The 115,343-nt window shown below is 30.8% G+C and carries 116 protein-coding genes, 5 tRNA genes, 2 pseudogenes and 1 riboswitch (1 of these 124 running past the window's edge); of the genes and pseudogenes, 72 read left to right on the top strand and 51 right to left on the bottom strand.

Translation table 11 applies throughout. The features are described from left to right. Nucleotides 1–90: 90 nt before the first annotated feature. Nucleotides 91–177 (bottom strand) — tRNA-Leu (locus Q0J35_RS03350). Nucleotides 178–346: 169 nt separating this feature from the next. Here Q0J35_RS03350 and Q0J35_RS03355 point away from each other — a divergent pair. The 5 genes from Q0J35_RS03355 (at nucleotide 347) to Q0J35_RS03375 (ending at nucleotide 7,995) form a co-directional block, all read left to right on the top strand. Beyond that, nucleotides 347–1,768: a hypothetical protein gene (locus tag Q0J35_RS03355; RefSeq protein WP_297193129.1), complete on the top strand. Its 1,422-nt coding sequence runs from the start codon at nucleotides 347–349 to the stop codon at nucleotides 1,766–1,768. Nucleotides 1,769–2,000: 232 nt separating this feature from the next. Beyond that, the gene (gene purD, locus Q0J35_RS03360; protein WP_297193130.1) at nucleotides 2,001–3,248 is read left to right on the top strand and encodes a phosphoribosylamine--glycine ligase; all 1,248 of its coding nucleotides are present in this window, start codon (nucleotides 2,001–2,003) and stop codon (nucleotides 3,246–3,248) included. Further along, complete coding sequence (locus tag Q0J35_RS03365) at nucleotides 3,245–3,691, top strand: RDD family protein (protein WP_297193131.1); 447 nt, start codon at nucleotides 3,245–3,247, stop codon at nucleotides 3,689–3,691. The genes purD and Q0J35_RS03365 overlap by 4 nt, the downstream gene beginning before the upstream one ends. Then, a complete protein-coding gene (locus tag Q0J35_RS03370) occupies nucleotides 3,684–5,774 on the top strand; it encodes an LPS-assembly protein LptD (protein ID WP_297193132.1) in 2,091 nt (696 codons plus the stop codon). Before Q0J35_RS03365 ends, Q0J35_RS03370 begins: the two co-directional genes overlap by 8 nt. Before the next feature lie 55 nt (nucleotides 5,775–5,829). Then, on the top strand, nucleotides 5,830–7,995 hold the full coding sequence (locus tag Q0J35_RS03375; RefSeq protein WP_297193133.1) for a polyribonucleotide nucleotidyltransferase: 2,166 nt from the start codon (nucleotides 5,830–5,832) through the stop codon (nucleotides 7,993–7,995). On the opposite strand, the gene Q0J35_RS03380 is transcribed toward Q0J35_RS03375, so the two are convergent. After that, the gene (locus tag Q0J35_RS03380; protein ID WP_297193134.1) at nucleotides 7,992–9,167 is read right to left on the bottom strand and encodes an MFS transporter; all 1,176 of its coding nucleotides are present in this window, start codon (nucleotides 9,165–9,167) and stop codon (nucleotides 7,992–7,994) included. The genes Q0J35_RS03375 and Q0J35_RS03380 overlap by 4 nt on opposite strands. Nucleotides 9,168–9,215: 48 nt before the next feature. Between Q0J35_RS03380 and Q0J35_RS03385 the strand changes: the two genes are divergently transcribed. Further along, nucleotides 9,216–9,668 (top strand): low molecular weight protein-tyrosine-phosphatase, encoded by a 453-nt coding sequence (locus Q0J35_RS03385; RefSeq protein WP_297193135.1) that lies wholly within the window; start codon nucleotides 9,216–9,218, stop codon nucleotides 9,666–9,668. Here Q0J35_RS03385 and Q0J35_RS03390 read toward each other — a convergent pair. The 4 genes from Q0J35_RS03390 to Q0J35_RS03405 form a co-directional block, all read right to left on the bottom strand. Beyond that, nucleotides 9,654–10,844 carry a GDSL-type esterase/lipase family protein gene (locus Q0J35_RS03390; RefSeq protein WP_297193136.1) on the bottom strand — a complete coding sequence of 397 codons (1,191 nt, stop codon included), beginning with the start codon at nucleotides 10,842–10,844 and terminating at the stop codon, nucleotides 9,654–9,656. The two genes, Q0J35_RS03385 and Q0J35_RS03390, sit on opposite strands and share 15 nt — an antisense overlap. Then, nucleotides 10,841–11,842: a DUF459 domain-containing protein gene (locus Q0J35_RS03395; protein ID WP_297193137.1), complete on the bottom strand. Its 1,002-nt coding sequence runs from the start codon at nucleotides 11,840–11,842 to the stop codon at nucleotides 10,841–10,843. Before Q0J35_RS03395 ends, Q0J35_RS03390 begins: the two co-directional genes overlap by 4 nt. Beyond that, the gene (locus Q0J35_RS03400) at nucleotides 11,842–13,215 is read right to left on the bottom strand and encodes an MBOAT family O-acyltransferase (RefSeq protein WP_297193138.1); all 1,374 of its coding nucleotides are present in this window, start codon (nucleotides 13,213–13,215) and stop codon (nucleotides 11,842–11,844) included. Before Q0J35_RS03400 ends, Q0J35_RS03395 begins: the two co-directional genes overlap by 1 nt. Nucleotides 13,216–13,285: 70 nt before the next feature. Further along, nucleotides 13,286–13,783: a ferritin gene (locus Q0J35_RS03405; RefSeq protein WP_297193139.1), complete on the bottom strand. Its 498-nt coding sequence runs from the start codon at nucleotides 13,781–13,783 to the stop codon at nucleotides 13,286–13,288. Between the two features lie 218 nt (nucleotides 13,784–14,001). Between Q0J35_RS03405 and Q0J35_RS03410 the strand changes: the two genes are divergently transcribed. From Q0J35_RS03410 to pstB, 8 genes are all read left to right on the top strand, one after another. Beyond that, nucleotides 14,002–14,649, top strand: a complete 648-nt coding sequence (locus Q0J35_RS03410) for an outer membrane beta-barrel protein (protein ID WP_273337574.1) — start codon at nucleotides 14,002–14,004, stop codon at nucleotides 14,647–14,649. A 46-nt stretch (nucleotides 14,650–14,695) separates the two neighbouring features. Further along, on the top strand, nucleotides 14,696–15,238 hold the full coding sequence (locus Q0J35_RS03415; RefSeq protein WP_297193140.1) for an outer membrane beta-barrel protein: 543 nt from the start codon (nucleotides 14,696–14,698) through the stop codon (nucleotides 15,236–15,238). A gap of 195 nt (nucleotides 15,239–15,433) precedes the next feature. Beyond that, the gene (locus Q0J35_RS03420) at nucleotides 15,434–18,781 is read left to right on the top strand and encodes a type ISP restriction/modification enzyme (protein WP_297193141.1); all 3,348 of its coding nucleotides are present in this window, start codon (nucleotides 15,434–15,436) and stop codon (nucleotides 18,779–18,781) included. A 139-nt stretch (nucleotides 18,782–18,920) separates the two neighbouring features. Next, on the top strand, nucleotides 18,921–19,226 hold the full coding sequence (locus tag Q0J35_RS03425; protein WP_297193142.1) for a type ISP restriction/modification enzyme: 306 nt from the start codon (nucleotides 18,921–18,923) through the stop codon (nucleotides 19,224–19,226). A 202-nt stretch (nucleotides 19,227–19,428) separates the two neighbouring features. Next, nucleotides 19,429–20,418: a substrate-binding domain-containing protein gene (locus tag Q0J35_RS03430; RefSeq protein ID WP_297193143.1), complete on the top strand. Its 990-nt coding sequence runs from the start codon at nucleotides 19,429–19,431 to the stop codon at nucleotides 20,416–20,418. Beyond that, the gene (gene pstC / locus Q0J35_RS03435) at nucleotides 20,415–21,329 is read left to right on the top strand and encodes a phosphate ABC transporter permease subunit PstC (protein WP_297193144.1); all 915 of its coding nucleotides are present in this window, start codon (nucleotides 20,415–20,417) and stop codon (nucleotides 21,327–21,329) included. Before Q0J35_RS03430 ends, pstC begins: the two co-directional genes overlap by 4 nt. After that, on the top strand, nucleotides 21,326–22,423 hold the full coding sequence (gene pstA / locus Q0J35_RS03440) for a phosphate ABC transporter permease PstA (protein WP_094325361.1): 1,098 nt from the start codon (nucleotides 21,326–21,328) through the stop codon (nucleotides 22,421–22,423). The genes pstC and pstA overlap by 4 nt, the downstream gene beginning before the upstream one ends. Continuing rightward, a complete protein-coding gene (gene pstB / locus Q0J35_RS03445) occupies nucleotides 22,417–23,157 on the top strand; it encodes a phosphate ABC transporter ATP-binding protein PstB (RefSeq protein ID WP_297193145.1) in 741 nt (246 codons plus the stop codon). The genes pstA and pstB overlap by 7 nt, the downstream gene beginning before the upstream one ends. A 151-nt stretch (nucleotides 23,158–23,308) precedes the next feature. Here pstB and metK read toward each other — a convergent pair whose 3' ends face one another. After that, a complete protein-coding gene (metK, locus tag Q0J35_RS03450) occupies nucleotides 23,309–24,505 on the bottom strand; it encodes a methionine adenosyltransferase (RefSeq protein WP_297193146.1) in 1,197 nt (398 codons plus the stop codon). 108 nt (nucleotides 24,506–24,613) lie between these two features. Between metK and Q0J35_RS03455 the strand changes: the two genes are divergently transcribed. Genes Q0J35_RS03455 through aat form a run of 12 tightly spaced genes read left to right on the top strand, consistent with a single transcriptional unit; the run spans nucleotide 24,614 to nucleotide 35,573 of the window. Further along, the gene (locus tag Q0J35_RS03455) at nucleotides 24,614–25,492 is read left to right on the top strand and encodes an aspartate carbamoyltransferase catalytic subunit (RefSeq protein ID WP_297193147.1); all 879 of its coding nucleotides are present in this window, start codon (nucleotides 24,614–24,616) and stop codon (nucleotides 25,490–25,492) included. An 11-nt stretch (nucleotides 25,493–25,503) separates the two neighbouring features. Continuing rightward, nucleotides 25,504–27,213, top strand: coding sequence for a M3 family oligoendopeptidase (locus Q0J35_RS03460; RefSeq protein WP_297193148.1), 1,710 nt, complete (start codon nucleotides 25,504–25,506; stop codon nucleotides 27,211–27,213). Next, on the top strand, nucleotides 27,213–27,650 hold the full coding sequence (locus Q0J35_RS03465; protein ID WP_297193149.1) for a hypothetical protein: 438 nt from the start codon (nucleotides 27,213–27,215) through the stop codon (nucleotides 27,648–27,650). Before Q0J35_RS03460 ends, Q0J35_RS03465 begins: the two co-directional genes overlap by 1 nt. Continuing rightward, on the top strand, nucleotides 27,647–29,674 hold the full coding sequence (locus Q0J35_RS03470) for a UvrD-helicase domain-containing protein (protein ID WP_297193150.1): 2,028 nt from the start codon (nucleotides 27,647–27,649) through the stop codon (nucleotides 29,672–29,674). Before Q0J35_RS03465 ends, Q0J35_RS03470 begins: the two co-directional genes overlap by 4 nt. Further along, nucleotides 29,671–30,489: a tRNA pseudouridine(55) synthase TruB gene (gene truB, locus Q0J35_RS03475; RefSeq protein ID WP_297193151.1), complete on the top strand. Its 819-nt coding sequence runs from the start codon at nucleotides 29,671–29,673 to the stop codon at nucleotides 30,487–30,489. Before Q0J35_RS03470 ends, truB begins: the two co-directional genes overlap by 4 nt. Further along, entirely contained in the window at nucleotides 30,483–30,710 is a 228-nt protein-coding gene (locus Q0J35_RS03480) for a carbon storage regulator (protein ID WP_297193152.1), read from the top strand. The genes truB and Q0J35_RS03480 overlap by 7 nt, the downstream gene beginning before the upstream one ends. Continuing rightward, nucleotides 30,707–31,477, top strand: a complete 771-nt coding sequence (locus tag Q0J35_RS03485) for a 4-(cytidine 5'-diphospho)-2-C-methyl-D-erythritol kinase (RefSeq protein WP_297193153.1) — start codon at nucleotides 30,707–30,709, stop codon at nucleotides 31,475–31,477. Before Q0J35_RS03480 ends, Q0J35_RS03485 begins: the two co-directional genes overlap by 4 nt. Next, a complete protein-coding gene (smpB, locus tag Q0J35_RS03490; RefSeq protein ID WP_297193154.1) occupies nucleotides 31,461–31,913 on the top strand; it encodes an SsrA-binding protein SmpB in 453 nt (150 codons plus the stop codon). The genes Q0J35_RS03485 and smpB overlap by 17 nt, the downstream gene beginning before the upstream one ends. A 10-nt stretch (nucleotides 31,914–31,923) precedes the next feature. Continuing rightward, the gene (locus tag Q0J35_RS03495) at nucleotides 31,924–32,532 is read left to right on the top strand and encodes a thioredoxin domain-containing protein (RefSeq protein ID WP_297193155.1); all 609 of its coding nucleotides are present in this window, start codon (nucleotides 31,924–31,926) and stop codon (nucleotides 32,530–32,532) included. Then, complete coding sequence (locus Q0J35_RS03500; RefSeq protein ID WP_297193156.1) at nucleotides 32,529–32,819, top strand: ATP-dependent Clp protease adaptor ClpS; 291 nt, start codon at nucleotides 32,529–32,531, stop codon at nucleotides 32,817–32,819. Before Q0J35_RS03495 ends, Q0J35_RS03500 begins: the two co-directional genes overlap by 4 nt. Further along, nucleotides 32,816–34,954, top strand: a complete 2,139-nt coding sequence (locus tag Q0J35_RS03505) for an AAA family ATPase (protein ID WP_297193157.1) — start codon at nucleotides 32,816–32,818, stop codon at nucleotides 34,952–34,954. The genes Q0J35_RS03500 and Q0J35_RS03505 overlap by 4 nt, the downstream gene beginning before the upstream one ends. Next, entirely contained in the window at nucleotides 34,944–35,573 is a 630-nt protein-coding gene (gene aat / locus Q0J35_RS03510; RefSeq protein ID WP_297193158.1) for a leucyl/phenylalanyl-tRNA--protein transferase, read from the top strand. Before Q0J35_RS03505 ends, aat begins: the two co-directional genes overlap by 11 nt. A 34-nt stretch (nucleotides 35,574–35,607) precedes the next feature. Here aat and Q0J35_RS03515 read toward each other — a convergent pair whose 3' ends face one another. Beyond that, nucleotides 35,608–36,270 carry a PAS domain-containing protein gene (locus Q0J35_RS03515; protein ID WP_297193159.1) on the bottom strand — a complete coding sequence of 221 codons (663 nt, stop codon included), beginning with the start codon at nucleotides 36,268–36,270 and terminating at the stop codon, nucleotides 35,608–35,610. Between the two features lie 141 nt (nucleotides 36,271–36,411). Between Q0J35_RS03515 and Q0J35_RS03520 the strand changes: the two genes are divergently transcribed. The 12 genes and pseudogenes from Q0J35_RS03520 to rpsR all read left to right on the top strand — a co-directional run bounded on the left by Q0J35_RS03520 (nucleotide 36,412) and on the right by rpsR (nucleotide 47,651). Continuing rightward, entirely contained in the window at nucleotides 36,412–36,780 is a 369-nt protein-coding gene (locus tag Q0J35_RS03520; protein ID WP_297193160.1) for a RidA family protein, read from the top strand. Nucleotides 36,781–36,803: 23 nt separating this feature from the next. Then, nucleotides 36,804–38,243, top strand: a pseudogene (gene dcuC, locus Q0J35_RS03525) (C4-dicarboxylate transporter DcuC). 10 nt (nucleotides 38,244–38,253) lie between these two features. Further along, nucleotides 38,254–39,414: a PLP-dependent aspartate aminotransferase family protein gene (locus Q0J35_RS03530; RefSeq protein WP_297193161.1), complete on the top strand. Its 1,161-nt coding sequence runs from the start codon at nucleotides 38,254–38,256 to the stop codon at nucleotides 39,412–39,414. 10 nt (nucleotides 39,415–39,424) lie between these two features. Beyond that, nucleotides 39,425–40,791, top strand: a pseudogene (gene purB / locus Q0J35_RS03535) (adenylosuccinate lyase). Nucleotides 40,792–40,799: 8 nt separating this feature from the next. Beyond that, nucleotides 40,800–42,140, top strand: coding sequence for an MmgE/PrpD family protein (locus Q0J35_RS03540; protein WP_297193162.1), 1,341 nt, complete (start codon nucleotides 40,800–40,802; stop codon nucleotides 42,138–42,140). 55 nt (nucleotides 42,141–42,195) lie between these two features. Further along, on the top strand, nucleotides 42,196–43,140 hold the full coding sequence (locus Q0J35_RS03545; RefSeq protein WP_297193163.1) for a catalase: 945 nt from the start codon (nucleotides 42,196–42,198) through the stop codon (nucleotides 43,138–43,140). After that, nucleotides 43,137–43,478: a cupin domain-containing protein gene (locus Q0J35_RS03550; protein ID WP_297193164.1), complete on the top strand. Its 342-nt coding sequence runs from the start codon at nucleotides 43,137–43,139 to the stop codon at nucleotides 43,476–43,478. Before Q0J35_RS03545 ends, Q0J35_RS03550 begins: the two co-directional genes overlap by 4 nt. Nucleotides 43,479–43,527: 49 nt before the next feature. Continuing rightward, nucleotides 43,528–45,453: a ribonuclease R family protein gene (locus Q0J35_RS03555; protein WP_297193165.1), complete on the top strand. Its 1,926-nt coding sequence runs from the start codon at nucleotides 43,528–43,530 to the stop codon at nucleotides 45,451–45,453. Beyond that, the gene (locus Q0J35_RS03560) at nucleotides 45,446–46,411 is read left to right on the top strand and encodes a DNA polymerase III subunit delta (protein ID WP_297193166.1); all 966 of its coding nucleotides are present in this window, start codon (nucleotides 45,446–45,448) and stop codon (nucleotides 46,409–46,411) included. Before Q0J35_RS03555 ends, Q0J35_RS03560 begins: the two co-directional genes overlap by 8 nt. 81 nt (nucleotides 46,412–46,492) lie before the next feature. Beyond that, nucleotides 46,493–46,864: a 30S ribosomal protein S6 gene (gene rpsF, locus Q0J35_RS03565; protein ID WP_297193167.1), complete on the top strand. Its 372-nt coding sequence runs from the start codon at nucleotides 46,493–46,495 to the stop codon at nucleotides 46,862–46,864. 14 nt (nucleotides 46,865–46,878) lie between these two features. Continuing rightward, nucleotides 46,879–47,379, top strand: a complete 501-nt coding sequence (locus tag Q0J35_RS03570; protein WP_297193168.1) for a single-stranded DNA-binding protein — start codon at nucleotides 46,879–46,881, stop codon at nucleotides 47,377–47,379. Between the two features lie 11 nt (nucleotides 47,380–47,390). Continuing rightward, a complete protein-coding gene (gene rpsR, locus Q0J35_RS03575) occupies nucleotides 47,391–47,651 on the top strand; it encodes a 30S ribosomal protein S18 (protein WP_297193169.1) in 261 nt (86 codons plus the stop codon). Nucleotides 47,652–47,687: 36 nt separating this feature from the next. On the opposite strand, the gene Q0J35_RS03580 is transcribed toward rpsR, so the two are convergent. The 11 genes from Q0J35_RS03580 to Q0J35_RS03630 all read right to left on the bottom strand — a co-directional run bounded on the left by Q0J35_RS03580 (nucleotide 47,688) and on the right by Q0J35_RS03630 (nucleotide 56,382). Next, nucleotides 47,688–48,125 (bottom strand): hypothetical protein, encoded by a 438-nt coding sequence (locus Q0J35_RS03580; protein WP_297193170.1) that lies wholly within the window; start codon nucleotides 48,123–48,125, stop codon nucleotides 47,688–47,690. Next, nucleotides 48,122–48,829, bottom strand: a complete 708-nt coding sequence (locus Q0J35_RS03585; protein WP_297193171.1) for a hypothetical protein — start codon at nucleotides 48,827–48,829, stop codon at nucleotides 48,122–48,124. Before Q0J35_RS03585 ends, Q0J35_RS03580 begins: the two co-directional genes overlap by 4 nt. Further along, a complete protein-coding gene (locus Q0J35_RS03590; RefSeq protein ID WP_297193172.1) occupies nucleotides 48,813–49,127 on the bottom strand; it encodes a hypothetical protein in 315 nt (104 codons plus the stop codon). Before Q0J35_RS03590 ends, Q0J35_RS03585 begins: the two co-directional genes overlap by 17 nt. Beyond that, entirely contained in the window at nucleotides 49,124–49,864 is a 741-nt protein-coding gene (locus Q0J35_RS03595) for a pyrroline-5-carboxylate reductase (RefSeq protein WP_297193173.1), read from the bottom strand. Before Q0J35_RS03595 ends, Q0J35_RS03590 begins: the two co-directional genes overlap by 4 nt. Further along, a complete protein-coding gene (fliW, locus tag Q0J35_RS03600; RefSeq protein ID WP_297193174.1) occupies nucleotides 49,854–50,255 on the bottom strand; it encodes a flagellar assembly protein FliW in 402 nt (133 codons plus the stop codon). The genes Q0J35_RS03595 and fliW overlap by 11 nt, the downstream gene beginning before the upstream one ends. Before the next feature lie 106 nt (nucleotides 50,256–50,361). After that, a complete protein-coding gene (locus tag Q0J35_RS03605; protein ID WP_297193176.1) occupies nucleotides 50,362–50,796 on the bottom strand; it encodes a copper resistance protein CopD in 435 nt (144 codons plus the stop codon). Between the two features lies 1 nt (nucleotide 50,797). Next, nucleotides 50,798–51,394, bottom strand: coding sequence for an NAD(P)/FAD-dependent oxidoreductase (locus tag Q0J35_RS03610; protein ID WP_297193178.1), 597 nt, complete (start codon nucleotides 51,392–51,394; stop codon nucleotides 50,798–50,800). A 90-nt stretch (nucleotides 51,395–51,484) separates the two neighbouring features. Then, complete coding sequence (locus tag Q0J35_RS03615; RefSeq protein ID WP_297193180.1) at nucleotides 51,485–54,061, bottom strand: AAA family ATPase; 2,577 nt, start codon at nucleotides 54,059–54,061, stop codon at nucleotides 51,485–51,487. Nucleotides 54,062–54,138: 77 nt separating this feature from the next. Then, the gene (locus Q0J35_RS03620) at nucleotides 54,139–54,432 is read right to left on the bottom strand and encodes a metal-sensing transcriptional repressor (protein ID WP_297193182.1); all 294 of its coding nucleotides are present in this window, start codon (nucleotides 54,430–54,432) and stop codon (nucleotides 54,139–54,141) included. After that, a complete protein-coding gene (locus tag Q0J35_RS03625; RefSeq protein ID WP_363315699.1) occupies nucleotides 54,419–55,066 on the bottom strand; it encodes a flagellar basal body-associated FliL family protein in 648 nt (215 codons plus the stop codon). The genes Q0J35_RS03620 and Q0J35_RS03625 overlap by 14 nt, the downstream gene beginning before the upstream one ends. 17 nt (nucleotides 55,067–55,083) lie before the next feature. Then, complete coding sequence (locus Q0J35_RS03630) at nucleotides 55,084–56,382, bottom strand: AAA family ATPase (RefSeq protein ID WP_297193187.1); 1,299 nt, start codon at nucleotides 56,380–56,382, stop codon at nucleotides 55,084–55,086. Between the two features lie 130 nt (nucleotides 56,383–56,512). Between Q0J35_RS03630 and Q0J35_RS03635 the strand changes: the two genes are divergently transcribed. Next, a complete protein-coding gene (locus Q0J35_RS03635; protein WP_297193189.1) occupies nucleotides 56,513–57,838 on the top strand; it encodes an SH3 domain-containing protein in 1,326 nt (441 codons plus the stop codon). Between the two features lie 20 nt (nucleotides 57,839–57,858). On the opposite strand, the gene Q0J35_RS03640 is transcribed toward Q0J35_RS03635, so the two are convergent. Both Q0J35_RS03640 and cmoB read right to left on the bottom strand, forming a co-directional pair. Beyond that, nucleotides 57,859–58,224 (bottom strand): hypothetical protein, encoded by a 366-nt coding sequence (locus tag Q0J35_RS03640; protein WP_297193191.1) that lies wholly within the window; start codon nucleotides 58,222–58,224, stop codon nucleotides 57,859–57,861. A gap of 8 nt (nucleotides 58,225–58,232) precedes the next feature. Further along, entirely contained in the window at nucleotides 58,233–59,087 is an 855-nt protein-coding gene (gene cmoB, locus Q0J35_RS03645) for a tRNA 5-methoxyuridine(34)/uridine 5-oxyacetic acid(34) synthase CmoB (RefSeq protein ID WP_297193193.1), read from the bottom strand. A gap of 87 nt (nucleotides 59,088–59,174) precedes the next feature. On the opposite strand from cmoB, the gene Q0J35_RS03650 reads away from it, so the two are divergent. Further along, entirely contained in the window at nucleotides 59,175–60,398 is a 1,224-nt protein-coding gene (locus Q0J35_RS03650; RefSeq protein ID WP_297193196.1) for a pitrilysin family protein, read from the top strand. After that, complete coding sequence (gene recG / locus Q0J35_RS03655) at nucleotides 60,385–62,220, top strand: ATP-dependent DNA helicase RecG (RefSeq protein ID WP_297193197.1); 1,836 nt, start codon at nucleotides 60,385–60,387, stop codon at nucleotides 62,218–62,220. Before Q0J35_RS03650 ends, recG begins: the two co-directional genes overlap by 14 nt. Here recG and Q0J35_RS03660 read toward each other — a convergent pair. The 3 genes from Q0J35_RS03660 to grpE form a co-directional block, all read right to left on the bottom strand. Next, entirely contained in the window at nucleotides 62,192–62,569 is a 378-nt protein-coding gene (locus Q0J35_RS03660; protein WP_297193199.1) for a group III truncated hemoglobin, read from the bottom strand. The genes recG and Q0J35_RS03660 overlap by 29 nt on opposite strands. Nucleotides 62,570–62,686: 117 nt before the next feature. Further along, on the bottom strand, nucleotides 62,687–64,558 hold the full coding sequence (gene dnaK, locus Q0J35_RS03665; RefSeq protein ID WP_297193202.1) for a molecular chaperone DnaK: 1,872 nt from the start codon (nucleotides 64,556–64,558) through the stop codon (nucleotides 62,687–62,689). Between the two features lie 17 nt (nucleotides 64,559–64,575). Beyond that, nucleotides 64,576–65,076 carry a nucleotide exchange factor GrpE gene (gene grpE / locus Q0J35_RS03670; protein WP_297193204.1) on the bottom strand — a complete coding sequence of 167 codons (501 nt, stop codon included), beginning with the start codon at nucleotides 65,074–65,076 and terminating at the stop codon, nucleotides 64,576–64,578. Nucleotides 65,077–65,379: 303 nt separating this feature from the next. Here grpE and Q0J35_RS03675 point away from each other — a divergent pair, with 303 nt between their 5' ends. Next, nucleotides 65,380–65,520, top strand: coding sequence for a hypothetical protein (locus Q0J35_RS03675; protein ID WP_297193206.1), 141 nt, complete (start codon nucleotides 65,380–65,382; stop codon nucleotides 65,518–65,520). On the opposite strand, the gene Q0J35_RS03680 is transcribed toward Q0J35_RS03675, so the two are convergent. The 4 genes from Q0J35_RS03680 to Q0J35_RS03695 are packed head-to-tail and all read right to left on the bottom strand — an operon-like array spanning nucleotide 65,509 to nucleotide 69,345. Continuing rightward, nucleotides 65,509–65,754, bottom strand: a complete 246-nt coding sequence (locus Q0J35_RS03680) for a hypothetical protein (RefSeq protein ID WP_297193353.1) — start codon at nucleotides 65,752–65,754, stop codon at nucleotides 65,509–65,511. The genes Q0J35_RS03675 and Q0J35_RS03680 overlap by 12 nt on opposite strands. Then, the gene (locus tag Q0J35_RS03685; RefSeq protein ID WP_297193208.1) at nucleotides 65,733–66,791 is read right to left on the bottom strand and encodes a 3'-to-5' oligoribonuclease B; all 1,059 of its coding nucleotides are present in this window, start codon (nucleotides 66,789–66,791) and stop codon (nucleotides 65,733–65,735) included. Before Q0J35_RS03685 ends, Q0J35_RS03680 begins: the two co-directional genes overlap by 22 nt. Then, complete coding sequence (gene flhA / locus Q0J35_RS03690) at nucleotides 66,781–68,940, bottom strand: flagellar biosynthesis protein FlhA (protein ID WP_297193211.1); 2,160 nt, start codon at nucleotides 68,938–68,940, stop codon at nucleotides 66,781–66,783. Before flhA ends, Q0J35_RS03685 begins: the two co-directional genes overlap by 11 nt. Then, nucleotides 68,941–69,345, bottom strand: a complete 405-nt coding sequence (locus Q0J35_RS03695) for an Rrf2 family transcriptional regulator (protein ID WP_297193212.1) — start codon at nucleotides 69,343–69,345, stop codon at nucleotides 68,941–68,943. A 155-nt stretch (nucleotides 69,346–69,500) separates the two neighbouring features. On the opposite strand from Q0J35_RS03695, the gene rpe reads away from it, so the two are divergent. The 7 genes from rpe to Q0J35_RS03730 all read left to right on the top strand — a co-directional run bounded on the left by rpe (nucleotide 69,501) and on the right by Q0J35_RS03730 (nucleotide 77,742). After that, nucleotides 69,501–70,148, top strand: coding sequence for a ribulose-phosphate 3-epimerase (rpe, locus tag Q0J35_RS03700; RefSeq protein ID WP_297193214.1), 648 nt, complete (start codon nucleotides 69,501–69,503; stop codon nucleotides 70,146–70,148). Continuing rightward, entirely contained in the window at nucleotides 70,145–70,915 is a 771-nt protein-coding gene (locus Q0J35_RS03705) for a 3'-5' exonuclease (protein ID WP_297193216.1), read from the top strand. The genes rpe and Q0J35_RS03705 overlap by 4 nt, the downstream gene beginning before the upstream one ends. A gap of 118 nt (nucleotides 70,916–71,033) precedes the next feature. Then, a complete protein-coding gene (locus Q0J35_RS03710) occupies nucleotides 71,034–71,975 on the top strand; it encodes an NAD(P)-binding domain-containing protein (RefSeq protein ID WP_297193218.1) in 942 nt (313 codons plus the stop codon). Then, entirely contained in the window at nucleotides 71,972–72,712 is a 741-nt protein-coding gene (locus tag Q0J35_RS03715; RefSeq protein WP_297193220.1) for a YaaA family protein, read from the top strand. The genes Q0J35_RS03710 and Q0J35_RS03715 overlap by 4 nt, the downstream gene beginning before the upstream one ends. A 131-nt stretch (nucleotides 72,713–72,843) precedes the next feature. After that, the gene (locus Q0J35_RS03720) at nucleotides 72,844–74,820 is read left to right on the top strand and encodes a methyl-accepting chemotaxis protein (protein WP_297193222.1); all 1,977 of its coding nucleotides are present in this window, start codon (nucleotides 72,844–72,846) and stop codon (nucleotides 74,818–74,820) included. An 85-nt stretch (nucleotides 74,821–74,905) separates the two neighbouring features. Beyond that, nucleotides 74,906–76,900: a glycine--tRNA ligase subunit beta gene (glyS, locus tag Q0J35_RS03725; protein WP_297193224.1), complete on the top strand. Its 1,995-nt coding sequence runs from the start codon at nucleotides 74,906–74,908 to the stop codon at nucleotides 76,898–76,900. Beyond that, on the top strand, nucleotides 76,897–77,742 hold the full coding sequence (locus Q0J35_RS03730; protein ID WP_297193226.1) for a M23 family metallopeptidase: 846 nt from the start codon (nucleotides 76,897–76,899) through the stop codon (nucleotides 77,740–77,742). The genes glyS and Q0J35_RS03730 overlap by 4 nt, the downstream gene beginning before the upstream one ends. Here the strand turns inward: Q0J35_RS03730 and uvrA are convergent, their stop codons facing one another. The 7 genes from uvrA to Q0J35_RS03765 all read right to left on the bottom strand — a co-directional run bounded on the left by uvrA (nucleotide 77,743) and on the right by Q0J35_RS03765 (nucleotide 84,907). Beyond that, a complete protein-coding gene (uvrA, locus tag Q0J35_RS03735) occupies nucleotides 77,743–80,562 on the bottom strand; it encodes an excinuclease ABC subunit UvrA (protein WP_297193228.1) in 2,820 nt (939 codons plus the stop codon). It lies immediately after the preceding gene. A gap of 19 nt (nucleotides 80,563–80,581) precedes the next feature. Next, the gene (locus tag Q0J35_RS03740; protein WP_297193230.1) at nucleotides 80,582–81,367 is read right to left on the bottom strand and encodes a sulfite exporter TauE/SafE family protein; all 786 of its coding nucleotides are present in this window, start codon (nucleotides 81,365–81,367) and stop codon (nucleotides 80,582–80,584) included. Between the two features lie 128 nt (nucleotides 81,368–81,495). Next, on the bottom strand, nucleotides 81,496–81,768 hold the full coding sequence (gene rpsO / locus Q0J35_RS03745) for a 30S ribosomal protein S15 (RefSeq protein WP_297193232.1): 273 nt from the start codon (nucleotides 81,766–81,768) through the stop codon (nucleotides 81,496–81,498). 69 nt (nucleotides 81,769–81,837) lie between these two features. Further along, nucleotides 81,838–82,716: an RsmB/NOP family class I SAM-dependent RNA methyltransferase gene (locus Q0J35_RS03750; RefSeq protein WP_297193234.1), complete on the bottom strand. Its 879-nt coding sequence runs from the start codon at nucleotides 82,714–82,716 to the stop codon at nucleotides 81,838–81,840. Then, entirely contained in the window at nucleotides 82,706–83,089 is a 384-nt protein-coding gene (ruvX, locus tag Q0J35_RS03755) for a Holliday junction resolvase RuvX (RefSeq protein ID WP_297193236.1), read from the bottom strand. The genes Q0J35_RS03750 and ruvX overlap by 11 nt, the downstream gene beginning before the upstream one ends. Continuing rightward, nucleotides 83,089–83,853, bottom strand: coding sequence for a DNA-processing protein DprA (locus tag Q0J35_RS03760; protein WP_297193238.1), 765 nt, complete (start codon nucleotides 83,851–83,853; stop codon nucleotides 83,089–83,091). The genes ruvX and Q0J35_RS03760 overlap by 1 nt, the downstream gene beginning before the upstream one ends. Beyond that, nucleotides 83,840–84,907, bottom strand: a complete 1,068-nt coding sequence (locus Q0J35_RS03765) for a divergent polysaccharide deacetylase family protein (protein ID WP_297193241.1) — start codon at nucleotides 84,905–84,907, stop codon at nucleotides 83,840–83,842. The genes Q0J35_RS03760 and Q0J35_RS03765 overlap by 14 nt, the downstream gene beginning before the upstream one ends. A 106-nt stretch (nucleotides 84,908–85,013) precedes the next feature. Here Q0J35_RS03765 and Q0J35_RS03770 point away from each other — a divergent pair, with 106 nt between their 5' ends. Together Q0J35_RS03770 and Q0J35_RS03775 are read left to right on the top strand one after the other, a co-directional pair. Further along, nucleotides 85,014–85,574 (top strand): outer membrane beta-barrel protein, encoded by a 561-nt coding sequence (locus Q0J35_RS03770; RefSeq protein ID WP_297193243.1) that lies wholly within the window; start codon nucleotides 85,014–85,016, stop codon nucleotides 85,572–85,574. Nucleotides 85,575–85,598: 24 nt separating this feature from the next. Beyond that, a complete protein-coding gene (locus tag Q0J35_RS03775; protein WP_297193245.1) occupies nucleotides 85,599–86,654 on the top strand; it encodes a CapA family protein in 1,056 nt (351 codons plus the stop codon). 4 nt (nucleotides 86,655–86,658) lie between these two features. Here Q0J35_RS03775 and Q0J35_RS03780 read toward each other — a convergent pair whose 3' ends face one another. The 8 genes from Q0J35_RS03780 to aspS all read right to left on the bottom strand — a co-directional run bounded on the left by Q0J35_RS03780 (nucleotide 86,659) and on the right by aspS (nucleotide 93,957). Further along, nucleotides 86,659–87,657, bottom strand: a complete 999-nt coding sequence (locus Q0J35_RS03780; RefSeq protein WP_297193247.1) for a TIM barrel protein — start codon at nucleotides 87,655–87,657, stop codon at nucleotides 86,659–86,661. Nucleotides 87,658–87,666: 9 nt separating this feature from the next. Beyond that, a complete protein-coding gene (locus Q0J35_RS03785) occupies nucleotides 87,667–88,932 on the bottom strand; it encodes an MFS transporter (protein ID WP_297193249.1) in 1,266 nt (421 codons plus the stop codon). 195 nt (nucleotides 88,933–89,127) lie between these two features. Continuing rightward, a complete protein-coding gene (locus Q0J35_RS03790) occupies nucleotides 89,128–89,760 on the bottom strand; it encodes a hypothetical protein (RefSeq protein WP_297193251.1) in 633 nt (210 codons plus the stop codon). Between the two features lie 74 nt (nucleotides 89,761–89,834). Continuing rightward, nucleotides 89,835–90,119: a hypothetical protein gene (locus Q0J35_RS03795; RefSeq protein WP_297193252.1), complete on the bottom strand. Its 285-nt coding sequence runs from the start codon at nucleotides 90,117–90,119 to the stop codon at nucleotides 89,835–89,837. A gap of 45 nt (nucleotides 90,120–90,164) precedes the next feature. After that, complete coding sequence (ppa, locus tag Q0J35_RS03800) at nucleotides 90,165–90,686, bottom strand: inorganic diphosphatase (protein WP_297193255.1); 522 nt, start codon at nucleotides 90,684–90,686, stop codon at nucleotides 90,165–90,167. A gap of 9 nt (nucleotides 90,687–90,695) precedes the next feature. After that, nucleotides 90,696–91,628 (bottom strand): MBL fold metallo-hydrolase, encoded by a 933-nt coding sequence (locus Q0J35_RS03805; RefSeq protein WP_297193257.1) that lies wholly within the window; start codon nucleotides 91,626–91,628, stop codon nucleotides 90,696–90,698. Continuing rightward, nucleotides 91,628–92,209: an adenylate kinase gene (locus Q0J35_RS03810; protein WP_297193260.1), complete on the bottom strand. Its 582-nt coding sequence runs from the start codon at nucleotides 92,207–92,209 to the stop codon at nucleotides 91,628–91,630. The genes Q0J35_RS03805 and Q0J35_RS03810 overlap by 1 nt, the downstream gene beginning before the upstream one ends. Then, a complete protein-coding gene (aspS, locus tag Q0J35_RS03815) occupies nucleotides 92,206–93,957 on the bottom strand; it encodes an aspartate--tRNA ligase (protein ID WP_297193262.1) in 1,752 nt (583 codons plus the stop codon). The genes Q0J35_RS03810 and aspS overlap by 4 nt, the downstream gene beginning before the upstream one ends. A gap of 84 nt (nucleotides 93,958–94,041) precedes the next feature. Between aspS and Q0J35_RS03820 the strand changes: the two genes are divergently transcribed. The 12 genes from Q0J35_RS03820 to mrdA all read left to right on the top strand — a co-directional run bounded on the left by Q0J35_RS03820 (nucleotide 94,042) and on the right by mrdA (nucleotide 104,730). Then, complete coding sequence (locus tag Q0J35_RS03820; RefSeq protein ID WP_297193264.1) at nucleotides 94,042–94,896, top strand: NAD(+) kinase; 855 nt, start codon at nucleotides 94,042–94,044, stop codon at nucleotides 94,894–94,896. Beyond that, nucleotides 94,896–96,416: an AAA family ATPase gene (locus Q0J35_RS03825; protein ID WP_297193266.1), complete on the top strand. Its 1,521-nt coding sequence runs from the start codon at nucleotides 94,896–94,898 to the stop codon at nucleotides 96,414–96,416. The genes Q0J35_RS03820 and Q0J35_RS03825 overlap by 1 nt, the downstream gene beginning before the upstream one ends. A gap of 62 nt (nucleotides 96,417–96,478) precedes the next feature. Beyond that, entirely contained in the window at nucleotides 96,479–97,726 is a 1,248-nt protein-coding gene (locus Q0J35_RS03830; protein WP_297193268.1) for a response regulator, read from the top strand. Beyond that, complete coding sequence (locus Q0J35_RS03835; protein ID WP_297193270.1) at nucleotides 97,717–98,505, top strand: TatD family hydrolase; 789 nt, start codon at nucleotides 97,717–97,719, stop codon at nucleotides 98,503–98,505. Before Q0J35_RS03830 ends, Q0J35_RS03835 begins: the two co-directional genes overlap by 10 nt. 20 nt (nucleotides 98,506–98,525) lie before the next feature. Continuing rightward, nucleotides 98,526–99,653 (top strand): lytic transglycosylase domain-containing protein, encoded by a 1,128-nt coding sequence (locus Q0J35_RS03840; protein ID WP_297193272.1) that lies wholly within the window; start codon nucleotides 98,526–98,528, stop codon nucleotides 99,651–99,653. After that, the gene (locus Q0J35_RS03845; protein ID WP_297193274.1) at nucleotides 99,607–100,422 is read left to right on the top strand and encodes a septal ring lytic transglycosylase RlpA family protein; all 816 of its coding nucleotides are present in this window, start codon (nucleotides 99,607–99,609) and stop codon (nucleotides 100,420–100,422) included. Before Q0J35_RS03840 ends, Q0J35_RS03845 begins: the two co-directional genes overlap by 47 nt. A 2-nt stretch (nucleotides 100,423–100,424) precedes the next feature. Next, a complete protein-coding gene (locus Q0J35_RS03850; RefSeq protein ID WP_297193276.1) occupies nucleotides 100,425–100,913 on the top strand; it encodes an HAD hydrolase family protein in 489 nt (162 codons plus the stop codon). Next, entirely contained in the window at nucleotides 100,904–101,410 is a 507-nt protein-coding gene (locus tag Q0J35_RS03855; RefSeq protein ID WP_297193279.1) for an LPS export ABC transporter periplasmic protein LptC, read from the top strand. The genes Q0J35_RS03850 and Q0J35_RS03855 overlap by 10 nt, the downstream gene beginning before the upstream one ends. Continuing rightward, entirely contained in the window at nucleotides 101,392–101,862 is a 471-nt protein-coding gene (lptA, locus tag Q0J35_RS03860) for a lipopolysaccharide transport periplasmic protein LptA (protein ID WP_297193281.1), read from the top strand. Before Q0J35_RS03855 ends, lptA begins: the two co-directional genes overlap by 19 nt. Further along, nucleotides 101,859–102,437 carry a ribosome biogenesis GTP-binding protein YihA/YsxC gene (gene yihA / locus Q0J35_RS03865; RefSeq protein ID WP_297193283.1) on the top strand — a complete coding sequence of 193 codons (579 nt, stop codon included), beginning with the start codon at nucleotides 101,859–101,861 and terminating at the stop codon, nucleotides 102,435–102,437. The genes lptA and yihA overlap by 4 nt, the downstream gene beginning before the upstream one ends. A gap of 2 nt (nucleotides 102,438–102,439) precedes the next feature. Then, nucleotides 102,440–102,946, top strand: a complete 507-nt coding sequence (locus Q0J35_RS03870) for a hypothetical protein (RefSeq protein ID WP_297193286.1) — start codon at nucleotides 102,440–102,442, stop codon at nucleotides 102,944–102,946. After that, entirely contained in the window at nucleotides 102,943–104,730 is a 1,788-nt protein-coding gene (mrdA, locus tag Q0J35_RS03875; RefSeq protein WP_297193287.1) for a penicillin-binding protein 2, read from the top strand. The genes Q0J35_RS03870 and mrdA overlap by 4 nt, the downstream gene beginning before the upstream one ends. Here the strand turns inward: mrdA and Q0J35_RS03880 are convergent. The 5 genes from Q0J35_RS03880 to Q0J35_RS03900 form a co-directional block, all read right to left on the bottom strand. Continuing rightward, the gene (locus Q0J35_RS03880; protein ID WP_297193289.1) at nucleotides 104,723–105,034 is read right to left on the bottom strand and encodes a hypothetical protein; all 312 of its coding nucleotides are present in this window, start codon (nucleotides 105,032–105,034) and stop codon (nucleotides 104,723–104,725) included. The genes mrdA and Q0J35_RS03880 overlap by 8 nt on opposite strands. Nucleotides 105,035–105,093: 59 nt before the next feature. Further along, nucleotides 105,094–105,933, bottom strand: a complete 840-nt coding sequence (locus tag Q0J35_RS03885; RefSeq protein WP_297193291.1) for a hypothetical protein — start codon at nucleotides 105,931–105,933, stop codon at nucleotides 105,094–105,096. 110 nt (nucleotides 105,934–106,043) lie between these two features. Further along, nucleotides 106,044–107,435, bottom strand: coding sequence for a D-glycero-beta-D-manno-heptose-7-phosphate kinase (gene rfaE1, locus Q0J35_RS03890; RefSeq protein ID WP_297193293.1), 1,392 nt, complete (start codon nucleotides 107,433–107,435; stop codon nucleotides 106,044–106,046). Continuing rightward, entirely contained in the window at nucleotides 107,428–108,381 is a 954-nt protein-coding gene (gene rfaD / locus Q0J35_RS03895; protein WP_297193296.1) for an ADP-glyceromanno-heptose 6-epimerase, read from the bottom strand. The genes rfaE1 and rfaD overlap by 8 nt, the downstream gene beginning before the upstream one ends. Further along, the gene (locus tag Q0J35_RS03900; protein WP_297193298.1) at nucleotides 108,378–108,890 is read right to left on the bottom strand and encodes an HAD family hydrolase; all 513 of its coding nucleotides are present in this window, start codon (nucleotides 108,888–108,890) and stop codon (nucleotides 108,378–108,380) included. The genes rfaD and Q0J35_RS03900 overlap by 4 nt, the downstream gene beginning before the upstream one ends. 111 nt (nucleotides 108,891–109,001) lie before the next feature. Here Q0J35_RS03900 and Q0J35_RS03905 point away from each other — a divergent pair, with 111 nt between their 5' ends. The 3 genes from Q0J35_RS03905 (at nucleotide 109,002) to thiC (ending at nucleotide 111,549) form a co-directional block, all read left to right on the top strand. Further along, the gene (locus Q0J35_RS03905; protein ID WP_297193300.1) at nucleotides 109,002–109,304 is read left to right on the top strand and encodes a c-type cytochrome; all 303 of its coding nucleotides are present in this window, start codon (nucleotides 109,002–109,004) and stop codon (nucleotides 109,302–109,304) included. Between the two features lie 88 nt (nucleotides 109,305–109,392). After that, nucleotides 109,393–110,073 (top strand): 7-cyano-7-deazaguanine synthase QueC, encoded by a 681-nt coding sequence (gene queC / locus Q0J35_RS03910; protein WP_297193302.1) that lies wholly within the window; start codon nucleotides 109,393–109,395, stop codon nucleotides 110,071–110,073. Between the two features lie 28 nt (nucleotides 110,074–110,101). Further along, nucleotides 110,102–110,206: riboswitch (TPP riboswitch) on the top strand. A gap of 47 nt (nucleotides 110,207–110,253) precedes the next feature. Then, the gene (thiC, locus tag Q0J35_RS03915) at nucleotides 110,254–111,549 is read left to right on the top strand and encodes a phosphomethylpyrimidine synthase ThiC (RefSeq protein WP_297193304.1); all 1,296 of its coding nucleotides are present in this window, start codon (nucleotides 110,254–110,256) and stop codon (nucleotides 111,547–111,549) included. A gap of 69 nt (nucleotides 111,550–111,618) precedes the next feature. Here thiC and Q0J35_RS03920 read toward each other — a convergent pair whose 3' ends face one another. Together Q0J35_RS03920 and Q0J35_RS03925 are read right to left on the bottom strand one after the other, a co-directional pair. Further along, a complete protein-coding gene (locus Q0J35_RS03920; RefSeq protein ID WP_297193305.1) occupies nucleotides 111,619–111,987 on the bottom strand; it encodes a methyltransferase in 369 nt (122 codons plus the stop codon). 110 nt (nucleotides 111,988–112,097) lie between these two features. Then, nucleotides 112,098–113,219, bottom strand: a complete 1,122-nt coding sequence (locus tag Q0J35_RS03925; RefSeq protein WP_297193355.1) for an N-acetyl sugar amidotransferase — start codon at nucleotides 113,217–113,219, stop codon at nucleotides 112,098–112,100. Between the two features lie 222 nt (nucleotides 113,220–113,441). Here Q0J35_RS03925 and Q0J35_RS03930 point away from each other — a divergent pair, with 222 nt between their 5' ends. The 6 genes from Q0J35_RS03930 (at nucleotide 113,442) to Q0J35_RS03955 (ending at nucleotide 114,580) form a co-directional block, all read left to right on the top strand. Further along, nucleotides 113,442–113,771: a F0F1 ATP synthase subunit C gene (locus Q0J35_RS03930; RefSeq protein WP_297193307.1), complete on the top strand. Its 330-nt coding sequence runs from the start codon at nucleotides 113,442–113,444 to the stop codon at nucleotides 113,769–113,771. Nucleotides 113,772–113,798: 27 nt separating this feature from the next. Beyond that, a tRNA-Leu gene (locus tag Q0J35_RS03935) sits at nucleotides 113,799–113,884 on the top strand. A 28-nt stretch (nucleotides 113,885–113,912) separates the two neighbouring features. Then, on the top strand, nucleotides 113,913–114,230 hold the full coding sequence (locus tag Q0J35_RS03940) for a histidine triad nucleotide-binding protein (RefSeq protein ID WP_297193309.1): 318 nt from the start codon (nucleotides 113,913–113,915) through the stop codon (nucleotides 114,228–114,230). A 105-nt stretch (nucleotides 114,231–114,335) separates the two neighbouring features. Further along, nucleotides 114,336–114,411, top strand: a tRNA-Val gene (locus Q0J35_RS03945). Nucleotides 114,412–114,423: 12 nt separating this feature from the next. Then, nucleotides 114,424–114,500: transfer RNA gene (locus Q0J35_RS03950), tRNA-Asp, on the top strand. Between the two features lie 4 nt (nucleotides 114,501–114,504). Then, nucleotides 114,505–114,580 (top strand) — tRNA-Lys (locus Q0J35_RS03955). A 2-nt stretch (nucleotides 114,581–114,582) separates the two neighbouring features. Here the strand turns inward: Q0J35_RS03955 and Q0J35_RS03960 are convergent. Then, on the bottom strand, nucleotides 114,583–115,343 hold the 3' portion of the coding sequence (locus Q0J35_RS03960) for a pyridoxal phosphate-dependent aminotransferase (protein WP_297193311.1). It continues 412 nt past the right edge of the window; the window shows 761 of its 1,173 coding nt (coding positions 413–1,173); its start codon lies beyond the right edge, outside the window; it ends in the stop codon at nucleotides 114,583–114,585.

The raw sequence follows: 115,343 nt of genomic DNA on the forward strand, positions 1-115,343 counted from the left end.
AGTTTATGAGTGTTTTTTTAAGAAGTGAAAGTTGAAATTATATACAAATAAGCTTAAAAAGAGATTAAGGGGTGGGGTTGTTTTTGGATATGGTGCCCAAGGTCGGACTCGAACCGACACAAGGTTGCCCTTACTAGATTTTGAGTCTAGCGCGTCTACCAGTTTCACCACTTGGGCTTTTTGATTTTAAGGACTGGTAATTATATCTTTATTTGTTTAAAAATACTTTAATAAAAACAAATAAATATTTTTTAAGCAAAAAGCTTTTTATATTTTATGTTAGTTTTATTATATTTTTATTATAATCACTGGTCTATGTTTTTCAAACATTAGTAAGGTTTTTTATATGCATGGTAAAGTAATGGTATATATGGATGCTACGGGTAGAGGAACTGTTATGAATTTATCTAAGGCGTTTTTTGATTTTAATAGGCAGAATTGGCATGATAAGAAAAGTATGCCAAGTTCTGGGGTTTTTGTAGAATTTCACGCTGACGGTAAAAGAATAACTAGTATAAGACCATCTAGGTATCAAGAATTCAAAGAAGGCGATTTTATAACAGAGCAGGATTTTTGGAGAACCAATGATGATGATGAGCTTGAAGATATTCAAAATCAAAGACGTTCAGCATATATAACACAGCTTTTTAGAAGCACAGATTTTGATACTATAGATCATATACCTCTTTCAATTACCATACCACAAGCTATACAAAAACATTTTGAAGGAGAAATTTCTTCTGTTGAATCTCTTAAAGTTAATATGGAAAACAGCGAACAAGCTCCTGTTATGCTTAATTATTTTATTTTAAAAAGGTTTTTGTTAAAGGCATTTGATACGCTTATTTTTATGGATAATTCTATAAATCAAACCCAATTTGCATCTTTAAAAAGTATAACTATGCACCTTGAAAATTCATATAATGATATGAGGGATAAGCAAAAAATATTAAATATAACAAAAATTTTTCATGAAAAATTTCTTTCATTACAGTGTCACTATCAAGCTTTAATTGCTGCAATAGATCAGAGAAAAAATCGTCTATCTTCTTGTGAGCATCAGTTAAGAAGTGCTAAAATGGATTATAAAATGCAAAGTGCAAAGCCAAATCCAGACCAAGAGAGATTAAAACAAAAACAATCAAGAATTGAAGAATTGGCTAAAGAAATAGAATATTTTAAAACTTCTACAGCTAGGTTAGAGGCTTTAAGGTCTGAATTTTACAAAAAAAACTATTCTGTTTTTGAAAACGCTTTTAAACTATCAAGAGAAAAACTTTTTCAAAAGATAATTTCTGGGCTAAATATTTGTGCCACTATAATGGACACTAGAATTTGGAATGTTTCTTTAAAATCATCAGGTGTTAAAAATTCATACTTTACTAGAAATAATGTAGAAAGTGCTTTTTGCTCCGTTTCATTTGCAGAGCTTTATTTAAGTCGTTTAGATAAAACTTCGCTTAATCAAAGCGATCAAACATTGTTAGCCTATGTTCAAAAAATAGAAAAAGAGCATAGAAAAAAATTCTTGGTTGTTACAAATGATTTAGAGCTATTAACAAAGATAAAGATACAAATTTTTACACTAAGCCCTTATTATTTGGTAAAACACGCTCCTAAAAAAGTTAATTATCAATCTTTAATGCGTGATAATACATTTGATATAGTCTATCTTGATGAAAAAACTGCTTGGGAAAATGTAGCAGATATAATTTTAGAAGGTAAGAAATTTGATGTATATGGCAAAACTAAATTTAAGCTTATTTAGTTTTGAATTAAACAAATTTTAGTATAATTTTTTTGCCTGAATGGTTCGATAAACAAAAGAGGATCCAACACTAACTTATTTACTGTGATGTGCAAATTCTCTGTGTTCTGTGACTTCGTTTGAGTGTGTAAAAACGCGAGAAGCTGTAGCCTTAAGTCTTTGCCTAACGGTTTCTTTGAGACAATGGGGTCTCATCTTTTAAACGACCATTTGGGTATTTTTGGAGAATAATATGAAAATTTTGATTTTAGGTAGTGGAGCTAGAGAATACTCTATAGCCCTTGCTCTTATAAAAAATAGTGAGGTAGAATTATTTTTTATGCCAGGCAATGGTGCTACATCAAAGCTTGGAACGAATTTATCAAATTTTGAGCTTGAAGATTTAGCTACTTATTCCAAAGAAAATGGTATAGATCTTTGCATAGTCGGTAGTGAGGATTTTTTAGCAAAAGGTGTTGTTGATATTTTTGAAAAAAGAGGTTTGAAAATTTTTGGTCCTAGCAAAAAAGCTGCTCAACTAGAAAGCTCCAAAGTTTTTATGAAAGATTTTTTAAGCAGAAATTCTATAAGAACAGCTAGATTTTTATCAAGCTCAAATTTAGACGAAATAAATTCTTTTATAGATACATTAAATACTCCAATAGTAGTAAAAGCTGATGGGCTTTGTGCTGGAAAAGGCGTTATTATAGCTCAAAGTAAAGAAGAAGCCTTAAAAGTTAGTGCTGATATGCTTAGTGGAAAAAGCTTTGGAGATAGTGGAAAAAGAGTTGTCATAGAGGAATTTTTAGAAGGTTTTGAACTTAGTGCTTTTGCCCTTTGCGATGGAGAAAATTTTGTTCTTTTACCTTTAGCACAAGATCATAAAAAATTAAAAGATAATGATGAAGGACCAAATACCGGTGGTATGGGAGCTTATGCTCCAAGCCCCTTAGCTAGTGAAAAATTAATAACCGAAATAAAAGAAGATATAATAAAACCTACATTAAATGCTATGGCAAAAGAAGGAAACGAGTTTAAAGGGGTTCTTTTTGTTGGTCTTATGATAGTAAATTCAAAACCTTATGTTTTAGAATTTAATGTTCGTTTTGGAGATCCTGAATGCGAAGTTTTAATGCCTTTAATTGAAGATCCTTTATCTTTGATACTAGCTTGTGTAAATAAAAATTTGAAAAATTATGAATTAAAATTAAAAAACAAAGCTGCAGTTGCTGTTGTGTGTGCCAGTGAAAATTATCCTTATTCACAGTCTGTTGCTTCAGAAATTCAAATTTTATCTATACCAGAAAATTCTCATATCGCATATGCTGGTGTTTCATTAAAAGATGGAAAGTTATTAGCCAGCGGCGGTAGAGTTCTGGCTTGTGTTGCTTTAGGTAATGATATTAAAGAAGCTAGAGATACTGCTTATAAACTTTGTGAAAATGTCAAATTTAATGGTATGCAGTATAGAAAAGATATAGCGTATCAGGCACTTAGATGAGTGAAATTGAGCAAAGATTAGAAAGAGAAGGCTTAAAACTAGCTTCTTTTGGCAAAAGGATAGCAGCTTATGTTATAGATACTGTTATAATAAATCTTTTGCTTGTTTTTACTTTCTCTGACGAGCTTATGAATGTTAGTTATGAAGGTGCAGTGGATTTAGCTCAAGACGTTTTACTAAGTATAGTTATAATAACTTTTTTATATCATTTTATATTTACTTTTTTATACGGTGCTTCTCTTGGTAAGTTTTTTTGTAAGATAGCCATAATAGACGAAGCCGTGCTTGATAAACCAAATATAATGCAAAGTGCCTTAAGATCAGCTGTTAAACTTGTAAGTGAAAATGCTTTTATGTTGGGGTATTTTTGGGCTTTTGGTAATGACAGTAGAAAAACTTGGCAAGATTACGTGGCAAAGACTGTGGTGATTGAACTTGCGTAAAATTTCGCTTCTTTGTGCTTTGTGTATAGCCTTGTTAGAGGCAGAAGAGGTTGATATATACGCAAATGATATAAACAAAGAAAGCAATTTTATCAAAGCAAATTCTGATGTTTTAGTCTTTTCAAACTCTTATTTTATAAGTGCGAATCAGGCTATCTATAATGAAAATAGCAAAGATTTAGAACTTTTTGGTGATGTGAATATATTAAGAAATGAAAAAGATAGATCAAATTCTTGTTATGCTAAATTAAATTTACACACAAATGAGGCTTATTTTAAAAACTTTTTTTTTGCAAACAGCGATATGGAAGTATGGTTTAAAAGTGAGCAAAGCACTTTAAATGATGATTTATTTTATGGAAAAAACTCCATAGTTTCAAGCTGTAATGTGGAAAATCCAGATTGGGAGATAAGATTTAGTGAGGGTGAATTTGATAGAGATGATAATTTCGTCCATCTTTATCACGCTAAATTTTATGTAAAAGATGTTCCGGTTTTTTACACTCCATACATCGGTTTTTCAGCTGATACCTCAAGAAGAAGCGGTCTTTTAATACCTATATTTGAGATAAATCAAGATGACGGTTTACATTATGAACAGCCTATATATTTGGTTTTTGACGATAATTGGGATCTTCAGTTTAATCCACAAATAAGGACATCTAGAGGTTTTGGTGTATATTCTAGTTTGAGATTTATGGATTCTGAGTATTCTAGTGGAGAGCTTAATTTTGGAACTTTTTTAGAAAATAAAAATTATTACATTAAAGAAAATTTGAAAAATAGAAGCCATAGAGGTTTAGAATTAAAATATTATAGAGACAATTTATTTATAGATTGGTTAGGCTTGGATACTCATTTGCAAGAAGGTTTGTGGCTTGATCTTATATATTTAAACGATGTTGATTATTTAAATTTAGGTAGAAGAGATTATAGAGACTTAACATCATTAGCCACTTCTAAATTTAGCTATTTTTTAGCAGATGAAAATAACTATTATGCAGCATATGCAAACTACTATATAGATACATCTTTGATAAGCAATAGCACAACCTTGCAAGAATATCCATCTTTTCAGTATCACCGTTTTTTAAATGGAATTTTTGGAAATACTTTTCAATATTCTTTTGATGTAAATTTTAATAGATATTACAGAGATGTCGGCGTGGGTACGTCTTTGGTTAATTTTAATCTACCTATTACCTACCATCAAAAACTTTTTGATGATTTTTTACAATTTCAATTCACAGAGGAGATTTATTCTGTTTTTTCAGATTACACAAATGCTACTGCTAATTTGAAAAATAATGAATATTTGCTAAGAAACACACACAACTTTTCTCTTTACACAGAGCTTTCAAAGCCTTATAATGATTTTTACCATACTATATATATAGGCGTTGATTATTTATTAGTTGGTGCAAAATCAGGTCAAATTACTCCAGATTTCATACAGGTTCCAGATGATGTATCTTCTTTTAACACTAAAATGGTTCAGTATTTTTATGATGAAAAAGGAGAAAAAAAAATAAAACACAGGCTTAATGTATCATATAATTCAGAAACATTAAGCCCTTTAGCTTTTGATAATTTAGTTCAATATTTTTTTAATGATGATATATCTATAAGCAATGAGTTAGAATACTCTTACGAGCAGGATAGGTTTATAAAATCTTTGAGTTATTTGGACTTAAAATTAAAGGATTTTAGATTTAATTTTTCACATGCATATAAATACGATGCACAGTATATAAATTCAGTAAATAACATAGTCCCAAAATATAGTTTTATAGCAGCTAGAGCAGATTATAATTTAAATTCAAATTACAAACTTATTTCTGGCATTTTGTTTGATACTCAAAGAGCACACATAAATTCTTGGGAGATTGGTTATATGTTTCAAAGAAAGTGTTGGAATTATTCTTTAACTTATAGAGAAAGAATAGATCCTCAACTTACAAGCGGAGGTATAAAAGCAAATTCTAAGAGTGGAGTTTATTTTACTTTTAATTTATATCCTATAGGCGGCATTGCTTATGACTTTGCTGTTCAAGAAAATGAAAGTATGGTAGGAGCTTTATAAATTTTAGCTATTTGTAATGAAAATTTAGCTATATTGACATTATAAGGAGAATTTTATGCAATACAAGATAGAACTAAATAAAAATACGGAAATTTTTGATATAGATAAGGTTGCCAAACAGTCAAGTGGTGCTGTTTTGATGCGTATTAAAAACTGTGTGCTTTTAGCTACTGTTGCTAGAGACAGTAAGGCTGTTGACGAGGATTTTTTACCGCTTACAGTGCAATATATAGAAAAAGCTTATGCAGCAGGTAAAATTCCTGGAGGATATATAAAAAGAGAAACTAAACCGAGTGATTTAGAAACACTTACGGCAAGAATTATCGATAGAAGCTTAAGACCGCTTTTTCCAAAAGGCTATAATTATCCAACCCAAATAGTAGTAATGGTTCTTTCTGCTGATAAGGATGTTGATTTACAAGTGGCTAGTTTAAATGCCGCAAGTGTAGCACTTTATCTTAGTGATATACCTATAAAAGCACCTGTTTGCGGTGTAAGAATAGCTAGAATTAACGATGAGTTTGTTTTAAACCCTAGTAGCGAGGAGTTAAAACAAAGCACTTTAGATCTTTTTGTATCTGGTGTAAAAAATGAGCTTTTAATGATAGAAATGAGAGCATTGCCTAGCATTAATTCTGATGCTTTATCTATGAATACGCCTTTTGCTGATGTTTTGGTTAATTCATTAAGTTTTGACCAGCTTATGAATGAGCTTAGCGAAGATGAAACTTTAGAAGCTTTAGAATTAGCTAATAAAGCCATAGAAAACGGTTCAAATGCCTATGAAGAAGCTTTTGGCAAACATAAAAAAACTTCTAGCTTAGAGCTTAGAGTAGAAAATGAAAATGATGAGCTTTTGCTTTTCGTAGAGCAAAATTGTGAGCTTAAGCTTAAAGAAGCTATTAATCAAATGGCTAAAAGCGAAAGAGCAGATGAGATAAATAAAATAGCTAAAGAGCTTTTAGAGCTTGATATTATCTCATCTAAATATCAAGAAGATGATGTTATAAAAGCCTTAAATTCTTTTAAGAGAAAAATTGTAAGAGCTCAAATTTTAGATGAAGGAAAAAGAGCTGACGGTAGAGGCTTAAAAGATGTAAGAGATATAAGTATAGAAACAAATATCTTGCCAAATGCCCACGGTTCTTGTCTTTTTACTAGAGGTCAAACTCAAGCACTTGTCGTAGCTACATTAGGAAGCGATAGTGATGCACAGCTTTATGATACCTTGATCGATGATACAGTAAGCGAGAGATTTATGGTAAATTATAATTTTCCGGGTTTTTCAGTCGGCGAGGCAAGCCCTATAAAAGCACCTGGAAGAAGAGAGCTTGGACACGGAAATTTAGCTAAAAGAGCTTTGTATCCAAGTGTAGATGAAAATTATCCTTATGTTATAAGACTTGTATCTGAGATACTTGAAAGCAATGGTTCTTCATCTATGGCTACTGTATGCGGAGGCTCTTTAGCATTAAGAGCAGCTGGGGTTAATACACAAAAACTTGTGGCTGGAGTTGCTATGGGCTTAATATTTGACAATGATAGATATGCCATTTTAACTGACATAATGGGGCTTGAAGATCACGATGGGGATATGGATTTTAAAGTGGCTGGAAGTAAAGACGGCATAACAGCTTTGCAAATGGATATAAAATTAGGCGGTATAGATTCAAAGACTCTTAAGGAGGCATTATACCAAGCAAGAGAAGCTAGGGTTTATATTTTAGATATTATGCAAAAAGCAAACGATGAAATAGTCGTAAATGAAGACGTTTTACCTAAACTAGAGCTTTTTAGCGTAGATCCTTCAAAAATAGTAGATATAATAGGGCAAGCTGGCAAAACTATAAAAGAGATTATAGAGAAATTCGGTGTTTCTGTTGATTTAGATAGAGAAAAAGGCGAAGTTAAAATAGCTGGAAATCAAAACGAACAGGTAAAAGCCGCAAAAGATTATATCATAAGCATAACTTCTAAGGATAATAAATTTGATAGAAAAAAATCTCCTAGAAAAAATATAGAAGATGAGTTTTCTATAGGAGAGGAATTTTTAGGAGTGGTGAAATCCATCACAGGTTTTGGAGCATTTATAGAATTAAGAGATGGTGTTGATGGGCTTTTGCATATTTCCAAATTTAAGGATAAGCTAAAAGAAAACGATAAGTTAAAGGTAAAAATTTCAGAAATAAAAAATGGCAAGATAGCATTAGACTTGTGCTAGTATTTGTCTTTTAATATCCTGCTTGATATAAAAAATAGCACTGCACTTGAAAAAAATAGCAGTGCTATTATAAGAAATGTGGTTTTTACATTAAATAAAGCGACTAAGTACCCATTCCCAAAGCCACTTGCAAAGCCTCCAAGAGCAAAAAAAGACTGATTTATCGATAAAACTAAACTTAATTTGCTTTTATCGCTTATTTTCTTAAGCATAGCATTAACGCAAGGAGCTAATCCACCAAGTGCCACACCAAAGAGTAGTCTTAACACTACCAGCATTAAAACAGTTTCTGCAAAAATTTGTAAATAAAAAACAAGTGCAGAAAAAAGCAAAGATATTGTTATGATTTTTTCATAACCTATTTTATCTGCTATTTTCCCTATTTTAGCAGCAAAAAATATATTGCTTATGCCACTTGCTGCAACCACCAAACCAGCGTAAAAAACTATCAATTCTCCGTTTTTATGTATTTCTTCCACATAAATACTCAAAACAGGAGCTATTCCAAAGACAGCAAAATTTATAACAAATGTTAGTATGCAAAGCACCATTACCATAGAAAAATTTGTTTTTTTACTTTCTTTTTCTATTTTATTGACCTTGTTGTTTTTTATATCGCTTACAAAGCACATAGTTATAAAAGAACAAAATAGAAAAAAAGCTACTATAGCAAATAAAAATCTAAGTCCTATGAATTCAGCTACCAAGCCACCAAACAAAGGACCTATCAAACTACCGCTTACAGAGGCTGTTGAAAGCGTGCCAAGTGCGTATGCTGCAAATTTTTTTGGTGCTTTCATAGCTATAAATATAACTGCAGTTGAATTAAACCCTGCGACAATGCCGGTTAAAGCTCTTATCGTAACAACATCAAAAACATCTCTTGCAAAAGCTAACATAAGCGTTAATATAGCCATTCCAAGAGATGCTCTTAATAGCATACTTTTATAGCCAAATTTTGCACCTAAAAACCCCCAAACAGGTGTAAAAATACTTACAAGAAGAGGCGTTATGCCCCAAGCAAGACCGGAATAAAATGCTATATCATCGTATTTTGTAAGTCCAAGCTCTCTTAGATAAAATGGCAAAACAGGTGCTATTTGGCTAAGTCCAATACTCGTTACAAAAACACCAAACCAACAAACCAGTAATGTTTTTTTAAAATTTCTCATAAAATTATTGTATGATAAAATTTATAAAAAAAGTTTAAAGGATACATTTTGAAGCAGATAGTTTTTGTTTGTTTGGGAAATATTTGCCGTTCTGTTATGGCTGAATGCATAATGAAAGATTTGCTTGAGAAAGAAAAGATTGTGATTAATGTTTTGAGTGCTGGCACATCTGGAGCACATAATGGAGAGGATATGCATTATAAAACAAAGGCTAAGCTCAAAGAAAAGGGCGTAAGGGTAATTAGCTTTGTAAGTAAAAAATTAAGCCAAAATATGTGTGATGAGAGTGATTTTATAATTACTATGGATAATTCTAACTATAAAACAGTTTTACAAAATTATAAAAACGTATCTCATAAACTTAAAAAAATTTGTGAATTTGCTAAAGAATTAAACTACAAAGAGGTCCCTGATCCTTGGTATAGTGGAGATTTTGAAGAAACTTATAACATACTTAGTCTTGCTTGTAGGAATTTATTAAAAGAGCTAAAAGGTTGCTAGGAAAGCTTTTAAATCTTTTTGAAATTTATCAGCCATTAGCTTATATCCGTCTATGCTAAGATGGACATCTTTAAGACTTAAGCCTTGTTCTATCCACAAATCTTTACCTCCACTTTCTTGCATAAAATTATGCATATCAAATAGCATAAGCCTTTCTTCTTTTGCTATTTCATATATAGCTTCTCTTACGGCATAAAAATTTGGGCTAAGTTCGTAATTCTCATCATCTACTTTTTGAGTTACTGTTGGTGGAGATATTAGCATTATATTTACATGTTTATTATTTTGTCTTAAAAAGTTTATAAAATCTTTATAATTTTTTTTGAAATATTTTTTATCAAATGAACTTAGAAAAGCGTCGTTTGACCCATAAGCTAATATTATGAAATCGCTTTTAACTGTCTTAAAAGCTTCTTTCATGCTATCTTTATCCCATCTTAGCCATATATCAGACCTTGCTCCATTTATACCTAAAGTATCTAAAAATTTTATGTCGTAACCGTCTTTATATATCAACAAACCACCAATTTGAGCATTTTTTTCAAGAGCTTTTATTTGTATTGGAAAGTTAATGTTTTTTAGTTCAATACTGGAAAATTTTTTGTCCCCTTTTTTCTTTAATGCATAATTTCTTTTATTTTCATCGCTTAATACAAAACCCTTATTTTTAGCTTTGTAAAATATCTTGACATTGAAATTTTGCTCTTTTAAATTCGAGGCTATTTTTATAAAAGCACCTTCTTTTTTTGATTCGGCTAAAATTCCACCCATTGCATATGAAAAATTTGTATTTGATTTTGAGTTGAAAAGTTCAAAGTCTTTGCTTTCGTATGATACTGTTAAGATTTGTTGGTATTTTGGTTGTAGTGGATATATATATCCTATAGAATTCACTTCTATAAAATTTGCTCTTAATTCTCTTGAAAAGAAATCAGCAGCCATATGAGAATCTCCAAAAATCCTCATAACAAAATTTTCTGAATCAATCTTTGACTTAAGCAGCATTATATCTTGATGTCTTGCATAGCTTCTTATAGCACTTCCATCTTGTATGCTTGTTTGCACAAGATCTTTGATAGAGCCTTTTACTTTTTTTTGCCTATGGCTTTCATCTACCCCTATATAAACACAGGCACTAACAAATAAGGTAAGTAAAAATAATAAAATTTTTCTCATTTATTTATATGTTTTAACAGTAAATTTGACATTATTCTAGCACCTCTTACATTAAAATGTGTGCCATCATCTGCTCTCACTTTTACGCTTTTGTTGTTTTCATCTTTTACATAGCTTGAGTATTCTCCATTTTCACTAAAGCTATCTTTTGTAGGTATAAAAATTTCTTTATTTGCCGTGCTTATTTCTTCATAAATTTTGTTTAATACTTGTATTTTTGAATTTAAATTTTTATCTTTCACAGGAGGTATTTCATACCATATCACTTTTGTCTTATTTTGTTTTGCTATTTGTATTATCTCATTTACTCTATTTTTATATATCTTAAGCCATTCATCGCTGTTAAAGGCGTGGTATTTATTGTTTTGTTTTATAGCCCAAGGATCGTTTGCTCCGAGCAATACTACAAGATATTTTATTTTATTATTGCTTAAAAAGGCAGCTTCCGTTGCTTTAGCCCAATCAAAATAAGACTTATAAGAAAGTCCCGTATTTTGCTTACTTAAATTTATACTATCTATACCTAAGGCTTTTAGATCCCTTACTAGAGAAAGTGCTACGCCTTGCATTAAAGAATCTCCTATGATTAGAAACTCTTCATCATCTTTTACAGTTAAGTTTGTGTCTATTTTTATCTCTGCTACGCTGTTATTTTGTTCGCTTAAATTTTCATCTGCATTGTTGTTTTGTATATTTTCTTGAAAATTTTGACCAGAAATGCTTAAAAATTGCTCAGTTTCTAAACTAGCATTACTTTCTTTTTTTCTTGCTAATTCTACTAAAATTTCATAATTTTTGTTAAAAGGGTCATCGCTTATAACGGTTTTTATCTGTTCTAGTTTATTTTTGAAAGCATTAGCTTCATTTAGTATATCATTGTCAAGTGAAATGTATATATGGTATCTTTGTTCAAGATAAGAAATTATACTTTTATTCATAACAAAAGATACTATTAAAAAAGTGCTTACTAATATGAAGAAAAATTTAAGAACTCTCATCAAAAACTCTCATATATAAACTGTGGTATCCCACTTGGCATAAAAGCAAATATTAAAAGCAGAATAAGTGCTAATAATATAGGCTTTAAAAGCAAAGGTGTTATAGCAAGTATCTTTACACAGTAGTCTTTAAAATTTATAAACAAAGGATAGCTTATAAAAATAGCTACAAATCCGACAAAAACATATATATCATTATATTCTACTTTCATAAAGAAATTATTATAGCAAGATACTAGATATTCTAATGCAGATGAAAAATTAGGATAGTAAAAAAATATCCAGGCAAAAGCTACAAAATGAAATGTAAGAAATACTGACAAATAAGGAATTTTACTAAGTTTTATTTTTTTTACTAAAGGCAGGTGTAAAAACACAACCCCAAGCCCATGCAAAAGTCCCCATATTAAGAAATTTATTGTATTACCGTGCCAAATCCCTGATATTATGAAGGCAAACATTAGGTTTAAATATGTTCTTATTTTACCCTTTTTATTTCCTCCAAGAGGTATATATACATAATCCCTTATGAAAGTGGAAAGTGATATATGCCATCTTTTCCAAAAATCTTGTAAATTTTTGGCTAGATATGGCATATTAAAATTTGCTGGTAAAGTAAAGCCAAGCATTAAGGCAAAGGCACAAACCAAATCAACATAGCCACTAAAATCACAGTATATTTGCACAGAAAAAGCATAAATCGCACAAAGCAATTCTAAGAAATTGTAATTTGAAGGATCGTTTAAAATTTCTTTAGAATACAAACCAAGATAATTTGCTATTAAAACTTTTTTTACTATTCCAAAAAGCAATAATACTATAATCAAATTTATATGTTTAAATTCTCTTTTTTTATGAATTTGTTCAAAAAAGAAAGTGCTTCTCATTATAGGACCACTTAAAAGGGTAGGGAAGAACGATAAATACATAGCTAAATTTAAAAAACTTTCTATTTTATTCTCTTTATATACATTTACAAGGTATGTTATTGAAGAGAAAACATAAAAGCTTATACCTATAGGAAATATCAAATCGCTATCTAAATACTCAAAACCAAAAAAAGCCAAAAACATATCAAAACTATCTTTTATGCTAGGAAAGTATTTGAAAAAAGATAGATTTAGTATCACACAAGCTATACAAGCTAAAAATATGTATTTTTTTCTTCTTACAAAAATTAAAAGTGCAAAATAATGTATAAAAAATGTATATACAAATAAAACAAGTGCAAAATAAGGATTTATAAGTATATATACGGTGTAACTAAAAAACAATACAAGTAAATTTTGAGTTTTGTATTTTTCCTTAAATAGCCAGTAAATAGCAAAAAAGGCTATCATCATAATAGAAAATTCTAAAGAAAAATAAGTCATTTTAATAGCACACCCGTAAGAAAAATAAATACCAAGGCTAGATTATAACCACTCTAGCCTTAGAAAAAAGTTAAATTTTATTAACCAAGCTTTTTATGTATTGATCTGCTAGATAAAGTCCATTTGCATTATCTTTTATGAGTTTTATTTTATCAACTATTCCTCTAAACAAGGCTTCTTCTTCGTGTTGCTCTGCTACATACCATTGCAGAAAATTAAAAGTAGAATAGTCTTTATGCTTTAACATAAAATCAACTAGCTCATTTATTGATTTTGTTATAAAACATTCGTGTTCGTATGTTTTTTCAAAAACGTCAAGCAAAGATTTAAAACTATCATCAGGGCTAGGTATAGAAGCGAGTTTTACATGAGAATCTGTCTCATTCAAGTAAGTTACTAGCTTCTTGGCATGTTCGCTTTCCTCTCCAGCGTGTTGAAACAAAAATTGCCCAGCACCGTCATAGCTATTTTCAAAACACCAAGAACTCATAGAAAGATAAAGATTTGAAGCAAACATTTCTTTTTCTATTTGTTCATTAAGTAAGGCTATTACTTCCTTTGATAACATTTTTTCTCCTTTAAGTCTTTTTAAAAATTTTAATATTTAAATTTTAGCAGTATTTTTCTTAAAAATTTATATAATATTTATTATCAATTTTATTAAAGCTTTATGTGTAGATTTGCTACAATTTTCATATTTAGTTTTGTTAAAAAATACAAAAAAAAAAAAAACGATTTTTTAAGTTATAATTATTTTTGTGATTTTCATACAGAAAGGTAATTTTTATGAAAAGAATTTTTCTTTTTTTAGTATCTCTTTTAGTTGTCTCTAGCTTTTTAAAGGCTGAAAATAGCGGAGGCTTTATGGGTATTGATATAGCTAGAAACTACGGCTCTCAAGAAGTTACCCAGATAGGTGGTCCAAATGATGGCAAAACTTGGAAAAATTTAGGCTTAAAAGGCTTAAAAATAGGTTTTTTAGCTGGTTATAAACACTTTTTTACCCAAAATTTTGGTATAAGAGCTTACGGGCAATTTGATTATGGCGCCTTGCTAGGATATGATAGAATGGGCTTAGAAAATGGCGATAAAAGAATGGCAGCTGGTGCTTTGAGCATAATGGGAAATGTTGACGCGATGTATAATTTTTGCGACTGCGATAACAGAATTTTTGGTGCTTATGCAGGTCTTAGCTTGGGCTACATAGATTATCACATCTCAAATATAGGCGTTGTTGAGGGCGTGGATATGGCTTTTAACATAGGCTTTAGAGCTGTATTTTCTGAAAGACATAGCTTAGAGCTTTACAGACGCTTTGGTAAAAGCCTTACAGCTGGTGGTATAAAATATGCTGATGGAGACCAGGTAAGAACTAGAACTATGAAGATGTCAAGACCTGATATAACAGGCATTAGATATGTAGTAAATTTCTAAGATAATGCTTAAAAAATTTCTACTTATTTTTATTTGCTCTCTTTGCTTGGCTGAGGAGAGCTCTTATTTTTTCGGCGTGGATGCTCTAGATTTTAGGATAAATGAAGAGCTTAGTGCTTCTACCCTGTCCTATAAAAACCGAGATGTAAAAGGACATAGAATGGGCATCTTGCTTGGATATAAGCACTTTTTTAATGAAAGCTTTGGTTTTAGAATTTATGGAAATTTTAACTACGGCTCTTTAATCGGCGAGGATATGCTTAGCAAAAAAGGCTTTTTCGTAAAAAGTGCTAATTTTTTAACCCATCTTGATGCCTTGTATAATTTTTGCAAATGCTATGAACACGAAGTGGGGCTTTACACAGGCATAAGTCTTGGCTATATAAATTATGATATAAGGGAGCAAGGCTACATAAATGCCTTTGATTCTGCCTTAAGTTTTGGTTTTAGAATTTCTTTTATAGGAGGACATAGTTTTGAGCTTTACAGACGATTTGGCTTACCTATAAATGCTTCTACATACAAATTTAATCACATAAAAATTCATCAAGCCGACAACACAGGCATTAGGTATTTTTTACATTTTTAGTTTAAATAAGATATGTTAAGCTTTTTTTTAATAAATAAACTCTACATTTATTAAAAGTTTATTTTTCCTAAATACTTAGAAATTTACAAATTTAAACTGTATATATTTTATAATTTTCCATAAGATTTTAGTAAAAAGATTTTTGTATTAAATTTTTTGTATAATTTTGTATTTTCATTAATAAGGAAATTTTTAGTGTTAGAAATTTTAAAAAACTACATAAAAAACATACAAAACTTAAGCTTTGATGATAACGAATACTCTTACAACAATTCCTTTCACTCTTTTATCAAGGAAAGTTCTTTAAAATTTAGTAAAAAACTTTCTTTAAGTGAGCAAAAAAGGCACAAAAGTATATTAATTCCTGATTACACCATATATAAAGATACTCTTATATCAGGGCTTATAGAGTTAAAAGCCGTTTCAAAAGACATAAAGGATATAGAAAAATTTTTTAAAGATGCAAAGGCAAAAGAGCAAATTTTTAAATACTTCGAACTTTGTAAAAACATCTTGCTAAGCGATTATTTAAATTTTCATCTTTTAAGCCTTGACGAGAAAAATAATTTACGAGTTTTACTATCTATAAATCTTTGTGAGCTTACAAATTTAAAAAATATAGCAAAATCTTTAAAGCAAAAAGAAGATTCAAGCTCCTTTTTTAAAGAATATGACTTAAAACAAAAGGCTAGGGAATTTGAAGATCTTTTTGAAATCTTTTTTAATAAAGAGCCAAGTTCTATAAATTCTGCCTCTGATTTTGCAAATGCTTTAGCTATTAGGACAAAAATGCTTAAAGAAAAGCTTTCGCAAAATACCAATAATAATGAGATAATCCAAATCTATAAAACATTTAACGATATCTTGTATAAAGGAATTTTAGATGATGATAAATTTGCTGATTCTTTTGCGCAGGTGATAACTTACGGCTTGTTTTTAGCTAGGCTAAATATAGATGAAAAAATAGAACTTGATAATGCAAAAAGATTTATACCTAAAAATTTTCCCCTCATAAAGTCTATGTTATCTTTCTTAGATAGTGAAAAATTAGACGAACTTGATATGGACATAAAATACATTATAAAAGATATTATTAATATTATAAATCATATAGATATAGGCTCTTTGGTAAGGGAGCTAAACAAAATTTCTCAAAAAGATTTATATGGTGAATATATACATAAAGACCCTTATATACATTTTTATGAAAGTTTTTTAAGCAAATATGATAAGGACTTAAGAAAGCTTAGAGGGGTTTATTACACCCCGACTCCCGTTGTCAAATTTATAGTAGATAGTATAGATTTGTCTTTAAAAAAACATTTAAATCAAGAAAAAGGTTTAGTAACAGCTCTTGATAGTGAAAAAATTACACTTTTAGACTTTGCCACAGGCACGGGAACTTTTTTGCTTGAAGCTTTTCGTAAGGTTTATGACGGTGTAAAAGATGAGATACCTAGCTCAAAAAGTCCTAAATTTGATGATTTTAAGAGATATTTTAAAAAGATTGTAAAAAATTTTAAAGGTTTTGAACTTTTGATAGCTCCCTATGTTATAGCACATTTAAAAATATCTCAGGTGTTTAAAGATGAATTTAACTTTGCTCTAGAAAATACAGATAAAAAAGAATATGAAATTTTAAATATAAAACTTACAAATACCCTACATTTTGATGACGATAAAAATAAACATCAAAATATTTTTTCTCAAATGTCAATATTAAAAGAGCTTTCAAATGAATTTTTAGAGGCTCAAAATGTGAAAGAAAAAGAAATTTTAATTATCACAGGCAACCCTCCTTATAGTGGTGCAAGCAGTAATAAGGGCTTGTATGAAAAGGAAGTGCAAGTTGCCTATAAAAACCCAATGGAGACACCAAACAATCCAACAGCTATTCTAAAAAATAATAAAATAGAAAAAGAGAAAAACACCAAGTGGCTACTTGATGATTATGTGAAATTTATCCGCTTTGCTGAAAGCAAGATAGAAAATCAAGATTCTGGAATCTTTGCCTTTATCTCTAATAATAGCTTTTTAGACAACCCAACTTTTCGCGGTATGCGATATCATCTAATGCAAAGCTTTGATACACTCTATATCCTTGATTTGCACGGCAGTACGCGTAAAAAAGAATCTGCCCTTGATGATAGCAAAGATGAGAATGTGTTTGATATACAGCAAGGTGTGAGCATTAATATCTTTATGAAAAATAGAAATTCGCCTTTGGGCAATCACACAGAATCTAAAGAGCCACACTGCCAAATCTATCACTATGACCTCTATGGCAAACGCAAAGACAAATACAACTTTTTGTATGACAACACCCTAGATTCTATCCCTTGGAATCGCCTAAACCCAAAACCTCCCTTTTTTCTCTTTATCCCACAAAATGAGAGCTTAAGAGAGGAATACGACAAGGGCATAAGTGTTAAGGATATGTTTAGAATCTCAAGTGTGGGGGTTGTAGGTGGTAGAGATAAATTTGTGATGTCAGAATCTGATTCCAAAAAATCGTTGCAAGACTTTAAAAGTAGAATTAAGAGGTTTTTAGAATTAGACATTGAAAGTGCTAGAAAGGAATTTAATTTAGGGCAAGATTCTAGGGATTGGAAAGTGGAATACGCACAAAAAGAATTAAAAAATACAGGCAATAGTCCAAATAATTATGTAAAAATCCACTATCGTCCCTTTGATTATCGTTGGACTTATTACACGGGGAAGTCAAAGGGTTTTCATTGTATGCCAAGAGGCGAAGTTATGGAGCATTTCTTGCAAGATTCTAAAAACAAAGCCTTGCTTGTAAGCAGGCAAGCAAGTGCGATAGGTGAAAAGAACTTTGATGCAACATTTATAAGCGATAAAATGGTAGATATTAACCTATATCGCAGGGGTGGAGAACAAGTAATGCCCCTTTATCTCCAAAATACAGAATCTACACAAAAAAACCTCAAAAAGAATGCCAAAAACACACAAGAAAATGGACTCTTTAGCGATGAGGATTTGGCTAATGATATTTTCAAAGGAAAAGAGCGCATAGAGAATTTCACGCCAGAGTTTAGGTCCTTTGTGGATTCTAAATACACTTGGAATCTCAAGGACATAAAGGCAAATCCACATTTGTTTTTAGATTCTCACACCCTCACACCCGAGGCGATTTTGGGCTATATCTATGCGGTGTTATTTCATAAAGACTACCGCGAAAAATACATCGATTTTCTTAAAAACGATTTTCCTAAAATCCCTTTTGTAGAATCTAAAGAGAAGTTTATCGCTTTAAGCAAACTAGGCTTAGAGCTTATGAGTGTGCATTTAATGGCAGACAATCGAGAGAGAGAGAGAGAACAGAAATTAATGAGAATGAATCGCAATATTGGGCTAATCTTGCCAAGACAGTTAGCAAGTCAGGAATACAAACACACATTCATAGCTCACACGATAATGGAGATGTGCTATATCTCAAACAAAACCAAAGAAGGGAACTACATATTCCCTCTCTATCTTTACAACACCAAGAGAGCAAGGAAGATTCTATGCAAAGAGTAAATATCGCCCTTGTGTGTGATAGGGGCTGCAAACTACATAAAATCGATAATATTTTCATCACGCAAAACATCATTGATTTACACCTAGTGGGAAGCGGGAGCTATGCTTTCCCGCTTTATATTTATAATAAGGAAAGCTTATGAATGCTTTAGAATCCATCGGTGAGCCGCTGTTTTTAGATATGAAAAATAAGGTTTTAATCATTGAAAAGCCAAGTTACAAAGAGAGTGAGCAAAGGCTTTTTGTCAATGAATCTTTATATTTTGATAAGGTAAGCAAAGAGGTATGGGCGTATAAGATAGGGGGCTATCAAGTCTTAGATAAATACCTAAAGAGCCATAATGGAGAGGAGATTGACTATGAACACTTTCAAAAGATAATCCAAAGTCTTACAAAAAGCCTAGAGCTAGAAAATGAAATTTCAAATATAAGTTTTATTAGCTAAAAGCTGTATAAAGTTTTTAGCTTAGTTTATTTAAAATGGGATTTTAAAATTTAAATTTACTGATGTATTTTTTAACAAAAAGATTAAAATTTACTTAAAAATACATTTTATCCGAACAGATATTTAAAAATATGCTATACTTTGTTTCCAAAAAGTTTCCATTTTCTTTTAAACTTTCAAGAAAATTTTTCAAGGAGTTTATATGAGAAAAGCAATTTTCTTATCTTTAAGTGCTTTTTCTTTAATGTTTGCAAATGAGCTTAAAATAGCTGGTTCATCTACGGTTTATCCATTTACTAGTTTTGTAGCAGAAGAATATGCAGCTGTGAAAAATACTAGAACGCCAGTGGTTGAAAGTATAGGAACCGGCGGCGGATTTAAAGTTTTTTGTGAAAATAAAATAGATGTTGCAAATGCTTCAAGGGCTATTAAGCCAAGCGAATTTGATGTTTGTAAAAAAAATGGGGTTAAAGATGTCTTAGGTGTTATGATAGGTTACGATGGCATAGTTTTAGCTCAAAATAAAAGCAACATACCTCTAAATGTTACTATGAAACAACTTTTTTTAGCTCTTGCTAAGGATATTCCTCAAAATGGAAAATTAATCCCAAATCCTTATAAAAACTGGAATGAAATCGACCCTTCTTTACCAAAAAGAAAAATTTCAATTTATGGACCACCTTCAAGCTCAGGGACAAGAGATACTATAGAGGAGCTTTTGCTTGTAAAGCAGTCTAAGAATTTCAAAGAATACGGAAAAGAATCTGGAAAATATAAAACCATAAGACAAGATGGCGTTTATATACCAAGCGGAGAAAATGATAATTTAATAGTAACTAAGCTTGTGGCTGATAAAGATGCTGTAGGGCTTTTTGGCTACGGATTTTTAGCCTCTAATAAGGACAAAATTTCAGCCGCAAAGATAGATAATATAGAAGCAAATGAAAAAAATATTTCAGAAGGCAAATACTCCCTAGCAAGATCCTTATACATATATGTAAATGCTAAAAACAAGGCTGCTATAGACTTTGCAAAGCTTTATATGAGTGATGATTTATCTGCTGCTAATGGTGAGTTATCAAAGATAGGTTTGGTTCCTTTGAATGCTGATGAGCTTAAGAAAACTCAAGAACATATAAATAATGCCGGTATTTTAAATGATGATTTAGTGAAAGCGGGTAAGGTATTTTGATAAGAGAAAAGCTTATAAAATTTAGTCTTTTTCTATGTGCTTTGGTAAGCGTTGTGGTGAGTTTTGCCATTATGCTTACTGTGCTTATAGAAGCTCTTAAATTTTTCCAAAAAGAAAGTATTTTTACTTTCTTGTTTTCTACTCAATGGGCTGCTGATGCGGCTTTTGTATCTATAGATGGGACAACCGGACACGGTGTATTCGGGGCTGCTTCTTTGTTTTGGGGCACCTTTTATATCTCTGTTATAGCTATGATAACAGCTCTTCCTTTAGGTGTTATGTGTGCTATTTATCTTGGTTGCTTTGCTGGTAAAAAGTCCAAAAATTACTTAAAACCTGTTTTAGAAGTCATAGCAGGAATTCCTACCGTTGTTTTTGGATTTTTTGCTGTTATAGTTATAGCCCCTTTTATAGTTATGTTTTTTGGGGCTTTAGGTATAGAAGCTAGCTATGAAAGTGCTTTAGGAGCAGGTTTTATAATGGGTATAATGATAGTTCCTATAGTTGCGTCTTTGTCTCAAGACTGTATCGAGGCTGTTAATGCAAAAAGGATAAATGCGGCGTATGCACTTGGTATGACTAGAAAAGAAGTTGTTTTTGCTGTGGTTTTACCAGAGGCTATGCCAGGCATTATAGCTGCTTGTCTTTTAGCACTTTCAAGGGCATTGGGCGAAACTATGATAGTTGTTATGGCTGCTTCTTTAAGACCTAATATGAGCTTTAATTTTCTTGAAGATATGACAACGGTTACAGTGCATATAGTTCAAGCCTTGCAAGGAGATCAAGCTTTTGATAGTTCTTTAGCCTTGAGTGCTTTTTCTCTCGGGCTTTCTTTATTTATCATAACTCTTATTATAAATATGATAAGCGTTTATTTAATTAATAAATTTCATAAAGGAAAAAGTTTATGAAAATATTTTTAAAGCAACGCAAGAAATCATCTAAGAGATTTAAACTGTTTTGCAAAACAGGGCTTTATATAAATATGGTATTTTTGATAATATTTTTAGGAAGTATCACTTATCTTGCATTTCCAGCATTTAGTCAGACTTATGTTTTAATTAAAGAAGATAGCAATGATTCTGTTAAAAATTTATTATCAAGAACAGAAAGAAGAGTTTTAAGAACTGAGCAAAATTTAACTTTTCCAAGATGGATGCTTGCAAATTCTGAAGTTGATCAATTTGTTAAAAATAAATTTAACCGTCTTGAAGAATGGGATAGGTATCTAGTTTTTAGACTTATGCAAGAAAATGAGGTAAAAAGGAAATTTAATATATCTTTTTTTGCTAATGGAGATTCTAAGGTAGCACCCGAAAATTCTGGTATTTTAGCTTCCGTTGTAGGAACCTTGCTTTGTATGATTGTGTGTATGGTAGTAGCTGTGCCAATAGGTGTTGCTACGGCTATTTATTTAGAGGAATTTGCTAAACAAAATTTACTAACTCATACCATAGAGGTTTGCATAAATAATTTAGCAGGAATTCCTAGTATAATTTTCGGACTTTTAGGACTTGGTCTTTTTATAAATTTTTTTGGTATGCCACGTTCCTCTGCTCTTGTCGGCGGTCTTACCTTAGCGATAATGTCTCTTCCTATTATAATAGTATCTACAAAAGCAGCTTTAAAAAGTGTAGATGTGAGTATGAAAAATGCAGCCGAGGCACTAGGTTTTACAAAATGGCAAATGGTAAAAGGTATCATTTTGCCACTTGCTATGCCTATGATACTTACTGGTTCTATCTTAGCACTAGCCCAAGCTATAGGAGAAACTGCTCCTTTGATGATCATAGGTATGATAGCTTTTATACCTGATGTAGCTGCTTCTTTGAGTGAGCCAACAACGGTTTTACCTGCCTTGATTTATAATTGGGCTTCTATGCCAGAGAGGGCTTTTTTAGAAAGGGCTGCAGCCGGAATTTTAGTTCTTTTGGCTCTTTTAGTTGTGCTTAATCTAAGTGCGATACTCTTAAGAAAATACTTTCAAGGAAAACATTCGTGGTAGCAAAAGTAGTAAATTTAAATCTTTTTTATGGCAAAAAACAAGCTTTATTTGATATAAATATGCAGATAGCTAGAAATAAAATAACAGCTTTAATAGGTGCTTCTGGTTGTGGTAAATCCACTTTTCTTCGTTGTTTTAATAGAATGAATGATAAGATAGCAAAGATTAGCGGACTTGTAGAAGTCGGCGGCAAAGATGTTCGTTCTCAAGATGTTGTTGTGCTGAGAAAGAGGGTTGGTATGGTTTTTCAGCAACCAAATGTCTTTGTAAAAAGCATTTATGAAAATATAGCCTATGCACCTAGACTTCATCATATGATAAAGAGCAAAGATGAGGAAAGAGCTTTAGTTGAATCTTGTCTTAGAAAGGTTGGTTTATTTGAGGAAGTAAAAGATAAGCTTAAAACAAATGCTATGGCATTATCTGGAGGTCAGCAACAAAGACTTTGTATAGCTAGAGCTTTGGCTATAAATCCAAGCCTATTGTTACTTGATGAACCAACTTCAGCACTTGATCCTATCTCATCTGGCGTTATTGAGGAGCTTTTAAAAGAGCTTAGCCACAATCTTTCTATGATAATGGTTACTCATAATATGCAGCAAGGAAAACGTGTCGCTGATTACACTGCTTTTTTTCACTTAGGAGAGCTTGTAGAATTTGGGGAAAGTAAAGAATTTTTCGAAAATCCAAAGGAAGAAAAAACAAAGGCTTACTTAAGCGGTGCTTTTGGTTAATCTTGCTTTTATAAAGCTTTGTTTGATGTAAAAATACAATGCAAAACAAAGCCTCTTTGATTGAAAACGCTACGTTTAATTAGCTTTTAGTTTTGTTAATCTAATTGCAAAAGGCTCAAAAAATTCGAGCCTTTTATCAATCTTGTGTGATTTATTTTAAATTTTCAAAATCTTTCACAGCGTCAAGCTTTTCCCAAGGGTAATCTTTTTGTCCAACTTGTCCTCTTGATGCAACATCTGCATAAAGGAAGTTGTCTTTTCCTGGTTTGTCTAGATTAAATTTATTTTTTATCCAATTAGGTGTTAGAGGGTAGTTTTTCATTACGAAATCACTTAAAACATTATCATCGACTCCGTTGTTTGTCCCCATACAATCAACACTGACAGAGGTAGGCTCTGCAACCCCTATAGCATAGCTTAGTTGAACTACACATTTTTTTGCTAGTTTTGCTGCTACTATATTTTTAGCAATCCATCTAGCTGCATAAAGTCCGCTTCTATCAACTTTTGTATAGTCTTTGCTAGATTGTGCACCTCCTCCGATAGGAGAATAACCACCAAAACTATCAACTATAAGCTTTCTACCCGTTAAGCCACTATCGTGTAAAGAGCTATGATTTACATATTTTCCTGTCGGGTTTATTAGAATTCTAGTTTGTTCGGGGTGAAATAATTCTTTTGGCAAATCGCTTTCTAAAATAAGCTTCATAATGAGTTCTCTAAGCTCTTTTATATCCATACTTTCAACACAAGGGGCAGACACTACTATAGTGTGTATGCTTTGAGGCTTACAGTTTTCAAAATTATTCTTATTGGCATAGTCTATAGTAACTTGAGTTTTTATATCAACGCCTAATTTATCAGGGTGTTTTTTTGCAAACTCATACACCTTATCACAAAGTTTTCTAGCGTAAGAAATGGCTGCTGGCATATATTCATCAGCTTCGTTACTAGCAAAACCAAACATAATCCCTTGGTCTCCAGCTCCTATTTCGCCACTTTCTTGATCTACTCCTTGATTTATATCAGGGCTTTGCTCGTTTAAAAATACTAATACTTCTATATCATCAGGGTGCAAACACTGTAATTTTGTGAAGGCAGACTTTCCGTCATAGCCTATTTTTGCAAGTGCATTTTTAACAAGCTCATCATAATCTTTTTTACTAAGCTTATGTTTAGATTTTACCTCGCCACCGATGACAACTTTATTTCCCGCGACAAAGACTTCACTCGCCACCCTTGAGTCTTTGTCATTGCTCAAGAGTATATCCACTATTGTATCAGCGATAATGTCAGCACACTTATCAGGGTGTCCCGGACTAACTACTTCAGAAGTGAATAGATACATTTTTTTCCTTTCGGCATTTTTTGGTCTAAAAGACCGTTAGATTTTACTTAAAATTTATATATGTTAAGTTAAAAATTGCTAGAATCTAAAAAAATATCAAAGGTAAAAATGAGACATCTTATAAGCACAAGAGATTTTAGCAAAGATGAGGTTTTGGCTCTTTTTGATAGAGCTAGAGAATTTTTAGATGAAAAACCACGTACTTTACTCAAAGGAAAAAGTGTAACTACTATATTTTTTGAAAATTCTACAAGGACGCTATCTTCTTTTGAAACCGCAGCAAAAAGGCTTGATGCGAAGGTTTTAAGACTTGATGTATCAAGGTCAAGCTCTAGTAAAGGGGAAACTCTTTTTGATACAGCCGCAAATTTAGACGCTATGAATCCAAATGCTATAGTTGTTAGACATCAGCATTCAGGAGTTCCAAGTTTTTTAGCTAGATACGTAAAATGCCCAGTTTTAAACGGTGGAGATGGTAAGCACGCACATCCTACACAGGCTTTACTTGATTTATTTACTATAAACGAGCATTTTAGTGGAAATATAGAAGGTAAAAGAGTTTTGATAGTAGGAGATATAAAAAATTCAAGAGTAGCAGCTTCAAATATAGAGCTTTTATCTAGATTTAATTTTGATATAACGCTAGTAGCACCACCTCAATTTATGCCGAATGTAGATTTAAAAAAAACAAGCAATCTAAAAGAAGCTTTGGAAAATGCCGATATAATTATAAGCTTAAGAACTCAAACGGAAAGACATCAAAAACAAATTTATGGTTCTTTAAAAGATTATGCTAAGGATTATTGCATAAAAAAAGAGCTTATAAAGGATAAGGATATAATAATCTTACACCCAGGACCGGTGCATAGAAATATAGATATAAGCGACGAGGTTTTAGCTGATAAAAGATGTCTTGTTTTAAGACAGGTTAGCAACGGTGTGGCTATTAGAATGGCGGCTTTATTAAAGCTTATATTAGAGAGTTAAAGGGAATAATTATGAGTGCAAAATGGAATTTAAAGGATTTATTTAAAAGTGATGAGGATTTAAAATTAAAGCTTGAAATTCTTAAAAAAGACGCTTTAAGCTTTAGAGAAAATTATGAAAATAATCTTAAAAAAAGCGATATTTTTGGTGAAATAATACAAAAATACGAACAAATTCTAGAGGATTTAACTTTAGTAATGACTTATGCTTTTTTATGTTTTGCTGGTGATACTAGCAAGGGTTCTTTTTACGCAAGTTGTGAAAAAGAATGCAAAGAAATAGAGGAAAATCTACTTTTTTTTGAGCTAGAATTTTGTGAGCTTGATGAGGATTTAGCTAAAAAAATTATCGATGAAAACAAGTCTTATAGTTTTTATCTTTCAAATTTGCTTAAAAATAAAAAACATAATTTAAGCAAAAAAGAAGAAAGGATAATGCTTTTTTTATCTAGCACCGGAGCAGAAGCTTTTTCTAGATTATTTGATGAAAGTTTGACAAAAATAAAAGTTAAATTTGAAGGGAAAAAGCTAGGCATAGAGGAAATTTTAAGCAAACTTTATAGCAAAGATAGAAATGAGAGAAAAAAAGCTGCTAAAAATTTTAGTAAAAAATTAAAGAAAAATTCTGATTTATTAGCATATATATTAAATATGATAAGAGCCGAATTAAAAACAATTTCTAAGCTTCGTTCTTATGAAAATGCCGAACAAAGAAGACATATAAGCAATCAAATTTCACAAAAAAGTGTTGATTCTTTAATAAAGGTAAGTGAGGAAAATTTTGCCATAGTCGCAAAATACTACAAAAAGAAAAAGCAAATTTTAGGATTTAATGAGCTGAAAGATTATGATAGATACGCACCTATAGGCAAGGATTTTTCTTTATCTTATGAAAAAGCTAAGGATATAGTTTTAAAAGCATTTTATGATTTTTCAGATGTTTTTGGCGATATAGCTAAGGAGGCTTTTGAAAAAAATTGGATAGATGTTTATCCTGATTCTAAAAAAAGAGGAGGTGCTTTTTCTCATTCTGCTGTAAAAAAAGCCCATCCTTACATTCTTTTAAACTATACAAACAAAAGAAGAGATCTTTTTACCTTAGCCCACGAGCTTGGTCATAGTATCCACCAAAAACTTTCTTACAATGTTTCTTTTTTGAATCAAGATACGCCTTTAACTACAGCAGAAACAGCTTCAGTTTTCGCTGAAATGCTAATTTTTGACTATATAAAAAAAGACCTTAAAGCAGATGAGCTTATAGGGCTTTATGCTGCCAAGATAGAAGATATTTTTGCAACTCTTTTTAGACAGATAAATTTCACTACTTTTGAGAGACGAATTCATTCTATTGAAAATGAGTTATCAGTAGATGAGATAAGCAAAATTTGGTATGAAGAAGGCTCTAAGATGTTTAAAGATAGTGTAAAGCTGTCTAAGGATTATAGGTATTGGTGGGCTTATATACCACATTTTATCCATAGTCCTTTTTATTGTTATGCTTATTCTTATGCCCAACTTTTAGTTTTGGCTTTGTATGGGCTTTATAAAAACAAGGATAAGGATTTTAAAGATAAGTATATAAAAATGCTTTCAAGTGGCGGTAGTAAAGCACCAAATGAATTAATATCAGATTTTGGTTTTAATGTAGATAGTGAGGATTTTTGGAAAATTGGTATGAAAGAGATAGAAAAATTAGTTAATGAATTTATGGAGTTGAGATAGTGGTTTATGATTTTTTAAAAAGCAAAGAGTTTTCTGGACTAATGCTTAGAAACTGTTATGAAATTTTGGTTTTACTTACTTCAAAATCACAAGCTTTTCACATTATATGTGATGCACGTTTTGTGAATTATAGTCCGATTTTACCAGAAGGATATGTTGATACGCATCTTTCATACATAGTATTTTACATATCAGATGAAAGTGTTGGCTCTTTTTATTTTGACGAGAACAAGCTTAGCTTTGAAGCTTGTTTTGGTGCGGATAATTTTGTTAGCTTAGTAACTGTAAATTTAAAAGGTGTAAGCAAAATTCAAATTCAAAGAGATATTGTTTTTGTAAATTCTGCCTTTTATGAACAAGATGAACAAGATCTTTTGCAAGAGTCTTCAAGTGCTTTTATAAATAATCCAAAAAATAAAGATATTTTTAAAAGATGAATCTTTTCGACGGGCTTAATGAAAGACAACGCGAAGCTGCAAGCCATATAGATGGGGCACTTTTGATTCTAGCTGGAGCTGGTTCTGGCAAGACTAAAACTATAACCACAAGGCTTGCTTATTTAATAGATGAGGTAGGCATAAGTCCTAATAATACACTCACTTTGACATTTACAAACAAAGCAGCACATACTATGAAAAAACGTGCTTTGTCTATGATGAGATCATCTTATTCTCCTTTGCTTTGCACTTTTCATAAATTTGCACTCTTATTTTTAAAACTTCATATAGATAAATTAGGACTTCAAAATGCTTTTAAGGTAATAGATGCTGATGATAGCAAAAAGATCATCAAAGAACTTTTAAGCCCTGAAGTAAAGCTTAGCCCTTACCAGGCTGCTGATATGATTTCAAATTTTAAAAATAGCCTTATTAGTGTTGAAAAGGCTTATGAGCATTTAGAAAAAAACACAAATCCTAATCTATTTAAAAACGAATACATAAAGCTTTATAAACTGTATCAAGAAAGCCTTAAAAAGTATTCTTATTTAGACTTTGATGATCTTCTTTTGATGAGCTATGAATTGCTTAAAAGCGACGGTCGTTTTGCAAGCGAACAAAGTAAATTGTATCAATATATAACTGTTGATGAGTATCAAGATACAAATTCATTGCAGTATGAAATTTTAAAACTACTTTGCAAAGAGCATTCAAATTTGTGTGTTGTTGGCGATGATGATCAAAGTATTTATTCTTGGCGTGGTGCTAGAATAGAAAATATTTTAAATTTCACTGATGATTTCAAAGATGCTAAAATAGTAAAGCTAGAGCATAATTATCGCTCAAGTGCCAAAATTTTAGACGCTGCAAACAAACTTATATCCAACAACACCAAAAGACTAGGCAAAATTTTAATCCCAACCAAAGACAAGGGAGATGATATAATCTTTTTGAAAAACGAAAACGACAAAGATGAAGCTGCTGAAATTGTGAGACTTATAAGAAGGGAAGTTAAAAATGGAACAAAGCTCAATGAAATAGCAGTTTTATACAGAAGAAATTCGCTCTCTAGTATATTAGATAATGAGCTTAGAAAAGAAAAAATACCTTATAAAATTTTAAGTGGATTAAAATTTCACGAGAGATTAGAGATAAAAGACGCAGTAGCTTATCTTAGATTGATCTCAAATACAAATGACGATTTTTCTTTTAAACGTATAATAAACGTGCCAAAAAGAGGGCTTGGTAAAGCTTTTGTCTCAAAATTAGAGCATTATGCTAAAATCAATAAAATTTCTTTATTTGATAGCATTTTTTATTGTCTTGAAAATGGAATTTTTTCAAAAGAAATTTCAGCCAGGATAAGCGAATTTGCTTTATCCATTTTAGACCTTCAAAAGTCAAATTTAAGCGATATTATAAAATCTTTAGAGGATGTTTTTGCTTTAAGCTCTGTTTATGATGAGGACTATAAACAGGAAAATTTACAGCTTTTATATAAAGAATTTCAAGATAGCATAAAGAGAAATTCTTACAAAGATTTAAATGATTTATTAAGTGATTTTTCATTGCAAGGAGAACAAGATAATATAAATGAAAATGAGGACTGTGTTTATTTGATGAGCGTTCATGCTAGTAAGGGGCTTGAATTTGATGTTGTATTTGTTATAGGGCTTGAAAATGGAAATTTTCCAATTAGCTTAGATAATGAAGAAGAAAGACGTTTGGCTTATGTTGCCATAACAAGAGCCAAAAAAAAACTTTTTTTAAGCACTGCTTCTACTAGAAATGTTAGAACTAGCGTGATAGAAGGAAGTAGTGTGTTTTTAGAAGAATTAAATTTATTAGATGAAAAAATACACAATAATACAAATTTTAAAAAAGGAGACTTGGTGCAACATAAAATTTTTGGCATAGGTAGAATTTTAGACCTTAGAAAAGAAGGAAAAGATATAAGGCTTGATATAATTTTTGGTGGTATTACTAGAAACAATATTTTAAGTGATGCGTTAAAGAAGATATGAACAAACTTTTTGTAGCATACAAGCCAAGAGATATAAGCTCAAATGATTACCTTCAAACTCTTAAAAAAAAATATGGTGCTAAAAAAGCTGGATATGCAGGGACACTTGATCCTTTTGCAAGAGGCACTTTGATAGTAGCTTTTGGAGCTTTTACTAAGCTTTTTCGCTTTTTGGATAAGGAGCCAAAAGTATATGAATGCACTATTTGGCTTGGGGCATACTCTCTTAGTTTAGATGATAAAAATATTCAAAAAATAGACACTTTGAAAGAATTTACTTTAACAGAATTTGAAAAAATAAGAAAAGAATTACTTGGAGAAGTGGTTTTTATACCACCTTCTTTTTCAGCAAAGAGAATAAATGGCAAAAGAGCTTATGAATTTGCCAAAAGGAATGAAAAGGTAGATTTAAAAGAATGCAAAATGCAAATATATGAAAGTGAAATTTTAGACTATCAACATCCATTTTTAAGACTTAGACTAACGGTCAGTGAAGGAGCTTATATAAGATCATACTGTGAGCTTTTTGCAAATAAATTAGGAATAAATGCTACATTAAAAGAGCTTGAAAGATTAAGAGAGGGAAAATTTGTTTATGAAAATGAAAAAGAATTAGACATTTTAGAACACCTGTGCATAAAAGAAAATTACATTTCAGATTTAGATAAACTTCAAAATGGAACAAAACTTTATAAACAAGACTTAAAATTTAAAGAAAATGGACGATATTTTATAAGAGCCAATGGATATTTCAGTATAATTGAGCTTATAGATGAAAATGTAAAATACATAATTAATAAGGTGGAAAAATGTTAATTTTAAGCAGAAAAGAAAATGAAAGCATAAGTATTGGTAAAGATATAGAAATAACAGTAATTCAGACTAACAAAACCTATACAAAAATAGGCATAAAAGCACCTAAAAGTTCTATTATCTTAAGAAAAGAGCTTGTAGATGAGATAAAAGATGATAATTTGCATTCTATAGTCTCTGATGATGTTAAGCTTGATGATTTAAGTAAAAAATTAAAACAATGAAAGCAAAAGCAAAAATAAATGCATTTTTAAAAATACTTGGCTTAGATGACAGAAAATATCATTTTATAAGCTCTCGTTTTATACTTGTTGATGAACTTTATGATGAACTTATTTTCACAAAAGACAAACAAAATGATGGTTTTGAGATAATAAGCAATTTTCACTGCGATGATAACATCATAGAAAAAGCTTTTAATCTCCTTTGCAACAGTGGCTTTAAAAATGAACTTGATGAATTTTTTAAAATTCACAGTTTAAAACTCATTAAAAATATACCAACTTGTGCCGGTCTTGGTGGTGGAAGTAGTGATGCTGCGTGTTTTTTAAAAATGATGAATGAAGCTTTAAATTTAAAACTAAGCAAGAATGATTTGATAAAACTTTCTATCAAACTTGGTTCTGATGTAGCTTTTTTTTTAAGCGACTTTAAAAGTGCAAATGTAAGTGGCTTTGGCGAAATAATTAGCGAATTTGATGATGATGAGTTTAAATTTAAACTAGTATTTCCTGATGTAAAATGTGAAACCCCACTAGTTTATAAAGAATTTGATAGTTTAAAAGATTTTGTATTAGATGAAAAAAAGATAAAGCTATTTGAAGCTTTAAAAACAAGAGAACTTTTTTCTTTTAAAAATACGGTTTTAAATGATTTATTTACTCCTTGTGTAAGTTTATATCCTAAAATGTCTTACTTTATGAATAATGGGTATTTTTTAAGCGGCAGTGGTAGTAGTGTTTTTGAGGTGTTAAGTGAAGATAATAGCTAGAAATAAAAAAGCTTTGTTTGATTTTACTATACTTGAAAAATTTGAAGCCGGTATTGTCTTAAAAGGTAGCGAAGTTGTGGCTCTTAGACAGGGCAGGGCAAATTTAAAAGATAGTTTTGTAAGAATCATAAAAGGAGAGCTTTTTCTTTTAAATTCGCATATATCTCATCTTAGCACCACAAATGTCCATTACAGACACGATGAAAGAGCTCCTAGAAAACTTCTAATGCATAAAAAGGAGATAAATAGATTGTTTGGCAAGGTTTCGCAACAGGGATTTACTATGCTTGCTCTTGATTTGTATTTTAATAAAAAAAACAAAGTAAAATCCACAATAGCTTTAGCCAAAGGTAAAACTTTATACGATAAACGAGAGGTCTTAAAGAAAAAACAAGCTGATTTAGAAGCTAAGATCGCTATGAAAAATTATAAATGAAAGGATTATTGTGAACAAAATAATTATATTTTTACTTTTTGCTTTTATTTTTACTTCCTGTTCTAATGAAGAGCCGATAAAAGATGATTTTGCTTTTGAAAGGTTTAAGCTTGGTGAAAAGATAAGCTTAGAAAACGTTCATGGAGGAAACAAAACTATTGTTCGCACTGAAAAAGGCTTTGTTATAGAGGGCGAGGAGGATAAATTTATACTTTTTGATTTTTTTGGAACTTTTTGTCAGCCTTGCAAGGAAGAAGCTGCTTTTTTGACTGATTTGTGGAAGGAAAATTCTAAACATTTGGTTTTGATTGGACTTGATCATTTTGAAGAAGTTAGCGATGATGAGGTTAAAAAATTCGCACACGATTACGGAGCTTATTATTTTTTAAGCAATTCGCCTAAAAATCAAAGAATTATATCTCAAATTTTAGAAGATATTAATTACGCAAATATGGAACAGCTACCGTTTAAGGTTTTGCTTTACAAAGGAGAATACCAAACTGTAAGCGATTATTACCGTCCTGAAAATAAAAATGGACTTAAATTTTATCTTGGCTCTGTGCCAATTTCTGTTATAAACAATGATATAAATACTATACTTAATGCAGGTGTAAAATGAACGAGCTACAAGAAGATATTAGTTTAAAACTAGATGAACCAAAAATGTTTAAAGTTCTTCTTTTAAATGACGATGTTACTACTATGGATTTTGTGGTGCAGGTTTTAATGGATATATTTCACTACGATATAGAAAAAGCGAGTAGGATAATGCTTGAAATACACCATTTAGGCAAAGGTTTGTGCGGGGTTTATACGCAAGAAATCGCACTTAGCAAACAAAGACAAGTTATAAATGCCGCTATGAAGGCAAATTTTCCACTTAGGGTAGAATTGGAAGAAGAATGAAATTTCAAGAAAATTTACAAAAATATTTAATAAATGCAAAACATTTTTCAGCTATAAATAAACACGAATTTATTACTTGTGAGCATGTGCTTTTTGCTATGTTAAAGCTTAGTCCTGATTTTGAGCAAATTTTTAAAAGTTGTGCTGATGGCGAGTTGGAGATTTTGGAAAATGAATTAAAAAATCATATAGCTCATAAGAATCAAATTTTAAGCAAAGAAATAGAGCCAGTTCATTCTGTTGTATTGGAAGACATCTTGTCATCTTTGTGTTCTGCGGATAGAAATTTTGATGATTTAAAAGTTATCGATTTTATAGAAGGTCTTAGCAAAGATGATAGGACTTATTCTAAATTTCTTTTAGATAAGCATAATTTGGATATAAAAAAATTAGAACACATAAAAAAAGAGGACGAATCACAGGCTTTAAGATCCTTTACTATAGACCTTGTTGAATTAGCTAAAAATTCAAAGCTAGATCCTTTAATAGGTAGAAGTTTTGAGCTTGAAAGAATGATTCAAATTTTAAGCAGAAGAAAGAAAAATAATCCTATTTTAGTCGGTGAAGCAGGTGTTGGAAAAACGGCTATAGTAGAGGGATTGGCTTTGGCTATACACGAGCAAAAAGTGCCACAACACTTAAAAAATGCTAGAATTTTTAGTCTTGATATAAGCTCTTTGCTTTCAGGCACTAAGTATAGAGGAGATTTTGAAAAAAGACTAAAGGATATAGTAAAAGAGCTTTCATCGCTGCCAAATTCCATACTTTTTATAGATGAAATTCATACTATAGTTGGAGCAGGTGCTGCAAATGAAAGTCATTTAGATATGTCAAATCTCTTAAAACCTGCACTTAGCAACGGGACTTTAAAATGCATAGGTGCTACTACATTTTTAGAATACAAAAATAGCTTTGATAAAAACAAGGCTCTTTCACGTCGTTTTGCTAAGATAGATGTAGATGAACCTAGCAAAGATGAATGTTTGCTCATACTTAAAGGCTTACAAGGAAAGTATGAGGCTTTTCACGATATAAAATTTGATAATTCCGTTTTAGAGCAAAGTGTTGATCTAGGTAAAAAAATATTTTCTGATAAATGCTTACCAGATTCTGCTATAGATTTATTAGATGAATTAGGAGCTTATTTTAAACTAAAACAAACAAGAAAAAAAACAGCTACCTTGAAAGATTTAGAGCTTGTCTTAGCTAGAATGACGCATTCTCATAAAATTTTTGAACTTGATAAAGCAAAAATGCTAAAAAATTTAGAAACTTCTTTAAAAGAAGAAATTTTTGGTCAAGATGAAGCTATAAAAGAGCTTTGTTCTACCATAAAATTATCATACGCTGGTTTAAAAGCTGAAAATACTCCAAAGGGAGTTTTCTTATTTACTGGATCTAGCGGGGTTGGTAAAACAGAACTTTGCAAGGTTTTGGCTAATACTTTAGGTTTAAATTTAGAAAGATTTGATATGAGTGAATATGCAGAAAAGCATACTGTAAGTAGATTAATAGGTGCTCCAGCTGGTTATGTAGGCTATGATGAGGGAGGGCTTTTAAGCAATGCCATTAGAAAAAATCCATTTTCTGTGATACTGTTTGATGAGATAGAAAAGGCACATCCTGATTTGAGTAATACATTTTTACAAATTTTTGATAATGCCACCTTGACTGATAGTAGCGGTTTAAAGGTTGATTTTAGAAATTGCATTATAGTTATGACCTCAAATTTAGGCTTAAAGGAAAGCAATTATATGGGCTTTTTAGGCGATAAAGAGGATAAAGCACAAAGGGCTATAAGCGAGTTTTTTGCACCAGAATTTATAAATAGAATAGATAAAATTATACATTTTAATGATTTAGATGATGAGGTTTTATCTAAGATAGTTCAAAAAGAGCTTGATAATTTAAGCTCTAGACTTAAAAACATAATAATAAAAGCAGATAATAAAGCAAAGCTTTATTTGGCTAAAAAGGCTTATAAGAAGGAATTTGGGGTGCGTTTGCTAAAAAGAATTATAGCAAGTGAAATATCTGAAAAAATTAGCGATGAGCTATTATTTGGTAAGCTGAAAAAAGGCGGCATTGTAGAGCTTAAGCTAGATAAAAATGGTGCTTTAGAACTTGTATTCTGACCTCTTAAAAGCTCCAAAAGATTCGCCTGTATTTTTGAGCGAAGACTTAGACCCAATTTTTATGCTAAAAGCTTATTCTTTTGGGCTTTTTCCTTGGAGTACTTCCCCTGTTACTTGGTGGTGTCCTGATCCTAGAATGATACTTTTTCCAAAGGATATTTATAGACAAAAAAGTATTAGAAGATTTTTTAAATTTTATGAATGCAAACTAGATGAAAATACTATGGCACTTATTAAATTGTGTGCTGATACTAGAGAGCTTAGTTGGATAGATGAGCATTTTATTAAAGCTTATGAAAAGCTTTTAGACTTGGGATTTTTGCATTCTTTAGAGCTTTATGATAAAGATGAGCTTGTTGGAGGAATTTATGGGCTTATTATAGGAAAGATTTTTTTTGCAGAAAGTATGGTAAGCATTAGAAAAAATGTTTCTAAGATAGCTATGATAAAGCTTTGTGATATTTTAGAGCCTTATGACTTTTTGATAGATTGTCAAGTTTATAACAAGCATTTAGAATTTATGGGTGCAAAAGTATATAAAAGAAAAAAATTCTTAGAGCTTTTAGAGGATATGGTGCAAAAAGACAGCGGTTTTACAAATTTTAAAAGCATACTTTAAAACAGTGTATTTTTGCATCAAATTAAATATTTATTTAAGAGCTATTTCCCCTTTTTATATTTCCTAGATACCTATAAACGCTTGGTTCTGAAAGTTTTAAAAATTTAGCTACTACACTGATTGTGCCTTTTACGTTAAAAATACCCTTTTTATATAAAGTATTTATTATATTTTGCTTTTGTTCGGCTGTAAGTAGATAATCAGACTCTAGGTATTTAGCATCTACATATTGTGCTAAGATTTCTTCTATAGAGTGGTTTAAAACTTCTACATTTTTATTATCTTCTTGCTTTAAATTCAAAAAAGAACTCATATCATCTAGCTTTTCTATGTCTATTATTTTAGCTACTACATCCCTCATTTCGCTTGTATCGTAATTTATGCACAGTATGCCTTCTATTTTATCTTTATCCTTTATAAAAAAAGTCGAACCTCTTACCATTTTATCTTTATTTACCATAGCTTTATAATCGCACAAGAAATCTTTATCTAAATAAGCTTTATTTTGCACCAGCTCGCTAGCAAATGCCGTAAGAGGTGAATTTGTAGTCCTTCCACTTACGTGATTATTCTCAATAGCTGCTATATACGCACCGCTTTCTTCTATAACGTGAAAAACTATCTCATAACGCTTTCCTAGCACCTGTCCTAAAAATTTACATAGTTTAAAAAAAAATTCCTTCTTTTCTGCTCTCATTTTTTTACCTTGATAATATTTGATTTTATTATGTAAATTTTCTAATTCTATAAAACAGAAGTAAATAAAATATAAAAATCTATTGACAAATTATTTTTATAATAATAAAATATTATAAATTATTTTAGTGAAGGAGATATTATGCAAAATTACCCAGAGGCTATTGGTCCATATTCGGTTTATAAGGAAGCAAATGGTTTTTTATTCGTTTCAGGACAAATCCCTATAAATCCTAAAAGTAAAGAGATAGATAGCTCGGATATAAAAGAACAGGCAAAACAAAGTTTAAAAAACATCGAAGCTATTTTGAAAGAAAATAATTTAAGCTTTGCAGATGTTGTAAAAACAACTGTGTTTTTAACTGATATAAATGATTTTGCTAGTGTAAATGAGGTTTATGCTGAATTTTTTGTCGCTCCTTATCCTGCACGTTCTGCTATCGCAGTGAAAGATTTACCAAGAGGTGCAAAGGTTGAGATAGAAATAATAGCAATAAAAAACAAAAAGTAAGCAAATTTATTAAGGATTTTTTTATGTTAGCTATGGTTTTTGCTCTAGGTTCCATATTTTTACTTGTTTTTATGCTTACAAAGAAAATAAATGCACATATGGCTTTGCTTTTAAGCGGTCTTTATTGCTTTCTTTGGCTGCTTTATTTAATCTACACCCTTACATAGTTGAGAAAGGTTCTTTAAATTTTGGATTTTTTGACATATTTCAGGTTTTAAACCAAAAAATGTCAAGCACCTTAGCGGGTTTAGGCTTGACACTTATGAGTATAGCCGGTTTTTCTGCTTATATGGACCATGTTGGAGCTTCTTACGCACTTTTTAAGGTTTTTGAAAAGCCTCTTAAGATGGTAAAACAACCCTTGATTTTACTTGTTGTAGCTTATTTTATAGTCCAATTTATGGTCCTTTTTATACCGTCTCACGCAGGTTTAGGACTTCTTTTAATGGTTACTATGTATCCTATTTTAGTTCGTTCAGGCGTTTCAAAACTATCTGCTTTGAGTGTTATAGCTATTTGTCAGTATATAGATCATGGACCTGGTTCAGGAAATGTGATATTTGCAGCAAAACAAGCAAATATAGATCCCGCACTTTATTTCGTTAATTACCAGTTACCAACTACAATACCTATAATAATTGTCGTTGGAATTTCTATTTATTTTTGTGCCAAATTTTTTGACAAAAGAGAGGGCTTTGTCTTTGATAGAGATGCTGTGGAAAAAGAATTAAACGAGAGTAAAGGCAAAGAAGAAGAGCTAAAAAAAACCTCCAAAAATTTATGCTATTTTGCCCGTATTGCCACTTTTATTAGTACTTGGCTTTTCACCGGTTTTAGATAGTATTTTAGTTGCTTTAAACATATTTTCTCAAGAACAAATGAATGAATACGCCAAAACAGCTATACGCACCAATGTTCCTGTGGCTATGTTTATTTCTACCTTTGTGGCAATAGCCTTTGAAATGATAAGATATAAGAGTGTTGTAGATACTTTAAATTCCATAATGATATTCTTTAAAGGAATGGGAAATTTATTTGTTATAACTGTTTCTTTGATAGTTTGTGGTCAAGTCTTTGCAGAAGGACTGTTGAATGTAGGCTTTGTTGATATTTTGATAAATTTCGCAAAAGATTTAGGTTTTGGTGCTTTTGCCATCATAGTTTTTGTGTCTATGTTGCTTGCCATCTCCGCCTTTTTTATGGGCTCTGGAAATGCTGCATTTTTTTCATTTGCCCCTCTTATACCAAATATAGCAAAGTCTTTTTCGCTTGATACTATAACTATGATAGCACCTATTCAAATAATGACGGGTTTTGGTAGATGTGTAAGCCCTATAGCACCCGCAATATTGGCAATATCAGCTATGGCAAAGGTAAATCCTTTGCAAGTCGTAAAAAGAACAGCTATACCTATGCTTGTAGCTACTATAACAAATATAATTTGCACGTATATTTATCTGTAAGGAGGATAATATGAAAGAAAAAACCAAATTAATTCACATTGCAAGAGGAGATGAAACTTTAGAGGCAAGACCTGTAAATCCGACTGTTATGAGAGCTTCTACTATACTTTTTAAAAATCACGAAGCTTGGCAAAAATACAGAGAGCTAAGAAAAACTAAAAGAGTTTTAAGTTACGGTGCTCGTGGAACTACTACAAATTTTGAGCTTGAAAAACTTATATGCGAACTTGAAGGTGGATATAGAGCTCAGCTTTTCCCAACAGGACTTGCAGCACTTGGAATGGTTTTGATGAATTATGCTAGTAAAGACGCACATATACTAATAACAGATGCCATTTATGGACCAGTTAGAGCTATTTGTGAAAATTTCTTAGCAAAAATGGGCGTTGAGATTGAATTTTTAAAGGCTGACGCAAGTGATGTGGAGCAAAAGATAAAAGCAAATACAAAGCTTATTTTATGCGAAAGCCCGGGTTCTATACTTTATGAGATTATAGATTTGCCAAAACTATGCAAGATAGCACATTCTCACAATATACCAGTTGCTATTGATAATACATATTCAAGCGGGTATTTTTTAAACCCTTTGAAACTCGGAGTTGATATAAGTGTTATAGCGGCTACAAAGTATCTTGGCGGACATAGCGATGTAATGATGGGTATAGTTGTTATAAATGAAAAAGAATGGAAAAATTTTGATAAATTGCCAGAAATTTTAGGCTTTAATGCAAGCCCAGATGATTGTTATTTGGTGCTTAGAGGTATGAGAACACTTGATGTTAGAATGAGGGCTCACGAAAAAAATGCTAATGAAATTGTTGAATTTTTATCAAGCAGAAAAGAAATAAAAAAGATATATTTTCCAGCTTTAAAAACTCATCAAGGATATGAAATATTTAAAAGGGATCATAAAGGTGCAAACGGTATGGTAACTATAGAATTTGATAAAAGCATAAGCAAAGAACAAGCTATAAAATTTGTAGATAATCTAGAGCTTTTTTCAATAGGAGCCTCTTGGGGAGGTTATGAGAGCTTAGCTACTGTAACTGTGCCTCCTAGAACTGTTACTGATTACAGCAAAAGCGGGGTTTTTGTGAGATTTCACATAGGGCTTGAGGATACGCAGGATTTAATAGCTGATTTAAAACAAGCTTTTGATAAGATGAAATAAAGGAGGATTTATGACAGGAGTTAGCGTTTTTGATATGAGAATTTTACAAGATTCTTGGAGCACAAAGGCTATGCGTGATGTTTTTAGCGAGGAAAATAGAATTCAAAAATGGCTAGATGTAGAAGCTGCTCTTGCAAAATCTCAAGCTAGTCTTGGCATAATACCGCAAAAAGCAGCCGATGAGATAGCTAAAAAAGCCTTTTTTAAATTTATGGATATGGATTTTATCTTTGCTGAGTTTAAAAAGACAAAACATCCTTTAGTGCCTACTGTTAGAGGGCTTGAAAAGGCTTGTGAAAATGGCTTTGGAGAATTTGTGCATTTTGGAGTTACAACCCAAGACATCATAGATACAGGACTTGTTTTGCAGTTTAAAGAGGGCTTAAAACTTATAAAAGAAAAGCTAAAAGATATAGCTAAATCCCTAAAAAATATAGCCAGTGAGCATAAAAACACGGCTATGATGGGAAGAACCCTTGCCTTACAAGCCTTGCCTATCACTTTTGGACACAAGGTAGCCATTTGGCTTAGTGAGCTTGCTAGGCATTATGATAGGATAGAAGAGCTTGAAAAAAGACTTTATGTAGGCTCTATAGTAGGAGCTGTTGGCACTAAGGCAAGTTTAAGTGATAAATGCAATGAGGTAGAAAGGCTTACACTTGAGAGTTTAGGACTTTGTGTGCCTGATATTTCTTGGCAACCAGCAAGGGATAGATTTATAGAACTTGGCTTTGTTTTAGGAAACATAAATGCCACCTTTAACAAAATAGCTCATCAAATTTTACTCCTAGCACATAATGAAATAGACGAGTTAGCAGAGCCTTTTGGCAAGGGTCAAGTTGGAAGCTCAACTATGCCACACAAAAAAATCCAGCCCTAAGCGAAAATGCCGTAACAGTAAGCAATACCTTTAAATCAAATTTAGCTATCTTAAGCGATATAGAAAGACACGAGCACGAAAGAGATGGACAGGTTTGGAAGATGGAGTGGAAACTTTTACCTGAAATGTTTTTAATGCTTTCTGTAGTGCTTGAAAATATGGCCTTTGTTTTGGCTGATTTAGATGTTAAAAAAGAGCAAATGAAAAGGAATTTAAACACCTTAAAAGGCTTTGTCTTAGCTGAAAGAATTATGTTTGCCCTAAGCGATACTTACGGTAAGCAACACGCACACGAGATAGTGTATGAAAATGCTATGCGTGGCATGGAGAAAAATTTAAGCTTTAAAGAAGTTTTACTAGAAGATGAAAGAGTTAGTAAAATTTTAGATGAAAAGGCACTTGATGAGTTAATGGACGCTAGTACTTATGTGGGTTATGCGCCAAAACTTGTTGATGAGTTTTTAGAAAAAATATCCTCAGCAAAAATTTTAAATTAGGAAAAGAGATGTTTTACAGCCAACACTTAGCCTCCTTTATCTTAGATACAAAAGAAATACCAGCTGAGGTAAAAAACAGAGCAAAAGAATTAATGCTAGATAGCATAGGAACAGCCCTAGCTGCCTCTAAGGAACAAAGCGTTTTAAGAGCTTTTGAGGCTTTTAAGGCCATGTCCTCTAAGGAGGCAAAGGAGGCTAAAATTTGGTTTAGCGATGAAAGCATAGAAGCACAATATGCTGCTATGTTAAATGGCTTTGCTGCTCACGCTCTTGATTATGATGATACTCATACAGAGGCTATCTTACACGCTAGTGCCATACTCACGCCACTTTGTCTTACTTGGGGCTTTAGCATTGGTGCTGATGGGGATAAAATTCTAAGAGCCTTTGTTTTGGGCTGGGAGATAGGTGCTAGGCTAGGCGTAGCCTCTAAGGGAAGCTTTCATAAAAGAGGCTTTCACACTACAGCCTTGTGCGGAACTTATGCAGCCACTGTAGCTTCTGCAATACTTCTTGATTTAAACGAAGAAGAGCTTATAAATGCACTCGGTATAGCAGCTTCATTTTCTGCAGGCATAAATGAGTTTTTGTCAAATGGTTCAAATTCAAAGCTTTTGCATATAGCAAATGCCATTAGAAATGGAATTTTCATAGCAAAATTAGCCAAAGCAAAGCTTAGTGGTCCTTTGAGTGTTTTTGAGGGCAGGGATAATTTTTTTCGTGCCTTTGGTATAGAACAAGATTGTGATAAAGATGTCCTTGTAAAAGAGCTTGGCAAAAGCTATGCCGTAATGCAAGTATCTATAAAGCCTTACCCAACCTGTCATTTTGCACATGGTTTTATAGACTGTGCTTTAGAATTAAGAAATGAGGGCTTTAAAGACGAGGATATAAAAAGCATAAAATGCTTCGTAGATGAAGTTCCAATAAGCTTTATTTGCGATCCACTTGATAAAAAATACGAGCCAAAAAGTGCTTATGAGGCTAAATTTTCTATGCCTTTTTTATTTGCCTTAGCCTTTAAAGATGGCTTTTTATCTCTTAAATCCTTAGAAAATTTAAACAGAGAAGATGTTTTAAGCTTTGCTAAGAAAATTTCTTATGAAAAAAGAGCATCAAGTGGCTTTCCAAAGTATTTTCCCGGACATTTAGAGGCTATTTTAAAAGACGGTAAAATTATAAAAAAAGATGTCTTTGTAAATAAAGGAAATTTTGATAATCCCTTAAGTTTTGATGAATTAAAAGAAAAATTTTTGTCTAATGCAAAAATATCTATTAGCGAGGCTAAGGCATTAGAGCTTATAAAACAGATTGAAAATTTAGAAAATTTAAAGACCTTTTTTGTTTGATTTACTAAAATTTTAGTATTATTTACAAAATAACCTTATTTTAAAGGACTAAGTAATGAAAAAGATACTTTTTATAAGCACATTTTTTGCTTCTGTTTTAATGGCTTATGATGCAGAACAAATAGCTGATATGTTTTTTAAATTAAATCCTAGTGCGGAAAAAAACAAAGTAAAGCCAAACCATACCAAAGGTTTTTGTGCTAGCGGAAGCTTTGTTCCTAGTAAGGATATAAATAAGAAAGTAGATATAGGCATACTTAAAAGCGATTCTATACCTGCTGATTTGCGTTATTCTTTAGGTGGTGCTGAAATGAATGATAAAAGCAAAACCAGAGGTTTAGCTTTAAATTTAAGCTCTGCTAATGAAGTATGGACTATGGTTATGACAAATGCAGAGATAAATTTTGCAAAAGATGCTAATGAATTTGGGCGGTTTTTTGAGATGAAAATTCCTGTAAATGGCAAGGTAGATACAGATAAGATAAAAAAGCTTACTAATGAAGTAAAATCTTATAAACAGTTTGCAGAATACACCAGCAAAATGGGTGTGAGTAGAAGCGTCGCAAACACGCCTTTTTATAGCACTCATACCTTTTTTGTAAAAGATGCAAAGACTAAGAAAATGAGAGCTGTTAAGTGGAAATTTGTGCCTGTTGAGGGGATTAAAAATTTAAGCAAGGAAGAGGAAAAAAGCTTTTCTAAGGATTTTTTAAGAGCTGACTTTGAAAAGAGGATGAAAGACTCTAAGCCATTTGCTTATGATATGTATTTAATATACGCAAATAAAAATGATATTATAGATGATACTACAGCTCTTTGGACTGGAAAACATAGGGAAGTTTTGGTTGGAAGATTAACTGTTAATAAAGACGAGAAAGAAAGTTGCGATAAAACCGTTTATTTTCCTTCTAATCTATCAAGCGGTGTAGAGCCTCCAAAAGATCCTTTATTTGATCTTAGAAATCAAGTCTATGCTATAACTTTTGGTGCTAGACAATGAATTTTAAACTTATATCCTGGTCAAATGATGATTTTAGCACGGATGTGAAAATATCTGTGCTAAGCGAAAATCAAAGCTCTAAAGATATTCAAATCATAATGCCTAAAAATTCTGTAATGAAAGAGCATAAGGCACCATTTGATATAACTGTGCAAGTTTTAAAGGGTTGTATAGACTTTGGAATAGATGATAAGCTTTTAAGATTAAATGAGCTTGATATGATAGCAGTTCTTGCAAATGTGCCACATTCTTTGATGGCAAATGAAGATAGTATTATAAGGCTAAATTTATCAAAAAAAGATGATGTAAGCAGGGTTAGTAAAATTTTAAATCTTTAGCTTGTTGTAGCATTTTTTAGATAGAATTTTGCTTTTTAAAGGGCAAAATGTGAAAAAATTTCTAAATTCTTTATCTTATGGGCTTTGTGAAAGTGATGTAAAGCAGTCTTTTAAATCCATACTAAGAGAGCTTTTAAATCTTGAAGTTATAAAAAAGCATAAAAATACTTTTTATCTTAACAATTCTTTTGTTTTTGGCACTGTTGATGTATCAAATAAAGGCATAGGTTTTTTACAAGCACTTGATAAAGATGATAAAAAAGATGATTTGCGTATAGATGATTTAAAAGGTGCAAACTATGGCGATATAGTTGTTTGTAAAATTTTACACTCTAAAAAGAAAAAAACTTTTGCTAGGGTTGTTTCTGTCCTTTACAGAGCTAGAAAAACTTCTCTTGTGATAACGAAGGCCTTTGGAAAAAATGTCCTTGCTACAAATTTCAAAACAGGATTAACAGTGCCAATAAAAGCAAGTGCTAAATCTTTAAAAGCTTTGCCTCTTGGGACTGTTTTAAAAATAGAAAACGCAAACAATGAAGTTATAGAGGTGTTAGGGCATATAGATGATGAAAAAATTGATGAAAAAATATCTTTAGCTTTATTTGATAAAAATGAAGATTTTTCTTTGCAGTGCCTAAAAGAAGCAGAAGCAAACGGGGATTTCGTTGATGTTAGTATGTATGAAAATAGAATAGATTTAAGAAATATGAATTTTTGCACCATAGATCCAGTAGATGCAAAAGACTTTGATGACGCTATTTTTTATGATAGCGATAAAAGAGAGCTTTTTGTAGCTATCGCAGATGTCAGCGAATATGTGTATCCTTACAGTGCCCTTGATAAAGAAGCATTGCAAAGAGGATTTTCTATATATTTTCCTCATAAAGCAGTTGCTATGTTGCCAAAAAATTTAAGTGAAAATATATGTTCTTTAAAACCTTTAGAAGATAGATTGGTCTTTGTTTTTAAGTTGAGTTTTGATGAAAATTTTTATCTTATTAAAGAGGAGCTTTTTGAAGGTATTATTAATTCAAAACGAAGATTTAATTATGATGAAGTAGATGAATACTTTATCAAAAAGATGGATTTAAAAGAATTTAACTATCTTTACGAGCTTAAAAAACTTAGTTCTATTTTGCGTAAAGAAAGGCTTAAAAATGCCTTTGACTTTAGAACGAAGGAATTAAGATTAATAATAGATGATAAGCACAATTTACTTAGCACAAGATATGAAAGCGATACCCCGTCCCACCAGCTCATAGAAGACTGTATGCTTTTAGCAAATAAAGCAGCAGCAAGGCTTATAGAAAAGGGAGTGTTTAGAAATCACGGTGCTATGGATATTAAAAAGGTAAAAAAGCTACTTGTAGAATTAGCTAGTATAGGCATAGATGTGAAATTTAAGGCGGATTTAAGAGAATTCATAAAAGATATACAGTCTCTAGCAAATGAGTTAAATTTAAGAGATGAGGTAGATAAATTAATCATAAAATCCCAAAAAAAAGCACATTATTCAAGCTCTAATGAGGGGCATTTTGGTTTAGGATTTGATAGATATACTCACTTCACAAGCCCTATAAGAAGATATCCTGATTTGCTTTTACACAGACTTTTAAAGGCAAAGCTTAAAAATGATGAAAAGCTTTTTTCGTATCTTTTATTAGACATAGATGATAGTTGTGAAAATTTGAGTATTTTAGAAAGAGAAGCTGATAAGGTAGCTCTTGATTTTATGGATAGAAAATTTGCTAGATGGGCTAAAAAAAATATAGGAAAAAAAGTAATGGCAACTGTTATTGAAAACTCACATATCTGTATAGCCAAGCTTGATGATGAGTTAAAAGGTGCCTTGCTTTATATAAACAATACAAAAGAGTTAAATTTGCTAGAAAAAGTTTTACTTGAAATAAGTGATGTTGATATAATTTATGCTAAAATTTTTGCCAAATTTATAAAGAGGTGCGATAATGTATAGAAAGGATTTGCAAAGACTTCTTGGCGGGGATTACTTGCCAAATTTTTTCGCACTTTATGGTGCTGATAATTTTCAAATAGAGCTTTTTGCAAATTCTATCAAGGATAAATTTAAAAGCGATGAAATTTTAAGTGTTTATTTTGATGAGTATGATTATGAAACTGTGCATAATTATATTTCACATTCATCTTTGTTTTCTGACAAAAAAATACTTGAGATAAAAACTAGCAAAAAACTTCCAAAAAAAGATATTGAGAATTTAATAAAAATATGCAAACAAGATAAAGATAAGTTATTTCTTTTAGAGCTTTACGATGAGGCTTCAAAACAAACGGAGTTAGAAAAAATTTTTGAAAACAATTTCGCTAGATTCTTTAAGCCAGCAAATGCAAAGGAGGCTGTAGAGCTTTTAAGCCTTAAGGCAAAAATTGAAAATATAAAAGCAACCCAAAATGCACTTTATCTTTTGTATGAAAATTTTGATGAAAATTTATATCTTTGTGCCGCTGAACTTAATAAATTTAAAAATTTAAGCATAGATGAAAATACTGTAAAAGAGCATTGTTTTAGTTTGTCTGTAAGTAGTTTTGATTCCTTTTTTGAAAAGATGCTACAAGACAAAGATTTAGCAAGTGATTTGGAAAAAATAATTGAAAATTTTAACGAGATTGCATTGATTTCTGCTTTAAATTCGAATTTTTATAGACTTTTTAAAATTGTTTTATATGCTAAAATAAATGGAAAAGTAGATTTTAAAGATATTTTTGGATACACACCGCCTCCACAAGTTGCAAATACACTGCAAAATCAAGCTTTTATGATAAGACTAAGTCAGTATAAAGAGATATTTTTCTTGCTTTTAAATAGCGAATATGAGCTTAAAACAAAAGCTAAATTAAGCAAAAAAGAATTTGTTATAGCTATGTTTTTGAATTTAAAAAAGATATTAAAAGCTTAAATTAAAGAAATATTTGCTAAAATGAAAGCTTTATTTTATCCTTGCCTATGAAAATAGGCTTAATATCCACAAGGAGAATATATGAGACATTATGAGGTTTTGTTTATCCTTAAACCGACTCTTACAGATGAGGAGGTAGAGCTTAGGTTGAATTTCGTTAAAGAAATTCTTACTAAAAACGGTGCTGAAATAGCTTCGGTTGTGCCAATGGGCACTAGAAAACTGGCTTATTCCATTAAAAAATATGAAAGAGGAACTTATTTTGTTATTTATTTTAAAGCCCCGCCAAGTTTTATAAAAGAGCTTGAAAGAGTGCTTAGAATAAATGAAGATATTATAAGATTTCTTATAGTTAAGTATGAAAATAAAAAAGAAATATTAGCCTGGGAAAAGCTAAGTCAAGGTATAAAGCAGTCTAAAAAAGAGATAAAAGCTACAAGTCAAGAAGCTTGATGAAAGGCTAATTTATGTTTAATAAAGTTGTTTTGGTTGGAAATTTAACAAGAGATATAGAGCTTCGTTACACACCTTCAGGTATGACTATAGGATCTTCTGCTATAGCTGTAACAAGGAGATTTTCAGGCAGTAATGGAGAGAAAAAAGAAGAAACTTGTTTTATAGATATAAGTTTTTTCGGTAGAACTGCTGAGGTCGCAAATCAGTATCTTTCAAAAGGTTCTAAGATACTTGTGGAAGGTAGATTAAGGCTAGAGCAGTGGAGCGATCAAAATGGTCAGAATCGATCCAAGCATAGCGTAGTCGTTGAAAGCATGGAAATGCTTGGTTCTGTAGCCCAAAAATCTAATCAGAGCCTAAATCCTTACAGCCAACAAAGTTCTTATCCAAATTCTAAACAATACCAAAACCAAAATTCTTATCAAAATTCATATCAACAAGAGGAAAAAATAAAGGAAATTGATGTTTCTGATTTTGATATGGATGATGGCAAGAGTGAGCTACCATTTTAAAGGAGAAAAATATGGCTGAAAAAAAGAAGTATTCAAGAAGATATTGTAAATATAGTGAAGCAAAGGTTGAATTTATAGATTATAAAGATACTGCTATGCTTAAACACGCACTTTCTGAGAGATTTAAGATAATGCCTCGTCGTCTAACAGGCACAAGTAAAAAATATCAAGAAATGGTTGAACTTGCTATAAAAAGAGCAAGGCACGTAGCTTTGATACCTTATATAGTAGATAGAAAAAAGGTTGTTAGCAATCCTTTTGAAAATCTTTAATTGTGAAAAACTAGGCTTAAGCCTAGTTTGTGTTTTTTAAAAATTATCATCAGGGTATAAAAATACATTTTCATTTATAAAAATTTCTTCATTGACCCCGCTTCCCTCATTTAACAAAACAGATATATTTGATATTATTATGTTATCTTTGCTTAGATTGGCGTCTTTATTTGTATCGGTAAAGGAAAAATTTATGCATTCTCTTAATGGATATAGGTATTGTATTAAAATTTGAGCATTTTCGTATTTAAATTTTACCTTGTCTATACACTGCTTTCCTTGAGATTTTGCTTCGTATAAAAAATATTTAGCAAGTTCTTTTGAATTTTCGCTTAAGATTTTAGCTTGAGTATATAAAAAAACATTTTTTATGTGTTTTGGTATATATGCACTTTTATTGACTGCAAAAAGAGTAAAAAAGCTTACAAAAATCAGCGTTATTATGCAAACAAAAAGCAAGAAACCTTTTTTCATAAAGCACTCCACTTATAAACGCAGTCTAAATTTTCTTGGCAAATTCTTATCTTAAAAGTATCTTTTTCTCGCTCTATGCTAAAGTCTTTAACATTTTCAAGCAGAATGGAATCTATATTATTGTATTTATAAAACAAGGTTTTATCATTTAGAAAAAGCGAAATTTCAGAATCTATCACCTTATAAAAACCGCTAAAACTATCATTTACAAAAGATATCTTTTCTTTGTCTAGAATTTCTACTTTGTATTCCTTTTTTTCTTCTAAAGAAAAAAGCCTTAAAGTATTGTCTTTTCTGCCGTGCAAATCCTTTTGATTTTCCAAAATTCCTAATTTTGTTTTTTTACCATCCACAACCTCTTCATACGAAAAATTACTTTTTGGGGAGTAAAAGCTAGAATTCTCATCTTTTAAAATTATGCCAGAATAAGCTATTAAGAGCTGATTTTTTCTTAAAAGCAAAATATCATCATCGCTTAAGGTGCAAGAAAATGAATTTGTAAAGAATTTAGAATTTATACATTTTTTTAAAATTTTATCTATGAATAATAGGCTTAAATTTAAATTCATTATATTTTGGCTTAGGTCTTTGTGCTTATTATAAAAATGATTCATATTAAGCACAGGTTTTGATATTATAAGCAAGACTATAACAAATACAGAAAGTGCCATTATGCTTTCAAAAAGACTAAAAGCTTTTTTCATCTTTAAAGTGTTGTTTGTAATTTATTTTTTTTGGATTTATGCTATAAAGTTTGAAATTTTTACTACTATTTTCTTTTATTTCTAAATTGATAAGACCTATATTCTCTACATAAAGAGAGGTATCTTTAGTTTGAGAAAGCCCTTGTTGCAAATTCTTTTCTAGAGTAAATAATTCTTGATTTGTTGAAATAATAGAACTATTTTTTACAAAATTTAAGTAAGTTTGATAAAACAAGATAAATACAAAACTTAGTAAAAATATAGAAAAAATTGCTTCGAGTAGGGAAAATGCTCTCATTTTTTTAAAGCTGCAGCAAAAGCTTTAAAAAACGCATATCTTAAACCTTCTTCTTCAAGTGCTTTCACACCTTTTATTGTTACTCCAGCAGGAGAACAGATTTGTTCTTTTATAAGAGCTGGATGCTCTCTTTCTAAAAGCTCAGCAAATCCGTGAAATAATGATATAGTAAGCTCATAGCTTAATTCATTCTTTAGCCCTTCGCATAAACCAGCATTTGCAATGCTTTCAGCTACTAAGGACAAAAAAGCCGGAGCACAACCGCTAATTAGCATAGCAGGGTCAAAAAGCTCTTCTTTTTCAAGCTCAAATGCGTCTCCAAATGTTTTTATAATATCTAATATTTCATCTTTGAAAAGATTGTTTTCAAGTATAAAGCTTGTGGTTGATTTTTTGTATTTCGCAGCTATGTTTGGCATTATTCTAGCGTAATTTTTAGCTTTTATTGATTTTAAATTTTCCATTTTTACACCAGCTAAAACTGATATTAAAATTCTTGCTTCACCTTGCAAAATTTTACTCATATCATTTAGAGCATAAGGTTTAAAAGCTAATAAAATATCCTTTTTATCTATATCAAAACCGTCATACAAGCTAGTTTGTATGCCGTATTCTTTAAAAAAGGAAAAAGAGTTTTCATTTCTAGCTACTATACATAAGTCATATTTATCTTTAAGTCCTATGGCTAACGCTTTAGCCATAGAACCATTTCCTAATATATATATTTTATTTCTCATCTTTTTTTATATAATTTTCGATTTTTTCAGCTTGTGAAAAATCTGGATAATCCTTTGGATCAAGTATTATTTGAGCCATAGTATTATTATCCCAATTTATGAGTATTGGTGCTAAAAAATTTAGCCTTGATTCATTTACATCTTTTTCGTGCAATGCTACTATTATAAATGCTTGTCTTTTTGAGCTTTTATTTAAGGCAAGTAATTCTTGATAGTAAAGAGGTATGTCAAAATCATACCCAGGTCTTATTAGCTGTGAATCTATAACTACAAAGGTAAATTCTTGTCCATCTTTGCTTTGTATCTTAGAAAAAATATCATCTACCTTAGAAAATTCTACATTTTTTGTGTCTTCGAATCCCAGTATAGGGCATTTAACAGTTAAATTCATTTGTCCTTCCTTCTATTGTGATAAGTAATTCTATCACAAATAAGCAAAAAAAATGCCAAAAATTTACTTTTTATTTAAAAATATTCTAGACAAAGGGTCTAGAATATTAGACAAAAAATGCCATTTTTGCTAAAACGACTGTGATAAAACCAAGCACTAAAACTATACTATGTGTAGATTTTATAGGATTTGCTCTTTTTAGCATAAGCTTAAATACTAGTGCATTAATTATAAAGAGCACTATAATAAGAGCTAGTATTATTTTTATCATTAGAAGTTTTTGTAAATTTGTATTGAAAAATCCAAGCTCCGAATTTAAGTAGCTACTCATCATAGCTCCGCCACTTATCACTAGCAGCAAAACACAGATAGGCATTATTTTAACACCTCTTTTCATCACAGGAGATAATAACTCGTCTGCTTTTTCACCCAAAGACTTTTTAAGAGCTGTTAGCAAAAATACATCTGTAAAAATGAAACCTAGAAATATAATAGCACATATTAGATGAATAGTTAAAAAATAAGGATACATAAGTTGCATTCTATTTCCTTGAGCTAGGAGTATCATGAACTATAGTAATAGCACCTTTTATATCGCTTAATATCGCACAAGCTGCTTCGGTGCCACTTCCCATAGCACAAGCTATCATACTTGTTATACCAGCTGCAGTCCCTGCTACATATATACCATCTTTAACCAACTGTCTTTTGCTATGCTTTAGGCAAATTTTATTTGGTTTATTCATTAGCTTGTGTTCTGTTACTATGTCTCCAAGTCCTTGTATATCAAATTTTGAAGCACCTGTTGCTAAAATTATATAGTCTGATTTAAATTCTTTTTCCTTAGTTTTTGTAGTAAAAGCACCTTTTTCACCACCTATTTCAACAACAGTATCATTTACATAATTTACCTTTAAAAAATCAGAAATTTGCTTTCTTGTTTTTTCCAAAATTTCTTGTCCATTTATGGCTTTTGGAAACAAAGGCACATTATAAACTGCAACAGCGTTTATATCTGGTTTAGAATCATCAATCACCGTTATATCAAAATCAAGCTCATCATTTTTAGCACTTGCAAACAACAACGCTGCACTAAGTCCTGCTATACTTCCACCTACTATAAGTATTGATTTTTTCATCGTATTTAACCTTTCATTTTTTATAAATTTCACTTAAATTTAAGCTAGTTCGTACAAATGTAAGGTAAATACGATAAATTTAGTTTTAATTTATATTTTTTTTACACTTATTTCCTTATCTTTTGCATCTATAAGTATGCTATCTCCAATTTTCAATTCATCGGCTAAAATCATATCGCTAAGCCTATCTTCTATCATATCATAGATAGCTCTTTTTAAAGGTCTTGCTCCAAAATCCACATCAAAGCCCTCATTTGCTATCAAAAGGGCAGCGTCTTCGCTTAATTCTGCTTTTATGCCTTTATTTTCAAGAGATTTTTGCAAATCTTTAAATAAAAGTTTTACTATCTCATAAGCCTCATCTTTTCCTAGAGGATTAAAGGTGATTATATCGTCCAAGCGATTTAAGAATTCTGGTTTGAAAAAGTTTTTAAGCTCCATTTTTATAGCTTCTTCTTGCTCTTTTCCTTTTAAATTCATTATGGCATTAGAAGCTATGTTTGAAGTTAGGATTATGATAGTGTTTTTAAAATCTACAGTAACACCTTTACTATCGGTTGCCCTACCATCATCTAAAATTCCTAAAAGTATATTAAATACATCTTTATGAGCTTTTTCTACTTCATCAAACAAAAGCACAGAATACGGTTTTCTTCTAACAGCTTCTGTAAGCTCTCCGCCTTCTTCGTGTCCTACATATCCAGGAGGTGCTCCTAAAAGTCTTGATACGCTATGTTTCTCCATAAATTCACTCATATCAAATCTTATCAAAGCTTTTTCATCATCAAACAAAAATTTAGCTAAAGCTTTAGCGGACTGGGTTTTTCCCACACCTGTTGGACCAAGAAATAAAAAACTTCCTATAGGTTTATTTGCATCATTAAGTCCGGCTTTGTTTCTTTTAATCGCTCTTGCTAATGCAGATATAGCTTTATCTTGCCCTATAACGCTTTCTTTTAGATGTTTTTCAACCTCTAAAAATTTTTGCTTTTCAGAGGTAAGCATTTTTTGCACTGAAATTCCTGTCCATTTGCTAAGTATCGAAGCTACCAAGTCTTCATCTACTTGATTTTTAAGCAAAACGCCTTCTTCGCTCATCTTTTGCCATTTATCTTCTAATTCTTTTACTTCTTTTTCTAAGCTTGGAATTTTGCCGTATTCTATTTCAGCTACCTTTTGAAATTCACCCTTGCTTTTTGCTAAATTTGCTTCATTTTTTAAGCTATCTATATCTTTTTTCTTTAAATTTATATCATTAAACACAGCTTTTTCATTTTCAAATTTTGCGTTAAGCCCTATCTGTTTTTCTTTTAAATCGCTAAGCTCTTTCGCAATTTCTTGCATTCTTTGTTCGTTTTTTTCATTTTTTTCCATTTTTAAGGCTTCATTTTCTACCTCTAAAGTTTCTATGTCCTTTCTTACCTTTCTTAAAGAGCTCGGTTCGCTTTCTATTTGCATTTTAAGTTCAGCTGCAGCTTCATCTATCAAATCAATTGCCTTATCTGGTAAAAATCTATCGCTTATATATCTTTTTGATAGTTTTGCGGCAGCAACTAAAGCACTATCTGTTATGCTTACATTATGATGAAGTTCTAGTTTTTCTTTTATACCTCTTAGCATCGCTAAAGCTTCATTTACTGAAGGTTCTTTTACTGATATTGGCTGAAATCTCCTTTGCAAAGCCGCATCTTTTTCGAAATACTTTCTATATTCTTTTAAGGTTGTAGCTCCAACTGTATGCAATTCCCCTCTTGCAAGTGCTGGTTTTAAAATATTTGCGGCATCCATACTTCCTTCACTTGCTCCTGCACCGACTATAGTATGAATTTCATCTATAAAAAGCACTACATTTTCACTTTTTATAGCTTCATTTACAACAGCTTTTAGTCTATCTTCAAATTCTCCCCTGTATTTTGCACCAGCTATTAAAGCACTCATATCAAGTGCTATGATTCTTTTGCTTTGTAATGATTTTGGCACATCTTTTTTTACTATCCTTTGTGCTAGGGCTTCAACTATAGCTGTTTTACCAACTCCTGGCTCTCCTAGGAGTATGGGGTTGTTTTTTGTTTTTCTTATCAAAATTTGCATAAGTCTTTGAATTTCTTCTTCTCGTCCTATTATTGGCTCTAGTTTATTTTCTCTAGCTTTTTGTGTCAAATCTATACCAAATTTATTAAGTGCATCTAGGCTTTCATCAGCACTTTTGCTATCTATTTTTTTATCAGATCTTATAGCTTGTAATTCTTTTTTAAAATCCATAAGGTCTATAAATTTGCTTAAAATCTCTTTATAATCTTTGTTGTTTTGACTTTGAGACATTAAAAATGTATCAACAGACAAATAAGAATCTCCATTTGCACTCATAAGAGCTTTTGCGTTTTCTAAGTCTTTTATAAGTTCGTTTGAAATTCTAATATTATCTTTGCTTACATTCGAGCTTGTTGCTAACTGTGCAATTTTACTTTTTACTTCTAGTTCTAGCGCTTCTTTTGAGATATTGTTTTTGTTTAAAATTTGATTTAATATGCTTGAACTATCAACAATTAATGCCCATAATATATGCAAGGCTTGAATTTCATTATTTTTTGAATGTATAGCTAAGGAAGCACCACTTTCTAATGCTTCTAGCATAGAATTTGTTAGATAATCTTGTATATTTGCCATAATTCTCTCCTAAAGTTTTATAGTAATGATATTATATAACTTTAGTCTATTATTGTCAAGTTTCTTAAATAAAAAATTTAATATTTTAAAAAAGAATCCATAGCTTTTTTAAATTCTTCTATCTTTTTTTCATCTCCATCTTGTATGGCATGCACTACACAGTGGCTTAAATGCTCTTTCAAAATAGCTTTGGCAGTGCTTGCTATCTCGCCTCTTACAGCAGCTAGTTGTATCACGATTTCGCTACAATCTCTACCATTTTCTATCATTGTTTTTATGGACTGTAAATGCCCTATACTTTTGCTAAGCCTATTTATCATAGCCCTATTATGTCCTTTTGAGTGAGTGTGAGATTTTTTATCTGCTTGCATTTATATCCTTTAGGCTGATATTTTTGTCTTTTAATTGTATAAGATTAGGTGTTATGTCTTTTGGCAAGGTCGGAATTTCTAGTATGCTAGGGTCTATTGTATCTACATTTAAATCATTGCTATTATTATCATTTAGTAATGCACCAACATCCGTTATTTTGTCTATATCAGGCACTGTTATATTGTTTTCCTTAGATATATATTCTTTTTTGTCATCTACTTCTTTTTTATCATCTTTTAGTTCATTTTCATTATCATAGTCTTTTAGAAAGCTTTTAAGCTCTTCTATATCAAATTTTTGCACCCCTTTTAATTTTATTATGTATATATCTTTTATATCTATTTTATATTTTTTATTTATATATTTACTCAAGCTTTGTTTAAACCTTAGTTTGCCAAGTTCTGTGAAAATATCTTCGTAAAAAAAGCTAGATATAACTGTGTTTGTAGCGTCATTTAGTTTGCTTACTTGATTGCTTAGATTTTCCCCATCAAATTCAAGGCTTAGTTCTACTTTTTTTAGTGAGTTTTTGGCTTCTTTTGAGTATAATTCTGTTCTTAAATTTTCTATTGTAACTGTTTGTGCTTTTAGCATAGCAAAAAGTAAAAAAAGTAAAAAAAATACTTTCATCATTTTTTCCTTATTTTATTTTATTCTAACATTATAAATTCATTTTTTTTATAAAAATCAAATACAAGTTTATCTAATTTTAAAGCTTCTTTGAAATATTGTTTAAAATTTTTGGGATTTGAGTATATTATTAGCAATGTTTTTGGATTACTTGCCCTTGAAAGAGCTACATAAAGTTGCCCTTTTTCAAATATAAAATCTATATCACAAGCTAGTTTATCTATACTCATACCTTGCGATTTGTGTATAGTGATAGCATATGCTGGTTTTATTGGAAATTGAGTAAAAGAGGCTAAAATTTCATCTTCTTCTTCTGTAAAATTTATCATTTTAAAAGTGTATGGTTTTAAAAATATTATTTCATCATTATTTTTTTGTATCTCTAGCACTAAATCATTATCATCTTCGTATATATCATTTATAAAACCTTGTTCTCCATTGTAGTAAGCATTTTCGTATGAATTTACACAAAATATTATTTTAGCACCTATTTTTATGCTTAGCTCCTTTTGTATGGTTAAGGTATTTAGCCATTTTTCGTATTGTTTGTCGCTTAAATTTCTTTTGTCTTCTTTGCCTTTTAATGTTATAAATTCGCCTTCAAGCATAGATAGCTTTTTTTTATTTATAAAATCAGCTTTTTTGTTTGTAGAACAAAGCATTGTAAAATCATCATCTAAAAAACTAGAATCGCTTATTAAAAAATTTTCAAAATATTTTAAAACAGAATCATCTATCTCATTTTTTCTAATAGCAGAAAGCTTTGAATAAAATTCTTTATCGCTTGTCCTTTTTGATACTGTTAAAAGCAAATTTTTAAATGATAAGCTTTGCCAATACAGCGAAGAAAAAGCGTAGTTTGAATTTGTAAAAATATTTTTATCATCATCTTTTAAGACCGGCGGTAATTGAAAAAAGTCTCCAACCACTAGAATTTTGCCATCAAATTCTTTCAGCCTAAAGCCTATCATATCAAAAAGTTTTGCACTAACCATAGAAATTTCATCTATTATTATCAAGTCTGTATTTTTTATTTGCTTGTATAATTTTTCTAATTTTTTCTTTTGTTTTTTATCAAATGCTAATAGTTCATTTAGGTTAGCACATATCCCAAAGCAAAAAAAACTGTGTATAGTCATACCATTTATATTTAGTGCAGATATAGCAGTCGAACCAAGACTTACTACTTTTTTTCTTTCATTTATAAAATCTTTTTTTATAAGCTCTGTTGTGTAGGATTTTCCAACCCCAGCTCCACCACTTAGAAAAACATTATTTTTTTGTAGTAGATTTTTTATTTGTTTAAGATATAAACTCATATTATTTTTATTTCCTATTTTTAGATAGCTAAAAATATCATACTTGCTACATTTTGATTATAACATTTTTATCTTTAAGTTTTTGTGTGAAAAATTTAGTTAGAATTATTTTTTTATTTTAGGAGTTTTTGTGAGATTTTTTATACTTATTTTGTCTTTATTTTTTCTATCTTGTGCCAATAAAAAAGAGCTGATTAAAACAGAGGATATAAATTCAAAATATGCTATTCTTAAATTTGAACAAAATATAGATTCTTTAACATATTTTGATGATAATATCAAACAAGATTCTAATTCTTATAAGAAAAAATTTTTCACCCCTTGGAATGTGAAATTAGATAAAAAAAAATACAAACAAAAAGATGTATTTTGGTCTTTTCCTCTGTATTTAAGCGATAGAAAATATTATTTTTTTAATAAGCAAGAAATTCCAAAGTCTTATTTTAAAAAACTCATAGAAAATGCAAATAAAAAAGATTTTTTAAAAATCAAACAAAAAGCCATAGTTACTAATACTTCAAATTTAAAAAATTTGCCAAGCACCACTGCAATACTTTTAAATCCATTTAAAGAGGGCGAAGGTTTGCCTTTTGATTATTCTTTAGATACGGTTTTAAATATAGGCTCACCAGTGCTAATATCACATTTTACGAAAGATAAAAAATTTGCTTTTGTTTTTGCAGAAAGTGGCTTTGGTTTTATAGAGGCAAAAAATTTGCAAATTTTTACAGATGCACGTGCTAGAACTTATGAAAATTTGAAATTTATCACTCCTACTAAGGAGAGATTTCCTGTTTTATCATTAGACAATAAATTCGCTTTTGAACTTAGAGTAGGTGCTATTTACCCATATTATGCTTTTGAGGATGGACATTATATAGGAAAAATAGGGGCTTTAAAGTATAAAATTCCAAGTTATGCTGTATCGAAATTTCCTCTAGTTTTAAACGATAAAAATTTAAAAAATCAGCTAAAAGAGCTTTTTGATAAGCCGTATGGTTGGGGTGGGTATGATTTTGAAAGAGACTGTTCTTTATTTACTAGAGATTTGTTTGCCTCTTTTGCTTTTTATCTACCAAGAAATTCTTATGCACAAAGTCTTGTTTGGAAAAAATTTGATATAAGTAAGCTAAATAATACTCAAAAGCAAGACTTTATACAAAGATATGCTAAGCCCTATACTACTTTGCTTTATTTAAGGGGACATATAATGCTTTATGCCGGTGTTTTAGATGATGAAAATGTAGCACTTCATAGTATTTGGGGCATAAGAACTAAGGATGATAAAAGACTTTTGGTTGGTAAAAGTGCTTTAACTACTATTGATATAGGTTCTTATTCTAGTAGGGTGGATGCGAAAGACTTGATTTTAAGCAGATTAAGTGCTGTTAGCTTCTTATCTTTAAGTGAAGATGAGATTTTGCGTATAAATGAAGCTTTAGAAAAATATAAGTGATTTACCAAATTTTAAGGATTTTAGCTAATAAAATCTCTTAAAACCACTCCATCGACACCTAAATTATAAGCCTTTTCTAAATTTTTAAGCTCATCAAGTATGAGTAAAATTTTACTGTCAAAAAGATAAAATTCAGCCACTTTTGACGCAAATATTGCTAACTCATTATCTTCAAGTAAGATAAAATCAGCTTTTAAAGCATTTGACAAAAAAATTTCATCTTTATTTTTTGCATATATAGCCCACTTTTCTCCACTGGTTTTTAGCTTTTTTATATGATTTTCATCATAGTTGCTTATAAGATTTATGCACTTTTTATTTATTTTATCTTTATTAAATAAAATAAATTTTTCACATTCTATGAGTTTGTGTCCGAAAATTAGCATATTTTCTCCTAAATTTTAAGTTTTACATAAACTCTTTTTGGTGCTTCATAGCCTTCAAAACTTAAATTTTCATTATCCTTGTCTAAAAAATCCTCTAGAGAATAGCCATCTATCCAGGAAGTTTTTCTTTGTTCTACTTTGTTAGTTTTATTCTTATAAAGCACTTCAAAATGATTAAAACCGGCTCTTTCGCACCAGTTTCTAAGGGCTGATATAGAAGGCAAGAAATATATATTTGAAATTCTTGAGTATGTTTTTCTAGGCACTAAGGCTACTTCTCTTTCATCTTCTATAAACATAGTGTCTAAAAATACGGCACCGTCTTTGTTTAATGACAATCTTAACTCTTTTAACATCTTTAATGGATCTTGCCTGTGATAAAGCACTCCAAGACAAAAAATTATATCAAATTTTAACTCATAATTTGGTAGCTTTTCGACCCCTAAAAGCTCGAATTTCACATCTTGCTTTGCTATAGCATTTATTAGACTAAATTGCAAAAAGCATCTAATGCTAGGGTCAAAGCCAACTATTTTTTTTGGTGAGTATTCAAGCATTTTAAACATATAATACCCGTTATTACAACCAACATCAGCGACAATTTTATCTTTTATTTCTCCCATAAATGGCTTTAAGATATCAAATTTCATAAAGCTTTGCCATTCGCTATCTATAAAAAGCTCATTTAGTTTAAATGGACCCTTTCTCCACGGTTTAAGTTTTAAGGCTATATCTTTTATATCTTCATCGATTTTTTGTGAAAAATTTAAATTTACAGCTTCATTTAAGCTAAATTTACAGTCTAAAATTTCGCTTTCTATTTTTTTTATTTTTTGCAGTAATTCTTTTTGTTCTTTATTCATAAAAATTTCCTTTCATAAATTCTAGCATAAAAGCTTTACTATAACTTGCTATAATTTTTTTTATTTTTAAAATTAAGAAAGGTTTTTATGCTTGATGTTATAAGCTTTAATCAAAACACTTTTCCACTCATATACGAGCAAGACAGTAGTTTGCCTATCGTGTATTTTAAGCTTCTTTTTAAAAATTCAGGTAGAGCTTATGATGAAATAGCTGGTGAAGCGTCTTTTTTTGCTAGGCTTTTGAATGAGGGTAGTGATGATTCGTTTTTTAAGGAGCTTGAATTAAGAGCTATAAATTTAAGTGCAAGTGTAGATTTTGAAACTTTTGATATAAGCATAGATTGTTTAAAAGAACATTTTCCTTTCGCGATTAAAAAGCTTTATTCTTTGCTTTTAAAACCTAATTTTAGTGATAAAATTTTATCTAGATTAAAAAATACAGTTTTAGGGGAATTAGCTAGCAAAAACAGCGATTTTGACTACCTAGCAAAAAGGTTATTAGATAAAACTGTTTATCCTTATAAAGAATTTCAAAGCTCTATGGACGGAGATGAGAAAAGTATAAAAGATATAAATTTAAATGCACTTAAAAGGTATTATGAAAATCTTTTAAATTCTGAAAATTTAGTGCTTTGTATTGGGGGAGATTTAAAAAAAGATGATTTTATAAGAGAAATAAGCCCTATATTAGAGCTTTTTAGTAGTAAAAAAACAGAGAAAAAGCATTTTGATTTTGTTGAGGTAAAAAAAGATACTTTAGAGCTTAAAAAACAAAGCACGCAAGCTTATGTTTATTTTGCTTCTCCTGCCAAGCTTTCTTTAAAAGATAAGGATTTGTATCTTGCAAAAATAGCTATTTTTGTTTTAGGAGCTGGTGGTTTTGGCTCTAGGATTATGGAAGAAATACGCGTTAAAAGAGGACTTGCTTATAGTGCTTATGCTAGACTTGATCTTTGTCTTTCTTATGAAAGAATTTTTGGTTATTTGCAAACTAAAAGTGAAAATTCAAGCCTTGCAAAGAATTTATTGCGTGAAATATTTTCAAATTTTATAAAAAATGGCATTAACGAACACGAATTTGAACAAACAAAGAAATTTATGCTTGGCTCATCTTGCCTTCATTATGAATCCTTAGCAAAAAGGCTTAATATCGCTTTAAGAGAATTTTACCAAGGTCTTAAAATAGGGCAGTTAAAAGAGGAGTTAAAATTTATTGAAAATTCATCTTTAAAAGATTTAAATTCTTATATCAAGGAGCATAAAGAATTTGAAAAATTAGTTTTTGCAAGCATACAAAATGAATATTCCTAAGGAAGATGCGTCTTTATTTAAGAAATTATATATAAACAATATCTTAGATCTTGCCCTTTTATTGCCAAAGAGCATTGACGATTTTACTACAAGTAAAGAATTTAAGGATGGACATTTTTGCACCCAAGAAGTTGTTATTTTAAGTGCAAATTTTGTCCAGGGAACTCGTTTGCAAGGGCTTTGTTACTGCAAAAATATAGACAAAAAAGCTTCTTTTGTGATTTTTAATGCTAAAAAATGGCATTTAGCACTTTTAAAGGTAAATAGCGAACACATATTTCACGCCAAGCTTTCTTTTTTTAATAATAATTATCAATTTATAAATCCTAAATTTATTAAAAATTCTGGTGTATTTGTGCCAAGATATAAGATTAATGGTGTGAAAGATGATGTGATACAAGGGCTTATACAAAGATATGTAAATGCTAAAAATTTAAGTTCTTATTCTTTAGATGAAAAATATATATCCTTGCTTTTAATGTTGCATAGGTATGATAAGACTTCTTTTGATGCCTTTAAAAATCTTGATTTTTATATTAGGGATTTAAAATTTATAGAAATTTTTAATTTTTTAAGAAGATTAAGGCTTAAAAAACAAGTTTTTAAAAGCTATAAAATAAGCCCTTTTGATATAAATTCTTGGCTTTTATCTCTACCATTTAAGCTTACAAACGATCAAGTTAAAGCAATAAATGATATAAGAAGCGATTTGCTTTCAAATGAGGCTAAAAGACGAATAATAATGGGTGATGTTGGTTGTGGAAAAAGCATAGTTATTTTAGCGGCTGCCTTGCTTGTTTATCCTAGACAAGCTATTTTGATGTCTCCTACCACTGTTTTAGCGAAGCAATTATACGAAGAGGCTAAAAAATTACTTCCGAATTTTGTTGATATATTATTTTTAAAAGGTGGAAAAAAAGAAAAGGGTTTAGATAAAAAAATTAAGAGTGCGAATTTGCTTATAGGAACTCAAGCCTTGATTCATTTAGAAAAACATAATGCCGTGCTTGTTATGGTGGATGAGCAGCACCGTTTTGGTTCAAAACAAAGACAACTTGTAAATGATTTATCAAAACAAGGTGATTTAAGCCCACATTTTTTGCAATTTTCAGCCACCCCAATACCAAGGACCTTGTCTATGCTTCAATCAGAATTATTATCTTTTTCTTTCATCAAAGAACTACCTTTTAAAAAAGATATACAAACTATATGCTTAAAAGAAGAAAATTTTAATGAGCTTGAAAAGGCTATAAAAAGGGAGATTAACAATGGAAATCAAGTTGCTATAATTTATCCTTTAGTAGAAAAGAGCGAAGCTTTAAATTATCTTTCATTAAATGAAGCTAAGGCTTATTGGCTATCTAGATATGATGGTGTTTATATAACACACGGCAAGGATAAAGAGAAAGAGCAAATTTTAGAGGATTTTGCTAAAAATGGTAAAATTTTGCTAGCTACAACTGTTATAGAGGTCGGAATTTCCTTGCCAAGACTTAGCACCATTGTTATAGTTGGAGCAGAAAGGTTAGGGCTTGCAAGTTTGCATCAGTTAAGGGGAAGAGTTGGTAGGGTAGGGCTTAAATCCTACTGCTATCTTTACACAAAGCTGAAAGAATTTCCAAATAGACTACTTGAATTTAGCACCTGTATGGATGGATTTAAAATAGCAGAGCTTGATCTTAAAAATCGTTTAAGCGGAGATTTATTAGACGGTTCTTTACAACACGGAAATGAATTTAAATTCTTTGACTTCGCAAAAGATGAAAGTATATTAAGCGAAGCCAAAGAAAAACTTAAGCACCTCTATACAAAGCATTTTTAAAATTTTTAGCTATCATTTGTGCTCTTTGCAAAAATACAGCTTTCATATCCTCATCAAAGACTTTATCTAGACTTTGCTCAAAAATATCTAGCCATATATTAAAAAATTCTATAGGAAATGGCTCAAGTTCCATATGAGCTTTTAGTGGCTGACCGTTGTAGTCGCCTTCTCCAAGCATCATTCCTTGCCAAAAATTTGAAATTTTTACTTTGTGTTGTTTCCAGCTTTCATCATCTGTTCCTATTTTTGCATTAAAAATAGCACCTATGTCCTTATCTTTTCTTACCTTTTCGTAAAAAAGCTCCATAAACTTATCTATCGCTTCTTTGTTTATGGTATTGTATTTCATTGTTTTGCCTTATTTTTTAGAGTAATTTTATCTTATTTTTGTAAATAAAAGGATAAAAAAGGTATTTTAATTAAGAAGTGCTTATGAAAAGCCCTCACAAATTTTGTGAGGGAAAAATTATTCAACTTCAGCGTCTATAACATCATCATCTTTCTTTTTGTCGTCTTTTTTGTCTGTCTCGCCGTCTTTTTTATACATATTTTCAGCTAATTTATGAGAAGCAGAACTCAAAGCTTTCATTTTGTTGTCTATCTCTTCTTTAGTGGCATTTTCATTTTTAAGCGTTTCTTTTAGCTCATCAAGTGCTTTTTGTATGTTTGCCTTGTCCTCATCAGCTATCTTATCTCCAAGCTCACTTAAGGATTTTTCAACCTGATGCACTAGGGTTTCTGCTGAATTTCTAGCTTCTACAACCTCTTTTCTTTTTTTATCCTCTTCCTTGTGAAGCTCGGCATCTTTTACCATATTGTTTATCTCTTCTTCGCTAAGTCCGCTTGAGCCTGTTATTTTTATTTCTTGAGCCTTTCCTGTGGCCTTATCTTTAGCTGAAACGGTTAAAATTCCATTTGCGTCTATATCAAAGCTTACTTCAATCTGAGGCACTCCTCTTGGAGCTGGTGGAATTCCTTCTAGGTTGAAATTTCCTAAGGATTTATTATCTCTACTAAATTCTCTCTCGCCTTGTAAAACATTTATGGTAACTGCATTTTGATTATCCTCAGCTGTTGAAAAGACTTGTTCTTTCTTTGTAGGTATAGTTGTGCCTTTTTCTATAATCTTTGTCATCACTCCACCTAAGGTTTCTATACCCAAAGAAAGAGGAGTAACATCAAGCAAAAGCACATCTTTTACATCACCTTTTATAACCGCTCCTTGTATGGCAGCACCTATGGCTACGACTTCGTCTGGATTAACTGATTTGTTTAAGTCTTTGTTAAAGGCTTTTTTCACTTCTTCTTGAACTAAAGGCACACGGGTTGAACCGCCAACCATAACGATTTCTTTTATTTCATCTTTGCTAAGACCAGCTTCTTTTACAACCTCATTTATCTTAGATATGGTTTCAGATACTAAACCTTCTATCATACTTTCAAATTTAGCTCTTGTTATTTTTTTTACAAGGTGTTTAGGACCACTAGCATCAGCTGTTATGAAAGGTAAATTTACCTCTGTTTCAGTAGCAGAGCTTAGTTCTTTTTTAGCATTTTCAGCCGCTTCTTTTAATCTTTGAAGAGCCATTACATCTTTTTTGAGATCTATTCCATTTTCGCTTTGAAATTCGCTTGCTAAAAAGTCTATAAGCTTATTATCAAAGTCATCTCCGCCCAAAAAGGCATTTCCACCTGTTGCTAAGACCTCTACTACATTATCTCCCGTTTCAAGCACAGTAACATCGAAAGTTCCGCCACCTAAGTCATAAACTACTATCTTTTCAGATTCTTTTTTGTCAAGCCCGTAAGCAAGTGCTGCTGATGTAGGCTCATTGATAATTCTTAAAACATTAAGCCCAGCTATAGTTCCAGCTTCTTTTGTAGCCTTTCTTTGAGCGTCATTGAAATATGCAGGCACTGTTATAACTGCATCTACTACTTTATCTCCTAAAAATGCTTCAGCGTCCTCTTTTAGCTTCATTAAAACCTTAGCTGAAATTTCTTGCGGAGTGTATAATTTATCAGCTATTTCAACCGCACAAGCTCCATTTCTATCAACTATATGATAAGGAAGTCTATTTTTAGCTTCTTTTGCAGCCTCTTCGTTTATCATAAGCCCCATAATCCTTTTTATAGAATATATAGTTTTTTCAGGATTTGTAACCGCTTGTCTTTTAGCACTATCGCCAACTAAAACTTCACCTTTGTCGGTAAAAGCAACTATAGAAGGAGTTGTATTTTTTCCTTCTTTGTTTGGTATAACCTTGCTTTCTCCACGTTCATAAACGCTCACACAAGAATTTGTTGTTCCTAAGTCTATTCCTATAACTTTTGCCATTTTTTATCCTTTTAATTTTATTTTGCTACACTTACTTTTGTGTGTCTTAAAATCCTATCTCTTAGCTTATAGCCTTTTTGTAGAATTTGAGTTAGCTCATTTGCCTTAAAATTTTCATTTTCTGCGTAAAACATAGCTTCGTGCAAATCAGGGTTAAATTCATCGCCTTCTTTAGCTTCTATCACATCAACCCCGTGATTTTTAAGCTTTTTTAATAGCAAATCAAGCGTGTTTTTAACACCTTCTTTTATTTTAGCACTTATCTCATCCTCTACTTCTACATTTAGGGCTGCTTCTAGAGTATCGATTACATCTAGTAAATCTTTTGCAAAACCTTCATTTGCAAATGCTATCATTTGTTCTTTTTCTCTTTGCATTCTTTTTTTAATATTTTCAAAATCAGCATTTGCTCTAGCATACTTATCTTTTAAATCAGCGTTTTCAGCTTTTAAAAGTTCTAGTTCGCTATTTTCTTCTTGAAGTTCTTCTTCTAAATTTTCATCTTTTTTAGTATCCACAAATCCTCCTATTGCCGAATTTAAAAAGTTTTAAAGATTTTTAAAAGTATTAATCTTGAAACTTTTTATGTAATTATACAAAATTGAGCCAATGAATGTCAAGTAAAAATTAAATTATTTTACTAAAAAATATTTAGTCATATAGACTAAAGTTATATTAGTTATATAAGCTATATATTAATGTTTAATATTTTGTTAAGCTAAAATATAAAAATACATAAAATAATACATAAAATTTTATTGACAACGATAAAAAATGTGCTATAATCTAGTCCGCAATATTTAAAAAGGTTGAACTTTATTATGAAAAATTTAACAGTTAGAGAGAAAAATGATCTAAGTTCTTATGTTTTTGATTCTTTGTGCGATAAAAAACAAGAATCGTTTTTTAAAATCATTCTAGTTAAATTTAGAGAATTTTTTTCAAGAATTTTAGGAGAATAATTCTTTTTTATTTTCCTTTAGATAATTAAGCACTTTTAAAACCTCGTCTGTACCATATTCTTTACTATCTTTTAAAACATCATCTATGCATTCTATATATGCTTGCACTAAGTCATCAAGCTTTTGTCTTTTTGCCCCTGCTAGTAAAAACATAGCCTCCAAGACAACGTTTAATTCATATTGCAAGTCTTCTATCATCTCATCTTTATTTATCATTTTTGAGCCTTTGCTAATTCTTTGCTTTTTATCAAATCTATTATTTGAGCCTTTATAAAAGAGTAATTGCTGCTATCTTTAAATGAAGCAAAAAGCCCACCACTAGCATTTTTATGCCCGCCTCCACCAACAAGCTCATTGGCTATTAAGCTTACATCTACTTTTCCATTTGAACGAAAGCTAAGTGTTTTTTTAGAACTTACATCAAGAAAAAAATCAACATCTTCATTTTGCATCAAAAAATCATTACCTATTACAGAAGTATTTCCTATGTTATAGCTTAGTAAGCCTTTGTAATCTTTGTAATGTATTATGAAGTCATCTTTTTTCTCGTTAAGTTTTTTTACAACATACTTAGAAATCAAATTTCCAAGCGTATCGTTTTCATTTTTTTTGAAAAATTCTTTTTTTAAAAAGTGTAAAGAATCTTCTAAGGATATATTTGCCTTATCTTTGTCTATGAAAGTCTTAGCTTTGTTAAGCAAGAAAAATATATATGAGATATTTTCTTCTTTAAACATCACTCTATTAAGCTCTTTTGCGTTTGCAATCATAGATAAAAAAACCTTACCAAGCTCGAAATTTTGATCGTCTTTTAGCCAAATATCAATAGCATTTACAACATCTACAAATTTAGATAAATCTTCATTTTTTCCACAAATTTTGCTAAAAAAATCATAGCTTATCTTTGTAGCACATCTTGAGCTATCTAAAAAATACCACTCGTATTTATCAGCACATACTTTACCACTTTGATGATGATCTAGTAAAAACAGTCTCGTATTTTTTCTACTTGTAAGAGCGTTTTGAAATTCTTCACATTGTTGTGGTGTTAAATTTAAATCTGTGATTAGTATTATTGATTTGGTATTTTCATCTTTTGTTAAAGTGTTGTCTATATCACTTAGAATTGTTGAAAAATTATCATTTATTTCTTTTCCATAGTTAGAATTAAAAAAATGACAATTTTTAAAATAAAAATTGCTTATAAATTGACAGCCATAACCGTCTAAATCTATATGTGATAGATGATATATATGCGTGTTATAATTCAATTTTAATAACTCCTTCTGTCTCAAAATTCGTGTGTTCTGCTATTTCTGCAAAGCTTAAGACTACTATTTTAAGGTTAAAATTAGAGCATATATCTGCTATAAATTTTCTTAGTTGAGGTTCAACGCAAAGAACAAAAGGTTTGATTCTTGTGCTAGAAACTGCTGCAAGTTCATTTCTAAAGGCTTCTACTATAGCCCCGGTTTGAGCCACATTTATCATTAAATGATAGACACCGTCTCTAAGCTGCAAGCTATCCATAAGTTTTGCAGAACTAGCGGAATCAAGTATATAAATGCCTAAAATTCCTTTTTCATCTATATATAAATTTGTGATAACCCTAGCAAGTGCCGCACGAACGTGTTCTATAATCATATCAAAATTCTTAGTAACCTCTGATATATCCATTAATGCTTCAAGTATAGTTATCATATCTTTTATAGGTATTGAGTTTTTGAGTAGATTTTTAAGCACTCTTTGCACCATACCAACTGTTGTTATTTTGAGTAAATCTTCTATAACAGCTGGATAGTCTTTTTGCAGTTTATCAAGTATATTTTGAACTTCTTGCCTTGTTAATAACTCTGCTGCATTAGCCTTTATAAGCTCACTCATATGTGTTGAAATTACACTTGCTGGATCAACTACTATATATCCTCCTATCGTGGCTTCATCTTTTAAATTTGAATCTATCCATAAAGCATCAGAGCCAAAAGCTGGATCTTTTGTAGATATACCCTCTATCTCTTCTGTTACAAAACCGCTATCCATAGCCAAGTATTTATCAGGATACACCTCGCTACTTCCTATTACTACGCCTTTTAGTTTAAAATTGTATTCATTTGGTTTTAGCTGTAAATTGTCTCTAATCCTTATCTTAGGCATAAGAAAGCCAAGACTTTGAGCTATGCTTCTTCTCATAGAACGAATTCGTTCTGTTAATTCGCTTTCAGCAAGTCTTATTAAGCCGTATCCAAGTTCAAGTTCCAAAACTTCTAATTTTAGTATATCGTTAATTCTTCCTTCTTCTTCTTTTATGATTTCTTCTTCACTTTTTTTCCTAGGTGGTGCTTTTGCAGCTTGTTGTGCAGCAGCAGAATCTCTTTTTTTTATAGGTTGTGCTAAGTCTATTTTACCTTCTTTTACCTGCTTTGTAAGATATCCAAGACCTAAAAACACTAAGGACATAAAGCCAAGTGATAATGTAGGAAGTCCGGGAACTAAAGCAAAGATAAACAATATAAAACCTACTATTAAAAGTGTTCTGTATTCGCTTAGTAGTTGATTTAATGTTCCTTCTGCAAAATTATCCTCATCTTTACTAGCTCTTGTTATTATTATAGCGGTTGCTGTGGCTACTATAAGACCCGGAATTTGAGATACTAGACCATCTCCTATAGTTAGTATAGTATAAGTGGATGCACAATCAGCCAATGGCATATCATGCTGAAAGTATCCTATTGAAAATCCACCTATTATATTTATTATAGTTATTATAATCCCTGCTACTGCATCACCTTTTATAAATTTAGAAGAACCGTCCATAGCTCCATAGAAATTTGCTTCAGCTATGATCTCTTGTCTTCTTGTCCTTGCAGTATTTTCATCTATTAAACCAGCATTTAAATCAGCATCTATAGCCATTTGCTTACCCGGCATCGCATCAAGCGTAAATCTTGCTTGAACTTCTGAAACCCTAGTACTTCCTTTTGTAACAACCATAAAATTTATTAATACTAGAATAGAAAATACTATTATACCTATCACATAGTTTCCACCAACTACGAATTCTCCAAATGAGGCTATTATTTCACTAACAGCTGCTGCCCCATTTTGCCCTTCGCTTAAAATCATACGAGTGGTTGCTACATTTAAAGCCAATCTAAAAAGAGTAATGATTAGTATTAATGTTGGAAAGGTTGTAAGATCTGTTGGTTTTGGTATATATATAGATATTAGTATAATTAAGACTGATATTGCTATGCTTAATGCTAAAAAAAAGTCTAATATAGCCGCTGGTAAAGGAACTATAATAACAGCTAATATACAGGCTATAAAAACAACTACTGTTATTGATTTAGCTTTTACTATAGGCACTATTAATGGACCCAGATAAGGTGCTACAAGCTCTAGTATCTTTCTTTTTGCCATCTAATTTTTTTTGTTTATGATATCAAATAGCGTTATTTTTGATAAGTGGTCATTCATTGTATCTTGAAGTTGAACTAATACAGGAAGCATAAGGCATCTACTTTCTTTATTTATAGGACAAATTCCGTGAGAGCACTCAAATATGCTAACTTGTTTTTTTTCTGCACTATTTACTATATCTTTTAAAGTGTATTCTTTACTATCTTTGCTAAGTATAAAACCACCTTTTGCGCCTTTGTATGATATAAGTAAGCCATCTTTTGCTAATGCTTGTAAAATTTTAGCCAAAAAAGACTTAGAAATTTCAAGCTTTTCAGCCATAGTTTCCACATCTTGCGGTTCTTTTTTATCTGCTATGTAAATCAAAGCAAGTATTGCATATTCACTAGCTCTAGTAAAAAGCATAATATTCCTTTCAAAGAAGCTTAAATTTAGTATTATATTAGTTTTTTGTAAATAAAATCCCTATAATTTGTGTTTTATTTATAGGTATTTTATGAGTTTTTAAATAATATTTTTATACGATTTCTCGTTTGTATTTTTATTTTTGGGGTTTTTTTATGTATGTTGCACCAAGTATATTATCTGCTAATTTTTTAAGACTAGAAGATGAAATAAAAAAAATTTGTGATGCAAAGGCTGATTTACTTCATATCGATGTTATGGATGGTCATTTTGTTCCGAATTTAACCTTTGGTCCTTGTGTATTTAAAGATATACAAAAGGTAAGTTCTATTCCGCTTGACATACATTTAATGGTAAATAACGTATCTTTTTTTGTTGATTTATTTTTGCCTTTAAAGCCTAAATTTCTTAGTTTTCACATAGAGGAAGAAAAACACCCAATAAGACTTTGCCAATATATAAGAAAAAATGGAGTCGGTGCCGGCATAGTTTTAAACCCTCACACCCCAATTTCTAGTATAAAACATATGATAGATTATGTTGATTTGGTGCTTTTAATGAGCGTAAATCCCGGTTTTTCTGGGCAGGAATTTTTACCTATAGTTTATGAAAAAATAAGAGAATTAAGAGAAATCATAGACAAAAAAAATGCTAAAGTATTTATAGAAGTTGATGGTGGCATAAACGGCTTAAACGCAGCTGATTTAGATGAAGCTGGAGCTGATATTTTAGTGGCTGGTTCTTATATATTCTCTTCTAATAACTACGAAAATTCTATAAAATCTTTAAAGCTTGAATTTTGACTTTGGATAAGATAGATAAAATTTTACAAGCATTAGGCAAAAGTGATAAGCCATATTCTTGGTTTATGAAAGAGTTAGAAAGTGTTGAGGAATTAGAAGGCTTAGAATTTGATGAAGATATGCTTAAGCTTTTAGGTTTTGGAGTTTTTTTAACCTCTGAAAATAACTTTACTTTGAAAAGCAAACACACAAAGATAAAGGACGAAATTTTTTGCGTTGTAGATATAGAAAGCAATTCTAGCTTTAAAAGAGGAGGGCAAATAATAGAAATAGGGGCTTATAAAATAAAAAATTCAAAAATCATAGACAGCTTTCATTCTCTCATAAAAACAAACTATCTACCACAAAACATAAAAGAACTAACCGGCATAGACGAAACATTATTAAAAAACGCACCTAGCTTAGCCTCTGTTTTAAATGAATTTAGACTTTTTTTAGGGGATAGTATTTTTGTTGCACACAATGTTTCTTTTGATTATAATTTTATATCAAATTCACTGCATAAGTGTGGTTTTGGAATTTTATGTAATCAAAAATTATGCACCTTAGAACTTTCAAGAAGGATAATAGATAGTGAAAAGTATGGATTAAATTCACTAAAAGAGATTTTAAATATACAAAACGCACATCACAGAGCCTTAAGCGATGCTAAATCTGCTGCTGAAGTGCTTAAACACTGTATATCAAAACTACCTTTTTATATATCAAGCACACAAGATTTAATAAATTTTAGCAAATCAAATATAAAAAAATACAAAATAACATAATTGAGTAAAATTGTAAGCTATGTTTTAAAAAAATATATTAAATTTATTTATATTTTTATTTTCATTTACATAAATTTATTAAAGTTTTCTAAAAAAGTTTTTTTTGAAAGGCCATATAATGAAGAAAGTGGATTTAGTAATAATAGGTGCAGGTCCCGCTGGTATAGGTGCTGGTGTTGAGGCAAAGCTTAAAAATAAAGAGCTTGTTATACTTGAAAAGGCTGATGAAATTTGCCAAACATTCGTTAAATTTTACAAGGACGGAAAAAGAGTAGATAAAGAATATAAAGGGCATGATAGCACTAACAGAGGTCATATACCTTTTGAAGACGGCACTAAAGAAAGCTCTATGCAAACATTTAAAGATGCGATTAAGAATCATAATATAAATATTGAATTTAATAGCGAAGTAGAAAGTGTAAAAAAGACAAATGACGGTTTTTTGGTTGCTACACCTAAGGAAAGCTATGAGTGTAAAAACATAATAGTAGCTATAGGTAGAATGGGTAAGCCAAATAAACCTGATTACAAAATTCCAGGCTCTTTAAGTAAGGTAGTAAATTTTAATGCAAATTCTGTTGGAACAAATGAAAAAATCATAATAATAGGCGGTGGAAATTCTGCTGCTGAGTATGCTGTAGATCTATCGAAAAACAACTCTGTTACTTTGTGTTATAGAAGAGATAAATTTACAAGATTAAATGATATAAATTTAAAAGATATACAAGATTGTGCAAATGCTGGTAAAATAACTCTTAAGCTAGGCGTAGATATAGAAAGCGTAGAAGATGAAAATTCAAAAGTTAAGCTAAATTTTACCGATAAAAGCAGTGAAGTTTATGATAGAGTTATATATGCCATAGGTGGATCTACTCCTGTTGATTTTTTACAAAAATGCGGTATAGAAGTAGATGATAAGGGTGTTCCTGTTTTTGACGAAAACAGACAAAGTAATGTAAAAGGTATTTTTGTAGCAGGAGATATAGCTAGTAAGAATGGTGCTAGTATAGTTGTTGGTTTGAATGATGGTGTGATAATAAATGAGTTTTTAAGCAAATGAAAATACTTTTTTCTCCAAGCGAGGCTAAAAATTCCTTTTGCGATAATGCCCCGCTGGATGAAAATTCTCTTATATTTAAAGAACTTTTTTCAAAAAGACTTGAAATTTTAAATGCTTATAATGACTTTATAAAAAATTCCAACTTAGATGAATTGAAAGCTTTTTTTGAATTAAAGAATGAAAATGAGGTGCTTTCTTTCAAAAAAGATATATTTTTGCAAGGTAGTTGCGAAGCTATACAAAGATACAGCGGAGTAGCTTATGAATATCTTGATTTTCCAAGCTTAGACGAATTGTCAAAAAAATATGTTAGAGAAAATACAGTGATATTTTCAAACCTTTTAGGACCTATACTAGCTTCTGATAAAATACCAAATTATAGATTAAAACAAGGCTCAAAAATAGGAACAATCTCTTTAGAAAATTTTTACAAAATACACTTTAAAAAAGCATTAGATGATTTTTTAAAAGACGAAGATGTTATAGATTTAAGAGCGAATTTCTACGAAAAATTTTATAAAATAGATAAAAAATTTTATACTTACAAATTTATTAAAAATGGCAAAACGGTAAGCCATTTTGCTAAAGCTTATAGGGGGCTTTTGTTAAGAATTTTAGCTCAAAATAAGATTCAAGATAACAAGGACTTGTTAAAAAAATTACCGTCAAATTTAAATCTTGTAGATATAAAACTCATCAAAAATAAAGAGGAGATAAGTTTAGAAATTTTAGAATAAACTTTATTTCTTTTGCTTTTTAATAATAAATTATTATAAAAATAATTAATATTAAGTCAAATTTAATATTAATTTAAATACAATATTCTCTCTTTTTTACGACAAAATTTTAAACAAAAAGGTTGTATATTATGAAGAATTCAGTTTCCTCGAAATTATCCATATTAGTTGCTTTGTTATTTGTTATTTTGTTATTTGCTGTGAGCGTAGTTTCATATATAAATGTGAGAGCTTCTGTATATGAGAATTTATCAGCTATCCAACATAAAACTTTAATGGACGTTACAGATGTTCTTAATGTGTATGGAAATCAAAGAAGAAACGCTGTTATACAAACTGCTGAATTGATTGGTGAAAACTATCAAAATTATGCTCCTGCTAATTTTTTAAATATGTCTAAACTTTTACAAAGATCATCAAATTTTTCACTTGCTTACATAGCTATAGATAGTTCTGAAAATTCATATCAGTCAAATGGAAATATTAAAAACAAATCCGTAGGCTATGATACTGTAAATAGAGGATGGTATAAGGCGGCAAAAGAAGCTGGTAAGATCGTGGTTAGCGATCCTTATGTTTCATTTGATTCTCAAAAATTTGAGATGACTTACTCAGCACCTATAATACACAACGGAAATTTTGTGGGTGTTGTCGGAGGAGATTTTGAGCTAGATGAATTTTCTAGAAATGTTTTAGCCTTCGGAAAGTCTGCAACTTCTCATTCCTTTGTTCTTCATGTGGACGGTTCTTATATGTTTCACGAAGATGAAAGCAAAATTTTGAAAAAAGATGCTTTTAGCGAGTCTATAGCTTCTGCTTTTAATAAGGACCCAAGAATTTTAGATGAAAAAGTTACTGACTTCTTGTATTATGCAAAAGATGATGCTGGTGTTGAACAAGCAGTTATGTGTACTAATACCCTAAATCAAAATTTTAAAGCTTGTGTTACCACTTTAGCATCTTTATATACAGATAAGGTAAAAGAACAGCTTATTTCTACATCTATAACAGGTCTTATAGCTATTTTGATATCTGTGTTTTTGGTTAAGATATTAATATCAAGATCTTTAAAACCTTTACAGAGCATAACTCAAGGACTTATGTCCTTTTTTGATTTATTAAATCACAAAAGGCAAACATTATCACCTATACAAGTTAAAACAAAAGATGAATTTGGACAAATCGCAACTGCTATAAATCAAAATATAGAAGGTATAAGGCTTGGACTTGAGCAAGATAAACAAGCGGTGTCTCAAAGCGTGGATACTGTTCATATGATAGAAAATGGCGATTTAACAGCTAGAATTTCAGCAAATCCTAAGAATCCACAGTTAATAGAATTAAAAAATGTTCTTAATAGAATGCTTGATATTTTACAGCAAAAAATTGGATCTAATATGAATGAAATTCAAAAGGTTTTTGATAGTTACAAAATGCTTGACTTTACAGCAAAGATTAATAATGCAAAGGGAGCTGTTGAAACTACTACTAATGCACTTGGTGATGAAATAGTAAAAATGCTAAAACAGTCAAGCGAATTTGCAAACCTTTTAGTTGGAGATAGCACGAAACTTCAAGAAGCAGTTTCTGCCTTACAAAATAGCTCTAATTCTCAAGCTTCAGCACTTGAAGAGAGTGCCGCTGCACTAGAGGAGATAACATCTTCTATGCAAAATGTATCACAAAAAACAACAGATGTTATAGCCCAAAGCGAGGAAATTAAAAGCATAACTAGCATAATAGGCGATATTGCAGAGCAAATAAATCTTTTAGCTTTAAATGCAGCTATAGAAGCGGCTCGTGCGGGAGAACACGGACGTGGTTTTGCTGTTGTTGCTGATGAAGTAAGACAACTTGCTGAAAAAACTCAAAAATCATTAGGCGAAATAGGTGCTAATATCAATTTGCTTGTGCAAAGCATTAATGATATGGCAGAAAGTATCAAAGAGCAAACTGCTGGTATCACTCAAATAAATGACGCTGTAGCCAATATAGAAAGCATAACAAGAGAAAACGTAAGAATAGCAAATGATTCTGCAAATATTTCTGATAGTGTTAATAGCATAGCTAGCAATATACTAGAAGATACTAATAAAAAGAAATTCTAAAAACTATTTTTATAAGCACCTTTTGGGTGCTTAGCTTTAAGATTTTGTGCTACAATAACAGTTTTAAAATACAAAAAGGCACAATATGAACGGCTCATTGCTTATAGAAATTTTAGTTGAAGAATTACCAGCTATACCGCTTTTAAAAGAGTTAGACAATATACCTAAAAAGTGGAATAAAATTTTAGAAGAATACAAATTAAAAAGCAATTTTAACTTTTTTTATACTCCAAGAAGGCTTGTTTTATACCACGATAATTTTGCCAAAAAACAAGAAAAACAAAAATTAGAATTTATAGGTGCTCCTAAAGATTTAGCTTTTAAAGATGGGATTTTAACAAAGGCTGGACTTTCTTTTTTGCAAAAAGCAGGGATTAGCGAAGATGAGCTTTCTTTTAAACTTGTAAAAGGCAAAGAGGTTTTATATTATCAAAAGGAAGTAGAGGGTCAATACAGTAAGAATTTATTAGAAGAAATGATAAGTAACTTTCTAGATTCTCTTAGTTTTGGTAAGAGTATGCGTTGGGGTAAAGGCGATTTTCATTTTATAAGACCTATAAGAAATTTGCTTTGTATTTTAGATGATGAGCTTGTAGATATTTGTTGCTATGGTATAAGAAGTGCAAAAAGAACTTTTGTGCATAGGACTGTTTCTTATGAAGCATTTCATATAGATGGTGTTAATGATTATTTTAATTTATTAGAAAAGAATTTTGTTATATTAAATCAAGAAAAAAGACGAGAAAAAATTTTAAATGATTTTAAAGAATTAGAGCAAAAACATAATATCAAAATCAAAGAAGATAAGGATTTATTAGATGAGGTTGTAGCTATAACAGAGTATCCAAATGCTTTGTTAGGTAGCTTTGAGGAGGATTTTTTAATCTTACCTAGTGAAGTGATTATAGATTCTATGCGTGAAAATCAACGGTATTTTTCTGTTTTTAAAAACGGTGCCTTCACTAATAACTTTGTCTTTGTTAGCAATGCTGTATGTGAGGATTATTCACAGATTATTAATGGCAATGAAAGGGTTTTAAGAGCTAGACTTAGCGATGCTGTGTTTTTTTATGAAAATGATTTAAAGAGCGGTTTGTGTGTTGAAAAGCTTAAAATCATATCGTATTTTGAAGGCTTAGGAACTATTTATGATAAGGTTCAAAGGGAGAAAGAAATAGCAAAAGTGCTTTGTAAAATTTATGCAGGACTAGATGAAAAAGATATATTAGACGCCATAGAATACTCAAAATCAGATTTAGCCACACAAATGGTCTATGAATTTACTTCATTGCAAGGTGTTATAGGCTATCATTATGCCAAAAAACAGGGCTTTAAAGATGAAATTTGCCTTGCTATATTAGAGCAATATATGCCAAAATCAGAAAAAGATTCTCTTCCAAGCACCAAATTTACTAGCATTGTCGCTCTATCTAATAAATTAGATACCTTGATGTGTCTTTTTTCTATAAATCAAATTCCAAGTGGCACTAAAGATCCTTACGCACTTCGTAGAGCTGCTCTTGGTGTTTTAAAGATACTTATAAACTTAGGGGCTTCTTTTAGATTGGACGAGCTTTTAAAAAATATCTCCTTTTTGTATAAGGATTTTGATATTAAAATTTTACTAAATTTTATTTTAGAAAGACTTTATTCTTTGTATGACGCAAATGCCTCTTTCATAAAGGCTTCATTAAGAACTTATGATATAGTTCATATAGACAGTAGCATAAAAGCATTGCTTAAATTAAGCTCTGATAAAGACTTTTTCTCTTATTTTGATACATTTAAAAGACTATCTAATATAATCAAAGATAGCGAAAGTAGGGTGCTTGATGAAAAATTGCTTAAGGAAAAGGAAGAAAAAGATTTGTTTAATGCCTTTAAAGCTTGTGATTTGACTTTACCTAGTTATGAGCTTTTACGTTCTCTTTTTGCCTTAAAACCTCAAATAGATACTTTTTTTGATAAAATTATGATAAATGTAGATGATGAAAAGATAAAAAACAATAGATTGGCACTGATACAGAGCATATACAATGCTTTTTTGACTGTGGCTGATATAAAGGAGATAAGTTTATGAAATGGTTAGTATTTTTATTTTTTGCTTTACCTCTTTTAGCACAAGATCTTAATATCAGCAAGGGACAGGCTGTTATTTTAGAATTTGGTAAGAAAGGGCTTGAAAAGATAGAGAGCAAGAGTAACTTAGATAAAAAAGATAAAAAGCAAAGGTTTATGCTGCACCCAAAAGATGATAATAAAGTAATTTTAATTTTTAGCTCATCTTATAGAAAGCCTATAAAAGAAGCTGTTGTATCTGCGTTTTATGCTGATGGAGAGGTTAAAAAATATCACCTTTTAGGCGTGGAAGGCAGCTATAAGGTTGAAAAATTAACTGTTGCAAGAAATAAAATAAAGCCGCCAAAAGAAGTTCAAGAAAGGATAAGAAAAGAAATAAATGAGGCAAATCAAATTTATGCTACATTTACTGATGAGCTTTTATATGATGGGGAATTTATAAAGCCTCTTGATTCTGCTATAACAAGTGAATTTGGCACTGCTAGAATCTTTAACAATACCCTAGCAAGCTATCATTCTGGCACTGATTTTAGAGCAAAGGTAGGCACTCCTATTGTAGCGGCGAATTCGGGCATAGTAAGACTAGCAAAGGATAGGTATTATGCTGGTGGTTCTGTTATTATAGATCACGGATTTAAAATTTTTTCCCAGTATTATCACCTTTCTGAAATAAAAGTAAAACCCGGTCAAAGAGTAAGAAAAGGAGATGTTATAGCTTTAAGCGGAGATAGTGGTAGAGTAACCGGAGCACACCTTCATTTTGGTATCTTTGCTGGAGGCACACAGGTTGATCCTATGGATTTTATTAAAAAATTTAATTCATTAATAAATGAAAAACAGTAATTATTTAGCATTTAACTCCAAATTTAAAAAATACCCCGTGTAAGACCCGCTTTTTTTATGTTCTTTAGCTATTTTTTCTACATTGCCTGTGGCTATTATCTTGCCCCCTTTTATCCCACCTTCAGGTCCCATATCTATGATATAGTCAGCATTTTTTATAACATCTAAGTTGTGTTCTATGACAAAGATAGAATTTCCTAAATCAACTAAATGTTGCAAAACACAAACTAATTTATTTACATCTTCAAAATGCAATCCCGTCGTAGGCTCATCAAGTATATAAAGCGTTTTTCCTGTATCACTTCTGCTTAATTCTTTTGCTAGTTTTATTCTTTGTGCTTCTCCACCGCTTAGTGTTGTAGCATTTTGCCCAAGACTTAAATAATCAAGCCCAACTTTCATCAAGGTATCAAGTTTTTGTTTTATCTTAGGAACAGAGCTAAAAAAGTCATAAGCTTCAGTTATGCTCATAGAAAGTATGTCAGCTATATTTTTTCCTTTATATCTTATCTCAAGCGTCGCTTCGTTGTATCTTTTTCCAGCACACGCATCGCAAAGCACCATAATATCGGGTAAAAAATGCATTTCTATTTTTATTTCCCCATCTCCTGCACATTTTTCACATCTTCCACCTTTAACATTAAAAGAAAAGCGACCAGCTTTGTATCCTCTCATTTTTGCTTCTTTTGTGGAGGCAAAAAGATTTCTTATCTCGTCCATAGTTCCTGTATATGTGGCAGGATTGGATCTAGGTGTCCTTCCTATAGGGCTTTGATCCAGATAAATTACCTTATCTAGCTTGTCAAGCCCATTTATTTCTACATTTCCTATCTTTTTTATTTTTTTTGCGTGATTTAAAGCTTCTTGTGCGAAAGGAAGTAGTGTTTGAAGTATTAATGAGCTTTTTCCAGAGCCAGAAACCCCAGTAATAGCAACCAAATTTGAAAGCGGAAATTTAACATTTAGTTTTTTTATATTATTTATATTTACGTTTTTAAGTTCTAGCCATTCATTTTGCTTTCTATTTTTTAGCTGCTTTATATCTTTTTTTCCACTCATATAAAGAGCAGTCTCACTTTTGCTTTTTAAAAGTTCTTTGTAAGTTCCTGCAAATACAACCTCTCCACCAAATTTTCCAGCTTTAGGACCTATATCTACTATATAATCCGCATTTTGTATGGTTTTTTTGTCGTGTTCTACTACTATTAGAGTATTGCCTTTTTGTTCTAAATTTCTTAATGTTTTTATGAGTTTTTGAGTGTCTCTTTCGTGAAGTCCTATGCTAGGCTCGTCCAAAACATACATAACACCGCTTAATCCAGAACCTATTTGAGAGGCTATCCTTATCCTTTGTGCTTCTCCACCACTTATAGTTCTTGCGTCTCTTCCAAGACTTAAATATCCAAGCCCTACATCGTTAAGAAAAAACAATCTTTCATTTATTTCTTTTAGTATAGGTTTTGCTATGAGAGTATTTTGTTTGCTTAGATAAGAAAAATTGTTTTCTTTATTGAAAAAATTTACACACTCTTCTATACTCATATCCAAAATTTCACCTAAATTTTTATTTGCCACCTTTACTGCCAGACTTTCAGGTCTAAGCCTATGCCCTTGACAGTCTTTGCAAATTTTTTCACTCATATAATCACTTAAATCTTTTTCATCTTTTAAAATATCATACGCTATTTTCACCACACCTTCAAAAACCCTTTTAAGCCTATGTCTCTTCCACAAAAAGTCTATTTCCTTAGCATTTCCATACAGTATAAGCTTTTTATCATCTTCTTTTAGCTCATTAAATGGAATTTTTGTTTTTATATTATTTTGCTCACAGAAAGCTAGTAAAAATTTATAATAATACGCTCTGTGAAAACCGCTCATTATCTTAATTGCACCTTGCTCTAAGCTTAAATTTTCATTTATTATTTTTTTTAAATCTATGCTATAGCGAATTCCAAGACCATCGCAACTTTCACAAGCACCTTTATGCGAGTTGAAAGAAAAACTAAGAGGTTCGATCGGCACAAAAGATAGCTTGCAATCAAAACAAGCATTATGTTCGCTGTAGTGAAAATGTTTTGAAATTCCAAGTTCATCTGCATTTAAAACTTCTATTTCAAGCTCTCCAAAGCTTTCTTCCAAGCCTTTTTCCACATCGCTTGCAAGTCTTGATAATAAATCATCTTTTATCTCAAGTCTATCTATGATAAGTTTTATGCTGTGTTTTTTGGTTTTAGATAATTCTATATCCTCATCAAGCCTTACTGTTACGCCATCTATCTGTGCTCTTACATAGCCTTTATTTCTAAGATTGTCTAGCAAATCTACATAAGTTCCTTTTTTTTCCCTTACTAGAGGAGAATATATTATTATTTTAGCACCTTTTGGAAGTTTTAAAATTTCATTTACTATATCACTAGCACTCATACTTGAAATTTCCTTGCCGCAGTTGTGGCAGTGTTGTTTTCCAATCCTAGCATATAAAAGTCTTAGATAATCATATATTTCAGTGATTGTTCCAACTGTTGAACGTGGATTTTTCGAGGTGGTTTTTTGATCTATTGCTATGGCTGGTGTTAATCCATCTATCTTATCTATATCGGGCTTTGCCACCCTATCTAAAAATTGCCTAGCATAAGAGCTTAGACTTTCTATATATCTTCTTTGACCTTCTGCGTATAGTGTATCAAAGGCTAGAGTTGATTTTCCAGAGCCTGAAAGTCCTGTAAATACTATTAGTTTATTTTTTGGAAGTTCTAAATTTATGTTTTTTAGATTATTTTCTCTTGCACCTATTATTTTTATAATATCATTTTGCATTTTATTCCTTTGATACAAGTTAATAAAAATTTAACTTCTTAAATAAAGCATTTGCCGTCATACAAATACTTGCTATATATACTACAATAAGGGCATTTCTGTGCGATTTTAATTTTATTTTTTCCATTAGTTTTATACCTAAAAATACGCCAAGCATAGATGATATGCCTATTAAAATTCCTCCTATTAATACCTTTTCGCTTATATATCCTTGTCTAAAAAAAGAAAAAGTTCCGGCTATAGATGCAAATATGATAAAAAATAAAGAAATGCAAACTGTTTTTTTTGTATCGTATCCAAGAAAATAAGCAAGTATAGGAGTTATAAGCAAGCCTCCCCCTATGCCAAGTGATATTGCAAAAAGTCCGGTTATGGCACCAGCACAAAATAAAATAAATTTTTTGAAATTTTCACTTCTTTGACTTTCTTTAACAGTTGTTTTAAAGCTAAATACAAATTTTATAAAAAATATAATATTTATACACAAAAATACAGCATTTAAGCTAGTATCTGATAGCATTTTGATAAATTCTCCGCTAAAACTTGCCCCAAAAAGTCCGCCAAGACCGACAAAAACTCCATCTTTTAAATCTAAATTCTTTTTTTTGTAATTTATATAAGAGCCAAAACTAGATGCAAAAATCATTTGTAAAACAGACATAGCAACAGCTGTATGAGAGCTTAGGTTAAAAGTCAGCAAGATAGGCACTATCACAATGCCGCCTCCAAGACCAAATATACCAGATGCCATACCAGAAATAATTCCTATAAACATACAAACTATATATAAAAATTCAAATTCCATAATATATACCTAAAAATTTAAAAGAGAATTTTAGCATATTTTTTTTATAAAGAACTTACTTTGCTTATATAAAAAGAAGTGTTTTAAAATGTAAAAATAGTTTAAATTTGGTATCTAGCGATACCAAATTATTTATCTCTTAGATTTAAATCGTTTATTAGCTTGCTGTATTTTGCATAGTCTTTTTTCTTTAGGTAATTTAAAAGTCTTTTTCTTTTTCCTACCATTTTTAAAAGACCTAAACGAGAAGAAAAATCTTTCTTAAATATCTTTAAATGCTCTGTTAGCTCGGCAATTCTAGCACTAAGTAGAGCAACTTGCACTTCAGTAGAACCTGTGTCATTTTCTTTTCTAGCAAATTTAGAAATAATTTGCGACTTTTTAGCCGAATCCAAAGCCATTTTGACCTCCTGATTGGTATATTTTTAAAAGCAAAATTATAACAAAACAATCAAAAACAAAGCTTAATTTTACCCATTTTTTCTTATTTTACATATAAAAAAACTTTGTGCGAAGTCATTTCCTATTATTCTTCTTGCTAATGAATTTTCGCCTATAATAGCTTTTTTGCTTTCTAAGATATCTAAATCAAGATTTAAAATTTCTATTTTAAATTTAGAATTTAAAGCATTTTCTATAACTTCTTCATTTTCTTCTTTTGTAAAAGTGCATGTGCTATATATTAATTCCCCATTTATTTTAAGAGCATTTAATGCCGAGTGTAAAAGTTTTTTTTGAAGTTTGGCTATATTTTTTATATCTTTTTTATTTCTTTTTATGCTAAAACCAAGTTTTGAAAAGCTCGAACAAGGTGCGTCAAGTAAAATTTTATCAAATTTTAAAGGGCAAATTTTTCCTATGCTTAGTGCATTTTTGCAAAAAATTCTTGCGTTTTTAACACCATAATTTTGTAAATTATTTTTAAGTTTAAAAAATCTATCTTTACTAAGTTCTACACAGGATAAATACCCTTCATTATCCATAAAATTTGCTAGATTTATACTTTTTCCACCCGGAGCTGCACACATATCTAGCACAGTATCGTTTTTACTAACATTTAAATTTTTAGCACAAAGATAAGAGGAAAAATTTTGTATATAAAAAAGCCCTTGTTTAAAAGCTACGCTTTGACTAGCTTTGCTTTTTTCATCTATCTCGTAGCAGTATTTATCTAGTTTTTTAAATTTTATATTTTCTTTTTTAAAAATATCCTCAAGCTCCTTATTAGAGCATTTTATTTTATTTAAAAAAACACAAGCTTTTTTGTCATTTTTTAAAGATGATTTTATTTTTTCAAGTTCATCTACTGTGTAAATATTTTTTAGTTCATTTTCTAAATCATAAAGCATAGTAATCTTTCAAAAGCAAATACGCTGCTAAGGAGTCTGTTTTGCCATCTTTTTTCTTACTTTTTTTTGTTTTAATTTCAGCGGCTCTTTTGCTACTAAAGCTTTCATCTACAAATTTTATTTCCTCTTTAAAGTCAAGAAGGGATACAAAATGCTTGATTCTTTTTTGCATCTCATCCTCACTGGAAAATCCTTTTGGCAAACCCACTAGTAGAAGTGAAATTTTGTATTCTTCTAAAATTTTTTTTATTTCTAAACTAGCCTGTTCTCTGTTTTTTCTAAATACGGCATCTAAAGGTATGACAACGCTTTTATTTATGCAAAGTGCTATACCTATGCGTTTTAAACCTATATCAAGTGCTAGAGCGTTCATCACAAGAGCCTTACAGTTGTGCCATTTATTTCTATCCTACCAAGAAGCTCATATTCGTAGAGCAAGTTTCCAAATTTGGCAAATATTTTATCCACAGAATTTTCTTTTTTGCAAAATTCTAAAAAATCATCACTTTCTTTTTCTTTGACACAGGAAAACATTCTTACAAAAGCTGTAAAATCCGTTATAAGCTCTACTTCATTTTTTGCTAGTAGTAAATTTGTGCCATCACTTTCAAAGATTCTTTGTGGTAAAACAAACAGTCTTTTTTTCATCTCCTTACAAAGTCTAGCACTTTGCATAGAGCCACTTTTTAAGTCCGCTTGAGCTATGACTACAACATCACTAAGTGCTATTATAAGCCTATTTCTAAGCAAAAAATCATAAGGTTTTGCCTTATAATTTGCCTTATTTTCACTTATGGCAAGAGCATTTTCGTATATTTGCTTTATAATTTTTTCATTATTTTTGGGATAAATTTCATCAAGTCCATTTGCAAAAATTCCTATGGTATTTGGAAATGAAGCTATATGAGCTTGTATATCAACACCTATTGCACCTCCGCTTACTACAACTATACCAGCGTCTTTTAGCATAGAGGCGAGTTTTAAAACGCAATTTTTCGTATAAGTTGTAGCTCTTCTTGAGCCTATAATTGCGATTTTGGGTTTATAAAGCAAGTCTAAATTTCCCTTAAAATAAAGCTCTTTTGGCGGATTTTTAAGCTTTAAAAGCTCTTGTGGTATGTTTTTAATTATATCCATAAATTTCACTTAAATATACTAATTCTACTTCATCAAGCAAATTTTTACTTTGGATTAAAGCTTTGAATGTATTTTTTCTAGGATGACCTATTGCGATTGCAAAACCATTTTTTTTGGCTAAATTTACTGCTTTAGCTATCTGTTTTTTTATGTAAAAAATTTCATCTTTATTATCTAAAAATATATCTCTTCTTATGTATGTTTGATTAAAATCTTTTACTAAAATTCTTGCCTTACTAGCTCCTGTTGTAAGAGAATCTACAAAGATGAGTTCAAAGTTGTCAAATGCCTTAAAAAGCTTTATCATAGCTTCTTTATCGCTTGTAAATAAGCTTCCTGTGTGGTTATTTACAAATTTCAAATTTTTAAAATCATTTTTTATCTGTGCTATTTTATTATTTATAAATTCTTGCGTGTGGTTTGGTTTTAAGGTTTGTATCTCTTCATTTTTAAATTTCAAAGCTGCTAAAGGTAAATGCACCATAAAAAAGTCAAATTCTTTTGCATACTCTTTTGTGTAAGGGTGATTTTTAGAGCTTGGAAAAAATGAAGGTATCAGTTTTAATCCGGTATTTTTTAGTGCTTTTACTTGCTCTTTTGAGGACATATCATCTATGATTATGGCTAGTTTTGCGTTAGAATGCTCTTTTTTTATAAGTTTTTTACTTTCTTTTTTTTCTAAATTTAAAGTTAAATTTATATCAGGTCTATAAAATTCCTTTTTTGTTATGCTAAAATTTATATCTGGTATTTTTAATTCTTGTGTTTTTTGTCTTATTTTATCTTCTTGTATGTTTGAGCTATGATTTGTTTCAAAATTCATATAAACTTCATCTTCTAAATTCTTTTCATAATCAGCAAATAAACCTTTTGTAAGCTTTTTGCTTTCATTTTTTTCTTTGATAGTATTTATGCTTTTATTAGTTTCTGTTTTATTGATCTCATTTTTTTGAATTTCATTATTTTGCGTATTTTCTTTTTTTTCAATAAATATAAATACAAAAATTCCAAGCAAAAACAATATAAAAACTATGATACTTAGTTTTTTTATCATAAATTTTTCCCCTAACTAAACTTTAGCAAAACAAAAAGCAAAATGCGTTCCGTTTTTAATATTAACTAGACTATGGTAAAATTATTATTTTTGAAAGGTTTGTTTTATGAAAAAAATTTTTATAGCATTTTTACTTTATTTTTCATTGTTTAGTTTTGCTAAGGCTGAGGTTGATGGGTTTTATTTTGGTGGAGGTTTAGGATATGCTTCTGTAAATATAAAGCCTCAAGATGCAAATGGGGATAATTTAAATTTGCATTTCATACTAGGACATAAGCTTTTCTTTAATGAAAATATGGGTATTAGAGTTTATGGAAATTTTTTGTATGATTGGATGAATGGACTTCCAAGTCACGCCGGAAATGTTGGCTCGTATTATCATCTGGGTGCAAATGTGGATTTTTTATATAATTTTATAAACCGTGGATACACCTCTTATGGGGCATTTGTTGGGCTAAATTTAGGTTTTACTTTTTGGAACACAACAAGCCTTGATACTTATTTAAATTTTGGTCTAAGAGCAGCTTTTAATGATGCACATTCTTTAGAGCTCGCATTTAGAGTGCCTTTTGAGTATCATACTTTAAATTCAAGCACTGGCAAAGAGGGAAAACAGGTGTTTAATCCTATGCTAAGGTATGTTTATACTTTTTCTGATTATTATTAAAAATATTCTCACAAGAGGTTTTTTGTGAGATATTTTTTACTATTTTTTTTATTTTTGACTTTCACATATTCAAAACAGGATTTAAATTCACTAAGTATTATAATGGCTGGAGATGCCTTGATTCATAGCAGAGTTTATAATGATGCACAAATTGTAGAAAAAAATTCAAGCTATGATTTTTCAAAAATGCTAACTCATCTTTCTAAGCTTGTAGCTTCTTACGATTTAGCCTTTTATAATCAAGAAAGTTTGTTGGGTGGCAAAGAGCTTGGTATAAGCACTTATCCTAATTTTAATTCTCCTAAAGAATTTGGTAAAAATATGACAAATATTGGTTTTAATCTCGTATCTTTAGCAAATAATCATAGTTTAGATAAAGGAGAAAAAGGCGTTTTGTCTTCTTTGGATTTTTGGCGACAACAAAATTCCACACTTTACGCAGGCTCTTATATCTCAAATGAAGACAAGAATGAAATTAAATTTTTTATGATAGATGGTATTAAAATCGCTTTATTAGCTTATACATACGGAATTAATGGACATAATTTGCCCAGTAATAAGCCCTATTTAGTTTCTTTGATAGATAAAAAAGAGATAGAAAAAGATATAAAAAGGATAAGGAAAAAGGTTGATTTGCTCTTGGTTTCTATGCATTGGGGAGATGAATATATTTTTAAACCTAATAAAGAGCAAAGAGATTTAGCTAAATTTTTATCATCTTTAGGCGTTGATGTTATTATAGGCACACATTCTCATTTCATAGCACCTATAGAATTTATAAATGATACTTTGGTTATTTATTCTTTGGGTAATTTGCTTTCAGCACAAAATGAGCTTGAAAAAAGAGTAGGGCTTTTGGTCGGGGTTGTATTTGAGAAAAAAGAAGATAAGCCTAAGATAAGGGATTTTGGTTTTGAGCTAAGTTACACATATAGGGATAAAAACGATAAAAATTTTAAAATTTATCCATTCAGAGATTTAAATGAAAGCATTTTGACAGGGTATAAAGACATACAAGAAAAATACGAAAATATAGTTCTTGACATAAACAAAAGCATAAAAAAACAGCTGCCAAGATAGTTTATCATAGCAACTTTTGTATATATTTTACGCTTTTTATAACACCTTCTTTTTGCAAGTTTAAAAGTTTTTCTAAAATCTCTTTGCTCACTTCTTGAGGGTAGTAATACTGCATTGCCTTAAGCTCATCAAACAAAGGCTTTTCAAGCTTAAAAGCTCCTTTAAATTCACTTACACCCCCGCAGCCTAGCTCTCTTTTAAAAGTAGCACAGTAAGGATAGCACTGCTCTATGTTTATCCTTTCTAAGCCTTGTTTTTTAAGGATTTGAAGGAGGGCTTTTATATTGATATTGCCCTCTCCTAAAGGCACACCGCAAACATAATTTTGCCCATCTTCAGCAAAAACTATATGATCCTTTGCGTGTGTGCTTATGATAAACTTAGACATATTTTCACAGGCTTTCACAGGCTCTTCAAAAGCCATCATAGAATTTCCAAAGTCAAACAAAAGCCTAACTCTAGGGTGCTTGATAAGAGCTAATAAATCAAGCAAATCTTGCGAACTTTGATACTCGTGATTTTCTATAGCTAGATACAAATCATTTTCCTCTAAAAGAGGAATTAGCTCCTTTATCTGCTTAGCACTTGCTAAAAACTCCTCCTTATCAAAAGAAGCGTGAATTTTAGAATCATCATACGCTCCCTCACTAGCACTTTTTACTTTTTTGCTTTTATCCGTTAGAGGCACATAGCTTCTTATAATTTTTGCATTTAGTGCCTTACAAACCCTAGCTATCTTTTGAAATTTAGCAAGCTCAAAGCCTTTTGCGTCTATCTCGCAGTAAAAAGCATACTCATCAAGCTTTTGTCTTAGCTTACTTAAATGCTCCTCCTCATCACTTCCAAGACAGCCCCAGTTTTCATCAAGCCCGTAATCTTTTATGATGTTTATAATCACTCCATCAAGTCCTAGCTCTTTAGCAAAATCACAAAAGGAAAAGATGTCCATTTTATGGTTTTGAAACCAAAGATGCATACTTTCTGTTTCTAAGCCTAGTTTCATTGTTTCTCCTTAAGCTAGCTGTGCTTGTTTGCTTTTAATTCTTTTTAAAAGATAAGTGCTTACTAAAATTCCACACAGAGCAAAAAAGCCCATTATGCTAAAGACTATCTTATAGCCTAGAATCCCTTCATAAGTATCTATGATAAAGCCGTAAAGTGCAAAGCAAAAAAGCTGTGGCGAGTAACCAAAGATGCAGGCTATACTCATAGCCGCACCGCTGATTTCTCTAGGCATTTGTATCTCATCAACAGGAGCAAAAAAGGTCGCTCTCATCGTAAAGACTATGGCGGCAAAGCCTAGGGTTAAGCACATACCAAGATAGATATTTAGGCTTTCGTGCGGCATAAAAACAAAGATAAGCATAGCAAGAGCAGCCAAAATAAGAGCAAATCTTAAGTATCTAGTTGAGGAGTGAAAGACCTTATCCGCACAATACCCTCCAATTGGTCCTCCAACAAGCTTTAGGGTGTATTGATTGATAATGCCATACGCTCCTGCTAAAGCCACAGGCATACCATAAATATCCTTTAAGAAAGGCACAAAATAAATAAGTCCGCAGTAAATAGAGTAGATAGTAAAGATAGTTAGAGAAACTATCCAAATTTCAGGCGTTTTAATCGCTTTCATCACGCCTTGCCAAGCGGCTTTGTTTTTGCTAATTTCATTACCTTTTTCATCTGTGGTATTTATCTTATCATCTTCTAGTAAGAAATATGCCAAAACCCCTGCCACGATAACACAAAGACTATAAAAGATTATGGCAGCCTTTAATCCTCCAGCACCAGAGCCTAAAAGCACGAAAATTCCTAAAGCTGAAAAGGCAACTATGGTATCAACTACGCCACGACCAGCTTCTAAAAAGCCAAAGAGCCTGCCTTGTTGGGTGGAATCTCCAAGCAAACGAATAGCCTTAAGTAAAACAGGCCAATACACCACCTCGCCAAATAAAGACAAAAGCCCCCAAGCGATTAATATCCCATAAAAGCTAGGAAAAGAAGCGATATAAAAGCCTATAAGTCCAACGCAAATCAAAGAAAATGGTATCAAAATCTTTTTTGAAAACCTATCGGCGATGTAGATGGAGGCGAAATTTCCCACCGTTTGCACTATGCCATAGACCGAGAGGGCTAGGCCTATTTGGGTATTGCTTAAATTCATAAATTCTTGCATAGGCACATAAAAGGCATCTTTAAGTGAGGAGAGCTTAAAAACCGTGCCTCCACCGATAACTAAAACTATGAAGGTAAACCACCTAATAGGCTTTGCGGAACTCATTTTTTCTCCTTTTGATAATATTTTATTATCAATCTTTGCATAGTTTTTAATAAGTTTTTATTAAATTTTTAGCAAAAATCAAAAAAAAAAAAAAACAGGTTACGCAAAGTAGCAAATTATTAAATAAGAGCGTAAAAGCTGTATTTTGATGAACTTTTTTGCATTTTTTATTTTAGGTTTATAAATTAGACAAAATCACAGTTTGTCTATCGCAGCAAAGGCTTTTTTGCAAAAGTTTGCATATGTTTTTCTATACTCTTTTTGCCAACAGTCTTGAAGTACGAATTTATCATATAGCAAAGCCCCCCCCCCATCGCTTGCATAAGAGCCGTTAGCATATCTATTGGCAACCACCTTGCGTATTAGCACTAAAGATGGCACTTGCAATATATCGCATACATGAACTTGCCCTGTATCAATTGATATGAGATAATCAAGCTTGGAAGAAAAATAAAACAAAGAAGCGATACTTTCATCATTCACAAAGCTTTTTAAATTTTTGCTTTCATCTATGTTTATTTGCAAGGTATTGTGTTTAAAATTCAAAAGAACGAATAAATATTTAGGATAAGTTAAAGCTAGATTTTGTGCTAAATTTATCCACTGTCTTGGCAAAAAGTTATTGCCAACACCTTCTGAGCAATTTGAGAAAGGGTTTATAGCTATGATTTTTTCATATTTATTATCTAGTTTATTAAAAAATGCATCGCTTAATTCGCTTTTGTATGGAAGACAGTTTTTTAAGTTTGAAAAATTTATCTTATTTATATTTTGCTCGTAGTGCTTTTCATCTATAGCTTTTACTAATTTCAAATTTATCTCGCTCATATGAAGTTTAGATCTAAAAAATAATCTTGGAGTGTGAAAATAAGAAGACGTTACGCTTACAAAATGTGGAAAAACTATAACTTTTTTAAATTAAGCCTTTTTAGTTCTTTAAAAAAAGTAGAGGATCTCCTAACTGATATAAAAATATCCGGATTTAGTTTTTTTAAATCAGCGAAAAAATCGTTAAAAAAGAAAACTTCATCTAAGAAGCTTATATTTTTTAGAAAATCTTTATCTTGAAAATTATTTATAAAAAGAATAAGTTTATAATCAGGATATAAGCACTTTGTAGAGTAAAGTGCTTTAAAGCATACAAAAAGATCGCCAAAACCACCGGCGTGAAATACTATGTTTTTCATATAAACTCCTCATACATAAAAAGCACAAAAATTGTGCTTTGAGTTTTATTTCTTGGCTTTTTCTATGAAAGAATTTAAAAGCTTAACAGCCTCATCAAGTCCTTTAAAATCTTGCACTTTTACCCATTTTCCAGCTTCTAATGTCTTATAAGTTTCAAAGAAATTTTTTATCTTTGCTAAAGTGCTTTGTGGAAGGTCTTTTATATCTTTTACATTATCAAACCTAGGATCTATCTTTGATGTGGGAACAGCTATGAGTTTTTCATCCATTCCAGCTTCATCTTCCATTATCAAAACCCCAACAAGCCTACAAGGAATAACAGCACCAGCTTGTATAGGTTTTTCATAAAGCACTAAAATATCAGCAGGATCTCCATCATCTGCTAATGTATTTGCTATAAAACCATAGTTTGCAGGATAATACATAGCTCCAGCTAAAACTCTATCTACAAAAACTGCACCGCTGTCCTTGTCTATCTCATATTTTATGCTTGAGCCATAAGGTATTTCTATGACCGCATTTATTTTGTTTGGTATTTCTCCAATTTTAATCTTTTCTAAATTCATTATTTCTCCTTACTTATTAAAATGTATAATGCTTGGACTGTGAGAGCCTATGATTATGTTGTTATATACACTCTCAAATTCTTTTGCAAATTTTTTTCTTGTTTTTCTTGCTAAATCCTTATCATAATCATATTGTATGCTTATATCTGGATTTTTTACCTGCAAACTTGTATGTATCAAATCAGCTATGAAAAATATATTTAAGTCTTGTTTTTTTTGTTCGTTTATTAAAAAAATTCTATGACCCGGAGTGTGCCCATAAGCTTTTTTAGATGAAATTTTAACAGAATTTCCCTGTAAAAACTCATTTTCATCTTTTAAGAATATCGGCTCAGCAAAAGCTTCTACACTTTTTCTTACGAGATCATCTTTGCTTTCTTTTAGCCAAGTGTATTCTTTTTCATCGATTATTAGTTTTGCTTTGGAAAAGATATTTTTATTATCTTTTAAAATTCCTCCTAAATGATCTTTGTGTCCGTGACTTAGTATTAAGTAGTCAATATCGCTTGCATTTGTATTGGTTTGTTTTAGGGCTTTTATTAAACTGTCTTGAGTATGCAAAAAACCAGTGTCTATTAAGGCTGTGAATTTTTTATCTTTTATCAGTAAGACAAAATGTTTATTTGATTTTTCTTTCTTTGTTTTTATATCATTTTCGTATTTTTTAATCAATCTTTCTTGCTCTTTGTTTTCGGCGATAAGTTTGTCATAAGGAGGGGTAAGATTAGCAAGGCTTATCAAATAAATTTTCACATCTTCAAAATAGCCTATTTTGTTTAGCTCTGAACTTATATCATACACATTTTGCTTTTTTAAATCCTGTTTTTCTATAAAACTATCGATAAGATTACCAATAGAATTTACAGTAGATACAGATTCTTTAGCTTCCATTAAAGTTAAAGCTATAAACAAAGTGCTAATTATGTAGCTTAAAGTCTTCATTATGCTTTCTTTTCTAATATTTGTTTTATCAAATCTTGCATTTGTGCCACTATCTCTTCTATGCTTCTTTCTCCATTTATTTCAAAGTGCAGATTTTTTTTAGCATAAAAATCTTGAATTTCTTTTAGAGGTTCTATATATACTTTCATTCTGTTGTTAAACACTTCTTCATTGTCATCTTCCCCTCTTGATCTGCCTAAAACTCTATTTCTAGCTGTTTCTTCGCTTACTTTTATCTCAATAACAGCTTCTAGTTTTACATCATTTTGTGAGTTTAAGACCTTATCAAATTCAAGCATTTGTTCCACGCTTCTTGGGTATCCGTCTATTATGACTATTTGTGTTGGTGCTTGTTTTAAAGCGGATACTATTGTATCTACTACTACGTTTAAAGGCACTAAATTTCCTTTTGATATAAAACTATCTATAAGTTTGCCAAGCTCACTTTGTTTTGCAACCTCTTCTCTTAATAAATCTCCAGTTGAATAATGCGTAGTATCATCATTTTGCTTTGCTATAATACTAGCATCAGTTGTTTTGCCGCTACCAGGTGCGCCTATTATTAAAAACAATTTTTTCATTTTAAATTCTCCCTTATTTTTATACCTAATTCTTTTAAACTTAAAGTAGGCACTTCAGACGGTGCATTTGTCATCAAGCATTGTGCCCTTTGCGTTTTTGGAAAAGCTATCACTTCCCTTATGCTACTTGCTTTGCTAACTAGCATTATAAGCCTGTCAAGCCCTATGGCTATACCTGCGTGAGGTGGTGCTCCGAATTTAAGAGCATCAAGTAAAAAGCCAAATTTCTCTTCTTGTTCCTCTTTTTCTATATTTAAGAGTTTAAAAACTTTTTGTTGAATTTCATTTTTATGAATTCTTACACTTCCTCCGCCAAGCTCGACACCGTTTAAAACTATATCATAGGCTATGGATTTTATATTTTCTAAATCTTTTTCATCTATGTTTTTTGGCATAGTAAAAGGGTGGTGCATAGCCGAATACGTGCCATCATCATTTTTTTCAAACATTGGAAAATCAACTATCCATACAAAATTTAACTCATCTTCATTTATGATATTTAGTTCTTTTGCTAGAAACACCCTAAATCTTCCCATATAATCAAGCACTGTTTTCTTAGCACCTGCACCAAAAAATACTACATCTCCAACTTCTAAAGCACATATTTTTACAAGCTCATCTAAATCTTTTTCATCAAAAAATTTGCAAAGAGGTCCCTTTAAACCGTCCTCTTTTACTTGTATAAATGCTAGTCCTTTTGCACCAAATTTGCGTACGTATTCTTCAAATTTTTGCATTTGTCTTTTTGAAAAAATTGTATCGCCTTTTGGAACTTTTAAAGCTTTTACTCTATTTTGTTTTGTATCTTTTGCTATATCTGAAAAAATTTGATTGTTTGACCTTGAAAAAATATCTGCTACATCTATAAATTCTAAGTTAAATCTTAAATCCGGCTTATCGCTACCGTATTTTTCCATAGCCTCATCATAAGGCATTCTTCTGAATGGGATTTGAATTTCTTTATCGCAAGCTTTGAATATATCTTTTAAGAAAATTTCCGCACTTTTTATCACATCTTCTTGAGTGCAAAAGCTCATTTCAACATCTATTTGCGTAAATTCAGGCTGTCTATCGGCTCTTAAATCCTCGTCTCTAAAGCATTTAGCTATTTGAAAGTATTTATCAAAACCAGAACACATAAGCAATTGTTTAAATAGCTGCGGGCTTTGAGGCAGAGCGTAAAACTGTCCTTGATGAATGCGAGATGGCACTAAATAATCCCTAGCACCTTCAGGTGTTGCCCTTGTTAATATAGGTGTTTCTACTTCTAAAAAACCCATATTAGCTAAAGAAGTTCTAGCAGCTATACAAGCTTTTGAGCGAAGTGCAAAATTATTGTAAAGTTTTGGATTTCTAAGCTCTAAAAATCGGTATTTTAGTCTTAGCTCTTCATTTACTGTTTCATCTTCAGCATCAAACGGAACTGTCTCGCTTTCATTTTCTATGAGTAATTTTGTAACAAGAACTTCTATTTCTCCGGTTTTTAGCTTAGAATTTGTTAGATTTTCTCCTCTTTTTCTGACTTTACCCTTGGCTATTAAAACAAATTCATTCCTTACTAGCGAGGCTATTTCGTGTGCTTCTTTGCTATCTTTTGGATCACACACAAGTTGTATAAGCCCACTTCTATCTCTTAAATCTATGAAAATAACTCCCCCGTGATCCCTATAAGAATTTACCCAGCCACAAAGGCTTACTTCCTCTCCTACATTATCTAAATTTAGGCAAGTATTATAATGAGTTCTCAAGTTTTTTCCTTAAAAAATAAAAAATAAAATGAAATTGTATTATCTTTATTCTTTTACTTAGCTAAGATTTGATATAATTTTATTATGCAAAGTTTAATTGATTATAAAAATATAAAAAAAATAGGGCTTGTAGCTAGACCAAATACGGATTTAAGTAAAGAAATTTCTTATCTAAGCAAACTTTTTGCAAAAAGAGGCATAGAGCTTGTAAGCACTGTAGAACAAGAAGAATTGCTAGAAAAAAAGGAATTTGACCTTTTATTTAAGGAGTGTGATTTTATCATATCTCTTGGAGGAGACGGCACTCTTATATCTTTATGTAGAAAAGCTTGTGAATACGATAAGGCTATTTTAGGCATAAATGCTGGAAATTTAGGCTTTTTGACAGATTTTACCGCTTTTGATGCAGATGAATTTTTTGACGATTTTTTTAATGGAAATTTTAGGATAGACAAACCCTATCTTTTGGATATTTATTTAGAAGATAAGCAAGGAAACAACATAATAAAAAGTGCTTTTAATGATGTGATTTTTTCCAAATCTAATCACCAGTCTATGGCTCACATAGAAGTTTTAAGAAATGATAAAATATTTAATGAATACTATGGAGACGGTTTGATAATATCAACTCCAGCAGGATCTACCGCTTATAATCTTAGTGCAAATGGACCTATAGTTTATACTTTAGCAGAGGTTTTTATATTAACTCCTATATGTTCGCATTCTTTGACACAAAGACCAATAGTGCTTCCAAGAGGATTTGAAATGACTTTAAACGCTAAGGACTGTGTTTTTTGTATAGACGGACAAGAATATTACAATGTAAATGATTATAAAAGCATTAAGATAAATTTAAGCACAAAAACAGTTTCTATCATACACCCAAAAAAAAGAGATTATTTTCAAATTTTAAAAGAAAAGCTAAATTGGGGACATTGATGATAAAAAAAATATTTATGAGAGAGAATTTAAGCTTTAAAATAGCAGAACTTGAGATAGAAAAAGGATTAACAGTTTTTACAGGTCTTAGTGGTGCTGGAAAATCCATACTTTTTAAAGGCATTATATCCGCTTTTGCCCTTTGTGATAGCGAGGCTAAATTTGTTGAAGTGCTTATTGACGATGAAATAAATTCTAAAGATTTTGGCATAGAAAGTGAAGAAGAAAATGTTTTTAAAATGCTTAAAGAAAAAAATTCAAAATATTTTTTAAATAATCAAAGCATAACAAAAAAGAGCTTAAATTCTTTAAGCAAAAGCTTTATAAAGTATTTATCTGTGAAAGATAATAATGAATTTAGCAATGAACGATTTTTGAGATTATTGGATTTTATGCATAAAGAAAAAGATAAAAATTTTGATGATTTTTTGCTCGATTTTGAGAAAAATTTTAATGCTTACTGTGAAAAAAATGAAATTTTAAATAAGATAAAAGAAGAAGAAAAAAGAGTAGAAGAGCTAAAAGAGCTTACATTAATGCAAATAGACAGAATAGAAAAGATAAAACCCAAAATAGGCGAGTATGAAGAGCTTATGAGCTTAAAAAAAAGATTATCAAAAAAAGATAAGATAATAGAAGCTTGGCAGAAAGCAAACGCTATTTTTGAACTTGAAAATGTCGTAAATGAAGCCTTAAATTTAAGCGATAAAGATAGTGCTTTTTTTACAGACTGTTTAAATGAGTTAAGATTGATAAGCGAAAGTCAAAATTTTGATGACTTTGATTTTGATATAGAAGAAATTTTAAACCGTATTGAAGATTTGTCTTATCTGATAAAAAAATACGGTAGCATAGAGCAATCTTTAGAAATTCTAAAAGATAAGAAAAAAGAACTTGAGCATTATGAAAATTTAAGTTTTGAAAAAAAGGAGCTTGAAAAAGAGCTTCAAGAACTTTCCAAAAATATAGAAGAAAAATCCAAACTTTTAAGCTCATATAGGAAAGAAAATTTGAAACCTTTGGAAGAGCTTTTGAATTCTTATCTTTCAAAGCTATATATGAAAGATGTCAAACTTGAGTTAAAAGATACTGTTTTATCAAAATTTGGCAAAGATGAGGTAAAACTTAGCATAAATGAGGCTGAACTTAAAAATTTAAGTTCAGGAGAGCTTAATAGACTTAGACTAGCTTTTATAGCACTTGAGTGTAAGCTTTTAAATTTTGGAAAAGGCATAATTTTCTTAGACGAGATTGATGCAAATTTAAGTGGAAAAGAGGCTATGAGTATAGCGACAGTTTTGAAAGAATTGTCTAGTTTTTATCAAATTTTTGCAATATCTCACTTGCCCCAACTTTCATCAATGGCTAAGAATCATTTTTTGGTTGAAAAAGAAAATGATAAGAGCATAGTTAGAAAATTAGCTGATGATGAAAGAATTGTGGAGTTAGCCAGAATGGTAAGCGGAGAAAATATAAGCACAGAGGCTTTGGATTTTGCTAAGACTTTGTTAAGTTCTTAAGCAAAAATATACAAAATATATGTTAAAATTTTAAATTCAATTTTTAAAAATTAGGACTTTTTATGTCGGGAAGAATATTAATAATAGATGATAATAAAATGCTAACAAAACTTCTAGCAAAAAAGCTTGATAGTATTTTTGGCTTTGGTATAGATATAGCTTTTTCTTTTGCAGAGGCTAAATCTTTGCTAGAAAATTCGCAAGATTATTTTGTGTGTTTTGCCGATCTTTGTTTGCCAGATGCTTTAAATGGCGAAATAGTCGATTTTTTGATTGAAAAATCTCTTTTGGTTGTAGTTCTTACCGCTAACAGTGATGAAAAGATAAAGCAAAAATTTTTAGATAAGGATATTTTTTCTTACATATACAAAGAAAGCAATACCTGCATAGATCAGATAGTTTCTACAGTCGAACTTTTAAAAACTTTTCAAAAATTTAAAGTCATACTTGCTATGAGTAATCTAAACGAAAGAAATTATATAAAAAACTTACTTTCATTAAGACAGTTTCAAATTTTAGTTGCAGCACACGGAGAGGAAGCACTTTCTTATTTAAATGATAATACAGATACAAATTTGATTATTTGTGATGCTAAAATGCCAGTGGTTGATGGCATTGATTTGTTATCTCAGATAAGGGAGGACTACCCTAAAACACAGCTTGGAGTCATAGTTTTAGGAGATAAAAATGACAGCTTGGAGGTATCTTTTTTAAGAGGTGGAGCAAATGAATTTATAGAAAAGCCTTTTAGCAAAGAATTGTTTAATGCTAGATTAGATAGATATTTACAAGAAAAAAAAGACCAGCTTTTAATGGAGCATTTTAATTATCTAGAGCCTTTAACAGGTGCTAAAAAGGCATTTTATCTTAAGAATTCTGTTGATGATTATATAAATGATAAGTCAGAAAACGAATCTTTTGCCTTTGCCATTGTAGATATAGATAATCTAAGAAGTATAAATGCAGAATATGGATATAATATAGGAGATGAAGTTATACGAACCGTCGTAAAAGAAATTTTAAATGAAACCTATGGTAGAGATATAGTCGGGCATTTTTCAAGAGATAAAATATGCGTTTTGCTTAAAAACACAAGCAGCGAACAAGCGATAAGAGTTTTATCTAGCATTAGGACAAATATAAAAAATAAGGGCGTTTTGGTTTCCCTAGATGAAGTGTTTTTTACTGTTAGCATAGGTGTAACTTTCTCAAGTGCAAAAACTAGCTACGAGGAGTTGATACACAAAGCACAAGATGCTTTAAGCATAGCAAAAAATGCTGGAAAAGATAGAGTTGAAGTATGTTTTTAACTTGTAATTATGAGGATAGCGAAGCTATCATAGATACTCACTGTCATTTAGATGACGAGCTTTACTATGATGATTTGCACGAGCTTATAAAGGCTTGTGAAGTTAATAATATTAAAAAGATGATAATACCTGGTGCAGACCTATATACATTAAGCAGGGCTGTTGAAATAGCTCAAAGATATGAAAGTGTTTATTTTTCTGTTGGAGTGCATCCTTGCAACTGTGATTTTTATGATGAGGATTTGTTAAAATTTTATATAACTCACCCAAAATGCGTCGCTGTCGGGGAGTGCGGGCTTGATTATTACCGTAAGGAAGATAAGGACAAGAAAGAAAAGCAAAAGCTGATTTTTGAAGCACAAATTGCTTTAGCAAAAGAATACAAAAAACCTTTAATAATACACTGCAGAGACTCCAGCGAAGATTTATATAATATCTTGTCTTTTCACAGCCATACTCTTTATGGAGGGGTTTTGCACTGTTTTAATGCAAGTCCTTTGCTTTTAAACCTCAAAGATATTGGTTTTTATTTTGGCATAGGCGGGGTTTTGACATTTAAAAATGCTAAGAATTTGCTTGATATCTTGCCAAAAATTCCAAAAGATAGGCTTTTATTAGAAACAGACGCACCATATTTAAGCCCAGAGCCATTTAGAGGAAAAAGAAATGAGCCGATTTTAACTCATCTTGTTGCCACAAAAATGGCGGAGCTTTTATCTATGGACAGAAATGAACTGATAAAAACTTGCACCAAAAATTCAAATGATTTATTTTTTTAAATACAACGTAGGATAATGTTATGAGAATTTTATTTATGATATTATTTTTTTATTCTTTTTCTTTTGCAAATGTTTTTGCTCCAGAATACCACCAAAAACAGCTTGAAATTTTAAGAAATTTAGATATAGATAGTTCTTATATTAGCGATTTGGTTTTTTTAGAAAATAAGGACGAACTTAAAAGATTGCATTCAAAAACACTTGTTTTATCGGCACAAAATTATTATGATGTAATACCAGTTATTAGAAAAGCTTTGCACGATGAAGACGTTCCAGAAGAGCTTATGTATTTGGCGATAGTTGAATCAGGTCTTAAAAGTAGTAGCACTTCAAATGCTAAGGCTGTTGGTATTTGGCAATTTATGGAAAACACTGCTAGAAGCCTTGATTTAAGAGTTGATCTTTATATAGATGAAAGACGAGATCCCTTTAAGTCTTCAATAGCAGCCGCTAGATACCTAAAAAGCTTAAGAGATGAATTTGGGAAATGGTATTTAGCTATTCTTGCTTATAATTGTGGAAACGCAAAGCTAAGGCAGGCTATAAAACAAGCAAATAGCGACGAATTAAGCGTTTTGCTTGATCCAGATGCTAAGTATCTTCCTTTAGAAACTAGAAATTTCATAAAAAAGATACTTACAATAGCATTTTTAGCAAATAATGAAGATTTTGTTTTGACAAACGATTCTTATTTTGTTAATTACACTAAAGAACACAATTTTGTTAAGGTAGAAGTGCCAGATAGTGTCTCATTGAAAGATTTAGCAAAGATTAGTGATTTGTCTTTTGATGAGTTAAAGAGATATAATCCGCATTTTCGCTACGATTTTACACCACCAAATTCTAAATATTATATGTATATACCCATAGATAAGGTTTTGTTATTTGAAAAAAATTATAATCCAAAAAAAATAGCAAAGGTAGATACTACAATTCCAAAGACGCAAATTTACATAGTAAAACAAGGAGATTCCCTTTACAGCATAGCAAAAAGGTATGGAACAACAGTAGCTACTTTAAGAAAGTATAATAAGATAAAAAAAGATCACTTAAGTCTAAAGCAAAAATTAATAATACCACTTAAGAAAGAGGAAATAAAATATGCAAGTATTAGCAAAAAGCAAAATTCTAGGCTTAATTCTAAGTAGTTTTACGGCTTTTGTTGTTGTAGCCTGCACCACTAAAGCCCCTAGTTCGTATTATCCAAGCAAAGATTTTAGAACGGATAAAAGTGCTTCTTTTGGAGCTAAAGGCACTATGAAGCCTTATACTATAAATGGTAAAACATATTATCCAACAGTTGTTGAAGTTGGTGAAACTGCCGAAGGTATAGCTTCTTGGTATGGACCCGGTTTTCACGGTAAAAAGACTTCAAATGGAGAAACTTACAATCAATACTCTTTTACAGCGGCACATAAAACATTGCCTATGAATACAGTTTTATCTGTTACAAATTTAAATAATGGACTTAAGACACAAGTGCGTATAAATGACAGAGGTCCTTTTGTTGATAACCGTATAATAGATCTATCAAAGGCAGCAGCTGAACAAATAGATATGCTTCAAAACGGCACAGCACCTGTGAGGCTTGAGGTTATAGGCTTTGGCTCTGTCGATGATGCTGGAAGTATAGTTCATCATAATGAAAGCTTTGGTTCTAGCGGTGATATAGTAAATAACGGTATGACTTATGAAGGTGGAACTTTTATGGTGCAAATTGGTGCTTTTAGATATAAGGAAGGTGCTGATAAAACAGCTCAAAAATATAGCTCATATCAGGGATATAAAGCAGTCGTTAGGACTAGCTCAAAAGATGGTTTAAACAGGGTATTTTTAACTGGTTTTAGAAGTATGGAAGAAGCTAGAGATTTCGCAAGTAGCGGAGCTTTTGTAGGTGCTTTTGTTGTTAGAGATTAGTTATGATAGAAATAATTTTTTTAGATGTTGATGGTTGCTTAACTGATGGTAAAATCATATATAGTAGCGATAAAACAGAGATAAAAGAATTTGATGTAAAAGACGGTGCAGCTATAGAAGCTTGGCTTAAACTTGGAAAGAAAATAGCAATCATAACAGGCAGAAAGTCAGACTGTGTAAATTTAAGAGCTAAGGATTTAAAGATAGATTTAGTTTATCAAGGCATAAGCAATAAACTTGCTTGTGCTAAAGAGATTTTAAAATCGTTAAATTTAAATTTCGAGCAAAGTGCTGCTATAGGTGATTTTTTAAATGATAAGTCTTTGTTAGAGGCTGTTAAATTTAGCTTTAAGCCAAGCGATGCACATCATTCTTTAAATGTTGATTTTACATTAAAATCCCTTGGCGGCAAGGGTGCTGTTTGCGAGATGATAGAAACGATTATAAAAGAAAATTCTATGCAAGAGCAATGGGATAAACTTTGGCAATAAAAATTTTCTCTGTTTTAATGGGGATTTTTTCTTTAGTTTTCGTTTTTTTAGGTATGCAAGATCTTTATTCTATCGAGATAAAGCCATACAGCGTGGATTTTAAAAGTATAGAAGCACACGATATAGGTGCTTTTGAGTTAAATTCCTCCATTGTAAATTCCTTTTATGAGGCTGATGATTGGATAAGATTTAATGATAAAGATGAATTTGTAAGAGTAAATATGCTATCTTTAGAACAAAATATAAGTGCTAATGAGCTTTTGATGAAAGATAATAATATTAGCTTAAAAGGAGATGTTTATTATACCGATGTAAATGGAACGAGGATAAAAAGTGATGAAATTTTTTATATAAGAGATTCTAAAATTTTATACACAGATAGTAATTTTAAAGCTTATAAAGATAATAATACACTGCTTGGAAATTCGCTTATATATGATCTTGAGGGAAGAAAAATTCGCATAGAGGGTGTAAGGTTGTGGTTGGACGCAAGGTAATTTTTCTAGCTTTTTTATTTTGCTTATCTTTTTCTAAACAGTTAGAGATTAAGGCAGATAATTTTAGTGCTGATGAGAAAAAAATGGTAAATATCTTAAGTGGCTCCGTGCTTGTTAAAAGCAATGAAGATGTGTTAAGGTCTGATAAATTACTGATTTTTACAGATAAAAATAATAAGCCCTTAAAATACGTAGCTTCTGGCAATGCTTCATTTAAAATACTTATAAAGGATAAATTTTATACAGGTTCTGCTAATGAGCTTATTTATTATGCTACAAATGATATTTATGAAGCAAATGGAAATGCTTATATACAAGATTTAAGCACAAATAATAAATTATATGGAAATAAAATAAGCATAGACAAAAAAAAACAAAGCTACACTGTTTTTGGCTTAAACAACAAAAAACCTGCTAGATTTATTTTTAATCTTAAGGAAGATTTTAAATGAAAGTGAATGCTAGTTTTTTAAAGTCTTTATCAAAAGCTGAAGATTATGAAGCCACAGGCACTGAAGTTGTTTTTTTGGGTCGTTCAAATGTTGGAAAAAGTTCTCTTATAAACACACTGTGTTCTAATAAAAATTTAGCAAAATCATCATCTACACCGGGAAAGACACAACTCATAAACATTTTTAATGTAGAATTTACAAAAGATGAAATTAAAAAGAAATTTACCTTTATAGATATGCCGGGTTTTGGGTATGCTAGAGTGTCAAAGGCTTTAAAAAAGGTTTGGAATAAGAATTTAGATGAATTTTTAAGGCTTAGAACCAGTATAAAGCTTTTTATACATTTGGTAGATTCAAGACATACAGGGCTTGAAATAGATGAAAATGTAAAGGAGTATTTAAATTCATTTTTAAAAAAAGAGCAGGTTTTGCTTACTGTTTTCACCAAAGCAGATAAGTTAAATCAAAGTCAAAGATTTAAAATCAATAAGGATTTTCCACAATGCATACTTGTTTCAAATACCAAAAAAACAGGTTTGCAAAATTTAGAAGAAAAAATTTTTGAGTTGGGGTAAAAATGCCAAGAAGAAAATACGGAACAAAAGTATATAATCATTACATAGACGGCACTTATGTATTTGTCGGACTGTGTTTTGTTTTTTATCAGATATTAAGCTCTGTTTTTTCTTATTTTCCTTTGATGTTGGGATTTTTTTTCTGTTATATGTTTTATCTTTTACAAGAAAGTGAAAAATCACTTTATAACCTTGATTTTCGCTGGTATTTTTCTTTATGCTATCTTTTGTTGATAGACATAACTCACGATTTTTATTTATTTTCATCTTGGTTTTCATTTTTCATTTTTTATTATTTTCTAGCCGATTGGCTTAAAATAAATTTTAAAATAGGAAAATTTTTGCCAATAATTTTTGTTTTTTGTGCTTATTTTTTACTTTTTTCTATAGATAATTTGCTTTCTTATGTTGATAATAATGGCATACATTTGTTTGGTATAGAGCTTTTGATAACTGTTTTTATGGAATTTATACTTGCATATATATTTTTCAAGGATAGTATCAAATGAGACTCAAACTCGTTTATGCTTTTATATTTTTATTTTTTGTCGTAATTTTATCTAGGGTTTATTATTTAAGCATTAAATCAAATTTGTATTATGAAGAGCTTGCAAAACAAAATTCTGTAAAAACTTATATGATAGCTCCAGTTAGAGGAATGATATATGATACAAGAGGAGATTTATTAGCTATTAATGAGCTTGGTTTTAGTATATCAATAAAACCTTATTTGCATATAAGAAAAAAAAATAGACCTATTTTAGATGATGAAATTTTTAGTATTTTACAATTTTTTCCAGATTTAAATGCAAGCGAGATAAAAAAGACCTATCAAAGAGAGGATTCTTACTATAATCAAGATTATATACAGGTTGTGGATTTTATATCTTATGATGATATGATAAAGCATTATTCAAATTTAAATTTGAGAAAAAATTTAAAAGTAGAACCTCAAGTTAAACGAAAATATCCATATAATGAAGTAGCCTCTCACGTAATCGGCTATATCGGCAAGGCAAATACTCAAGATATAAGTGAAAATCCTATATCAAAACTTACAGGTCATATAGGAAAAAGTGGTATAGAAAGATATTATAATGATGTATTGCAAGGAGAGCAAGGACATAGAGAGGTTAGGATAAATGCACTTAACAAAGAAATAGAGGAATTAAGCTTTAAATCAGCCTATTCTAATGATTTAAATTTAAGTATAGATATAAGACTTCAGCAGTATTTGAGTGAAATTTTTAGCGATAATGCAGGAGTTGCTATAGTAGTAGATGTAGATGACGGTTCAATCCTAGCTGCAGGCAGTTTTCCAGAATACAATCTAAATTCCTTTGTAGAGGGAATTTCAGTAGCAGAATGGAAAGAGCTTTCAAATAATCCAGACCATCCTTTCACAAATAAAATGATAAACGGGCTTTATCCACCGGGTTCTGTTGTTAAAATGGGCGTGGCACTTTCTTTTCTAAAGTCTGGTTTGATGGGAGCTGCTAGTCAGATAACTTGCGAGGGTTTTGTGGAGTTAGGGGGTAGAAATTTTAGGTGCTGGAATAGAAGTGGTCACGGACATATGGACTTAAAGCATGCCTTGCAACAGAGTTGTGATGTTTATTTTTATGAAGGCGGACTAAGAGTAGGTATAGATAGGATAGCTCCTGTGCTTTCTAATCTTGGTTTTGGTTCTAAGACCGGAGTTGATTTGCCTAGCGAATTTATAGGGACAGTTCCAAGCAGAGAATGGAAAATGCTTAGGTATAAAAGAGAGTGGAGTGCTGGAGAAACTTTAAATACAAGCATAGGACAAGGTGCTTTTTTGGTTACACCTATGCAAATAGCAAGATATACAGCACAAATAGCTACCGGAAAAAATGTAAGATTGCATTTTTTTAAAAATAATCTTGATTTTAATAAAAGCGTTGAAGATGATGAAATTTTTAATGAATTTGATAAGAGTTTTTTGCCATATATAAGAGAAGGAATGTATGCTGTTATGAATGAGCCGGGTGGAACGGCTTATAGGTATTTTAATAATTTTCCTATACAAGTAGCTGGAAAGACAGGCACTGCACAGGTTATTAACTTTTCACAAGCTGAAAAAAAGAATATCAGAGAATCAGATCTTGAGTATTACTCTCGTTCCCATACTTGGATCACAAGCTATGCACCTTATAAAAAGCCAAAATATGTGGTTACCGTGCTTTTAGAACACGGCGGTAGAAGCACGACATCGGCAAAGGTTACTGCAGATATTTATAGAAAAATGATGGAGCTTGGCTATATCAAATAAGCAAAGCTTCATTTTTGCTTGTTATTTCGTGCAATTCTTTAGATAGTTCTATGAGATTTATATCGCTATCTTTTAAACCTATGTTTATAGTAGCTACCATACTTTTTTCGTTTTCATTTACGCATAATGATTTTACAAGCATATTTGTGTCTTTTTGAACTATGTTAGCCGCTGATTTTATGAGCTCTAGCAATTTTTTTTGCTCACATTCTTCTAGCTTGTCAAAATCAAGCTCACTACACCCGCAACCAATAAGATTGCAATACTCTTGAAAATCGTCCCTATAAGCACCTAAAGCTGACATATTGATCCTTTTTAATTTTTTTTGTTACATAATAAAAGCAAATTATGTTCCAAAAAATTTTATATCTTTTGCATAAGTTTGCTTAGTTCGCTTTGCTTTTCTTTTTCTTCTTTTATCAGATTTAAGCTATTTGCACTATCTAAGGTATTGTTTGAATTTATGGAAAATAAATCAAAAAGCTCATCTATCATTTCGTTTTTAAAACTTAAAGATTGAAAAGAAAAGTTAAATTCTATTTCATTTATACGTATTATTTGTATGCTTGTGCTAACAGTTATCTTTAAACTTATGGTAGTGTTATTTCCAAGAGTTAAACCGTCTTTTAATGAGGCATTATCTATGTAAGAATCTATGTTTGAGATTAAATTTTTTATTTCTTTACTATCAAAATCACTCAAATTCTTATCTATATAAGTAGATAATTCGTCTACTGTTTGTTTTAGCTCTGGCAAAATTTTATTTATATATTTAATGAAATCTTGTGCTAAAACATTTGCATCTTTTAGAATTTCATTTGCATTTTTATCCAAATTCTCGCTATTTTTAAGTATGTTTTCACTATTTGTTTGCATATTTTCAAGTGTTGTTTTTACACTAGAATTTATCTCATTTAGTTCTTTAAAAAATGAATTAACTTCCTTTTTAAGCCCCTTATCACTCGCATTATCCAATATATCTTTTTCATAAGATAGTATTTTATCTAATGAAAACAAAAATTCTTTTTCTAAAACCTCGATGTTAGCTTCTTTAGATTCGGTTTTTTCAACTTCATTTGTTTTTATGGAATTTTCTTTTATTTTTTCATTTAAATCATCTTCAAAATTTCCACTTTCTTTTTCTTTAAACAAAGAAGCATTTTTGTATGTATTTAAGTTAGAATCGTAATTTTGAATTAGCATAATTAATCCTTTTTAGAAATTACAAGCAAAAAATGTTCCTAAATTATGCTATTTTAAAAATCTTTAAAAATCAAGCAAAGATACTAAACCAAGAGTTTGCATTAAGTTTTTTAGCTATTTTTATCATTGTTTATTATTTTATTTATCAAAGAAGTGGTGCTAAAACCATCTTCAAATTTTATAAGTTCTACTTTCTTTACCAAATCAGAGCCAACTACTTCTTTTCCAGTATAATCCGCTCCTTTTACCAAAATATCGGGCTTTAAAGCCTTTATAAGTTCATAAGGCGTGTCCTCATCAAATATCACAACAAAATCTACAAAATAAAGAGATGCTAATAAACAAGCTCGATGAAACTGCGAATTTATAGGCCTTTTATCGCCCTTAAGTTTTTTTACACTTTTATCAGAATTTAGACCAACAACCAGCAAATCTCCTAGCGTTCTAGCCTTTTCAAGATACTGTATATGCCCAAAGTGGAGTATATCAAAACAGCCATTTGTAAAAACTATATTTTTTCTATTTTTAAGAATGCTTGCTAATTCCTCTTTGTTTTTTATCTTATCTTCAAAATTAGCTCTTTCGAATTTCCTTATCTCTTCAAAGCTAACAGTCGCAGAACCAAGCTTTGACACAACAACAGCAGCGGCTTTGTTTGCTAACTCACAAGCTTTTATCATAGGCAAATTTAAAGCCATACAAAAGGCAAGGATTGATATTACGCTATCTCCAGCTCCAGTTACATCAAAAACTTCTCTAGCCTTTGTAGGTATAATATGCACCTTATCATCAAGAAATGCTATACCATCTTCTGAAAGTGTTATCATAGAATACTTTAATGAAAAATCTTTTTTTAATTTTATTAAAGCTTTTTCTAAATTTTCTCCATTTAAATCGCTAAATTTTAGTGCCTCTAAAGCCTCTTTTTTGTTTGGTGTAAGCAAAGATGCACCCTTGTATTTGCTATAATCTTTTCCTTTTGGATCAACTAAAACAGGTATTTTAAGCTCATTTGCTTTCTTTATGACATTCTTACAGACTTTATCTGTTAAAACACCTTTTCCATAGTCGCTTAATATTATAGCCTCGCTGTCTTTTACGAGATTATAAAATTCATCTAAAAGTTCATTTTCTAGCTTTGTATCCTTAACTGTTTCATTGTCTAATCTTAAAATTTGTTGTGCTTGAGATAATATCCTTGTTTTCAAAGAGCTTATTCTACCTTTTTCAAGCAGAATTTTTCCATTAAGCTCCTTTTTTAGAAATTTTCCGTTTTCATCATCGCCTACAACACTTAAGGCAGATACATTTGCACCCAAAGCTTTTAAATTCGCATATACATTTGCAGCACCGCCCAATCTTTGCTCTTGTTTTTTGGAATTCATAACCAAAACAGGTGCTTCTGGGCTTGCTCTATTGCAATCGCAATAAATATAATTATCTATCATTAAATCGCCGATTATTAAAATTTTTGGTGTTTTTGAGGATAAAAAATCAAGCATTGTATTCTTTCTCAAAGTAGTTTTTTATGTATGGTAGATAAGATTTTATACCTTCTTCTAGACTAAATTCAGGTCTATAAGCAAAGCTATCATCAAGTTTTGCTTGAGTATGAAACTGGTATGAATTTTTGTAAGGATTTTCAAAATACTCACATTCAAAATTAGTGCCAAGTTCCTTTTGTAGTATATCTGCTATATCTTGAAAGCTTCTTGCTATACCTGTGCCTACATTATAAATTCCACTTTTAGCTTCAAGTGCTTTTAAATTTGCATTCACAACATCTTTTATGTAAATAAAATCTCTATAAATTTTATCACTTCCTTTAAAAAGTCTAGGTGCTTTATTTGATAAAAGCTGCAAGGCAAATTGTAACACTGTTGAAGCTGTTTTGCCCTTAAAAAATTCCCTTTCTCCATATACATTAAAATATCTCAAACCAACTATGTGAAGCTCATTTTTGTATTTTTCACATAAATTATCCATCATAAGTTTTGAAAAAGCGTATGGGTTTTTAGGGCATTCATAATGCCCTACAGTTTGCGGGCTTTTAGCATCTCCATAAACTGAAGCAGAGCTTGCGTAAATAAGCTTTATATTTAAATCTATGCAAATATCTATAAGAGCTTTGAAGCTGTTTAAATTCGTGCTTAAAACTTCTTTTTGATTGTAAGCTGTGGTATCTGAGATTGCTGCTTGATGAAATATTATATTTGGTTTAAAATCCTTAACTTTTTCTAGGAAGTCTCTTTGCAAAATATCGCTTATAAAAAGCTCGCCTTTAAAGTCAAGTAAATTTTTAAAATGCCCCAAAGCTTTTAGATTGCCATTTTCAAAGCATTCATCGCTACGCATCTTATCTATTATCAAAACATCATTTTCATCTTGCAAACTTAAGGCTAAATTTGAGCCTATAAAACCAGCTCCACCTGTTATAAGTATTTTCATTTATTTTCCTTTAATAAAAAAGAAATCAAATCTTTTAAGGTTTTAAACTTTGTATAAAAATTTCCTTCTTGTTCTTTTTCATTTATCAGATACAATTCTTTTAAACCAGCATTTTTACCTGCTTGCATATCGCTTATATTATCTCCTATAAACACCGATTGCTCGAGGTTTAATTTAAATTCATCTCTAGCGTCAAAGAGCATTTTAGGTTTTGGTTTTCTACACTCACAAGCTTCTAAATGCGGACAGTAATAAATCTTTTCTATCTTTATGCCTTTTTTTTCAAATTCTTCAAGCATAAAAGAGCTTAATATTTCAAAATCTTTTTGCGTATAGTATCCACGCGCTATACCTGATTGGTTTGTTATAACAAAAATTTTATATCCCTTTTTTAAAAATAACTCACAAAGTTCAAAAATTCCATCTACAAATATAAAATCTTTTATTTTATGAACATATTTTTTATCTATGTTTATAATACCGTCTCTATCCAAAAATAAGGCTTTCATTACATAATTATAACAAAAAATATTAATGTATAAAAAAATATCATTTAAATAAAAATTAATTTTATTTTTATAAAATTAAAAGTCTATAAAATTTTCGCGAAAGGAAAAGATATGAGAAAACTAATCGTTGTTTCTGCTTTAGCATGTCTTGGCGTTTCAGCTTTTGCTGCTGATGGTGCTACACTTTACAAAAAATGTGCAGTTTGCCACGGTCCTAAGGCTGATAAGGTTTATCTAAACAAAGTTCCAGCTTTAAACTCTATATCAAAAGCTGAAAGACTTAAGTATATGAAAGAGTATGCTGCTGGCACAAGAAATGCTTACGGTCAAGGTGCTTTGATGAAGTTAAATTTAAAAGGTTTGACAGAAGCTGATTTCGAAGCTATAGAAAACTATATAGAAACTCTAAAATAGTTTTATAGCAGAGTTTTGCTCTGCTATTTTTTATCTTTACTATCTTATTTTATCCTTCATTTTTTATTTATTATTTGGGAGAATTTCATTGAAAAGAGCATTATGTATTATGAGTGGTGGTATGGATAGCACTCTTTGTGCTTATCTGGCTAAAAAAGAGGGTTATAAAATAATCGCACTTCATTTTGACTACTCGCAAAGGACTGAAAAAAAAGAAAAAGAGTGTTTTGATAAAATTTGTGAGCTTTTAGCTGTTGAAAAGTCTTATTCTTTAAATACAAAATTTATAGAACAAATAGGTGCAAATTCACTTACTGATAAGAGTCTTAATATACCAAAAAATGAACTTAATAAAAACGAGACTCCAAATACTTATGTTCCTTTTAGAAATGGTATTTTTTTAAGTATAGCAGCTGCTTTGGCTGAGGTTGAAAAATGCGAGGCTATATTTATAGGAGTTTTAGAAGAGGATAATAGCGGTTATGCTGATTGTTCTAAGCTTTTTATAGAAAAGGCACAAAATTTTATAAATGAGGGTAGGGCAAGTAGTATAAAAACCGTCATTAAAACACCTCTTATCAATCTTAAAAAAGAAGATGTTGTGGCTTTAGCTTACAAGGAAAATGTGCCATTAAAATATACGTATTCTTGCTATGAAAGAGAAGATATGGCTTGCGGAGAATGCGATAGTTGCTTACTTAGATTAAAAGGCTTTAAAAAGGCTGGATTAAAAGATGAAATTCGATACGCTTTTACTCCTAAATTATAATTTGTTTATAAAAAGCTATTAAAATTAACTCATAAATGACGGGAGCTTGTGTAACAGGCTGAGAGTAAGCTAAAAGCTTAGACCGAACCGGACCTAGATAATGCTAGCGGCGGGAGAATTTATCTACTTTTACATACTTTTATACCCTTCATTTATCCAAATTTTCTTAAAAGGATAAAGATGAAAACTCAAATGCTATACGCAAGAGAAGGTATTTTCACTAAAGAAATGCAAATAGTTGCCAAAAAAGAGGGCCTAAGTGAGGATTTTTTGCTTGAGAATTTAGCAAGTGGCAAGATAATAATCCCTGCAAACATAAATCACACAAGTTTAGACCCAAACGGCATAGGCTTTGGTTTAAGGACTAAGGTAAATGTAAATTTAGGCGTTTCAAATGACTGCGTGGATTACAGCGAGGAAATGCAAAAGGTGGATTTAGCGCACAAATTCAATATAGAAGCCATAATGGATTTAAGTAATTACGGCAAAACTTCAGCCTTTAGAGATGAGCTTATAAAAAAATCAAAAGCTATGATAGGAACTGTGCCTGTGTATGATGCTGTGGGCTTTTTGGAAAAAGATTTAAAGCAAATTTCAGCTAAGGATTTTTTAGATGTGGTTTATCATCACGCAAAGAGTGGGGTTGATTTTATGACTATACACGCTGGGATAAATTCTCGTGCTTCTAGGGTTTTTAAAGAAGGCAAAAAAAGGCTTACTAATATAGTTTCAAGAGGAGGATCTGTGCTTTATGCGTGGATGGCTATGAAAGATGCTGAAAATCCATTTTTTGAATACTACGATGATTTGCTTGAAATTTGTTTAAAATACGATGTAACACTTTCTTTAGGAGACGCCTTAAGACCGGGCAGCATTTATGATGCAAGCGATGCGGCACAAATAGCAGAATTAATAGAGCTTTCACTATTAACCAAAAGAGCTTGGAATGCTGGAGTTCAGGTTATGATAGAAGGTCCTGGGCATATGATAATTGATGAGATAGAGCCAAATATGAAACTTGAGAAAAAAATTTGTGATGGGGCTCCTTTTTATGTGTTAGGACCGTTAGTTACAGATATAGCAGCTGGTTATGATCATATAAGCTCGGCTATAGGTGGAGCTGTAGCTGCTGCAGCTGGTGCGGATATACTTTGCTATGTTACACCGGCTGAGCATTTGAGATTGCCAAATTTAAATGATGTAAGAGACGGTATAGTTGCTACAAAAATAGCAGCACATTCAGGTGATTTAGCAAAGCTTCCAAAAGAAAGAAAAATAGATAATGAGATGAGTAAGGCTAGACAAGACATTGATTGGGAGAAGATGTTTAGCTTAGCCATTGATGGAGAAAAGGCTAAAAAAATGTTTAATGAAAGACGACCAGAGGAATTAAATTCTTGCTCTATGTGTGGAAAAATGTGTGCTATGAATACTATGAATCAGGTTTTAAAAGGGGAAAGTGTTAATCTTAGATAGTTTAAGAAAATTTTATATCTTGTCAAATGCAAAATGTATTTGACAAGATTAAAGAATGCTATATTTTGTTTATTTTTGACCTATAAATATATAATGCTGACAGCTTCCCTCGTAATCATCTAAATAAAAAGGATCATAAGAGCCTATATGTAAAGTTTTAAATGGAGCAAAAATGGTTTTTAAATCTTCTTTTTCTTTGATAAATCTTATATAGCTTGTTTCGTTTAATCTAGCACTTAGACCGACTTCATATAAACCACTTTCTGCGTCATATTTTTTGGTATGTTTGAAATAATAATTATTTTCACTCATCATAGTAGCAAAAAATACACAACCGTCATTTGCTAGATCATAAAATTCTAAGACAGTATCTTTAAAGCTTTTTAAAGGTAAGTAATATAAGCTTTGATTTGCAATGATTAAATCAAAATTTAACAAAAAATTTGTCTTTAAAGCTAGAATTTGCTTTTATACAAGTGTAACCCCCCCCCCCTGTTGCTTTTTCGTATTTTTCTTTGTATGTTTTTGTTGAATTCATCTTTTTATCCTTATTTTATTGGGGTTTTTAGTTTATATTCTCCAAAACTGTTTTTGTAAAAAATATCTTTATTATAATGCTTTTCTACTATAGCCCAAAATTTAGATTTTGAAATATTTAAAAAGTCGCAAAAATCCTCAACACATCTTTCATCTAGTTTCGCATCTCTTTTATTTACAAGCTTTATAGCCTCATCTCTACTTATAAGTTTGTATCTAACAAATCTAGACGCATAATCACTAGCCATAGCATGTCCAAATTTAGGGTATTTCATCCAAGAATGCACTATATAAGCTATGCTGTCTATTTGGTCAAAATTTTCTACACAGTGTTTTCGCTCCCATTCAGAACTCAAATCAGTAAAACCTCTACTTTTAGCAAATATATAGTTTGAGTATGAATTCCATTTTACAAAATAGCTTAGATATATAGGTTCAAGCTTGTTTATATCGTCTTTTTTGGGATCAAAAAATAGCTGCAAATCTTTTTCCTCTATCTCATCATCTAAAAATTCATCTAAATTTAAATCACTTGCAACACCGTTTAAAAATATATTTTTAGCACAAAAATTTTCTTCATCATCGTATCCACCATATTCGTAACTAACATTTTCCCCATAAACAAGCAATGGAGTGTTAAATTTCAAAGCCATAGCAAAGGGATAAGAGTATATTAGTCTATCTATAAACCAAGTTGGCTTTGCGTATTTTTCAAAACTTTTCAGCATTACAGCTTTTTGTGTTTTTATATCAGGTTTTAAGCTTATTATATGACACTTAAATTCATTTGATAGATTTTTTAAATTCTTTTTACCAGCTTCTGTCATTGTGAAATTATCCTCAACTGTAAAAAGTATGGGATTCATATTTAGTTTTTCTTTTATTATATGCACTTGAAAATGACTATCTTTTCCACCACTTACAGCTATTGCACAGTCATAGTCAAATTTTCCATTTCTATGGCGGTGTTTTTCACATATTTCTTCTAACTGTTTAAAACGGGATTCGTAGTCTATATTTTCTTTTTTTGCGTGGTTTATGCAAGCAGAACAGATAAAATTACCATTTTTATCTTTTTTAAATTTAATTCCTGGTCGAGTATTTGGCATTACACAGTTACTACAATATGCAATCCCCCCCCCCCCGTTGCTATTTTTTCCATATTTATCCTTTATTTTAAGTTTTATTTATCTAGTTAAATTGACTAAAATTATAAGAAATTAAAATAAAATAAAGCTTTAAAAGGTTAAAATTAAATACTTCTGGTTTTTTCTTTTTAAGCACCTAAGTAGGGATACGCAAGCCGAACTGTGCTTTAAAGGTCTAAATTTAGGAGATTTTTCAAAGGAGATTATATGAAAAAAGTTTTGCTTTTGACATTCGCTTTAGCTACAGTTGCTTTAGCAAACACTGGTGCAGATACTACTGCTGTTATGAACGGTTGGATAAAGGCTTTTTCTGTTTTAGCCGCTGGTTTAGGTCTTGGTGTAGCAGCACTTGGAGGTGCTATAGGTATGGGTAATACAGCAGCAGCTACTATAGCTGGAACAGCTAGAAATCCTGGTTTAGGCGGCAAGCTTATGACTACAATGTTTATCGCTCTAGCGATGATAGAAGCTCAAGTTATATATGCTCTAGTTATTGCTCTTATAGTGCTTTATTCAAATCCATTTGGACCACTTTAATCTTAAAAAGCCTCATTTGAGGCTTTTGCGGTTATGGTGGAATTGGTAGACACGCTATCTTGAGGGGGTAGTGCGCATCGCGTGTGCGAGTTCAAATCTCGCTAACCGCACCATACTATAATATTTCTTAGGATTTTATTTATGAGAGAAAAAACCGTTTTTGAGATGATAGTAGAAGGCAAGATCCCTTGCACTAAAGTTTTAGAAAGTGAGGATTTTTTAGCTTTTAATGATATAAATCCAAAAGCTAAAATTCATATACTTATAATACCTAAAAAACATTTTAAGGATTTTCAAGAATTTGAACCTGAATTAATGGCTAAGATGACTAGCTTTATTCAAGAAGTAGCTGTTTTAAGCGGAGCTGATAAGCAAGGCTATAAATTATTAACTCGTTGTGGTGCAGCTGCTGGACAAGAAGTTTTTCATTTGCATTTTCATTTAATGTCTGGATTTTAGTCGCTAATATATTAAGCCTAATTTTCTTTTATGTATTCCTTGACAAAAATATCATATTTAGATAGTATTATTGCTTTGATTTATAGTTTAGTAAGTTGATTATTTGGTCGCTTAGCTCAGTTGGTAGAGCGCCACCCTTACAAGGTGGATGTCATAAGTTCGAGTCTTATAGCGACCACCATTTCTTTACGGTGCAGCGGTAGTTCAGCTGGTTAGAATGCCGCCCTGTCACGGCGGAGGTCGCGGGTTCGAGCCCCGTCCGCTGCGCCACTTTGTCTCCTTAGCTCAGCCGGTAGAGCATCTCCCTTTTAAGGAGGGGGCCGTTGGTTCGAATCCAACAGGGGACACCATTTTATTTATAGTTTTTTACAAAATTATCTATTCTTTTTAAGCCACTTATTATATTTTCTAAATTTGTTGCGTATGAAAATCTAACAAAACCGTCCATTCCAAAGCCAACTCCTGGCACTAAAGCAACTTTTTCTTTATCCAAAAGCTCTTTGCAAAAACGCATAGAATCTTTTTGAATTTCTTGTATATTTATAAAAAGGTAAAATGCTCCTTGTGGAATAGTCCCTAGTTTTAAACCTTTTATAGATGATATTATTTCACAAGCTTTGTTTCGTCTTTTTTCAAATTCAAGCCTCATAAATTCTATATCTTTATCAGCCTTACCAAGTAGTGCCGGTATAGTAGCATACTGTGTGATAGAGCAGATATTTGATGTGCTTTGTCCTTGAAGTTTTACAACAGCTTTGTTTAATTCTTTGTTTTTACTAGCCATATATCCAAAACGCCAACCGGGCATAGCCGCACATTTGCTAAGCCCATTTATAGTAACGGTTCTTTTAAAAGCATCTTCACTTAAGCTTGCAAAGGAATAAAATTCTACATTATCATATCTAAGCTTTTCATACATTTCATCACTTAAAACTATGATCTTTGTTCCTTCAAGGACCTTTGCTAACTCTCTTAATTCCTCTTTTGAGTATATCGATCCACAAGGATTTGATGGAGAATTTATTATGAAAAGTTTGGTTTTATCATTTATGGTACTTTTTAATTGTTTAGCATCTATCTTAAAACCATTTTCTTCTTTACCTTCTATAAATA

This window comes from uncultured Campylobacter sp., assembly GCF_944323605.1.
In the GTDB taxonomy this organism is placed as follows: Bacteria; Campylobacterota; Campylobacteria; order Campylobacterales; family Campylobacteraceae; genus Campylobacter_D.

Bases quoted from the DNA above. Each gene is read 5' to 3' on its own strand.
- Q0J35_RS03355 (WP_297193129.1), top strand. From the start codon at position 347: ATGCATGGTAAAGTAATGGTATATATGGATGCTACGGGTAGAGGAACT.
- purD (WP_297193130.1), top strand. From the start codon at position 2,001: ATGAAAATTTTGATTTTAGGTAGTGGAGCTAGAGAATACTCTATAGCC.
- Q0J35_RS03365 (WP_297193131.1), top strand. From the start codon at position 3,245: ATGAGTGAAATTGAGCAAAGATTAGAAAGAGAAGGCTTAAAACTAGCT.
- Q0J35_RS03375 (WP_297193133.1), top strand. From the start codon at position 5,830: ATGCAATACAAGATAGAACTAAATAAAAATACGGAAATTTTTGATATA.
- Q0J35_RS03380 (WP_297193134.1), bottom strand. From the start codon at position 9,167: ATGAGAAATTTTAAAAAAACATTACTGGTTTGTTGGTTTGGTGTTTTT.
- Q0J35_RS03390 (WP_297193136.1), bottom strand. From the start codon at position 10,844: ATGAGAAAAATTTTATTATTTTTACTTACCTTATTTGTTAGTGCCTGT.
- Q0J35_RS03395 (WP_297193137.1), bottom strand. From the start codon at position 11,842: ATGAGAGTTCTTAAATTTTTCTTCATATTAGTAAGCACTTTTTTAATA.
- Q0J35_RS03400 (WP_297193138.1), bottom strand. From the start codon at position 13,215: ATGACTTATTTTTCTTTAGAATTTTCTATTATGATGATAGCCTTTTTT.
- Q0J35_RS03405 (WP_297193139.1), bottom strand. From the start codon at position 13,783: ATGTTATCAAAGGAAGTAATAGCCTTACTTAATGAACAAATAGAAAAA.
- Q0J35_RS03410 (WP_273337574.1), top strand. From the start codon at position 14,002: ATGAAAAGAATTTTTCTTTTTTTAGTATCTCTTTTAGTTGTCTCTAGC.
- Q0J35_RS03425 (WP_297193142.1), top strand. From the start codon at position 18,921: ATGAATGCTTTAGAATCCATCGGTGAGCCGCTGTTTTTAGATATGAAA.
- Q0J35_RS03430 (WP_297193143.1), top strand. From the start codon at position 19,429: ATGAGAAAAGCAATTTTCTTATCTTTAAGTGCTTTTTCTTTAATGTTT.
- pstA (WP_094325361.1), top strand. From the start codon at position 21,326: ATGAAAATATTTTTAAAGCAACGCAAGAAATCATCTAAGAGATTTAAA.
- metK (WP_297193146.1), bottom strand. From the start codon at position 24,505: ATGTATCTATTCACTTCTGAAGTAGTTAGTCCGGGACACCCTGATAAG.
- Q0J35_RS03455 (WP_297193147.1), top strand. From the start codon at position 24,614: ATGAGACATCTTATAAGCACAAGAGATTTTAGCAAAGATGAGGTTTTG.
- Q0J35_RS03460 (WP_297193148.1), top strand. From the start codon at position 25,504: ATGAGTGCAAAATGGAATTTAAAGGATTTATTTAAAAGTGATGAGGAT.
- Q0J35_RS03470 (WP_297193150.1), top strand. From the start codon at position 27,647: ATGAATCTTTTCGACGGGCTTAATGAAAGACAACGCGAAGCTGCAAGC.
- truB (WP_297193151.1), top strand. From the start codon at position 29,671: ATGAACAAACTTTTTGTAGCATACAAGCCAAGAGATATAAGCTCAAAT.
- Q0J35_RS03480 (WP_297193152.1), top strand. From the start codon at position 30,483: ATGTTAATTTTAAGCAGAAAAGAAAATGAAAGCATAAGTATTGGTAAA.
- Q0J35_RS03485 (WP_297193153.1), top strand. From the start codon at position 30,707: ATGAAAGCAAAAGCAAAAATAAATGCATTTTTAAAAATACTTGGCTTA.
- Q0J35_RS03500 (WP_297193156.1), top strand. From the start codon at position 32,529: ATGAACGAGCTACAAGAAGATATTAGTTTAAAACTAGATGAACCAAAA.
- Q0J35_RS03505 (WP_297193157.1), top strand. From the start codon at position 32,816: ATGAAATTTCAAGAAAATTTACAAAAATATTTAATAAATGCAAAACAT.
- Q0J35_RS03515 (WP_297193159.1), bottom strand. From the start codon at position 36,270: ATGAGAGCAGAAAAGAAGGAATTTTTTTTTAAACTATGTAAATTTTTA.
- Q0J35_RS03520 (WP_297193160.1), top strand. From the start codon at position 36,412: ATGCAAAATTACCCAGAGGCTATTGGTCCATATTCGGTTTATAAGGAA.
- Q0J35_RS03530 (WP_297193161.1), top strand. From the start codon at position 38,254: ATGAAAGAAAAAACCAAATTAATTCACATTGCAAGAGGAGATGAAACT.
- Q0J35_RS03540 (WP_297193162.1), top strand. From the start codon at position 40,800: ATGTTTTACAGCCAACACTTAGCCTCCTTTATCTTAGATACAAAAGAA.
- Q0J35_RS03545 (WP_297193163.1), top strand. From the start codon at position 42,196: ATGAAAAAGATACTTTTTATAAGCACATTTTTTGCTTCTGTTTTAATG.
- Q0J35_RS03550 (WP_297193164.1), top strand. From the start codon at position 43,137: ATGAATTTTAAACTTATATCCTGGTCAAATGATGATTTTAGCACGGAT.
- Q0J35_RS03560 (WP_297193166.1), top strand. From the start codon at position 45,446: ATGTATAGAAAGGATTTGCAAAGACTTCTTGGCGGGGATTACTTGCCA.
- rpsF (WP_297193167.1), top strand. From the start codon at position 46,493: ATGAGACATTATGAGGTTTTGTTTATCCTTAAACCGACTCTTACAGAT.
- Q0J35_RS03570 (WP_297193168.1), top strand. From the start codon at position 46,879: ATGTTTAATAAAGTTGTTTTGGTTGGAAATTTAACAAGAGATATAGAG.
- rpsR (WP_297193169.1), top strand. From the start codon at position 47,391: ATGGCTGAAAAAAAGAAGTATTCAAGAAGATATTGTAAATATAGTGAA.
- Q0J35_RS03580 (WP_297193170.1), bottom strand. From the start codon at position 48,125: ATGAAAAAAGGTTTCTTGCTTTTTGTTTGCATAATAACGCTGATTTTT.
- Q0J35_RS03585 (WP_297193171.1), bottom strand. From the start codon at position 48,829: ATGAAAAAAGCTTTTAGTCTTTTTGAAAGCATAATGGCACTTTCTGTA.
- Q0J35_RS03590 (WP_297193172.1), bottom strand. From the start codon at position 49,127: ATGAGAGCATTTTCCCTACTCGAAGCAATTTTTTCTATATTTTTACTA.
- Q0J35_RS03595 (WP_297193173.1), bottom strand. From the start codon at position 49,864: ATGAGAAATAAAATATATATATTAGGAAATGGTTCTATGGCTAAAGCG.
- fliW (WP_297193174.1), bottom strand. From the start codon at position 50,255: ATGAATTTAACTGTTAAATGCCCTATACTGGGATTCGAAGACACAAAA.
- Q0J35_RS03605 (WP_297193176.1), bottom strand. From the start codon at position 50,796: ATGCAACTTATGTATCCTTATTTTTTAACTATTCATCTAATATGTGCT.
- Q0J35_RS03610 (WP_297193178.1), bottom strand. From the start codon at position 51,394: ATGAAAAAATCAATACTTATAGTAGGTGGAAGTATAGCAGGACTTAGT.
- Q0J35_RS03615 (WP_297193180.1), bottom strand. From the start codon at position 54,061: ATGGCAAATATACAAGATTATCTAACAAATTCTATGCTAGAAGCATTA.
- Q0J35_RS03620 (WP_297193182.1), bottom strand. From the start codon at position 54,432: ATGCAAGCAGATAAAAAATCTCACACTCACTCAAAAGGACATAATAGG.
- Q0J35_RS03625 (WP_363315699.1), bottom strand. From the start codon at position 55,066: ATGATGAAAGTATTTTTTTTACTTTTTTTACTTTTTGCTATGCTAAAA.
- Q0J35_RS03630 (WP_297193187.1), bottom strand. From the start codon at position 56,382: ATGAGTTTATATCTTAAACAAATAAAAAATCTACTACAAAAAAATAAT.
- Q0J35_RS03640 (WP_297193191.1), bottom strand. From the start codon at position 58,224: ATGCTAATTTTCGGACACAAACTCATAGAATGTGAAAAATTTATTTTA.
- cmoB (WP_297193193.1), bottom strand. From the start codon at position 59,087: ATGAATAAAGAACAAAAAGAATTACTGCAAAAAATAAAAAAAATAGAA.
- Q0J35_RS03650 (WP_297193196.1), top strand. From the start codon at position 59,175: ATGCTTGATGTTATAAGCTTTAATCAAAACACTTTTCCACTCATATAC.
- recG (WP_297193197.1), top strand. From the start codon at position 60,385: ATGAATATTCCTAAGGAAGATGCGTCTTTATTTAAGAAATTATATATA.
- Q0J35_RS03660 (WP_297193199.1), bottom strand. From the start codon at position 62,569: ATGAAATACAATACCATAAACAAAGAAGCGATAGATAAGTTTATGGAG.
- dnaK (WP_297193202.1), bottom strand. From the start codon at position 64,558: ATGGCAAAAGTTATAGGAATAGACTTAGGAACAACAAATTCTTGTGTG.
- Q0J35_RS03675 (WP_297193206.1), top strand. From the start codon at position 65,380: ATGAAAAATTTAACAGTTAGAGAGAAAAATGATCTAAGTTCTTATGTT.
- flhA (WP_297193211.1), bottom strand. From the start codon at position 68,940: ATGGCAAAAAGAAAGATACTAGAGCTTGTAGCACCTTATCTGGGTCCA.
- Q0J35_RS03695 (WP_297193212.1), bottom strand. From the start codon at position 69,345: ATGCTTTTTACTAGAGCTAGTGAATATGCAATACTTGCTTTGATTTAC.
- rpe (WP_297193214.1), top strand. From the start codon at position 69,501: ATGTATGTTGCACCAAGTATATTATCTGCTAATTTTTTAAGACTAGAA.
- Q0J35_RS03710 (WP_297193218.1), top strand. From the start codon at position 71,034: ATGAAGAAAGTGGATTTAGTAATAATAGGTGCAGGTCCCGCTGGTATA.
- Q0J35_RS03715 (WP_297193220.1), top strand. From the start codon at position 71,972: ATGAAAATACTTTTTTCTCCAAGCGAGGCTAAAAATTCCTTTTGCGAT.
- Q0J35_RS03720 (WP_297193222.1), top strand. From the start codon at position 72,844: ATGAAGAATTCAGTTTCCTCGAAATTATCCATATTAGTTGCTTTGTTA.
- glyS (WP_297193224.1), top strand. From the start codon at position 74,906: ATGAACGGCTCATTGCTTATAGAAATTTTAGTTGAAGAATTACCAGCT.
- Q0J35_RS03730 (WP_297193226.1), top strand. From the start codon at position 76,897: ATGAAATGGTTAGTATTTTTATTTTTTGCTTTACCTCTTTTAGCACAA.
- uvrA (WP_297193228.1), bottom strand. From the start codon at position 80,562: ATGCAAAATGATATTATAAAAATAATAGGTGCAAGAGAAAATAATCTA.
- Q0J35_RS03740 (WP_297193230.1), bottom strand. From the start codon at position 81,367: ATGGAATTTGAATTTTTATATATAGTTTGTATGTTTATAGGAATTATT.
- rpsO (WP_297193232.1), bottom strand. From the start codon at position 81,768: ATGGCTTTGGATTCGGCTAAAAAGTCGCAAATTATTTCTAAATTTGCT.
- Q0J35_RS03750 (WP_297193234.1), bottom strand. From the start codon at position 82,716: ATGCTTTATGATTTAGAAAATGAACTAAAAAATATTTACACAGTAGAT.
- ruvX (WP_297193236.1), bottom strand. From the start codon at position 83,089: ATGAACGCTCTAGCACTTGATATAGGTTTAAAACGCATAGGTATAGCA.
- Q0J35_RS03760 (WP_297193238.1), bottom strand. From the start codon at position 83,853: ATGGATATAATTAAAAACATACCACAAGAGCTTTTAAAGCTTAAAAAT.
- Q0J35_RS03765 (WP_297193241.1), bottom strand. From the start codon at position 84,907: ATGATAAAAAAACTAAGTATCATAGTTTTTATATTGTTTTTGCTTGGA.
- Q0J35_RS03770 (WP_297193243.1), top strand. From the start codon at position 85,014: ATGAAAAAAATTTTTATAGCATTTTTACTTTATTTTTCATTGTTTAGT.
- Q0J35_RS03780 (WP_297193247.1), bottom strand. From the start codon at position 87,657: ATGAAACTAGGCTTAGAAACAGAAAGTATGCATCTTTGGTTTCAAAAC.
- Q0J35_RS03785 (WP_297193249.1), bottom strand. From the start codon at position 88,932: ATGAGTTCCGCAAAGCCTATTAGGTGGTTTACCTTCATAGTTTTAGTT.
- Q0J35_RS03790 (WP_297193251.1), bottom strand. From the start codon at position 89,760: ATGAGCGAGATAAATTTGAAATTAGTAAAAGCTATAGATGAAAAGCAC.
- Q0J35_RS03795 (WP_297193252.1), bottom strand. From the start codon at position 90,119: ATGAAAAACATAGTATTTCACGCCGGTGGTTTTGGCGATCTTTTTGTA.
- ppa (WP_297193255.1), bottom strand. From the start codon at position 90,686: ATGAATTTAGAAAAGATTAAAATTGGAGAAATACCAAACAAAATAAAT.
- Q0J35_RS03805 (WP_297193257.1), bottom strand. From the start codon at position 91,628: ATGAAGACTTTAAGCTACATAATTAGCACTTTGTTTATAGCTTTAACT.
- Q0J35_RS03810 (WP_297193260.1), bottom strand. From the start codon at position 92,209: ATGAAAAAATTGTTTTTAATAATAGGCGCACCTGGTAGCGGCAAAACA.
- Q0J35_RS03820 (WP_297193264.1), top strand. From the start codon at position 94,042: ATGCAAAGTTTAATTGATTATAAAAATATAAAAAAAATAGGGCTTGTA.
- Q0J35_RS03825 (WP_297193266.1), top strand. From the start codon at position 94,896: ATGATAAAAAAAATATTTATGAGAGAGAATTTAAGCTTTAAAATAGCA.
- Q0J35_RS03830 (WP_297193268.1), top strand. From the start codon at position 96,479: ATGTCGGGAAGAATATTAATAATAGATGATAATAAAATGCTAACAAAA.
- Q0J35_RS03835 (WP_297193270.1), top strand. From the start codon at position 97,717: ATGTTTTTAACTTGTAATTATGAGGATAGCGAAGCTATCATAGATACT.
- Q0J35_RS03840 (WP_297193272.1), top strand. From the start codon at position 98,526: ATGAGAATTTTATTTATGATATTATTTTTTTATTCTTTTTCTTTTGCA.
- Q0J35_RS03845 (WP_297193274.1), top strand. From the start codon at position 99,607: ATGCAAGTATTAGCAAAAAGCAAAATTCTAGGCTTAATTCTAAGTAGT.
- Q0J35_RS03850 (WP_297193276.1), top strand. From the start codon at position 100,425: ATGATAGAAATAATTTTTTTAGATGTTGATGGTTGCTTAACTGATGGT.
- yihA (WP_297193283.1), top strand. From the start codon at position 101,859: ATGAAAGTGAATGCTAGTTTTTTAAAGTCTTTATCAAAAGCTGAAGAT.
- Q0J35_RS03870 (WP_297193286.1), top strand. From the start codon at position 102,440: ATGCCAAGAAGAAAATACGGAACAAAAGTATATAATCATTACATAGAC.
- mrdA (WP_297193287.1), top strand. From the start codon at position 102,943: ATGAGACTCAAACTCGTTTATGCTTTTATATTTTTATTTTTTGTCGTA.
- Q0J35_RS03880 (WP_297193289.1), bottom strand. From the start codon at position 105,034: ATGTCAGCTTTAGGTGCTTATAGGGACGATTTTCAAGAGTATTGCAAT.
- Q0J35_RS03885 (WP_297193291.1), bottom strand. From the start codon at position 105,933: ATGCTAATTCAAAATTACGATTCTAACTTAAATACATACAAAAATGCT.
- rfaE1 (WP_297193293.1), bottom strand. From the start codon at position 107,435: ATGCTTGATTTTTTATCCTCAAAAACACCAAAAATTTTAATAATCGGC.
- rfaD (WP_297193296.1), bottom strand. From the start codon at position 108,381: ATGAAAATACTTATAACAGGTGGAGCTGGTTTTATAGGCTCAAATTTA.
- Q0J35_RS03900 (WP_297193298.1), bottom strand. From the start codon at position 108,890: ATGAAAGCCTTATTTTTGGATAGAGACGGTATTATAAACATAGATAAA.
- Q0J35_RS03905 (WP_297193300.1), top strand. From the start codon at position 109,002: ATGAGAAAACTAATCGTTGTTTCTGCTTTAGCATGTCTTGGCGTTTCA.
- thiC (WP_297193304.1), top strand. From the start codon at position 110,254: ATGAAAACTCAAATGCTATACGCAAGAGAAGGTATTTTCACTAAAGAA.
- Q0J35_RS03930 (WP_297193307.1), top strand. From the start codon at position 113,442: ATGAAAAAAGTTTTGCTTTTGACATTCGCTTTAGCTACAGTTGCTTTA.
- Q0J35_RS03940 (WP_297193309.1), top strand. From the start codon at position 113,913: ATGAGAGAAAAAACCGTTTTTGAGATGATAGTAGAAGGCAAGATCCCT.